The organism is Pseudomonas sp. WS 5010 (assembly GCF_012985565.1).
Classification (GTDB): domain Bacteria; phylum Pseudomonadota; class Gammaproteobacteria; order Pseudomonadales; family Pseudomonadaceae; genus Aquipseudomonas.
This window is the reverse complement of record NZ_JAAQWQ010000006.1, coordinates 114,451-229,793: the sequence shown is the minus strand read 5'-3', so window position 1 is coordinate 229,793 and position 115,343 is coordinate 114,451. Positions and strand designations below refer to the sequence as shown.

Below are 115,343 nucleotides of genomic sequence, written 5' to 3'. Positions count from 1 at the left end.
TCGAGCGCGGCACCCATGTCGAGCTGCTGGCGAAGAACGGTTACTACGCCCGTTTGCACGCCAAGGAGTTCGAAGAAGGTGACCCTGTGGCGCCCTCCCACGTGACTGATGCCTATTGAGGCGCTATTGCAGCCAGGCTGGGATCGACCGCCAGGATTGAATCGGTCGATGCTTTTCCCTGTGCTAATATCGCGCCCCTGTTCATTTTGTATGTGGGTTGCTCCATGAAGTTGTCCATGCCGCGATTCGATCAAGCCCCTGTCTTGGTGGTCGGCGATGTCATGCTCGACCGTTACTGGCATGGCGGTACCTCACGGATTTCCCCTGAGGCACCGGTACCGGTAGTCAAGGTCGAGCAAATCGAAGACCGTCCAGGCGGCGCTGCCAACGTCGCCCTTAACATCGCTGCACTCGGCGCCCCGGCCTCCCTGGTCGGCGTGACCGGTGACGACGAAGCCGCCGACAGCCTGACCAACAGCCTGCGCGGCGCTGGCGTGCGTGCCCTGTTCCAGCGCATTGCCCACCAGCCGACCATCGTCAAGCTGCGGGTCATGAGCCGTCACCAGCAATTGCTGCGTATCGATTTTGAAGAACCCTTCGCCACCGACGCCCTGGCCCTCAGTGACCAGGTCGACACGTTGCTCGAAGGCATCAAGGTGCTGGTGCTGTCGGACTACGGCAAAGGCGCGTTGAAAAACCACCAGGTGCTGATCCAGGCCGCCAAGGCCCGGGGCATCCCGGTGCTGGCTGATCCCAAGGGCAAGGACTTCTCGGTCTACCGGGGCGCCAGCCTGATCACGCCGAACCTCAGCGAATTTGAAACCATCGTCGGCGGTTGTGTCGATGAGCACGACTTGGTGAGCAAAGGCGCACGCCTGATGGCCGACCTCGACCTCGGCGCCTTGCTGGTGACCCGTGGCGAACACGGCATGACCCTGCTGCGCCCCGGCCACCCGGCCATGCACTTGCCGGCGCGAGCGCGGGAAGTATTCGACGTCACCGGCGCCGGCGACACCGTTATTTCCACCCTGGCGGCGGCGATCGCAGCCGGTGAGGAATTGCCCCACGCGGTGGCCCTGGCCAACCTGGCGGCGAGCATTGTGGTGGGCAAACTGGGTACGGCATCCATCAGCGCCCCGGAACTGCGCCGTGCGATCCAGCGCGAGGAAGGCTCGGAGCGTGGCGTGTTGAGCCTTGAGCAATTGCTGCTGGCGATTGACGATGCCCGTGCCCATAACGAAAGCATCGTTTTCACCAACGGTTGCTTCGACATCCTGCACGCCGGCCATGTGACTTACCTGGAGCAGGCCCGCGCCCAGGGTGATCGCCTGATCGTGGCGATCAACGACGACGCTTCGGTCAGCCGCCTCAAAGGCCCTGGCCGGCCAATCAACAGTGTGGATCGGCGCATGGCGGTCCTGGCTGGGTTGGGCGCGGTGGACTGGGTGATCAGTTTCTCCGAGGGCACCCCGGAAAACCTGCTGGCCCAGGTCAAGCCGGACGTGTTGGTCAAGGGCGGCGACTACTCGGTCGACCAGGTGGTCGGCGCCGATATCGTCAACGCCTATGGCGGCAAGGTCAAAGTCCTGGGGTTGGTGGAAAACAGCTCGACCACCGCGATTGTCGAAAAAATTCGCCAAACCAACGATGCTGCTCAATAGGGTTTGCCGCTATGTCTGATGCTCTCGTACTGATTACCGGTGGTGCTGGCTTTATCGGTTCCAATCTGGTCGATGCACTGCTGGCCAAGGGCTACGCGGTGCGCGTGCTGGATAACCTGTCCACCGGCAAGCGCAGCAACCTGCCGCTGGACAACCCACGCCTGCAACTGCTCGAAGGCGATGTGGCCGATGCCGCACTGGTCGCTCGTGCAGCGGTAGGGGTTACGGCGGTAGTGCACCTGGCGGCAGTCGCTTCGGTGCAGGCGTCGGTGGATGACCCGGTCAGTACGCACCAGAGCAACTTCGTGGGTAGCCTCAATGTTTGCGAAGCCATGCGCCAGGCTGGGGTCAAGCGTGTGGTGTTTGCTTCCAGTGCGGCGGTGTATGGCAACAACGGCGAAGGCGACTCCATCGATGAGCAAACCGCCAAGGCACCGTTGACGCCATACGCTTCGGACAAGCTGGCCAGCGAGCACTACTTTGACTTCTACCGTCGCCAGCATGGCCTGGAGCCGGTGATTTTCCGCTTCTTCAACATTTTTGGGCCGCGCCAGGATCCTTCATCGCCGTATTCCGGGGTGATCAGCATCTTCAGCGAGCGCGCGCAAAAAGGCCTGCCGATTGCCGTGTTCGGCGACGGTGAGCAAACCCGTGACTTCATGTACGTCGGGGATCTGGTGGCCGTGCTGGTGCAAGCCGTGGAAATGGCCGATGCGCCGCTGGGCGCGATCAATGTCGGCTGGAACCGCACCACCACCCTCAAGCAGTTGCTGCAGGCGCTGTCGCAAATCGTCGGCTCATTGCCGGCTGTCAGCTACACCGCGCCGCGCTCGGGAGATATCCGGCATTCCAGGGCCAACAACCAGCGCTTGGCGGCGAGCTTCACATTGCCTGAGCCGACGCCGTTGACGGTTGGGCTGGAAAAACTACTCAACCAATAGATACCGCTCGCCACAGGCGGGGCTGCTTCAGCGACCCGCCTTCTTCGGCACCATCTTGCGCAAGATCTGCCTGGCCCGCCCGGTCAACTGGCTCAACTTCGATTCCTTCTCTGGCGCGCTCAGGCCCTGTTGCCTGAGCCAGTCCTTCCAGCGGATCCGCTCATCGCGCACCAGCCAGCCTTCCTGCTGGGCAAAACTCTCGGCCAGGTATAAGCCGCGCGTGCTCGCCGGGATCAGTTGATCCTTCTTCAGGGTATACAGCTCGGCGCACGGCTGGCCGTCCTTCAGGGGCATCAGGTACAGGTCCGGGCGCTGGCGGTCCAGGCGCGCCACCAGTTGATCGCCCTCCAGGCGTTCGTCCACATGGAACAGGCTCAAGGACTTGGCTTCCTTGGGCACTTCCAGGCGCAGGTCATAGATCAATTGCAGGGAGGCCGTGGGCAGGTGCACATAGGCCCGGGGGCGTTCGATCAGTTGCATGCTGGCGCAGCGCACCGGGCGGGCGGCGCCGGACAGCGGTGACAGGCGAAACGGCAAGGCCTCACGGTAATGCAGCGCGCTGGAGTAGGGCGCCGGCAGCCAGGTGTCGTTGAAACGCCCGCCGAGCCAGCCTTCCGGGGTTTCCAGCAGGCATTCCTCGGCGATTTCCTGGATGGCCGTGTGCAACGGCAGGTTCAGTTCATGGGCCGGCACGTAGCCGGAAATCAGCTTGAGCACCACATCGCCACGGTCCTGCCGGCGCTGGCGCACCAACACCCAGTAATCGCGGTTTTGCCAGTGCAGTGTCAGGCGCACCGATACGCCGAGGTTGGCCAGTTCCAGGGCGAAGCGTTCGGCATCTGCCACCTCCACCGGCTTGCGCCGTTGCAGAGTCTGGGCAAAGTTGAGCGGCATGCCCACGCTCTGGTAGCTCAGGCCTTCGGGGGTGGCTTCGACGTACAGCGGCAGTGTTTTAAAGTTACTGGGGTTTTTTCTTATGAGCGTTCGCGGCATGTCGGCTCCTTCTTGCGTCGGGGTCGGCCGCGTCGGCGGCATCAGGATTGGCGAATGATCTTGGCAGCGGTTGCCACGTTATGGGCAAGGTGCAGCGGGTTGATGGTCCCGACAATAGCACTGGCCACGCCCGTTTGCGCAAACAACAAGACGAAACTGGCATGAATTGGATCCACTCCAGGCTCAAGGCATGCATGGCCGCTGGCCAGGGCCTTTTTCACCAGGATGCCTTTGCCATGGGCGGCGGCGTAATCGATCACGGCTTTTTCGTTTTGCTCGTTCAGATTGTAGGTGACCATGGCGCAATCGCCTTGTTCCAGAGCCTTCACGCCGCCTTCGACGGTTTTGCCGGAGAAGCCGAAGCCGCGAATCTTGCCCTCGGCCTTGAGCTGCGCCAGGGTCTGGTAGACCTCGCAGTCATTGAGGATATGCAAGTCATTGCCGTCGGAATGCACCAGCACCAGGTCGATGAAATCCGTTTCCAGGCGTTTCAGGCTGCGCTCCACGGAGAGCCGCGTATGGGCCGCGCTGAAGTCATGATGGGACACGCCGTCGGCAAACTCTTCGCCGACCTTGCTGACAATCACCCAGTCCTGGCGCTGGCCGCGCAACAGCGGCCCCAGGCGCTCTTCGCTATGGCCGTAGGCCGGTGCGGTGTCGATCAGGTTGATCCCCAGCTCGCGCGCCTGGCGCAGCAACATCCGCGCTTCTTCATCATTGGGGATCTGAAAACCATTGGGGTACTTCACCCCCTGGTCGCGGCCCAGCTTCACGGTGCCCAGGCCCAGCGGCGATACCAGCAGGCCGGTGCTGCCCAGGGGGCGATGAAGGTCATGCAGGGTCGGCAGGCTCATGGCAATAATTGCTCCCAGGCGGGTTGGGCGATGGCTGGGCGTGGCAGTTCAGGCAGCGGCGTGCTTGGGGTTGGCTGGATGCCGTCACGTTCCAGGGCGCTGAGCACGCGGTCGGCGAAGTCCGGCGCCAGGGCCAGCTTGGTTGGCCAGCCCACCAACAGGCGGCCCTGTTCGGCGAGGAACGCGTTGTCTGGCCGGGTCAGGCCCGTTTGCAGGGGTTCGGCGCGATCCACCCGCAGGGTTGCCCACTGGGTCTGGCTCATGTCGATCCACGGCAGCAGGTGCGCCAGCTCCTTTTGCGCGGTGGCGATTTGCTCGGCGGGCGTGCGGTGCACGCCTTCGGTCTCGGCAATATCACCGCCCATGTACCACACCCAATGGCCATCGGCGGCCGGGTGCGTGGTGATGGTGATCCGTGGCTTGGTGCCGCCGCCCAGGCAGTGCGCGTACAGGGGTTTGAGGCCGGGGCCCTTGGCGATGATCATATGCAGCGGGCGCTTTTGCATGGCCGGCTGGCTCAGGCCCAGGGCCGTCAGCAGCTCGGCGGTGCCGCCGCCGGCACTCAGCACGATGCGCTGGGCGCGGATCGCCCGGCCATCGACTTTCAGGCCGACCAGGATGCCGCCTTCCAGCAGCGGCTCGATCTGTTGCCCGGCGAGCAGGCCGTCGCCGGCCAGTTGCGCCAGGCGTTCGATCAGGCTCGGCACGTCCACCACCAGTTCGGCCAGGCGATAGACCTTGCCCTTGAAGCGGCGGTCTTGCAGGGCCGGCGGCAAATCGTCGCCCTTGACCTGGTCGACGCGGCCACGCACCGCCTTGCTGGCGAAGAAACTGGTGAGGTTGCCGGCCAGGGTGCCGGGCGACCACAGGTAATGGGCCTGGGACAGCAGGCGCACGCCCGTCAGGTCCAGCTCGCCGGTGCCCGCCAGCGCTTCACGCCAGCGTCGCGGCATGTCGGCAATGGCTTCGGAAGCGCCGGTCAGGGCACCGTGCAAGGCGTATTTCGCACCACCGTGAATGATCCCCTGGGACTTCACGCTCTGCCCGCCACCCAGGGTCGCGTTCTCCACCACAATCGTGGAAAACCCCTGGCTGCGCAGGCGCGCGTTGAGCCAGAGGCCGGCAACCCCGGCGCCGACAATCAGGACGTCGGTGGAAATAACGGATGGCATGGGCGACCTCAGTGTTCAGAACAAGAGGCCAAGTATACAGACTCGACAGCGGGATCTTTGCCCAGGATCAACAACTGTAGAAGGTCAGTGGCCGGCTGTTTTCGAAAACAACTGAATCACCACCACGCCCAGCACGATCAAGCCCATCCCCAGCATCGCCGGCAGATCGAGCTTCTGCCCATAGATAAACAGCGCTGCGATGCTGACCATGACGATCCCCAGCCCCGCCCACACCGCGTAGGCCACGCCCACCGGTACGGTGCGCACCACCAGCGTGAGCATCCAGAACGCTACGCCGTAGCCGACGATAACCAGCAGCAGCGGGATTGGCGTGCTCCAGCCCTTGATCGCTTTCATGGAAACGGTGGCGATCACTTCCGAGCAAATGGCAATGGCCAGGTAGTAGTAGGCGGCGTTCATGGGGGTGTTCCTCGGAAATAGGGGCGCATAACAAGGCCGGCATTCTAGAGAATCCGTAGATGGGGTAAAGTCATTACCTATCCGAATTTAAGATGGGTTTGGCCAATGAGCGTGCAATGGAACCTGGAGCAGATGCGCCTGTTTGTCAGCGTCGCCGAGCAGCGCTCGTTTTCGGCGGTGGCACGGCACCAGCGCAAGGCGCAGTCGGCGGTGAGCAATGGCATTGCCTTGCTGGAGGCCGACCTGGGCGTGAGCCTGTTTGAGCGTAGTAGCGGTCGCCAGCCACGCCTGACCGAGGCCGGCACTGTGCTGCTGGAGGAGGCCCGGGAAGTGCTGCGCCAGTGTGAGCGCCTCAATGGCCGGGCCCTGTCGTTGATGCGCGGCGAAGAAGCGCGGCTGCGCCTGGCCCAGGACGAAGCCATGCTCTATCAGCCGGTACTCGACAGCCTAGAGGCGCTGGCCGGGAAATTTCCCAGCCTGGAGGTGCAGTTGTCCAGCACGGCCCAGGGCGATGTCGCGCGCAAGCTGGTGGAGCGCAAGGCTGACCTGGGGTTGCTGTTTTACCACGACCAGATCCCCGAAGCCCTTGAGCGGCGGGTGGTTGGCAGTGTGGAGATGGTCACGGTGTGTGGCGTCGGGCATCCGTTGGCCAGGGAGGGTTTTGTCGATTGCCAGCGCCTGGCGCAGTTTCGCCAATTGCTGATGTCGACCCAGACCAGCGTTTACCCCGGCAGCGAGGCGGCCAGCCCGCAGGTGTGGCGCGCCGACAGCTTCTACGTGCTGGCCGAATGGCTGGCCCGTGGCCTGGGCTGGGCCTGGTTGCCCCGGCATGTGGTGCAATACCCGACCTATCACGGGCAGATGGTCGAGCTGGACAGCGAATGGACGCCACCGGCCCTGGTGGTGGAACTGGTGTGGCGGCGCGATGAGCCCCTGGGCCCAGCCGCGCGCTTTCTGGCCGAACGTTTTACCGCGTGTTTGCAGGCGATCGGCTGAAAAAGCCGATAAACTCCGCCGCCATGAATAGAACTCTCTACAGCTGTCTGTTTTACCTGGCGCTGCCGTTGGTGGCTTTACGACTATGGCTACGTGCCCGCAAGGCGCCAGCCTACGCCAAGCGCGTCAGCGAGCGCTTTTCCTACGGTTTGCCGGTACTCAAACCCGGTGGGATCTGGGTGCACGCGGTGTCGGTGGGCGAGAGCATCGCCGCCGCACCGATGATCCGCGGCTTGCTGGAGCGTCATCCACAGCTGCCGATCACCGTCACCTGCATGACGCCCACCGGTTCCGAGCGGATCCAGGCACTGTTTGCCAACGAGCCGCGCATCCAGCATTGCTACCTGCCCTACGATTTGCCGTGTGCCGCCAAGCGTTTCCTGGACCGGGTCCAGCCCAGGCTTGCGGTCATCATGGAAACCGAGCTGTGGCCCAACCATATTCATCAATGCGCCAAGCGCGGGATACCCGTGGCCCTGGCCAATGCGCGGCTGTCGGCACGTTCGGCCAAGGGTTACGGGCGTTTCGCCAAATTGACTGCGCCGATGCTGGCAGACATGAGCCTGTTCGCGGTGCAGACCGCCACCGAGGCCGAGCGCTTTCGCAGCCTGGGCGCGCGCCCGGAAACGGTCGAAGTCACCGGCTCGATCAAGTTCGACCTGACCATCGACCCAGCGCTTTTGGCACGCGCCGCCGCGTTGCGTGAGCAATGGCAGGCCAGCGAGCGCCCGGTATGGATCGCCGCCAGTACCCACGAGGGCGAAGATGAAGTGGTGCTGGCAGCCCACCGGCAGTTGCTCGCCAGCTACCCCAACGCGCTGTTGATCCTGGTGCCCCGTCATCCGGAGCGGTTCAACACGGTGCTGGAGCTGTGCCAGCAGCAGGGTTTTGCCACGGTGCAGCGCTCCAGTGGGGCGCCGGTCGATGCCGACACCTCGGTATTGCTTGGCGACACCATGGGCGAGCTGCTGTTTCTCTACGCCTTGGCCGACAGCGCCTTTGTCGGCGGCAGCCTGGTGCCCAACGGCGGGCACAACCTGCTGGAGCCTGCGGCGCTGGCCAAGCCGGTGATCAGCGGCCCGCACCTGTTCAACTTCCTCGAAATCGCCGCAATGATGCGCGACGCCGGCGCGTTGCAAGAAGTGGATGATGCCCAGGGGTTGGCCGAGGTAGTGCGGCAACTGTTCGAACTGCCACAGGATGCGCACAAGCGGGCGCTGGCGGGGCTGAAGGTGATGCAGGCCAATCAGGGCGCGTTGAAGCGTTTGCTCGATGGCTTGGACAGACTGCTCAAACCCTGAACCAGCTCGGTCAAAAATGTAGGAGCTGGCTTGTCGGGTCGCCGCATCGCTGCGATAGCGGTAGGCCAGTCAACACATCCTTACATGACCCACCGCCATCGCGGGCAAGCCCGCTCCCACAGGGATCTCGGTTGGGCACAGGACGTTGCACACACCACACACCAACTGTAGGAGCTGGCTTGTCGGGTCGCCGCATCGCTGCGATAGCGGTAGGCCAGTCAACACATCCTTACATGACCCACCGCCATCGCGGCTAAGCCCTCTCCCACAGGGGATCTCGGCTGGGCACAGGACGTTGCACACACCACACACCAACTGTAGGAGCTGGCTTGCCTGCGATAGCATCACCTCGGTGTTGCAGATAACCCGAGGCGCCTGTATCGCGGGCAAGCCCGTTCCCACATTTGTCATGTGGTGGGTTTAGTTGCTGGGGCGGGCCTTCAGTTGTTCGGCCGCGGCCTTGGCCAGGTCCGGCGGCAGGAAATCCTTGTCCGGGTTGTAGTCAGCCTTCAGGTAGCGCGCCAGGTCCTGCAGATCCCCCGGGTTCAACGTTCCCGCCGCCTGTTTCAAGCGCAGGTTGTCGAGGATGTAGTCATAACGGCTGTTGTTGTAGTTGCGCACCGAGGTGTACAGCTGGCGCTGGGCGTCGAGCACGTCGACGATATTGCGTGTGCCCACCTGGTAACCGATTTCCGTGGCTTCCACTGCGCTCTGGTTGGAGATGATCGACTGGCGGCGTGCCTGCACCTGTTCTACATCGGTGTTCACCGCGCGGTGCAGGTTGCGGGTGTTTTCCACTACCTGGCGGCGCAGGCCTTCGCGTTGCTGTTCGGTCTGGCCCAGGCGCGAATAGGATTCGCGTACCTGGGAGCTGGTGAGGCCGCCGCTGTACAGCGGGATATTCAGGCGCAGGCCGATGGTGCGTTGCTCGACGTCGCCACGATAGGGCTGGCCGAAGGCGTTGGGGTTGCTGAAACCGAGGGCGTCGTTGTCACCTTTTTCGTATTGCGCCACCGCGTCCAGGGTCGGCGCGTGGCCGGCCTTGCGTTGCTTGAGGGTTTCTTCGGCGGCGGTGACCGCATAGTTGCTGGCCAGCAGGTTCAGGTTCTGGCGCCCGGCGGTGTCGACCCAGGCCTTGGCGTCGTTGGGTGCTGGCGGCAAAACGGGCAGGGTATGGACAATGCCCTGGATCGCGTTGTACTGGCGGTTGGTCAGGGTGATCAGCGCTTCAAACGCGTCATCCACCTGGCGCTGGGCGAGGATCCGGTTGGCCCGCGCCGTGTCGTAGCTGGCCTGGGATTGCAGCACGTCGGTCTTGTCCGACAGGCCCACGTCAAAACGCTCGTTGGACTGGTCCAGTTGGCGCTTGAAGGCGGCCTCTTCGGCCTTGGTGGAGGCCAGGTTGTCCTGGGCGCGTAGCACGGCGAAGTAGTTTTCCGCGCTTTGCAGGATCAGTTCCTGCTCGGTGGCCGACAGCTGCAGGGCAGCTTGTTCATTGACCGCTTCGGCAGCTTGCAACTGGAACCAGCGGTCGGCGCGGAACAGCGGCTGGCTCAGGGTTGCGCGCCAGGTGTGGGCGTCGCGATTGGCGGTGGCCGACGGTGTGTCGATCTGGGTGCGCACGTTGTTCACGTCGGCACCGGCCGAGAGGTTGGGCAGCAGGCCGGCGCGGGCCTGGGGCACCACTTCTTTCTGCGCGCCGTACTGGGCGCGGGCGGCGGCTAGGTCGGCGTTGTTGTCCACCGCTTCCTGGTAGACGCTGACCAAGTCGGTTTTGGTCGACAAGGGCGCTTCTGCTGCCCAGACCATTCCATTGGTCGCACAAGACACGGCAAGAGCCAGTGAAAGTTTGCGCAGCATGAGGCGATCCCTAGATAAATATTACGGCGATAATTTAGCGCCCAAGGCTACGACGAGCAATCCATAGCGTCAAGGCGTTGAGACAGTAGGCGAGTGTAGTGGCCACACCCCCGCACAACAATCCTGTAATTGCGCCATTCATCACGCTGAATGCACCGCTATTGGCAATTTGCCTGCTCCATGGTCTAGACTGGCCGCGTTCTTGTCGGGGTGCCTTGCTATGAGGCTGAGATCGGTAAATACCGGATCCCGTTGAACCTGATCAGGTTAGCGCCTGCGTAGGGAACAAGATTTCTCGTCACCCGGCGAGTCCTCTTGTGCTTCGTCCGGGATGTTGTTCGACAATCGAACAGCCCTCGTGCGCCAAGCACAGCACTGCTTCCAGTGCGTCCGTCCGTCACAGGTTCGCTCCGACAAAAATCCACTGCCTGGATGTGTCTGGAGAGCCCGTGATGAGTACAAAACTAAAAAACACCGTGCATTTGAGTGAGTCGGCCAAGGTTGACTCGGGATCCGTGCAGCCGTTTACCCGCTCGCAAAAAGTCTATGTGCAGGGCACTCGCCCGGATATCCGCGTGCCGATGCGCGAAATCAGCCTGGACGTGACCCCCACCGATTTCGGCGGCGAGATCAATGCGCCCGTGGTGGTCTACGACACTTCCGGCCCGTACACCGACCCCAACGTGATCATTGACGTGCGCAAAGGCCTGGGCGATGTGCGCTCGCCGTGGATTGAATCCCGTGGCGACACCGAGCGCCTGCCGGGCCTGAGTTCGCACTTCGGCCAACAGCGCCTGAGCGACGCCGAGCTGACCGCCCTGCGTTTTGCCCATGTGAAAAACCCGCGCCGCGCCAAGGCCGGGGCCAACGTCACGCAGATGCACTACGCACGCCAGGGCATCATTACCGCCGAGATGGAATACGTCGCCATCCGCGAAAACATGAAGCTTGAAGAAGCCCGTGCCAGCGGCCTGCTCGACCAGCAACACGCCGGGCACAGCTTCGGGGCCAGTGTGCCGAAAATCATCACCCCGGAATTTGTACGCGAAGAAATCGCCCGCGGCCGCGCCATCATCCCGGCCAACATCAACCACACCGAACTGGAACCGATGATCATCGGCCGTAACTTCCTGGTGAAGATCAACGGCAACATCGGCAACAGCGCCCTGGGTTCGTCCATCGAAGAAGAAGTGGCGAAACTGACCTGGGGCATTCGCTGGGGCTCGGACACGGTGATGGACCTGTCCACCGGCAAGCACATCCACGAAACCCGCGAGTGGATCATCCGCAACTCGCCGGTACCGATCGGTACCGTGCCGATCTACCAGGCCCTGGAAAAAGTCGGCGGTGCCGCCGAAGACCTGACCTGGGAGCTGTTCCGCGACACCTTGATCGAACAGGCAGAGCAGGGCGTCGATTACTTCACCATCCACGCCGGTGTGTTGCTGCGCTATGTACCGCTGACCGCCAAGCGCGTCACCGGCATCGTGTCCCGTGGCGGCTCGATCATGGCCAAGTGGTGCCTGGCGCACCACAAAGAGAACTTTACCTACACGCATTTCGACGAAATCTGCGAAATCATGAAGGCCTATGACGTCAGCTTCTCCCTCGGCGATGGCCTGCGCCCGGGCTCGATTGCCGACGCCAACGATGCGGCGCAGTTCGGTGAGTTGGAAACCCTCGGCGAGCTGACCAAAATCGCCTGGAAGCACGACGTGCAAACCATGATCGAAGGCCCCGGCCACGTGCCGATGCAGTTGATCAAGGAGAACATGGACAAGCAGCTGGAGTGCTGCGACGAAGCGCCGTTCTACACCCTGGGCCCGCTGACCACCGATATCGCGCCCGGCTACGACCACATCACCTCGGGCATCGGCGCGGCGATGATCGGCTGGTTCGGTTGCGCCATGCTTTGCTACGTCACGCCCAAGGAGCACCTGGGCTTGCCGAACAAGGATGACGTGAAGACCGGGATCATTACCTACAAGATTGCGGCCCACGCGGCGGATTTGGCCAAGGGCCATCCCGGTGCGCAGATCCGCGACAACGCGTTGAGCAAGGCACGGTTCGAGTTCCGCTGGGAAGACCAGTTCAACCTCGGCCTGGACCCGGACACCGCGCGCTCCTATCACGACGAAACCCTGCCCAAGGATTCGGCCAAGGTCGCGCACTTTTGCTCGATGTGCGGGCCGAAATTCTGCTCGATGAAAATCACCCAGGAAGTGCGCGAATACGCGGCCAACCAGCGCATCGAGGCGGTGGACGTGGATGTGGCCAAGGGCCTGGCCGAGCAGGCGCAGCGGTTCAAGCAGGAAGGTAGTCAGCTCTACAAAAAGGTCTGACTTGGGATTGGAGGTGCTTCTACTGGCCTCATCGCGGGCAAGCCCGCTCCCACATTTTTGAATGTGTGGGAGCGGGCTTGCCCGCGATAGCAATCTCCCCAACAACAAATGTCCCTCTGAGATGACACCCTTGAGCATTCAACCGAGTACCTACTCTCCCGACATTGCAGTCCCAATAGACAAACGTGTCTTCGGCGCCCGCGATCTGTTTTCCCTGTGGTTTTCCCTCGGCATCGGCCTGATGGTCCTGCAAACCGGTGCACTGTTGGCGCCGGGGCTTGGCCTGTCGGGGGCGTTGCTGGCCATCTTCCTCGGGACCCTGGTGGGCGTGCTGTTACTGGCCGCCGTAGGGGTGATCGGCAGTGACACCGGCCTGTCGTCCATGGCCGCCCTCAAGTTCAGCCTGGGTGCCAAAGGCGCCAGCCTGCCGGCGCTGTTGAACTTGTTGCAACTGATCGGTTGGGGTTCGTTCGAGATCATCGTCATGCGCGATGCCGCTAGCCTGCTGGGCACCCGCGCCTTCAGTGCAGGCAGCCTGTTGGCCAGCCCGTTGCTCTGGACCGTGTTCTTCGGCGGTCTCGCCACTTTGCTTGCAATCAGCGGCCCGTTGACCTTTGTGCGAAAGATCCTGCGCAAATGGGGAATCTGGCTGCTGCTGGCGGCGTGCCTGTGGCTGACCTGGAACCTGTTCGCCAAGGCTGACCTGGCCGCGCTGTGGGCCCAGGCTGGCGACGGTTCGCTGCCGTTTGCCGTCGGGTTTGATATCGCCATTGCCATGCCGTTGTCCTGGCTGCCGCTGATTGCCGATTACTCACGTTTCGGCCAGCGCGCCACCCGTGTGTTCGGCGGCACGGCCCTGGGCTTTTTTATCGGCAATTTCTGGCTGATGAGCCTGGGCGTGGCCTACACCCTGGCGTTCGCGCCCAGTGGTGAAGTCAATGCGCTGTTGTTGGCGTTGGCCGGGGCTGGCCTGGGGATTCCGCTGCTGCTGATTGTGTTGGATGAGTCAGAAAACGCCTTCGCCGACATCCACTCGGCGGCGGTGTCCAGCGGCATGCTGTTGCGCCTGAAAGTCGAGCACCTGGCGCTGGCGATTGGGCTGGTGTGCACGCTGATCGCCTGCTTTGCGCCCTTGGCCCAGTATCAGAACTTCCTGCTGTTGATCGGCTCGGTATTCGCGCCGCTGTTTGGCGTGGTGCTGGTAGACCACTTCATCCTGCGCCGGCGTGGCCAGGCGCTGGTTGCAAGCCTGCGCTGGCCGGCGCTGCTGGCTTGGTTGGGGGGCATCAGTACCTATCACCTGCTGGCCAATCTGTACCCGGATGTTGGCGCGACCCTGCCGGCACTGGTGCTGGCAGGGCTGCTGCAATTTATCCTCGGGCGCGCCTTCAGCGGCGCACGGGCACCAGCTCAGGCTTGATGATGCCGTCGAGGCGAGCGTAAGGAATCTGCAACTCGACGTGGCCCATGGCGTAGGGCGCGATGGTGGCGGTAGGGTACTTGAGTACTACCGCGCCGTAGGTCAGCGCCACGTTCGGGGTTTTCTGGAAGGGCCAGCTTTTCACGTAGTCCGGCTCCAGGCTCAGGCGGGTGCTGATCAGCCAGCTGTTATGGGCCACCTGGGCGGCTTTCCAGAACGCGTCTTCCTTGCCGGGGCGCAGCATGTCCGCCAGGGTCAGGTTTTTTTGCTGCTGGCGCGAGTAGTTGATGAAGCCGCGGCCAGGTTCGCCATGGGCGCCGCCGGTGTCCAGGTAGCTGGACAGTTCGATGATCACCAAGCCGTCATGCTGCTCCCGTACCTTGGCCTGCAAGTACATGCTGTTGCGCGGGCCGGACTCGCGCAGGAATTTTTCCCGATAGGCGTTCAGTGTGGCTGGCAATGGGGCGCCGGGCGTGGTGCGGGTCATTTCCAGCAGGCGTTGCTCGATCAGCGCATCGAGCTTGGGCTCGTTGGCGAAATGCACGGTATCGATGTTCACCAGTGGGCAGTCGGCGGTGGTGCAGCCGGGTTGCACCACCTCGGAGGCATCGCGGGTGGCTTCCAGCGGTGCACGGTAGCTGGATTGGAACAGGCTCTGGCAAGCGCCGAGGGTCAAGGCAATACAGGCCACGGAGGCGACTTTTAACAGCGACATGGGCGTCCTTCATAAAGCGGAGAAGAGCGAAAGAGATGGGGCTTGGACTATCGGCATCCCAGTCAGTTCGCCACTAAGCTGATTACAGTGAGTTTGACCGCCGCCGCCCGTCCCGGCAACTGCAAAGGGGCTGCACCGAGGCACGCGGGCGCTGTAGGATGGCGCGATGCTCAGACACACACCGTATTAAACGAGGGTTGATATGACCGACAGTGCGAAATCGACGCCGAACAAAATTGAAATCGTTCAGCGCGACAATGCCTACCAGGGCTTCTACAAGCTCGATCGTGTGCAGCTGCGTCACGAGCTGTTCGATGGTGGCATGAGCCCGGTGATCAACCGTGAAGTCTTTGTGCGCCACGATGCCGTGTGTGTACTGCCCTACGACCCGCAGCGCGATGAAGTGGTGTTGATCGAACAGTTTCGCGTGGGTGCCATGGGCCGCACCGACAACCCCTGGCTGGTGGAGATGGTTGCCGGCCTGATCGACAAGGACGAGCAACCGGAGGAGGTTGCACACCGCGAAGCCGAAGAGGAAGCTGGGCTGACCTTCTCGGCGCTGTGGCCGATTACCAAATATTTCCCCTCGCCGGGTGGCAGCACCGAATTCGTCCACCTGTTTTTGGGGCGTTGCGACAGTACCGGTGCCGGCGGTATCCACGGCCTGGCCGAAGAAGCAGAAGATATCCGCGTCACCACCTGGGCATTTGAAGATGCCCTGCAAGCGGTGCGCGACGGTAAGATTTCCAACGCAGCCAGCATTATCGCCCTGCAATGGCTTGCGCTTAATCGCGCGGAAGTGAGGGGGCTATGGCAGTAAAGACACGGGAACGCTACCGGGTCGACCTGATCGGCTTGCAAGCCGCTTGCGAGGCTAACTATGCGCGGCTGATGCGCCTGCTGCCAGACATGCGCCGCACGCCGCAAGCGCGGCGCATTGCCGTGACCCACGGCGACCAGATGCTCGGCGTACTGAACCTGGAAGTCATCCTCACCTGCCCGTACACCAGCACCCTGCGCGTGCGCCAGGAGCACAGCCTGCCATGGCTGCCGGTGCCGCAGCTGGAAGTGCAGGTGTATCACGATGCGCGGATGGCCGAAGTGGTCAGCGCCGAACATGCGCGGCGCTTTCGCAGCATCTATCCTTACCCCAATGTGTTCATGCACCAGCCCGATGAAAAAGCACAGCTCAATGTGTTCCTCGGTGAATGGTTGAGTCATTGCCTGGCCTTGGGCCATGAGTTTGAAGTCGTGCGCTAGAGGTGAACTGCGTACGCTTCACCGGTTTCCTCTTTGTGCCCTGCCCCAGCATAATTGCGCCCATTGTCCATTTTTGTGATCGCCCTGGGAGAACGCCTTGCCGAGCGTATCCACCGTGAACCCTGATGCGCCGGCGTTGCTGGTGCAACTGTCCGACAGCCACCTGTTTGCCGAGGCCGACGGCACGCTGCTGGGCATGAACACCCGTGACAGCCTGCAACGGGTGATCGAGCTGGTTCGGGCCCAGCAACCGCAGATTGATTTGCTGCTGGCCACCGGTGACTTGTCTCAGGACGGTACGCTTGCGTCGTACCAGCAGTTTCGCGACCTGAGCCAGCAGCTTGGCGTCCCGGCGCGCTGGATTCCGGGCAACCACGATGAGCCGCAGGTCATGGCCCAGGCGACCATGGGCAGCGCACTGCTGGAACCGGTGGTGGATGTGGGCAACTGGCGGGTGATTTTGCTGGACTCCGCCGTGCCGGGCTCGGTGCCGGGTTATCTCGCCGAGCCGCAACTGCAATTGCTGGCGCAAGCCTTGAGCGAAGCGCCGGGCCGTCATCATCTGGTGTGCTTCCATCATCACCCGGTGCCCATTGGCTGCCCGTGGATGGAACCGATTGGCCTGCGCAACCCCGAGGCGCTGTTCGCCGTGCTCGATCGCTTCCCCCAGGTGCGGGCGGTGCTGTGGGGGCATGTGCACCAGGAAATCGACCGCGAACGCCATGGCGTGCGCTTGCTGGCGTCGCCGTCGACCTGCATCCAGTTCGCCCCCGGCAGTGAGGATTTCAAGGTCAGTGAAGAGGCGCCAGGCTATCGTTGGCTGCGTCTGCATCCGGATGGACGGCTGGAAACTGGGGTAGAGCGGGTCAAAGACTTCACCTTTACCGTGGATTACGGCAGCAACGGCTACTAAACCTGCAAACACACATCAAAATGTAGGAGCGGGCTTGCCCGCGATTGCGGTGGGTCAGCCAACAAATCTATCACTGATATAGCGCCATCGCGGGCAAGCCCGCTCCCACACCCCTGGCAGACCGCGTTCGGCAGTAACCCTGCTCACACTGCGTCATTCCCTGTAAACTGCGCCCCTTTGGCCGATAACGCACGGAGAGCCCGGCATGTCCGCTTCGATCTTGTATATCCACGGTTTCAACAGCGCGCCAGCCTCGACCAAGGCCAGCTTGCTGATGGGCGTGATGGACAGTCTCGGTCTGGCCGACCAACTGCGGGTGCCGGCCTTGCATCACCACCCACGCCAGGCGATTGCCCAGCTGGAGCAGGCGATCGGCGAGCTGGGGCGGCCGCTGCTGGTCGGCAGCTCACTCGGCGGCTACTATGCAACCCATCTTGCCGAACGCCATGGCCTCAAGGCGCTGCTGGTCAACCCGGCGGTCAGCCCCCATCGCATGTTCGACGGTTACCTGGGCACCCAGAAGAACCTCTATACCGATGAAACCTGGGAACTGACCCACGATCACGTCGCGGCCCTGGCTGAGCTTGAGGTTGCGGCGCCCCAGGATGCCCAGCGCTATCAGGTGTGGTTGCAGACCGGGGACGAAACACTGGATTATCGCCTCGCCGAGCAGTATTACCGGGCCTGTGCCTTGCGTATCCAGGCTGGCGGCGACCACGGTTACCAGGGTTTTGGCCGACAGTTGCCGGCGCTGTTGAGTTTTGCCGGCATTGGCGCAGATCAGTACCAATCCTTCGATTTCACCGCATTGTGAAACCGCAGGTTACTTTTTAATCGAACGACTCACGACGAGACCCCATGGCCACTCCCAGCGCTAGCTCTTATAACGCCGACGCCATCGAAGTCCTCTCGGGCCTCGACCCGGTGCGCAAACGCCCCGGCATGTACACCGACACCAGTCGGCCGAACCACCTTGCCCAGGAAGTCATCGACAACAGCGTCGACGAAGCCTTGGCCGGGCACGCCAAGTCGGTCCAGGTCATTTTGCACGCCGACCACTCCCTGGAAGTGTCCGACGACGGGCGCGGCATGCCGGTGGACATTCACCCCGAGGAAGGGGTTTCGGGTGTCGAGCTGATCCTCACCAAGCTCCATGCCGGCGGCAAGTTCTCCAACAAGAACTACCAGTTCTCCGGTGGCTTGCACGGTGTGGGTATTTCCGTGGTCAACGCCTTGTCCACGCAGGTGCGGGTCAAGGTCAAGCGCGACGGCAACGAATACCAGATGACCTTCGCCGATGGCTACAAGGCCACCGAGCTGGAAGTGGTCGGCACCGTCGGCAAGCGCAACACCGGGACCAGCGTGTACTTTGCGCCGGATCCGAAATACTTCGATTCCCCGAAATTTTCCATCAGCCGCCTCAAGCACGTACTCAAGGCCAAGGCCGTGTTGTGCCCGGGCTTGCTGGTCAGTTTTGAAGACAAAGGCACCGGCGAAAAGGTCGAGTGGCACTACGAAGACGGCCTGCGCTCCTACCTCGAAGACTCGGTCAGCGACTTCGAACGCCTGCCCAACGAGCCGTTCTGCGGCAGCCTGGCCGGTAACAAGGAGGCGGTGGACTGGGCCTTGCTGTGGTTGCCCGAGGGTGGCGACAGCGTTCAGGAAAGCTACGTCAACCTGATCCCCACCGCCCAGGGCGGTACCCACGTCAACGGTCTGCGCCAGGGCCTGCTGGATGCGATGCGTGAATTCTGCGAATACCGCAGCCTGCTACCGCGCGGCGTGAAGCTGGCGCCGGAAGACGTCTGGGAGCGCATCGCCTTTGTGCTGTCGATGAAGATGCAGGAGCCGCAATTCTCCGGCCAGACCAAGGAACGCCTGTCGTCCCGCGAGGCCGCGGCGTTTGTCTCGGGTGTGGTCAAGGACGCGTTCAGCCTGTGGCTCAATGAACATCCGGAGCTGGGCCTGGCCCTGGCGGAACTGGCGATCAACAACGCCGGCCGTCGCCTCAAGGCCAGCAAAAAGGTCGAGCGCAAGCGCATCACCCAGGGCCCGGCATTGCCCGGCAAGCTGGCGGACTGCGCCGGCCAGGACCCGATGCGCTCCGAACTGTTCCTGGTGGAGGGTGATTCCGCCGGCGGTTCGGCCAAGCAGGCACGGGACAAGGAGTTCCAGGCGATCCTGCCGCTGCGCGGCAAGATCCTCAATACCTGGGAAGTCGATGGCAGCGAAGTGCTGGCCAGCCAGGAAGTGCACAACATCGCCGTGGCCATTGGCGTCGATCCAGGCGCCGAGGACATGAGCCAGCTGCGCTACGGCAAAATCTGCATCCTCGCCGACGCCGACTCCGACGGCTTGCACATCGCAACCTTGCTCTGTGCCTTGTTCGTCCAGCATTTCCGCCCGCTGGTGGATGCCGGTCACGTCTATGTGGCGATGCCGCCGCTGTACCGCATCGACCTGGGCAAAGAGATTTTCTACGCCCTGGACGAAGCCGAGCGCGACGGCATCCTCGACCGCCTGGTAGCCGAGAAGAAGCGCGGCAAACCGCAGGTCACCCGATTCAAGGGCCTGGGTGAAATGAACCCGCCGCAACTGCGCGAAACCACCATGGACCCGAACACTCGGCGCCTGGTGCAGTTGACCCTGGAAGACTACGCCGCCACCTCGGAAATGATGGACATGTTGCTGGCCAAGAAACGCGCTGGCGACCGCAAGGCCTGGCTGGAGTCCAAAGGCAACCTGGCCGAGGTATTGGGCTGATGCGCAGCGGTTTCGCCCTGGCGATTCTGTTGTTGAGCGGGTTGGCAGCTACCCAGGCAGTTGCCCAGCCTGCGGTCGAGCTCAAGTTGCTGTCCGAACACCCGGTAGACGGCATGCGCGGCGGCAACCTGTCGGGCCTGGCGTTGTGTGGCAAGGAGTTGTGGACGGTCTCTGACCGCGACGACGACCAGATCTACCGCCTCGACACCCGCGCCGACACCTGGCAGGCCGAGACGGTAAAGCTCGACGTGCCACCAGTGCCCGAGTCGGGCCTGCCGTGGGGCTTGCGCGCGCGCACCACGGCAGCGTCGGTGATACGCGGCGGCGACCTGGATTTTGAAGGCATCAGCTGTGACGCCGCAGGTAATCGCTACATCGTCAGCGAAGCCCATGCGGCAGTGCTGCAGGTGCCGGCAAGCGGTGATCCAGAGTGGCTGAAAATTGCCCCTGGCATGGTTCGCGAAGCGCGGGCCAGTGGTTTGCTGCTGCACTTCAATGCATTGTTTGAAGGCCTGGCGATCAACCCCGAGGGCAATCAGATCTGGCTGGCGGCCGAGCGCGAGCGGCGTGGGCTGATCTCGATCAAGCGCGGGCAAAGCGTTTGGGATTGTGATGGCCCATGCGTACTGTTGAGCGAAGCCGGCCAGGAAATGCAGCCGGCGCAGTTTCCGGGGGCCAGGGCGGTGTCCAAGGATTTTGCCGACCTGGCGCTGTTCAACGGCAAGCTGTTTACCCTGGAGCGCAACGCGTTCCAGATCTGCCGGCGCGACAGCGTGACGGCCAAGGTCGAGTTGTGCTGGTCGTACGCCGATGAGGCCCTGCTGCCAAATCGGCGCTACCCCCAGAGTTACGGGCTGGCGGAAGCGCTGCTGATTGACGCTGACGGTGCCTGGGTTGGCATCGACAATAATTTCGGCGCCCGGGCCGATGGTGAAAAACGCCCGATGGTCTATCGTTTTGCCGCCCCGGCCGGTGGCTGGAGCGCCCAGCCGTGAGCACGCAACCGCCCGGCAAGCGCGCTGGACGCCTATTGATGTTCGTGGCCTGGGGCGCGGGGCTGTTTTTGGCAACACGGTTTTTTGGGCAATGGGAGGCGCGGCAGGAAAACCCCAACGCCGTGGTCACCTCGCAGCAACACGCGGGTTATATAGAAGTGAAACTGGTCGGCAACGGCCAGGGGCATTTTGTCGCCACTGGCCAGATCAACGGCCAGCCGGTGGATTTCATGCTCGACACCGGTGCCACCGATGTGGCGGTGCCGGCCGAGTTGGCCGAGCGCCTGGGGCTCAAGCGCGGTTTGCCGGTGACCTTGAGCACCGCCAACGGCCGTAGCCAGGGCTATCGCACCCACCTCGACCGCCTGCAGTTGGGCGATATCGTCCTGCAGGACGTACGCGCTCTGGTGGCGCCGGGCCTGGGTGGCGAGCAAGTGCTGTTGGGCATGAGCGCATTGAAACAACTTGAATTTACCCAGCGTGGCGGCACCTTGCTGCTGCGCCAGACCAGACAATGATGAGGCCCGCATGAGTGACATCCTCGCAGACAGCTTAGACGGCGTAGAACGCCGGTCGCTGGCTGACTTCACCGAAAATGCCTACCTCAACTACTCCATGTACGTGATCATGGACCGTGCCTTGCCGCATATCGGCGACGGCCTGAAACCGGTACAGCGGCGCATTATCTACGCCATGAGTGAGTTGGGCCTGGACGCGGACTCCAAGCACAAGAAGTCGGCGCGTACCGTCGGTGACGTGCTCGGCAAGTTCCACCCCCACGGCGACTCGGCGTGCTATGAAGCCATGGTGCTGATGGCCCAGCCGTTCAGCTACCGCTACACCCTGGTCGATGGCCAGGGCAACTGGGGTGCGCCGGATGATCCCAAGTCGTTCGCCGCCATGCGTTACACCGAGGCGCGGCTGTCGCGATACTCCGAAGTGCTGCTCAGCGAGCTGGGCCAGGGCACGGCAGACTGGGGCCCGAACTTCGACGGCACCCTCGACGAGCCTCTGGTCTTGCCGGCGCGCCTGCCCAATATCCTGCTTAACGGTACCACCGGCATCGCCGTGGGCATGGCCACCGACGTACCGCCACACAACCTGCGTGAAGTCGCCACCGCCTGCGTACGCCTGCTCGATGAGCCCAAGGCCACGGTCGAGCAGCTGTGCGAGCATATCCAGGGTCCGGACTACCCGACCGAAGCGGAAATCATCACGCCGCGTGCCGACCTGCTGAAAATGTACGAGACCGGCAAGGGCTCGGTGCGCATGCGCGCGGTGTACCACGTCGAAGATGGCGACATCATCGTCACCGCCTTGCCGCACCAGGTCTCCGGCGCCAAGGTGCTGGAACAGATTGCCGCGCTGATGCAGGCCAAGCCGTCGAAGCTGCCGCAAGTCGCGGACTTGCGTGACGAGTCCGACCACGAGAACCCTTGCCGCATCGTGATCATCCCGACCAATAGCCGGGTCGACCACGAAGTGTTGATGCAGCATCTGTTTGCCAGTACCGAGCTGGAATCCAGCTACCGGGTCAACGTCAACATCATCGGCCTGGACGGCAAGCCGCAGCTGAAAAACCTGCGCAACCTGCTGGTGGAGTGGCTGGAGTTCCGGGTCAATACCGTGCGCCGCCGCCTGCAGTTCCGCCTGGACAAGGTCGAGCGCCGCCTGCATCTGTTGGACGGCTTGCTGATTGCCTACCTCAACCTGGATGAAGTGATCCACATCATCCGCACCGCCGAGCACCCGAAGGCCGAGTTGATCGCGCGTTTTGAACTGAGCGAGATCCAGGCCGACTACATCCTCGATACCCGTCTGCGCCAGTTGGCGCGCCTGGAAGAGATGAAGCTGCGCGACGAGCAGGACGCGTTGCTCAAGGAACAAGCCAAGCTGCAAGCGCTGCTGGGTAGCGAAGCCAAGCTCAAGAAGCTGGTGCGCAGCGAACTGATCAAAGATGCCGAAACCTATGGCGACGACCGCCGCTCGCCGATTGTCGAGCGCGCCGAAGCCAAGGCCCTGACTGAAACCGAGCTGTTGCCCAACGAGAAAATTACCGTCGTTCTGTCGGAAAAGGGTTGGGTTCGTTCTGCCAAGGGGCATGATATTGATGCCACTGGCTTGTCGTACAAGGCGGGCGATGGGTTCAAGACCGCCGCAGCCGGGCGTTCCAACCAGTTCGCCGTGTTTATCGACTCCACCGGGCGCAGTTATTCGGTGCCGGCCCATACTTTGCCGTCTGCACGGGGCCAGGGCGAACCGCTGACCGGCCGCCTGACGCCGCCGCCAGGGGCAAGTTTTGAATGTGTATTGCTGCCCGATGATGACTCGCTGTACGTGATCGCCTCCGACGCCGGCTACGGTTTTGTGGTCAAGGGTGAGGACTTGCAGGCCAAGAACAAGGCGGGCAAGGCCCTGCTGAGCCTGCCGAACAACGCCAAGGTGATCCTGCCGCGCCCGGTCGAGGACCGCGAGGGCAATTGGCTGGCATCGGTGACCACCGAAGGGCGCTTGCTGGTGTTCAAGATCAGCGACCTGCCGCAACTGGGCAAGGGCAAGGGCAACAAGATCATTGGTATCCCAGGGGAGCGGGTGGCCAGTCGCGAAGAGTACGTGACCGACATCGCGGTGATCCCGGAAGGCTCGACCCTGGTGCTGCAGGCCGGTAAACGCACGTTGTCCCTGCGTCCTGACGACCTTGAGCACTACAAGGGCGAACGTGGACGCCGCGGGAACAAATTGCCCCGTGGCTTCCAGCGGGTAGATGCATTGCTGGTAGAAACACCCGCTTAAAGCGATATAGAGCGCCCGATCTACGATTTAACGCGTAGATCGGCGCTTTCGCGCTGGAGTCATGGCGCATATTCACGGATGATATGGCCTTTCCAGCGCCGGCGTGGCTGAGCGCGTATAGGTTATTTTTAGTATTACATTGTGGTTTGCCTTGTGGCAGCCACCTGGATGGGATGATGACTGCTCCACGCCTTCCTTTATTTTTGATGCTCGCCGGCCTTTTGGGGTTGGCGGGTTGCACTACGCACCAACCGGTGTCGCTGTACCAGCTGGATAGCGGAAATCCGGCGCAGCCAGCGCAAAGTGCTGGCATGGCGGTCTTGCTCGGGCCGGTAGTGGTTGCCGATTACCTGCAACGTGAAACCCTGCTGCAACGCCAGGACGATGGCAGCCTGCAAGGCTCCATCGACGGCCGTTGGGCCGGTAGCCTGTCGTCGGATATCAACCAGTTGATGTTGCGTCAGGTGGCTGGCCACTTGGACAGCCAGCGTGTGGTGCTGTCGCCGGCGCCTACAAGCTTCTCCCCCGATGTGCAGGTATTGCTGACCATCACGCGCCTGGACTCCGGGGCTTCCCAGCCGGCGATCCTTGACGCGCAATGGCGCCTGATCGACCGCCGCGGCCAGGTGCGGGACAACCGCATCGTGCATCTGCAGGAGCAACATGCCGGCAGCACCGCTTCACAGGTCCAGGCCCAGGGTGTGTTGTTGCAGCGTTTGGCTGAGCAGTTGTCGGTAGCCCTCAAGCCGCTGGCCAACCAGCCACCGATTGCCGAAGCCCCACGCAAACAGGCCCCGGCCCCGGCCAAGCCGGCAGCTCCGGAAAAGCCAAAGATCCCGATGGCTTCGCCGATTCGTACGGATATGGAAGTGTTCAGGTTCTGACCTGGATCGCAGCCAAATAAAAGGCCCGCTGAGTAAGCGGGCCTTTTTGTTTGGTGCAGATCAAATGTGGGAGCGGGCTTGCCCGTGATAGCGCAGTGTCAGTTGACACTTGATTGACTGATCCAGCGCCATCGCGGGCAAGCCCGCTCCTACACAAGCCCGCAGTGTTGTTTAGGGCTTGTTCCGAGTCTCATGCATCCGCGCCAGCTGGCGCTCCAGCATCGACGGGTAAGGCTCCATCAAGCGCTCTACACAGCACGCGCCTTCAGGGCTGGCAATCGGGCGGATACGCGCGCGTTGGCGGATCAAGGCGTCGTCGCTGATCTTGCGCTCCACCAGCAGCAGGTTGCGGCTGTGTTGCGACAAGGCCAGGGCATCCTGGGCGTTTTCGGTCAGCAACAGGTCGATCTGGCTCATGCCATATAGATCGTCGCCCAAGGTCAGGCCCAGTTGCAGTTGCAGGGTGATGCCGCTGTCAGCGACTTCGATCTGCAAGGCATGGCCCAGGGCGCGCAGCAGCTCACCGCAGCAGATGGCGTTGGTCAAATAATCTTCGCCGCTGTCTTCGCTGTGGAACAGCATCAGCGTGCTGCCATCGTTGAGGGTGTGCAGCTCGCTCTGGTACAGCGACGCCGCCTGGTCAAGGCAGTCGCGGTAGCGTTCCAGCAACTCGGTCAGGCGTGCCCGTGGCAGGCGGCGCAATTGCTCCTGGGCGCCCAGTTGCACGGCCAATACCGCGCTGTGCTGGGGCTGGCTGTTCGCAGGTTTGGGCGCGACCACCGGGCTTGGTGCCGACTCGTCACGCAGGTCGGCAAACGGGTCGTCTTCGTCCAGGCTGTCTTCGTCGGCCTTGATGAGGGTGCGCGGTAGCGGCTTGAGGCCTGCCACCGGCGCCGACTCGTCGAAGCTCGGGTCGCGCAGGTTGCGCACTTCGAACTCGGGCTCGTCGTCATAGTCGGTGTCGTCGAACTCTGGCTCAGACTCAGGCTTGGCTTCGGGTACGACCGGCTCCGGGGCAAAGCTGGTGTGCAACTGGCGGGCAAGGTCGCCGATCTCATCCTGGCGGTCGGTGGCCGGAGTGTGTTCGTCGATGTCGCGCAACCAGATGCGCAGTTGCATCAGGGGCGTGGAGATATGCCGGCCCAGACGCAGGCTCAAGGCCAGGGCCAGGGCCAGCAGGATCGCGCTGAGGATGCCCATGCTTTGCAGGCTGATGGTCATCGGCTGCTGGAACTGTTGCATGTCCAGGCTGATGCGCAATTGGCCGGCTTTCACATCCTGAAACGTGATATTGCTCTGGTACAAGCCTTCGGCTTCACCCAACAGGCCGTTTTTCGGGCGTTGCCCGGCTTCGGCCATGATCCGGTTGTCCACGCTGTAGATGGCGGCGTGGGCCACCAGCGGGTTCTTGGTCAGGTTGTTGAGCAGCACGTTGAGGCTGAGGATGTCATTGGACACCAACAGCTCGGTCGCCGAGGTGGCGGTCTGGGTCGTCAAGCTCTCGCCCAGGGCGTCGGCTTGCTCGTGCATGGCCTGTTTGAACTGCAAACCCATCACGCACGCGTAGATCACCAGGGCCAGGGCGACCAGGATCACGTTATGGCTGGCAATGCGTAATGCGATCGGTACACGGCGGTGGCGCAGTGCCCGGAAGATCAGCAGGAAGAAGTTATCGGTTTTTACTGGCGTGGGCCGGTTCACTTGCGCTCGGCTCTTGGTCCGTGAAGTTGACGCGCAGTATAGCGACAGGCCCAAGACCGGCAAAGCGCTGGCTGTGCCCGATGGTCACTGAAAGTGGGTAGAATGCGGTTTTTTTCCAGCTCGGGGGTGCGCTTTGCGCGAAATTGTCCTGATTAACATCACAGGTGAGGACCGTCCGGGTCTTACCGCAGCCATCACCGGTGTCCTGGCCCAGGGTGGCGTGACCATTCTGGACATCGGCCAGGCCGTGATCCACGACACCCTGTCGTTCGGCATTCTGGTGGAGATTCCAGATACCGAGCAGGCTTCGTCCGTGCTCAAGGACATCCTGTTTACGGCCTATAAGCTGGATCAGCAGGTGCGGTTCACTCCGGTATCCGAAGAGGATTACCAGCACTGGGTGGCCGGCCAAGGCAAGAAACGCCACATCGTCACGCTGCTGACGCGCAAGGTCACCGCCGAACAGTTGCAGCGGGTCAGCTCGATCACCGCGCAATACGGCTTGAACATCGACCATATCGACCGTCTGTCGGGTCGTATGCCGCTGGACATGCCGGCGGACCAGGGCAAGGGCTGTATCGAGTTCTCTGTGCGCGGTGAGCCGGCCGATCCACAGGCCTTGCGCGCCGAGTTCCTTAGCGTCGCCCAGGAACTGAACGTGGATATCGCCTTCCAGGAAGACTCGCTGTTCCGTCGCAATCGCCGCCTGGCGGTGTTCGACATGGACTCGACCCTGATTGAAGCCGAAGTCATCGACGAGTTGGCCAAGGCTGCGGGCGTTGGCGAGCAAGTTTCCCAGATCACTGAACGCGCGATGGCGGGAGAGCTGGACTTTCGCGCCAGCTTCAAGGAGCGCCTGGCGCTGCTCAAGGGCCTGGACGTCAGCGTCCTCGACTCTATCGGCGCCTCCCTGCGCTTGACCGAAGGTGCCGAAACCCTGTTCGCCGAACTCAAGCGCCTGGGCTACAAGACAGCGATCCTTTCGGGCGGCTTTACCTACTTCGCCAAGCAATTGCAGGCCAAGCTGGGCATCGACTATGTGTTCGCCAACGAGCTGGAAGTGGTGGATGGCAAGGTGACGGGCGTGGCGGTCGAGCCGATTGTCGACGCGCAGCGCAAAGCTGATCTGCTACGGGAGCTGGCACACAAGGAAGGTTTACGTCTGGAGCAGACCATTGCGGTCGGCGACGGCGCCAATGACCTGCCGATGCTGGCTATCGCCGGGTTGGGCGTGGCGTTCCGTGCCAAGCCGTTGGTCAAGCAGTCGGCCAAGCAGGCGATTTCGACGTTGGGGTTGGACGGTGTGCTGTATCTGTTGGGCCTGCGCGACCGCGACGGGCAGCTGTAAGCCGAGATCAAAATGTAGGAGCTGGCTTGCCAGCGATAGCGGTGTTGGATTCACCACCGTCATCGCCGGCAAGCCGGCTCCTACAATGAAGGCTGCATCAGGCTTTTGGCAGCGCGATACCCTGGCCCATCTGCACCGGCGTTCCCGCCACCAGTTCTTCAGCCCACTGCACCTGATCCGGCCCAAACAGCACGATAGCGGTCGAACCCAGCTTGAAGCGCCCCAGTTCCGCACCTTTTTCCAGGTGGATCGGTGCACGGGCGGCTTCGTCGTAGCGCACGGTTTTCAGCTCGCGCTTGGGCGGCGTCACCAGCCCGGCCCATACGGTTTCAATCGACGCCACAATCATCGCGCCCACCAATACCACGGCCATCGGGCCGCGTTCGGTATCGAACAGGCAGACAACACGCTCGTTACGCGCAAACAGTTCCGGCACGTTTTCGGCGGTGGTCTGGTTGACCGAGAAAATCCGCCCAGGCACGTAGACCATTTCCCGCAGGGTGCCGGCCAGTGGCATGTGCACGCGGTGGTAGTCCTTCGGCGACAGGTAGATGGTGGCAAAGTCGCCGCCCATGAACGGTGCGGCAACGGCGGCGTCGCCACCGAGCAACTCCAGCACGCTGAAACTGTGGCCCTTGGCCTGGAACACACGACCGTGCTCGATCGGGCCGAGCTGGCTGACGGCGCCGTCTGCCGGGCTCAACACCGCGCCCGGGGTTGGGTCCAGTGGGCGCGCGCCGTCCTTCAGGGCACGGGTGAAGAAGGCGTTGAAGTGCTCGTAGGCGGTCACGTCTTCAACCAGCGCCTGGGACATATCCACCTGGTAGCGCTTGGCGAACCAGGTGGTGAAGGCATTCTTGAACCAGCGCACACGGCATTCGGCGATGCAGCCGGCCAGGCGCGACAGCAGGTGGTGGGGCAGCAGGTACTGGCTGAGGATAAACAAACGCTTTTTCATGAAGTGTCCTTAAACCTTAAATCTCGACGGGGGTGTCGGGGTGGTTGCCCCATTCGCCCCAGGAACCGGCATAACCTTTGACTCGCGGATAACCGAGCGCCTTGGCCACCAGGTAGGTGAAGCCAGAACGGTGGTGAGTCTGGCAGTGGGTAATGATTTCTTTGTCTTTGCTCAGGCCCAGGCCTTCGAGGATCTGCGGCATGTCGCGGCGGATTCGCAGGTTGCGCGCCTTGTCCATGCCCGCCGTCCATTCGAAGTTGACTGCGCCGGGAATATGTCCGCCCTTGGCGGCGAGGACTTTCTCTCCCGAATATTCCAGCGGCCCGCGTGCATCCCAGATGCCCAGGTCGGCAGCGCCGAGGCGGCTTTGCAGGTATTCGCGGGTGGCGGTGGGCTCGTCGTGCAGGGTCAGGCTGACCGGCCCACCCACGGCGGCGGTTGCCTCGGTGGACACCGGGTGCTGCTCATCCAGCCACGCCAGCAGGCCGCCATCGAGGTAGTGATACTTTTTGTGGCCGATCACGTCGAGCAGCCAGATAAAGCGCCCGGCCCAGCCGCCGCCTTCGTCGTCGTACACCACGTAGGTGGCGTCCGGAGTGTGGCCCAGTTCGCCGAACAGCTTCTCCAGGTCGGCCTTGGCCGGCAGCAGCCCCGGTGCCGGAGGCTGGCCCAGTTGGGTGCGTTTGGGATCAACAAAGTGCGCGCCGGGGATATGCCCCTGGGCATAACGGGCGGCGCTGGTGAGGTCCACCAGAATCAACGGCTCGGCGGCGAGGCGGCCAAGCAGGTCGCTGGGCTCGATCACCAGCGGCAAGCCAGAAAAGTCAGGCATGTGAGGTCTCCCGGGCACTAGGTTGGGCGATAAAAGAGGGCGATTGTAACGCAAGCATCAGGTGGTGCGGTTGGTAAAGCAGTGCAGGGCTTTCTCGATGCATTGGGCGGTTTTACCGAAGGCCTGCACGGTGGTTTCGGAGAACGGCCCGCCACCCTGGTCGGCCACCATCAGCATCACCACCCGGCCGTTACAGCTCAGGGAGCGCAACAGCAGGTGCTCGCCGACAAACAGGCGACGCAATGAGGTCGGCAGCAGTGCCGCGAATTGCGCGTGATTGTCCGGGTTAAGGCGCACCTGCGCAGACTTCTCCAGCAGGCGTTGCAGCAGCGTGCTTTGTGCGGTTTCAAGGCTCAGGTTGGCGGCGTCCTTGGGCAGGCCATCGACCTGATGCACGCGTAGCGTGGTCAAGGCCTTGTCGGCCATCAGCAACATGACGCGCTGCATGCCACTGGCCACCAGGGCCTCCTTGGCACAGGTGGTCAGGTGCATGGCGTTGGCGAAGCGGCTGGGCTCCACCAACAGTTCGCTGCAGCGCTTGCGCCAGACCGCCAGGGATTCGGCGGTGGGCGGCGGTGCTGGCAGCAGGCCGCGATGCACCCGCTGCACATGCCACGGCCAGATCAGTGCCAACGCTGGGTGCCAGAGACCGGCGGTCAAGGTATGGCGGGCGCTGATGGCTGCCTGCTGGTGCACCTGTTGCTGCACATCGGCCAGCGGTTGTTGCAGGTACAGTGCGGTGAGGTACTGCCAGCGCTGGGTGTGCGGGCAGGTCCAGGACTCCTGCGCTGCCAGCGCCATGCCATTGGCCAGCAGCACGGTGTTGGCCGGCTGGTTCAGCCAGCGCCGCAGCGCTGGGTCGTCATCGAGTTTTTGCTGCTGGCTCAAGGGCGCTTCATCGCGGGCGATGTGCAGGGCCTTGACCAGCAAGCGTTGTTCCTTGAGCAGCAGTTGGTAGCCCTGGGACACCCAGATCGGCAAGCGCCAGGCCTCGGTCAGCCCCAGGCACAGTTCCAGCAGGCGCACGCCGAACAGTTCCTGCTCGACCTTGCGTGCCGATTGGCCCTTGTGGATCACCCGCAGTTCCCATTCTTCCAAAAGCTTTGGGTAGGCCACGGCCATCGGCCACAGCGGCGAGAGAAACAGCAGGCTGCCCCAATGAATGTCCTGCCACAGGCGCGCCAGGCGGCTGGCGAACAGGCCATTGGCTTGTTGCGAGGCGTGCTGGCTGATCAGTTGCAGTTGACGCAGGGCCACGGGGATTTTATTGAGCGGCACCGACGGCAGGCGCACGAGCAGTTCTTCGGTGCGCTTGAGGCCGAGGCGGTTGATTGCCACTTCAAGGTTTTCTGCCGGCTCTGCCAGGCTGCCGTGGGCCTGGTTGTTGGCTTCGCGCATGACGCTCAGGACCAGCGCCGGGCTGTCTTGCATCAGCTCCGCAATATCTCGCAACGAACGGCGGCTGTCGCCGATGGCCTTGCACACCGCAACGTGGCTCGCTTGCGGGACGGGCAGGCACACCTCGTCCAGACGCTTGATCCAGCCAGCCAGGGAGTTGGGTTTTGCAGTTGGGACTGTCGTTTCGTTTGCCATGATTGGGGCGCGATCATCACTTGCGGTCAACACGCCCGGAGTGGGCCGAACTGGCTTTTCGCCTTAACGGGCTATAGTCTGGCGCAGTTTTGCCGATAAGTAGAAGAAGAGTTTTTAGATCTTCCGAATATGTCCATGAACCCGACGGCGCAAGTACTCATCCCCTATGGCTAAAATTATCGGCATCATCGTCGTCATCGCAAGCGTGCTCGGCGGATACGTTCTGTCCCACGGTAAAATTGCTGCGCTGATCCAGCCCTTCGAAGTGCTGATCATCGGCGGTGCGGCGTTTGGCGCTTTCCTGCAGGCTAACCCAGGCTACATGACCATGCACGTGGTCAAAAAGTCGCTGGGCATGTTCAGCTCGCGCTTTTCCCACACGTTCTATCTGGAAGTGCTGGGCCTGGTCTACGAGATCCTCAACAAGAGCCGCCGCGAAGGCATGATGGCCATTGAGGCGGATATCGAGGACGCTGCAGCGAGCCCGATTTTCGCCAAGTACCCGGCCGTGCTCAAGGATGAGCGCATGACCGCCTACATCTGCGACTACCTGCGCATCATGTCCTCCGGCAACATGGCCCCGCACGAGCTGGAAGGTCTGTTCGACATGGAGCTGTTCAGCTTGAAAGAAGAGCTGGAGCACCCGTCCCACGCCGTGACCGGCATCGCCGACGGCATGCCCGGTTTCGGTATTGTCGCGGCGGTACTGGGTATCGTGGTGACTATGGCGTCCCTGGGCGAGGGCGACCAGGCGGCCATCGGTATGCACGTAGGCGCGGCGCTGGTGGGGACCTTCTTCGGTATTCTCGCGGCCTATGGTTTCTTTGGTCCACTGGCCACCTCCCTGGCCCACGATGCCAAGGAAGAGCTGAATATCTACGAAGCGATCAAGGCGTCGCTGGTGGCTTCGGCTTCCGGTATGCCGCCGTCCCTGGCCGTGGAATTCGGGCGCAAGGTGCTGTATCCGAAGCACCGCCCGAGCTTTGCCGAGCTGGAACAAGCAGTTCGCGGTCGCTAAGCCATGGAAAACAACCAGCCAATCATCATCAAGCGCGTCAAGCGCTTCGCTGCCGGGCACCACGGCGGCGCCTGGAAAATCGCCTTCGCCGACTTTGCGACGGCGATGATGGCGTTCTTCCTGGTGCTGTGGCTGATGTCCACTGCGACGCCGGAACAGAAGATCGCCATCGCCGGTTATTTCAAGGATCCCATCGGCTTCTCCGAGAGTGGCACGCCGTTTGTGATCGACCTGGGTGGTTCGCCAGAATTGGCTCCCGAGCGCACCATCAACCCGGAAGTCCAGACCGAAGCGCCCCAGAAAAACATCCCGATCGAACGCCAGACCGTCGAGAGCATGGCCGAACAGGTCGAGCAGGAACGCCTGGAGTTGTTGCTGCAAGAGCTGCAGAACAAGGTCGACGAGAACCCGCAACTGCAAAAATTCAAGGATCAGATCCACTTCGAGATCACCCCGGACGGCCTGCGTATCCAGATCATGGATGACGCCAATCGACCGATGTTCGACTCTGGCAGTGCGCGCCTCAAGCCCTACTTCGAAGACATCCTGCTGGCCATGGCCGACACCATCAAGGCGGTGCCGAACAAGATCAGCGTCAGCGGCCATACCGATGCCAAGCCGTATTCGGGCCTGGGCGATTTCGGTAACTGGGAGCTGTCCGCCAACCGCGCCAATGCCGCCCGCCGTGCCCTGGTGGCTGGCAGTTACCCAGACACCCAGGTGGCGCGGGTGGTGGGCTTTGCTTCATCGCAGTTGTTTGATACCCAGGACCCATTCAACCCGATCAACCGGCGCATCGACATCGTGGTGCTGACCAAAAAAGCCCAGCGCGCCATCGAAGGCGAGCAGGGCACTCCACCGCCAGTGCCGACCCAGGGCGAGGGCGCTCCGGGTGAAGTGCCGGTGGACCCGAACGCCCTGCCACCCGAGCAGCAGCCGTTGCCGGCCCATGAGCTGCGCCAGAAGCTGAATTTGTTTGACGAGGGTGGGGTGAAGGCTCCCGGAGAAGCCCCGGCCGGTAGCTGATGCGGCTTAGGTGGGAGTGGGCTTGCTCGCGATAGCATCACCTCGGTGCATCAGTTGCACCGAGTTATCTGCATCGCGGGCAAGCCCGGTCCCACACAAGCGTGCATCTACAACTTAATAGCTGCTTTCGGGCAAGCTGGCGATGATCGAGCGATAGCTGTTCATCCGTTGTTGCTGCACGCGCCCATCTTCCAGGGCCTTGAGCAAGGCGCAGCCTGGCTCGCGGTCGTGCTTGCAGTCGCGAAAGCGACAAGTGCCGATCAGGTCGTTGAACTCGATGAAACCCGCTTCGACATCAGCACGGCTGACGTGGCCCAGGCCGAACTCACGGATGCCGGGGGAGTCGATCAACTCGCCACCGCCCGGGAAGTGGAACAGGCGCGCGGTGGTGGTGGTGTGCGTGCCCTGGCCGGACAGTTCCGACAGCGGGCCGACGCGGGTCTCGACTTCCGGCAGCAGGCTGTTGACCAAAGACGACTTGCCCACGCCCGACTGGCCGACGAACACGCTGATGCGCCCGTCCAACTGCTGTTGCAGCTGTTCCATGCCGTTGCCATGGTGCGCCGAGACTTCCAGCACCGGGTAGCCCAACTGCCGATACACCGCGAGCAATGCATTGAGCGCCGGGGCGTTCTGTTCGTCGATCAGGTCGAATTTGTTCAGCAGCAACAGCGGGCGGATGCCGGCGTGTTCGGCCGCCACCAGGTAGCGGTCGATCAGGTTGGCGTGGGGCTCGGGCAGCGGGGCGAAGACGATGACAATCATGTCGACGTTGGCCGCCACCGGCTTGAGTTGGCCACGGCTGTCGGGGCGACGCAATTCGGTGGTGCGCGGCAGTTGCGCGACGATCACCCCGATACCCTGGTTGCCGGCACGCCATACCACTTTGTCGCCAGTGACCAGCGCCGGCAGGTTGGCGCGCAGGTGGCAGCGGAACACTGCGCCGGCCAGTTCGCCTTCCAGGGCCTCGACTTCGACCTGCACCCCAAAGTGCGCGATTACCAGGCCCGTTTGCTCGGGGCCGAGGTCGCCACCCTCCAGCGCTTCTACGGCAGAGGATTCACGTTTGGCGGCGCGGGCAGCGCGTTCACCCTGGATCTTTTCGATGCGCCAGTTTTGGCGGCGGTTGAGCTGGCGTTTGGCCATTGGTGTTCCGTGTCGATAATGCAAAGGTTGGATAAAACGGTCGCGAGTCTAGCACGCCCCGCCTGCTAAACTGCGCAGCTACGCCAAGGTGCCAAGGAACCACGACATGCAAAACCCACAGAACCTGATTTGGATCGATCTGGAAATGACCGGTCTGAACCCTGACACCGACGTCATCATCGAGATGGCGACCATTGTCACCGACAGCAACCTCAACACCTTGGCCGAAGGTCCGGTGATCGCCATCCACCACAGCGACGCGGTGCTGGCCACCATGGACGAGTGGAACACCCGCACCCACGGCAACTCGGGCCTGACCCAGCGCGTGCGCGACAGCCGCGTGAGCATGGCTGAGGCTGAGGCCGAGACGATTGCGTTCCTGGAAAAGTGGGTGCCCAAAGGCAAGTCGCCGATCTGTGGCAACAGCATCTGCCAGGACCGTCGCTTCCTTTATACCCACATGAAGGGGCTGGAAAGCTACTTCCACTACCGCAACCTTGATGTGTCGACCTTGAAAGAACTGGCCGCGCGCTGGGCGCCAGAGGTCAAGGACAGCTTCCACAAGGGCAGCACCCACCTGGCCCTGGATGATATCCGCGAGTCGATTGCCGAATTGCAGCACTATCGCAAGCATTTCATCAAGGCCTGACTTGCAGCAGGGCTGTGCCCTCTGTAGGAGTCCGGCTTGCCGGCGATGGCGTCCTCAAGGGCCCCATCGCCGGCAAGCGGGGCTCCTACACGGATGTTCGCGCGGGTTTTCTGGCCGCCCCCTTTTGGTGCCCCTGCCAAATGATTAGACTGCGCGCCTCTTTGCAAGGATCGCCATCATGCTGCTGATGCTCTACCTCATCGCCATCACCGCCGAAGCCATGACTGGTGCCTTGTCGGCTGGCCGTCGTGGCATGGATTGGTTCGGCGTGGTGCTGATTGCGTGCGTCACAGCCCTTGGCGGCGGTTCGGTACGCGATGTGTTGCTTGGCCACTACCCGCTCACCTGGGTCAAACACCCGGAATACCTGGTGCTGACCTCGGTAGCGGCATTGGTGACGATCTTTATCGCCCCATTGATGCGTCATTTGCGTTCACTGTTTTTGGCGCTGGACGCCGTGGGCCTGGTGGCGTTCACCCTGATCGGCTGCATGACGGCCCTGGAAATGGGCCACGGCATGCTGGTGGCCTCGGTCAGCGGGGTGATCACCGGGGTCTTCGGCGGGATCCTGCGGGATATCTTCTGTAACGATATCCCATTGATCTTCCGCCGCGAGCTGTACGCCAGCGTGTCGTTCCTCGCCGCCTGGTGCTACATGCTGTGCATCTACCTCGAATTGCCCAGCGAGCAGGCGATCCTGCTGACCTTGTTCAGCGGTTTTCTATTGCGTCTGCTGGCGATCCGCTTTCATTGGGAAATGCCCAAGTTCGTCTACAACGACGAACATTGACGGAGCGCGTGCTGGTTCAGCGCCCATTCCACATGTTCGCGGACCAGTTCGCTGGGGTAGTCCAGGCGTGCCTTCAAGGCTTCCAGCACCGGAATGCTCGAGGGCGCATTGCCCAGGCCCACGGCCAGGTTGCGCAGCCAGCGCTCATAGCCGGCGCGGCGCAGCGGCGAGCCTTCGGTGCTGCTGAGGAATTTATCCTCATCCCACATAAATAACTCAGCCAGTTCGGCGTTATCCAGATTGTGGCGCGGCTTGAAATCGCTTTCTCCTGAGGGGCGGGCGAAACGATTCCATGGGCAAACGATCTGACAGTCATCGCAGCCGAAAACCCGGTTGCCAATCAACGGCCGCAGCTCTTCGGGGATCGCGCTCTTGAGTTCGATGGTCAGGTACGAAATGCAGCGCCGGGCGTCCAGCACATAGGGGCCGACGAAGGCATTGGTCGGGCAGATATCCAGGCAGGCGGTGCAGCGGCCGCAGTGTTCGGTGCTGTGGGGCGGATCGATGGGCAGCGGCAGGTCGACAAACAGCTCACTGAGGAAGAAGTAGCTACCGGCCTTGCGGTTGAGGACCAGGGTGTTTTTGCCGATCCAGCCTAAACCTGCCTGTTCGGCGATGGCTTTTTCCAGCACTGGGGCGCTGTCGACAAAGGCGCGAAAACCAAACGGGCCGATCTGTGCCTGGATGCGGTCGGCCAGTTGCTGCACGCGCTTGCGGATCAGCTTGTGGTAGTCGCGGCCCAGGGCGTAGCGGGAGATGTAGGCTTTTTCGGGTTGGGCCAGCAGTTGCGCCATTTGCGTGTCGCCGGGCAGGTAATCCATGCGCAGGGACACCACGCGCAAGGTGCCGGGTACCAGCTCGTCAGGGTGCGAGCGCTTGCTGCCATGGGCGCCCATGTAGTCCATCTCGCCGTGATAGCCCGCGTCGAGCCAGCGCTGCAGGTGCTGTTCATGCTCGGCCAGGTCCAGGCCGCTGATGCCGACTTGTTGAAAGCCCAACTCGCGGCCCCAGTCTTTGATCGATTGGGCGAGGGCGGGCAGATCCGTGGTAATAGCAGGCATGAGACGAGAGAAACCGCAGGTTAGATGCGTATAATTCTGCCAGACATCGGAGCTTGAAGACGCATGCCGCAGACAAAACACGAAATAACTGACGTTCAGCCCCTGTTGCCCGGCCATTTGCCGCAACTGGCTGCGCGTTCCCCAGAGGCCCACAAGGGCCAGTTTGGCCATGTCCTGGTGATTGGCGGCGACCATGGCTTTGGCGGGGCGGGGTTGCTGAGTGCCGAAAGCGCGCTGCGCAGCGGTGCTGGCCTGGTGTCCCTGGCGACCCGCAGCGAACACGTCCCGGCGGCCTTGACCCGCTTGCCGGAAATCATGGCGCGGGGCGTGCATTCGGCCAACCAATTGATGGGCCTGCTGGAAAAAGTCTCGGTGATTGTTATCGGCCCTGGCCTGGGCGACATGGCGTGGGGCAAGAGCCTGCTGTCGGTGGCGGCCAATGCCCGGCAACCCCAGGTCTGGGATGCTGACGCGCTGAACCTGCTGGCCGCAGGCCATGTAACCTTGCCGGCCGATTGTGTGATCACCCCGCACCCGGGGGAAGCGGCGCGGCTGATGGGTATTTCGACAGCCGAGGTTCAGGCCGACCGACTTAAGGTGGCGCGCGCGCTGAGCCAGAAATTCAATGCCGTCACGGTACTCAAGGGCGCTGGCAGCCTGATCGCCAGCCCGGATGGGCGGGTATCGCGTTGTGACCAGGGGCACCCGGCCATGGCGTCGGCGGGCCTGGGGGATGTGCTCGCCGGCCTGACCGGCGCGCTGCTGGCCCAGGGCATGCCGGCGTTCGAGGCCGCCAGCCTGGCGGTGTGGTTGCACGCCACGGCGGGCGATCGCCAGGGCACCTTTGGTCGCGGCCTGGTAGCCAGCGACCTGATTCCTGCCATTCGTCAGTTGCTGGAGGAGCAGTCACCGTGTCTGAAGTAACCCTGTTTATTGCCGATGAAGAGGCCATGGTGGCGTTTGGTAAACGCATTGCCGAGATCACCCAGGGCGTGGGCCTGATTTTTCTGCAGGGTGACCTGGGTGCCGGCAAAACCACGCTGTCGCGCGGCATCATTCGCGGGCTTGGGCACGCTGGCGCGGTGAAAAGTCCGACGTTTACCCTGGTAGAACCTTACGAGATCGGTGACCTGCGCGCGTTCCATTTCGACCTGTACCGCCTGGTGGATCCTGAGGAATTGGAGTACATGGGCATCCGCGATTACTTCGATGGCGATGCTTTATGCCTGATCGAGTGGCCGGACAAGGGCACAGGCTTTTTGCCAAAGCCTGACCTGACCATTACCATTACCCCGCATAACCATGGGCGTCAGTTGAAATTGTTGTCCCAGAGCGCGCGCAGTGAGTCTTGGTGCGCCGCTTTGGCTTTGGAATTCTAATAATGGGTGGGTTAGGTATGCGCTTTCGCGCGTTGGTTGCTGTCGTGGGGGTGTTGCTTGCGGCAATGACTGTCAATGCTCTGGCCGCTTCACAGGTAAAAAGTGTGCGCCTGTGGCGAGCACCGGATAACACGCGACTGGTGTTCGACCTGTCTGGCCCGGTCCAGCACAGCGTCTTTACCCTGACGGCGCCTGATCGCCTGGTGATCGACATCAACGGTGCAACCCTGGCTGCGCCCTTGAAGGTTTCCACCGCCAACACGCCGATTACCGCGATGCGCTCGGCCCAGCGCACTCCGACCGACCTGCGGGTGGTCATCGACCTGAAGAAAGTCGTCACGCCCAAGAGTTTTTCCCTCGCGCCGAACGCCCAGTATGGCAACCGCCTGGTGGTCGACCTCTTTGACAATCCTGCCGACGCCGCGCCCACCCCGGCGCCGACCCCTGCGGTTGCCACCACCCCGGCGGTGCCGGTCAATCCTGCGCAGCCCCAGGTCAAGTTGCCACCGCTGCCACCCGCGCCGGCCGGCAAGCGCGACATTATCGTAGTGATCGACGCCGGGCACGGCGGTGAAGACCCGGGCGCCTCGGGCTCCCGTGGCCAGCACGAAAAAGATGTGGTTCTGGCCATCGCCCGTGAACTGCAGCGCCAGATCAACGGGATGAAGGGTTATCGCGCCGAATTGACCCGTACTGGCGACTACTTCATCCCATTGCGTGGGCGTACTGAAATCGCCCGCAAAAAGGGCGCGGACCTGTTCGTTTCGATCCACGCCGACGCCGCACCGTCGAAGGCAGCCTTCGGCGCCTCGGTGTTTGCCCTGTCGGATCGTGGCGCCACATCCGAGACCGCGCGCTGGTTGGCTGACAGCGAAAACCGTTCCGACTTGATCGGCGGTGCCGGCAACGTGTCCCTGGATGACAAGGACCGCATGCTCGCAGGTGTGTTGCTGGACTTGTCGATGACCGCCTCGCTGACCTCCAGCCTGAACGTGGGGCAGAAGGTGTTGAGCAACATGGGCCGGGTCACGCCGCTGCACAAACAGCGGGTGGAGCAAGCCGGGTTCATGGTGCTCAAGTCGCCGGATATCCCTTCGATCCTGGTCGAAACCGGCTTTATCTCCAACGCCAACGAAGCCAATAAGCTCGCCTCCGCCAGCCACCAGCAGGCGCTGGCGCGCTCCATCAGCGCCGGCGTGCGCCAGTTCTTCCAGCAGAACCCGCCACCGGGCACCTATATCGCCTGGCTGCGGGACTCCGGGAAAATTGCCCAGGGCCCGCGTGACCATCGGGTGCAGCCCGGCGACACCCTGGCCATGCTGGCCGTACGCTTCCAGGTCTCGGCTGCCACCTTGCGCAGCGCCAATAGCCTGAAAACCGATGAACTGAAAGTCGGCCAGGTATTGACCATCCCCGGCACTGAATTGGCAGCCCAGTAATGAGCGAATCGGTATTGAACAGCGCTTCGCGCATCGAACTGCTCAGCCCACGGCTGGCCAACCAGATCGCCGCCGGCGAGGTGGTTGAGCGTCCGGCCTCGGTGATCAAGGAGTTGCTGGAAAACAGCCTCGACTCCGGCGCCAAGCGCATTGACGTGGACGTGGAGCAGGGCGGAGTCAAGTTGCTGCGGGTGCGTGACGACGGCAGCGGGATCTCCTCCGACGACCTGCCGCTGGCGCTGGCACGCCATGCCACCAGCAAGATCCGTGACCTGGAAGACCTTGAGCGGGTGATGAGCCTGGGCTTTCGCGGTGAGGCCCTGGCGTCGATCAGCTCCGTGGCGCGCCTGACCCTGACTTCCCGCACCCGCGGCGCCGATCAAGCCTGGCAGGTCGAGACCGAGGGTCGCGACATGGCCCCTCGGGTCCAGCCGGCGGCCCATCCGGTAGGCACCTCGGTGGAAGTGCGCGACCTGTTCTTCAATACTCCGGCACGGCGCAAATTCCTCAAGGCCGAAAAAACCGAATTCGATCACCTGCAAGAAGTCATCAAACGCCTGGCCCTGGCCCGTTTCGACGTGGCTTTCCATCTGCGCCACAACGGCAAGACCATCCTTAGCCTGCACGAGGCCAACGACGATGCCGCCCGCGCCCGGCGCGTGTCGGCGATCTGTGGTGCTGGGTTCCTGGAGCAGGCGCTGCCGATTGAAATCGAGCGCAATGGCCTGCATTTGTGGGGTTGGGTCGGCCTGCCGACGTTCTCCCGCAGCCAGGCCGACTTGCAGTATTTTTTTGTGAATGGTCGTGCAGTGCGCGACAAACTGGTGGCCCACGCGGTGCGCCAGGCCTATCGCGACGTGCTGTTCAATGGCCGGCATCCGACCTTCGTACTGTTTTTTGAAGTGGACCCGGCAGTAGTCGACGTCAACGTGCACCCGACCAAGCATGAGGTGCGCTTCCGTGACGGGCGCATGGTCCACGATTTCCTCTATGGCACCTTGCACCGTGCCTTGGGCGATGTGCGTCCGGATGATCAACTGGCGGCGCCGATAGTCACCGCCATCGTCCGCCCGACGGGACCTGAGGCCGGTGAATTCGGGCCCCAGGGCGAAATGAGCCTGGCGGCCAACCTGCTGCAAGCGCCGCAATCCCAGCCAAGCTACCCGGCGGCGGGTTCCGGCGCGGGGGCGGGCTATCAATATCAATACACCCCGCGCCCGCAATCGGCGGTGCCAGTGGCCGAGGCCCAGGCGGCCTATCGCGAATTTTTTGCGCCGCTGCCTGGTGCCGAGCCGGGCGCGGTGGTCCTGCCGGAAGGTGGCGGTGATATCCCGCCGCTCGGTTATGCCCTGGCTCAGCTCAAGGGCATCTATATCCTCGCCGAAAACGCCCACGGCCTGGTGCTGGTGGACATGCACGCGGCCCACGAGCGGATCATGTACGAGCGCCTGAAGATCGCCATGGCCAGCGAAGGCCTGAGCGGCCAGCCATTGCTGGTGCCAGAGTCCCTGGCCGTCAGCCAGCGTGAAGCCGATTGCGCCGAGGAGCACCTCGCGGTGTTCCAGAAACTGGGCTTTGAATTGCAGCGACTGGGCCCGGAAACCCTGGCTATCCGGCAGATTCCCGCCTTGCTCAAGCAGGCTGAGGCTAACCGGCTGGTGGCTGACGTGCTGGCGGACCTGATGGAGTACGGCACCAGTGACCGGATCCAGGCACATATCAACGAACTGCTCGGCACCATGGCCTGCCACGGCGCGATCCGCGCCAACCGGCGCCTGGCCCTGCCGGAAATGAACGGCCTGCTGCGGGACATGGAAAACACCGAGCGCAGTGGCCAGTGCAACCACGGCCGACCGACCTGGACCCAGATGGGCCTGGATGATCTGGACAAACTATTCCTGCGCGGTCGCTGATGAGCGCCCTACCTCCCGCCATCTTCCTGATGGGCCCGACAGCGGCCGGCAAGACCGACTTGGCGATCGAGCTGACCAAGGTCCTGCCCTGTGAGTTGATCAGCGTCGATTCGGCCCTGGTTTATCGAGGCATGGATATCGGCACCGCCAAACCGTCCAAAGAGCTATTGGCTGCCCATCCCCATCGTCTGATCGACATTATCGATCCGTCGCAAAGCTACTCGGCGGCGGATTTTCGTACCGATGCCCTCGCCGCCATGGCTGAGATCACCGCGCGGGGCAATATCCCGCTGCTGGTGGGCGGCACGATGCTCTATTACAAGGCTCTACAGGAAGGCCTGGCAGACATGCCGCCCGCCGATCCACAGGTGCGCGCCGAGATCGAAGAACAGGCTGCGCGCCTTGGCTGGCAGGCCCTGCACGAGCAATTGGCGGCGATTGACCCGGTGTCTGCCGCGCGCATTCACCCCAATGACCCCCAGCGCCTGAGCCGGGCCCTGGAAGTCTGGCGCGTGAGTGGCCAGACAATGACGGCCCATCGCCTCAGACAATCTGCGCAAAGTACTGACGCAGGCACCTCTGGACCGGGACAATTGCCCTATACTGTCGCCAATCTGGCCATCGCTCCGGCGAATCGTCAGGTGCTGCATGAGCGAATTGCACAAAGATTCACAATTATGTTGGAACAGGGGTTCGTGGAAGAGGTCGTAGCACTGCGTTCAAGAGGTGATCTGCATCCGGGATTGCCTTCGATACGTGCTGTAGGCTACCGCCAAGTCTGGGATCATCTGGATGGCAAGCTGACGTCAGCCGAAATGCAGGAGCGCGGCATTATTGCCACGCGCCAATTGGCAAAGCGCCAGTTCACTTGGCTGCGCAGCTGGACTGACTTGCATTGGCTGGACAGTCTGGATTGCGACAATCTGTCACGCGCCTTGAAATACTTGGGAACGGTCTCCATATTGAGCTGAGTCCTTGCAATTGCCGTCTATCCTTGGGGGTGTGACGGCTACAAACTATCTATTTTTCCGATTTTTTATTATTGATCCTTAAAGGAGTGCGGCACATGTCAAAAGGGCATTCGCTACAAGACCCTTACTTGAATACTTTACGTAAAGAGAAAGTTGGGGTTTCCATCTATCTGGTCAACGGCATCAAGCTGCAAGGTACGATCGAGTCTTTCGACCAGTTCGTGATCCTGCTGAAAAACACCGTAAGCCAGATGGTCTACAAACACGCTATCTCGACAGTAGTGCCGGTTCGTCCAATTCGTCTGCCTAGCGCAACCGAATCCGAACAGGGTGACGCTGAGCCAGGTAACGCCTGATAGGAGTCTCCTTTGTTCTTTGAGCGCCACGGTGGTGGTGAGCGAGTGATCCTCGTTCACTTGGATGGACAGGACCCTGAGGCGCGCGAAGATCCGCAGGAGTTTCAGGAGCTGGCAAATTCGGCCGGCGCCGAGACCGTCGCGTTTTTTAACGTGCCGCGTCATCGGCCAACCGCCAAATTTCTGATTGGCAGCGGCAAGGTCGAGGAACTACGCGACCTGGTCCATGCCGAAGAAGCCGATCTGGTGATCTTCAATCACATCCTCACGCCCAGTCAGGAACGTAACCTCGAACGTGTCTTCGAGTGTCGCGTGATTGACCGCACCGGTCTGATTCTCGATATTTTCGCCCAGCGCGCCCGTACCCATGAAGGCAAGCTCCAGGTCGAACTGGCCCAGCTTGACCACATGAGCACCCGCTTGGTTCGTGGCTGGACTCACCTTGAGCGTCAGGGTGGTGGTATCGGCATGCGTGGCCCGGGTGAAACCCAACTTGAAACCGACCGGCGTCTGCTGCGGGTGCGCCTGCGCCAGATCAAGGGCCGCCTGGAAAAAGTACGCAGCCAGCGCGAGCAATCACGCCGTGGGCGTACCCGTGCGGATATCCCTACCGTGTCCCTGGTGGGCTACACCAACGCCGGTAAATCCACGTTGTTCAACAACGTGACCAAGTCGGACGTGTACGCGGCAGACCAGTTGTTCGCGACCCTCGACCCGACCTTGCGCCGTCTGGAACTCGACGACCTGGGGCCGATTGTGCTGGCCGACACCGTGGGCTTCATCCGCCACTTGCCGCACAAGCTGGTCGAGGCATTCCGGTCTACGCTCGAAGAGTCGAGCAACTCCGACCTGCTGCTGCACGTCATCGATGCGGCCGAGCCTGACCGGATGTTGCAGATCGAGCAGGTCATGGTAGTGCTGGGTGAGATTGGTGCCCAAGACTTGCCGATCCTCGAGGTCTATAACAAACTCGATTTGCTCGAGGGTGTAGAGCCGCAGATCCAGCGCGACGAAAACGGCAGGCCCCAGCGGGTCTGGCTCTCGGCGCGGGACGGTAGCGGCCTGGAACTGCTTGAACAGGCGATCGCAGAGTTGCTGGGCGGCGATTTGTTCGTCGGTACCTTGCGCTTGCCGCAGCGTTTTGCTCGACTGCGTGCTCAATTTTTCGAGTTGGGCGCCGTACAGAAAGAAGAACACGACGAAGAAGGTGTCAGCCTGCTGGCTGTTCGTTTGCCCCGTTCGGAGCTCAATCGACTGGTGAGTCGTGAGGGCGTTGTACCGACGGAGTTCCTCGAACAACACACTTTGCAATAAAAGCCTGAGAAAGCGGTTGTGCCGCTGTGGCAGGCATTCTGTAGCATTGGTCGGCGCGCCGTGGGTGCGTCTTTGCTTTATCAGATGGAGAGCGCTATGGCTTGGAATGAGCCGGGTGGCAACTCGAATAATCAGGATCCTTGGGGTGGTAAACGCCGCAATAATGGCGACCGCAAGGGGCCACCAGATCTCGACGAGGCCTTCCGAAAGCTGCAGGAAAGCCTGAATGGGTTGTTCGGTGGTGGAAAAAAACGTGGTGGTGACGACGGCGGTCGCACAGGCAAGGGCGGCGGCTACGGCCTGCTTGGCCTCGGCCTCGTGGCGCTGGCGGCTGTCTGGCTGTACAGCGCGGTCTATGTAGTCGACGAGCAGGAGCAAGCCGTGGTGCTGCGCTTTGGCAAGTACTACGAGACTGTCGGCCCCGGCCTGAACATCTACTTCCCGCCGATCGACAAGAAGTACATGGAGAACGTCACGCGTGAGCGTGCCTACACCAAGCAGGGCCAGATGCTGACCGAAGACGAGAATATCGTCGAAGTGCCGCTGACCGTGCAGTACAAGATCAGCAACCTGCAGGACTTCGTGCTTAACGTCGACCAGCCGGAAATCAGCTTGCAGCACGCGACCGAAAGCGCCCTGCGCCACGTAGTGGGTTCCACTGCGATGGACCAGGTGCTGACCGAAGGCCGTGAACTGATGGCCAGCGAGATCAAGGAGCGCCTGCAACGGTTCCTCGATACCTATCGCACCGGTATCACCGTTACCCAGGTCAACGTACAGAGCGCAGCTGCACCGCGTGAAGTGCAGGAAGCCTTCGATGACGTGATCCGTGCCCGTGAAGACGAGCAGCGTTCGCGCAACCAGGCTGAAACCTACGCCAACGGCGTCGTGCCGGAAGCCCGTGGTCAGGCCCAGCGCATCCTTGAAGATGCCAACGGTTACCGCGACGAAGTCGTGTCCCGCGCCAAGGGTGAGGCCGACCGCTTCACCAAGCTGGTGGCCGAGTACCGCAAGGCACCGGAAGTCACCCGCGAGCGTCTGTACCTGGACACCATGCAGGAAGTCTTCACCAACACCAGCAAGGTTCTCGTGACCGGCAACAAGGGTGGGCAGAACAACCTGCTGTACCTGCCGCTGGACAAGATGATCGAAGGTGGTCGTAGTGCCGGCAGTACTTCGTCTTCCGCCAGTTCGACTGCCGCTGCCAACGAAGCGAGCGCCCGTGCGGCCGCTGACCTGCAGCAACAGCAAACACGTTCCAGGGAGAGTCGTTGATGAGCAATAAATCGCTGACCGCCCTGATTGTGGGCGTCGTCGTGGTCATCGCTGCCTGGAACTGCTTCTACATCGTGGCTCAGACCGAGCGCGCGGTGCTGCTGCAATTCGGGCGTGTGGTCCAGGCGGATGTCCAGCCGGGCCTGCATGTGAAAGTCCCCTACGTCAACCAGGTGCGCAAGTTCGACGCCCGCCTGATGACCCTGGATGCACCGACACAGCGTTTCCTGACCCTGGAAAAGAAAGCCGTAATGGTTGACGCCTACGCCAAGTGGCGCGTCAAGGATGCCGAGCGTTTCTACACCGCGACTTCCGGCCTCAAGCAGATTGCCGACGAGCGTTTGTCCCGTCGTCTGGAATCGGGCCTGCGCGACCAGTTTGGTAAGCGCACCCTGCACGAGGTGGTATCCGGTGAACGTGATGCGCTGATGGCTGACATCACGCGTTCGTTGAACACCATGGCTGAAAAAGAGCTGGGCATCGAAGTTGTCGATGTCCGGGTCAAGGCCATTGACCTGCCCAAGGAAGTGAACCGCAGCGTGTTCGAGCGGATGAGCACCGAGCGTGAGCGTGAGGCTCGTGAGCACCGCGCCAAGGGTAACGAACTGGCTGAAGGTATCCGTGCGGATGCCGACCGTCAGCGTCGCGTACTGTTGGCAGAAGCCTATCGTGAGTCTGAAGAGGCTCGCGGTGACGGTGATGCTCAAGCCGCATCGATCTACGCCAAGGCTTATGGCCAGGACCAGGAGTTCTACGCGTTCTACCGTAGCCTGCGTGCCTACCGTGAAAGCTTTGCGAACAAAACCGACGTCATGGTGCTGGACCCAAGTAGCGATTTCTTCCGCTACCTGGAAAAGTCCAAGTAACCCGCTGACTGTCTGGACCCACTCCGTCGGGCGGCTAAAACGCTTGGCGGGGTGATCCTTTCGGAAAACGGGTGTATGATGCGGCAGCCGGGAAATTCCCGGCTTTTTTGCGTCTGCATGTTTGATTGCTGTTTTACGCTGCAGGCGTGACAGGTTTTTCGAGGAAAGTGCCCGACGAGGCCGTTTACAGGCCATTCGTCACGTCGCTCTTGCGCGTGGTTTATGCAGGGGCCGGGTATTTTCTGCTTCACTCAAGGCTCGCCCAAGGGCAGGCCGGGTCATAGGGGAATGGCGTAATGGCAACGGTAGACCGCTGGCTGCTGCCAGATGGCATCGAAGAAGTACTGCCACCAGAGGCTGCGCGTATTGAAGTCGCGCGTCGCCAGGTGTTGGATCTGTTCCAGAGCTGGGGTTACGAGTTTGTCGTGACTCCCCATATCGAGTACCTGGAATCCCTGCTGACCGGCGCGGGCCAGGACCTGGATCTGCGCACCTTCAAGGTCATCGACCCGCAATCGGGCCGGCAAATGGGCTTTCGCGCCGACATCACGCCGCAAGTGGCGCGCATCGATGCGCATACCCTGCGCCGTGAAGGGCCGAGCCGCCTGTGCTATGCCGGCAGCGTGCTGCACGCGCAACCGCGCGCCCTGTCATCGTCCCGTAGCCCGATCCAGCTGGGCGCCGAGTTGTACGGCGATGCGAGCCCGAGCAGCGACGTCGAAGTCATCAGCCTGATGCTGGCGATGCTGCAACTGGCTGACGTGCCGGATGTGCACATGGACCTGGGGCATGTCGGTATCTACCGTGGCCTGGCCCGTGCGGCCGGTTTGTCTGGCGAAGTTGAGCAACAGTTGTTCGATGCCCTGCAACGCAAGGCCATCGACGAAGTGATCGCCCTGACCGAAGGCGTGCCTGAGGATCTCGCCGGCATGCTGCGTGCGCTGGTGGGCCTGTGTGGTGGTCGCGAAGTGCTGACCGCTGCCCGTGATCGCCTGGCCAACGCACCGGCCCCGGTGTTGGCGGCTCTGGACGACGTGCTGGCGATTGCCGAGCAGTTGTCGGCGCGCTTCCCGCAACTGCCGCTGTATTTTGACCTGGGTGAGCTGCGCGGCTACCACTACCACACCGGTGTGGTGTTCGCCGTGTTTGTTCCGGGTGTTGGCCAAGCCATCGCCCAGGGCGGTCGTTATGACGATATCGGCGCCGACTTCGGTCGTGCCCGTCCGGCGACTGGCTTTTCTACCGATTTGAAAACCCTGGTGACCCTGGGGCGTGCTGAAGTCGAGCTACCGTCTGGCGGTATCTGGATGCCAGACAGTACGGACGCGGCACTCTGGCAGCAGGTCTGCCAGTTGCGCAGTGAGGGTCAGCGTGTCGTCCAGGCCTTGCCTGGGCAGCCATTGGCCGCCGCCCGTGAAGCGGACTGCGACCGGCAATTGATTCAGCAGAACGGGCTTTGGCAAGTATCGCCACTGGCTTCTTGAGTTTTCCTGCCGGCCAATGCCGGCACCAAGTTTGCGCGAATGAGGACAAGTGTTATGGGTAAGAATGTCGTAGTCCTGGGCACCCAATGGGGTGATGAGGGCAAAGGCAAGATCGTTGATCTGCTGACCGAACATGCTGCCGCCGTAGTGCGCTACCAAGGTGGTCACAACGCTGGCCACACCCTGGTCATCGATGGCGAAAAAACCGTCTTGCACCTGATCCCGTCGGGCGTCCTGCGCGAAGGCGTGCAGTGCCTGATCGGCAACGGCGTGGTGGTTGCACCTGACGCCCTGCTGCGCGAGATCACCAAGCTGGAAGAGAAAGGCGTACCGGTGCGCGAGCGCCTGCGTATCAGCCCGTCCTGCCCGCTGATCCTGTCCTTCCACGTTGCGCTGGACCAGGCCCGTGAAAAGGCCCGTGGCGAGCTGAAGATCGGTACTACCGGTCGCGGCATCGGCCCGGCCTACGAAGACAAGGTTGCACGTCGTGGCCTGCGTGTGGGCGACCTGCTCAACATGCCGCGCTTTGAAGACAAGCTGCGTGAACTGGTGGATTACCACAACTTCATGCTGGTTGGTTACTACAAAGAGCCAGCCATTGAATTCGACAAGACCCTGGCTGAGTGCAAAGAGTACGCTGAACTGCTCAAGCCGCTGATGCTGGACGTGACTGCAGAGCTGCACGACCTGCGTCGCGCCGGCAAAGACATCATGTTCGAAGGCGCCCAGGGTTCGTTGCTGGACATCGACCACGGTACCTACCCGTACGTGACCAGCTCCAACACCACCGCTGGCGGCGTTGCGACGGGTTCGGGCGTCGGCCCGATGTTCCTGGACTACATCCTGGGCATCACCAAGGCCTACACCACACGCGTAGGTTCGGGCCCATTCCCGACTGAGCTGTTTGACGACGTCGGTGCGCACCTGGCCAAGCAAGGCCACGAGTTCGGCGCCACTACCGGCCGTGCCCGTCGTTGTGGCTGGTTTGACGCCGTTATCCTGCGTCGCGCTATCGATGTGAACAGCATCTCGGGCATCTGCCTGACCAAGCTGGACGTGCTCGACGGCCTGGAAACCATCAACATCTGCATCGGCTACAAAGACGCAGAAGGTAATGATGTGGCCCCGACCGACGCTGACAGCTACGTCGGCCTGCAGCCTGTGTACGAAGAAGTACCAGGCTGGACCGAATCGACCGTGGGTGCCAAGACCCTGGAAGAACTGCCCGCTAACGCCCGTGCGTACATCAAGCGCGTTGAAGAGCTGATTGGCGCGCCGATCGACATTATTTCGACCGGCCCGGACCGCAACGAGACCATCGTTCTGCGTCATCCGTTCGCTTAATAAGCTGTTGATGTAAAAAGCAAAGGGTCCCTTCGGGGGCCCTTTGTCGTTTCTGCCTTGCGCACGGCACGACCCTTGCTATGTTTCTCTCTTTCGCGGTGCTATCAATTTAATGGCACCCGTGGTGGAGGGATTCCCGATGTCTGCCGTTCTCTCATTGTTACAAAGCCGGCTGTTGCGGCCGGTGTTCGTTACCCTTGGTATCGCTCTTTTGGTGCAAGTGCTGGTGGCGGTCGCCCTGACCCGGAGCACAGTCACGGCCCTGGAAGCCGATTTGGGCAAGCGCCTGGGCGTGGACAGCCAGAAACTGTCGGGCGAATTGGCCCAGGCGGGCAAGGAAGTGACATCCAGCCTGGACAGCCTGTCGACCAGCACCAGCGACCGCCTGACGGCCGGGCTTTCTGCGCGCCTCAAGCAAGAGCAGCAGCAACTGCGTGCAACCCTGGAAAAGGACCTGAAGGACTCTGCCAATGACATGGCGCAGTTGCTGGCCTCGGTTGCGCCGCGTGCCATGTGGGACAGTGATGTCCCGGCGTTGTCCGAGTTCGCCCGACGCGCCCAGCGCAACCCCAACGTGCTGTTTGTGGTGTACGACGATGCCACGGGCCAGCACCTGACCCGTTATCTGAACCGGGAAAACCCGATCAATAAGGCGCTGTTGGAGAAAGGCGAAGGCGACCGCGCGCTGGATAAAGTGTTGAATGCCGCGAAAAACGACCCGTCGGTGTATTACGTTGAGGCATCGATCAGCCCCAATGGCGTGGAGATCGGCAAGGTGCTCATGGGGGTTTCCACCGTTGCGGTCGAGGCGGATCTGGCGGCGCTGGACCAGCGTTTCATCGCGCTGATCGCCAGTGGCGGTCAATTGGTGGGCGATAGCCTCAAGGGCGCGGCGGCTGACAGCGCAGCGGCCATGGGCGCACGCTTGCAGTCGGCGCAGGCCACGGCCACGCAAATGACGGCTAACACCTCAAGCGCCGTACAAGAGGCCGCGCAGGCCCTGCGCTGGCGGATTGGCCTGGGCCTGGCGGTGGTTGGCCTGGGCGTGCTGTTGCTGATTGCCGTGGTGCTGGGGCGGCGGGTGGTCAATCGCCTGAAGCTGCTGATTGCCGCCATGGATGACTTGGCCGCTGGCGAGGGCGACCTGACCAAGCGTGTGCAGATCAACAGCCAGGACGAAATCGGCGCCATGGCTTCGGCGGTCAATCGGTTTGTGGATAAGTTGCAGCCCATCGTGCGCGAGGCGGGCGATGTGGCCCAGCGTACTGGTGTGGAAATCGGCGCGATGACCCTACGCAATGCTGGTGCTGATGCGGCGGCGGGCTTGCAGCGCGACGAGGTGGCCGAAAGCCTGCGGGCGCTGTCGCAAATGGCCGACGAGGCCCAGGCTGAAAGTCACGCCATGCAGGCCGCGTTGCAGCAGGTGGTGGATATCCGCCAGGCCACCGATGAAAATTCGCGGACCTCGGCTGAGGTCGGCAGTTTGATCGAAGCACTGGCAGGCCAGGTGCAGGCCGGTTCCAAGGTGATCGAGCGCCTGGCCCAGCAAAGCGAGCAGATTGAAGTGGTGCTGACGGTGATCCACGGGATTGCCGAGCAGACCAACCTGCTGGCCCTGAATGCGGCCATCGAAGCAGCGCGTGCCGGCGAGACCGGGCGCGGTTTTGCGGTGGTGGCGGACGAAGTGCGGGCGCTGGCGAGTAAAACCCAAAGCTCCACCGGTGATATCCAGGCGCACATTGTGGCGTTGCAGCAAGGCGCGCGCGAGGCGGTCGAAACCATCGGCAAGGCCGGGCGCCAGGCCAGCGAAGGTCTGCTGGTGCTGCGTGACAGCGTGCGCCTGCAGCAAACGGTGCAGGCCTCGGTAGAGCAGGTGCACGCGGCGATTGGCCTGGCGACCCGGGCTGCCGAGCACCAGGCGCAGGGCGCGCATGCGGTGCGTGGGCGGGTCGAGGTGATCCACGCCCAGGCCGAGCGTGCGGCGCAGGCGGTGGTGGAAACCACGGCCAGTGGCAAGGTGCTGGATGGGTTGGCGGCGCAGTTGAAGGCCAGCCTGGGGCAGTTTCGGGCCTAGCGTCGCCTGAGCGGGCGCCATCGCGGGCAAGCCCGCTCCCACAGGTAATCGCGTTCCAATGTGGGAGCGGGCTTGCCCGCGATGGCGCTCTCAGCGACTCAGATACATCCGCGTCGTCAGCAGATATACCGGCAACCCCGACACCAGAATCAACAACGCCGCATAAGGCGCCGCCGCCGCAAACTCCACATTCGAGGTGTGTGCCCATACTGCCGTGGCCAGGGTATTCAGTCCCGTCGGGCTGAGCAGCAAGGTTGCGGTCAATTCCTTCATCGCGTCGAGGAACACCAGCGCAAACGCCGCACCCAATGCCGGAAAGATAATCGGCAGGGTCACCCGGCAGAACGCGCTGAACGACGATGCGCCCAGTGTGCGTGCCGCCTCTTCCAACTGCGGCGCAGCCTTGTTCAGCGCAGTGCGGATGGGTGCCTGGGCCAGTGGCAGGAACAACAGCGCATAGGCGATCAGCAGCAGCGCCGAGGTCTGGTACAGCGCCGGCACGTAATGCAGGGCGAAATACACCAGGGTCAGGGCAATCACCAGGCCGGGCAGGGCGTGCAGCAGGTACGGCAGGCGTTCGGCCCATAGCGCCAGTTGACCCTTGTAGCGCACCACCAAAAGGCCTACCGGCACAGCCAGCGCCAGGCACAGTGCGGCGCCGCCGAGGGAAAGGGCCAGGGACGACAGCAGCGCCTCGCTGATTTGCGCAACCGGGAAGGCCGCCGAAGAGCCCACGGCCAGCCAGTAACCGAGCATCCCTAACGGAATGCCACTGCCAATGATCGCCAGCATCACGCAATACAGCTGGCCCAGCGGTGCCCATTTACCCAGCCGAACCTGCTCGGCATGCCGCGCCGCGCCTTGTCCGGTGCGCACATGCCGGCCCTTGCCGCGCACGCGCAACTCCAGCCACAGCAGGGTCAGGCACATCAATAGCAGTACCGCAGACAGCATCGCCGCATTGGCGTTGCTAAATTCCAGCTCGAACTGTTGGTAGATCGCCGTGGTGAAGGTTTGCAGGCCGATGATCGACAAGGCGCCGAATTCCACCAGCATGTGCAGGGCAATCAGCAGCGCGCCGGCCAACAGTGATGGCCACAGCAGCGGCAGGGTGATGCGAAAGAATACGCCCCAGCGATTCAGGCCCAGGGTGCGGGCCGACTCTTCCAGGGACGGGTCCAGGTTGCGCAGGGTGGCCGCCACCGGCAGGAAGACCAACGGGTACTTGGACAGGGTCATCACCAGGATCGCACCGCCCAGGCCTTCGAACTGGGCGCTCAGCGACACCCAGGTAAAGCTGCTGACAAACGCCGGCACGGCAAACGGCAGGCACAGGATCACTCCCCAGATCCGCCGGCCCGGCAGGTTGCTGCGCTCCAGCAGCCAGGCCAGGGACAGGCCGATCACCGCGCAGGCCATGGTCACGCCAACCATCAGTGCCAACGTGTTGCGCAGCAACCCGAACACATACGGGCGCCACAGCAGATGCACCGCTTCGGTCCAGCCCGCTTGCCAGGCCTTGAGGCCCACATACACCAATGGCAGCAGGCTCAGGCCCACCAGGAGCAAGACCGGCAGCAGCAACCAGATTGAAGGGCGCTTGCGCCGTGGACTAAAACCCCCGCGCAAGGCGGGGGTCGGTAGCGATGGGTTCATCAGTTCAGGCCAACCTCACGTTCCAGCTCCAGGGCTTCTTCGGCATTGCCCAGGTCGGCGGGAGTGACTTTTGGCGGTTGCAGCTCGCTGAAAGGCTTGAGGCCGCGATTGGACTCCATGCCCTTGCGCAACGGGTATTCAGCCGAGGTATTGGTGATAACCCGCTGGCCTTCTTCGCTGGCCATGAAAGCCAGCAGTTGCTGGGCTTCCTTGGGGTGCTTGCTGGATTTGAGTGCCGCCGCTGCCGATACGGTGATCAGGCCGCCGGCATCGCCATCGGTGAAATAGTGCAGTTGCGAATCCAGGTTGGTCTTTTCCTTTTTCAGGGCAAACCAGTAGTAGTTGTTCACCAATACCGTCGCGACTTCGCCGTTTTCCACGGCTTTGAGGGCCACCATATTGTTGCTGTAGACCTTGCCGAACGCGCGCAGGCCGGTCAGCCATTCCTCGGCGGCTTCACGACCATGCAGCTTGATGATGGCCACGGCCTGTTCCTGGAAGGCGCCGCTGGTGGGGACGAAACCAACCTTGCCTTGCCACTCGGGGCCGGCAAAATCCAGGACCGACTTGGGCAGTTCTTCTTCCTTGATCAACTTCGGGTTGAAGGCCACGACCCGGGTGCGTGCGGTCACGCCCATCCAGGCGCCGTTGGCAGCTACGTATTCCTTGGGCAAGACATCCAGGGTGCTGGCGTCGATAGTGGCCAGCAGGCCTTGTTCGCCGAGCTTGTTGAGCGGCGGGGATTCTTCGGTGTAGATCACGTCGGCGGGGGAGCGCTCACCCTCTTCGACGACCTGGCTGGCCAATTGGTTGCTGCTGCCCTTGCGCACATTCACATGAATGCCGGTCTTGGCTTCGAAGGCCTTGGCGAGTTCATCGCCGACTTCCTTGTGCTGGCCGTTGTACAGGGTCAGTTCAACCTTGTCGGCGGCGTAGGCGGCGGGAGAGAGCAGGGTCAGGCCGAGCAGAGTGATGGTCAGGCCACGCAGAAGGGATGTCTTGAGACGGGTATCGCGGATCATCATCCGGGGTTTTCCTCACTTGAGTGCAACAAATCATTGCAAGGATAAACGATAAAACTTCTCAAGTGCGGACAGGGGAGCAATGCAGTGGGAGTTTTTAAACCCCAGAAACGAAAAAACCCGCTTTCGCGGGTTTGATCTGAATTTGGTGCCCAGGAGAAGACTCGAACTTCCACGACCTTGCGATCACCAGCACCTGAAGCTGGCGTGTCTACCAATTTCACCACCTGGGCATTATCAAGCAACGTTGCCGCTGTTGATGGGGCGAACTATACGGCGGGCTTTTTGATCTGTAAACCCCCGATTTGATTTTATAAATCAATTTTTCGGTTAAAAATCAAAGGCCTGTAACGCAAAAACCCGCTTTCGCGGGTTTTTGTGAGACTCAAGGCGCAAACCTCAAGTTTTGAATTGGTGCCCAGAAGAAGACTCGAACTTCCACGACCTTGCGGTCACCAGCACCTGAAGCTGGCGTGTCTACCAATTTCACCATCTGGGCAGTATCTTCAACGTTGCCGTCGTCGATGGCGCGCACTATACGGAGTGACTTTTGAGCTGTAAACCCCCGTCATCAAAAAAGCCTGGAAAATTTCGCGGGCGGTCGCGCAAGGTGGTTTTGCGGGGCTATAAAACGCATTTCCCGGCTAGTTATTGCTGGAAATTTCCCGTTTCAATACGCGTATGCCAAACTAACCCACATATAGACAAGGTGAAAACTCTCTAATGGCCGATTGGCAGTCCCTCGATCCCGAGGCCGCTCGTGAAGCGGAAAAATATGAAAACCCTATTCCTAGCCGCGAACTGATCCTGGCGCATCTCGCCGATCGGGGTTCGCCTGCTAGCCGCGAGCAGCTGGTTGAAGAATTCGGTCTGACCACCGAAGACCAACTCGAAGCGCTGCGCCGCCGCCTGCGCGCCATGGAGCGCGATGCACAGTTGATCTACACCCGCCGCGGCACTTACGCACCGGTGGACAAGCTCGACCTGATCCTTGGCCGCATTGCCGGTCACCGTGACGGCTTCGGCTTCCTGATCCCTGATGATGGCAGCGATGACCTGTTCATGAGCCCGGCGCAAATGCGCCTGGTGTTCGATGGCGACCGTGCCCTGGCGCGTGTGTCGGGCCTGGATCGTCGCGGTCGGCGCGAAGGCGTGATCGTCGAAGTAGTGTCCCGTGCCCACGAGTCCATCGTCGGCCGTTACTTCGAAGAAGGCGGCATCGGCTTCGTGATTCCGGACAACCCCAAGGTCCAGCAGGAAGTGCTGGTGACCCCGGGCCGCAATGGCGCTGCCAAGGTCGGTCAGTTCGTCGAGGTGAAAATCACCCACTGGCCAACCCCACGCTTCCAGCCACAGGGCGATATCGTCGAAGTGGTCGGCAACTACATGGCGCCGGGCATGGAAATCGACGTTGCGCTGCGCACCTACGATATTCCTCACGTCTGGCCTGAGGCAGTGCTCAAAGAAGCCGCCAAGCTCAAGCCGGAAGTCGAAGAAAAAGACAAAGAGAAACGCATCGACCTGCGCCATCTGCCGTTCGTCACCATTGACGGCGAAGATGCCCGCGACTTCGACGATGCGGTCTACTGCGAAGCCAAGCCCGGCAAGCTGCGCCTGTTCTCCGGCGGCTGGAAGTTGTTTGTCGCGATTGCCGACGTATCCAGCTACGTGAAGATCGGTTCGGCCCTGGATAACGAAGCCCAGGTGCGCGGCAACTCCGTGTACTTCCCTGAGCGCGTGATCCCGATGCTGCCGGAGCAGCTGTCCAACGGCCTGTGCTCCCTGAACCCGAAAGTCGATCGTTTGGCAATGGTGTGCGAGATGACTATCTCGAAAACCGGCGAGATGACCGATTACCAGTTCTATGAAGCGGTGATCCACTCCCAGGCGCGCCTGACCTACAACAAGGTCAGCACCATCCTGGAAACACCGAAGACCAGCGAAGCCAAGGCTTTGCGCAGCCAGTACGCCGACGTAGTCCCGCACCTCAAGCAGCTCTACTCGCTGTACAAGGTGTTGCTGGGCGCACGTCATGTGCGTGGCGCGATCGATTTTGAAACCCAGGAAACCCGGATCATTTTCGGTTCCGAGCGCAAAATCGCCGAAATCACGCCGACCACCCGTAATGACGCGCACAAGCTGATCGAGGAATGCATGCTGGCGGCCAACGTGGCCACCGCCGAATTCCTGAAAAAGCACGAGATTCCTGCGCTGTACCGAGTGCACGATGGTCCGCCGCCGGAGCGCCTGGAAAAACTGCGCGCCTTCCTCGGTGAGCTTGGCCTGTCCCTGCACAAAGGCAAGGACGGCCCGTCGCCCAAGGATTACCAGGCGCTGCTGGCCAGCATCAAGGACCGTCCGGATTTCCACCTGATCCAGACCGTCATGCTGCGCTCCCTCAGCCAGGCGGTGTACAGCGCCGACAACCAGGGCCACTTCGGCCTGAATTACGAGGCGTATACCCACTTCACCTCGCCGATCCGCCGCTACCCGGACCTGCTCACGCACCGTGCTATCCGCAGCGTGATCCATTCCAAGCAGAACACCCCGCACGTCAAGCGTGCCGGTGCCATGACCATTCCGAAGGCACGGATCTATCCGTACGACGAAGCGGCCTTGGAACAGTTGGGCGAGCAGTGCTCCATGAGCGAGCGCCGTGCCGACGAAGCCACTCGCGATGTGGTGAACTGGCTCAAGTGCGAGTTCATGAAGGATCGCGTAGGCGAGTCGTTCCCGGGCGTGATCACCGCGGTGACTGGCTTTGGCCTGTTCGTCGAGCTGACCGATATCTACGTCGAAGGCCTGGTGCACGTCACTGCCTTGCCGGGTGACTACTACCACTTCGACCCTGTGCATCACCGCCTGGCGGGCGAGCGCACCGGTCGCAGCTTCCGCTTGGGCGATACCGTGGAAGTGCGGGTCATGCGCGTCGATCTCGACGAGCGCAAGATCGACTTCGAGATGGCCGAAAAAACCATCGATGCACCGATTGGTCGCAAGAAGCGTGGTGCTGAAACTGCAGCGCCGGCGAAAAAAGGCGTTCCGGCTAAAGCTGCCGCGGCCGTTGCCGCCGAGCCAGCCGCCAAGCCTGCTCGCCGTTCGTCGAGCAAGGAAAAGGTCAGTGACGCTTACCGCCCTAGCGATGCGGCGGCGAAAAACGCCGAGCTGCGCAGGAGTCGCGAGTTGAAGCAGCAGTTGCTCAATGAAGCCAAAAGCGGTGGTAAAGCGGCGTCTGGGGGAAAGTCCCAGGCCGCCGACAAGCCGTCGAGCAAACCGAGTAAACACCGTAAAGGCCCGCCAAAAGCGGGTTCGGCCCCTGCCAAGAGCGGCGGGTCGCGCAAACCTAAGGCCAAGTCATGAGTCTGGAAAAAATCTACGGCGTACACGCCGTAGAAGCGTTGCTGCGTCACCATCCCAAGCGCGTCAAGCAAGTGTGGTTGGCCGAAGGTCGTAGCGAGCCGCGCGTGCAAGCATTGGTGGAGCTGGCTAACCAGAACAAGGTTGCCATCGGCCAGGCCGAGCGTCGCGAAATGGACGTGTGGGTCGAAGGCGTGCACCAGGGCGTGGTAGCGGACGTGAGTCCGAGCCAGGTCTGGGGCGAGGCGATGCTCGACGAGCTGCTGGACCGTACCGAAGGCGCGCCGCTGTTGCTGGTGCTGGATGGCGTGACCGACCCGCATAACCTCGGCGCCTGCCTGCGTTCGGCGGATGCTGCCGGTGCGCTGGCGGTGATCGTGCCTAAAGACAAGTCGGCCACGTTGACGCCGGTTGTGCGTAAAGTCGCCTGCGGCGCGGCGGAAGTGATTCCGCTGGTGGCCGTGACCAACCTGGCGCGCACCCTGGAAAAACTCCAGCAGCGCGGCTTGTGGGTCGTGGGCACGGCGGGGGAGGCCGAGGTCAGCATTTATGACCAGGACCTCACTGGCCCGACCATCCTGATCATGGGTGCCGAAGGCAAGGGCATGCGTCGCCTGACCCGTGAACATTGCGATTACCTGGTGCACTTGCCGATGGCGGGTAGCGTCAGCAGCTTGAACGTATCGGTTGCGACCGGCGTATGCCTGTTCGAGGCGCAGCGTCAGCGCGGTGCCAAGGCCAAGGCCAAGAAGTAATCAGGTCTGGCGCAGGTCCAAATGTGGGAGCGGGCTTGTGTGGGAGCTGGCTTGCCTGCGATAGCATCACCTCAGTACACCTGATGTGCCGAGGTGTCTGCATCGCAAGCAAGCCAGCTCCCACACAAGCCAGCTCCCACATTGGTTTTTGGTCAAATAATCACCAATTGCCTTGCGCCCTTTCTCCCCCTTCTCTACAATTGCGCCCCTTGCCTTCCTGGCGGGCACCGATGTGCCTCCCTTCGGCAAGATTCCTAAGTGTCATTCACTCCTTGTCTGACCGTTTTTGAGCGGCAGGCTACAACCCGTAAGGAGCATTCATGCGTCATTACGAAATCATCTTTTTGGTCCACCCGGATCAAAGCGAGCAAGTCGGCGGCATGGTTGAGCGTTACACCAAGCTGATCGAAGAAGACGGCGGCAAAATCCACCGTCTGGAAGATTGGGGCCGTCGTCAACTGGCCTACGCAATCAACAATGTTCACAAGGCTCACTACGTGATGCTGAACGTTGAGTGCACTGGCAAGGCCCTGGCCGAGCTGGAAGACAACTTCCGCTACAACGATGCAGTGATCCGTAACCTGGTCATCCGTCGCGAAGAAGCCGTTACCGGCCAATCCGAGATGCTCAAGGCTGAAGAAAACCGCAGTGAGCGCCGTGAGCGTCGCGACCGTCCTGAGCACGAAGGCGCTGAAAGCGCTGATAGTGATGACAGCGACAACAGCGATAACGCTGACGAGTAATCCACGGACCTTATTAAGGAGCCTATCAAATGGCACGTTTCTTCCGTCGTCGTAAGTTTTGCCGCTTCACCGCTGAAGAAGTGAAGGAGATCGACTACAAAGATCTCAACACTCTGAAAGCCTACGTATCCGAGACCGGCAAAATTGTTCCAAGCCGTATCACCGGTACCAAAGCTCGTTATCAGCGTCAGCTGGCCACCGCTATCAAGCGCGCCCGCTTCCTGGCCCTGCTGGCCTACACCGACAGCCACGGCCGCTGAGACCGGGCAGTCGACAAGTAGTAAGGGATTGAATGCATGCGCGCCTTAGCTGAGTTCATCATGCGCGGTCGTGTGCAGGCCACTCTGGTAGTGGCTGGATGTGCTGCATTGCCGTTGTTGTATTGGTTGGGTGCTGCCGCAGGAAGCCTTGTGCTGCTGCGGCGCGGTTTGAAGGACGCCCTGGGCGTCCTTGCCCTGGGGTTGCTGCCGGCCTTGATCTGGTGGCTGCAATTCGACGATCCGCGGGTACTTCTGGTACTGCTGGGGTCTTCGAGCCTTGCGTTGGTTCTGCGCGCAAGTGAGTCCTGGGTCCGTACGCTGCTGGTCAGCGTGGCATTGGGAGTGGTGTATTCAGTGGTGCTTGGCGCGGCTTTCCGCCCGCAAATCGAGGCGCTGTCGCAGGAGTTGGTAAAAATCCTGCCACTGGCCCTCGGGGATCTCTACCAGCAATTGTCGGTAGATGAGCGAGCGCGCATGGCCACACTGATTGCTCCGGTCCTTACCGGCCTGATAGCGGCACTGTTGCAGATCGTCAGTGTGCTGAGCCTGATTCTTGGGCGCTACTGGCAGGCGTTTTTGTATAACCCAGGTGGTTTTGGTCGCGAGTTTCGCAGTATCAGAATCCCCGCAGGACCAGCGATGTTGCTGCTGGCGTGCATGCTTGTAGGGCCGAACTTCGGTCCGCAAATGGCCATGTTGACGCCGTTGTGCAGCGTACCGCTGGTGATTGCCGGGCTGGCCCTGATTCACGGGCTGGTGGCGCAAAAGCGCCTGGCCAGGTTCTGGCTGGTGGGGTTGTACGTGACGCTGTTGCTGTTTATGCAACTGATCTATCCGTTACTCGTGGTCTTGGCCATTGTCGACGGCCTGATTGATTTTCGCGGTCGTCTGGCGCCGAAAGACGCCGATAACGCGAACGGTGAAGGTTAAAAGTTAGAGGATTTTCACATGCAACTGATCCTTCTGGAAAAAGTCGCCAACCTGGGCAACCTGGGCGACAAAGTAAACGTTAAGGCCGGCTACGGTCGTAACTACCTGCTGCCATACGGCAAAGCCACCGCTGCAACCGCTGCCAACCTGGCCGCGTTTGAAGAGCGTCGCGCTGAGCTGGAAAAAGCTGCAGCAGACAAAAAAGCTTCGGCTGAAACCCGTGCCGCCCAACTGGCTGAGCTGGAAGTGACTATCACTGCCACCGCCGGTGACGAAGGCAAGCTGTTCGGTTCGATCGGCACCCACGACATCGCTGATGCACTGACCGCCTCCGGCGTTGAAGTGCAGAAGAGCGAAGTTCGTCTGCCGAACGGCACCATCCGCAACGTAGGCGAATTCGACGTAGCCGTGCACCTGCACGCTGAAGTTGAAGCCACCGTACGCGTTGTAGTGGTAGCAGCTTAAAGCAAGCTAACTGACTGGCACCCCCGGTGCCAGGCGGTTAACATCGGGCACGATCCTGTTTACAGGTCGTGCCTTTTGTTTTTTCAGACCCCCTAATTTCAAGTGGCCATGAACGATATCTCCGCTCCTGAGCAATACGATCTGCAAACCGCTGCCCTGAAGGTGCCGCCGCATTCCATCGAGGCCGAACAGGCCGTGCTCGGTGGCTTGATGCTGGACAACAACGCCTGGGAACGCGTGCTCGATCAAGTCTCGGACGGTGATTTCTATCGCCATGACCACCGCCTGATTTTCCGCGCCATCGCCAAACTGGCCGACCTCAACTCCCCCATCGATGTCGTGACCCTTGCCGAGCAATTGGACAAGGAAGGTCAGACCTCGCAGGTGGGCGGCCTCGGTTACCTGGGCGAACTGGCGAAAAACACGCCATCTGTCGCCAACATCAAGGCCTACGCGCAGATCGTCCGCGCACGGGCCACCTTGCGACAGCTGATTGGCATCGCCACGGAAATCGCCGACAGCGCCTTCAACCCCGAAGGCCGCACGGCAGAAGAAATCCTTGATGAAGCCGAACGGCAGATCTTCCAGATCGCCGAAGCGCGGCCCAAGACCGGCGGCCCGGTCAGCGTCAACGACCTGTTGACCAAGGCCATCGACCGCATCGACACGCTGTTTAACACCGACAATGCCATCACCGGCCTGTCTACTGGCTACACCGATCTCGACGGTATGACCAGCGGCCTGCAACCGGCTGACTTGATCATCGTCGCCGGTCGTCCGTCCATGGGTAAGACCACGTTTGCCATGAACCTGGTGGAGAACGCGGTACTGCGCAGCGAGAAGGCCGTACTGGTGTACTCCCTGGAGATGCCAGGTGAATCGCTGATCATGCGGATGCTCTCGTCCCTGGGTCGCATCGACCAGACCAAGGTGCGTGCCGGTCGCCTCGAAGACGACGATTGGCCGCGCCTGACCTCGGCGGTCAACCTGCTCAACGACCGTAAGCTGTTCATCGACGACACCGCGGGCATCAGCCCGTCGGAAATGCGCGCACGCACCCGGCGCCTGGTGCGTGAGCACGGCGATGTCGGCCTGATCATGATCGACTACCTGCAATTGATGCAGATCCCTGGTTCCGGCGGCGACAACCGGACCAACGAGATTTCCGAAATCTCGCGCTCCCTCAAGGCCCTGGCCAAGGAGTTCAACTGCCCGGTGGTTGCGCTCTCGCAGCTCAACCGCTCCCTGGAGCAGCGGCCGAACAAACGCCCGATCAACTCCGACTTGCGTGAATCCGGAGCGATCGAGCAGGATGCCGACGTGATCATGTTCGTGTACCGGGACGAGGTTTATCACCCGGAGACCGAACACAAAGGCATCGCCGAGATCATTATCGGTAAGCAGCGGAACGGGCCGATCGGCACCACGCGCCTGGCGTTTATCGGTAAATACACACGTTTCGAAAACCTCGCGCCGGGCAGCTACAACTTCGAGGACGAGTAAAAGACGGTCTCGCCAATTCCGACTGCAAAGGTCGGAATTGGTCAAAATTTGTGCTATATTCCGCGCCCGCGATTTTTCATCTCAACACCGGTCACCGTCATGCAAACAGCCAAGCCGTTATTTGACTATCCCAAGTATTGGGCCGAATGTTTCGGTCCAGCGCCATTCCTGCCCATGAGCAGGGAGGAGATGGATCAGCTTGGCTGGGATTCATGCGACATCATCATCGTCACCGGCGATGCCTACGTTGACCATCCGTCGTTTGGCATGGCGATCATCGGCCGGCTGCTGGAGTCCCAGGGCTTTCGCGTCGGGATCATTGCCCAGCCCAACTGGCAGTCCAAAGACGACTTCATGAAGCTCGGCGAGCCGAACCTGTTCTTCGGCGTCGCGGCCGGCAACATGGACTCGATGATCAACCGCTACACCGCCGACAAGAAAATCCGCTCCGACGACGCCTACACCCCAGGCGGCATGGCCGGCAAACGCCCGGACCGGGCGAGCCTGGTGTACAGCCAGCGCTGCAAGGAAGCCTACAAAAACGTGCCGATCGTGCTCGGTGGTATCGAGGCTTCGCTGCGCCGCATCGCCCACTACGACTACTGGCAGGACCGGGTGCGCAACTCGATCCTGATCGACGCCACCGCCGATATCCTGCTGTACGGCAACGCCGAGCGAGCGATTGTCGAAGTTGCCCAGCGCCTGTCGTGGGGCCACAAGATCGAAGACATCACCGACGTGCGCGGCACCGCGTTCATTCGCCGTGACACGCCGGAAGGCTGGTACGAAGTGGACTCCACCCGTATCGACCGTCCGGGCAAGATCGACAAGATCATCAACCCGTACGTGAATACCCAGGACACCCAGGCCTGCGCCATCGAGCAGGAAAAGGGCCCGGTTGAAGACCCGGAAGAGGCCAAGGTCGTACAGATCCTGGCCAGCCCGCGTATGACCCGTGACAAGACGGTCATTCGTCTGCCGTCCGTGGAAAAAGTCCGGGGCGACTCGGTGCTGTATGCCCACGCCAACCGCGTGCTCCACCTGGAAACCAACCCAGGCAACGCCCGCGCGCTGGTACAGAAGCATGGCGAAGTGGACGTGTGGTTCAACCCGCCGCCCATTCCCATGACCACCGAAGAAATGGACTACGTGTTCGGCATGCCTTACGCCCGTGTCCCACACCCGGTGTATGGCAAAGAGAAGATCCCCGCCTACGACATGATCCGCTTCTCGGTGAACATCATGCGTGGCTGCTTCGGCGGCTGCACCTTCTGCTCGATCACCGAGCACGAAGGCCGGATCATCCAGAACCGTTCCGAAGAGTCGATCATTCGCGAGATCGAAGAAATCCGCGACAAAGTCCCGGGCTTTACCGGGGTGATTTCCGACCTCGGCGGGCCGACCGCGAACATGTACCGCATCGCCTGCAAGAGCCCGGAAATCGAATCCGCGTGCCGCAAGCCGTCCTGCGTATTCCCAGGCATCTGCCCGAACCTGAACACCGACCACTCGTCGTTGATCCAGCTGTACCGCAGCGCCCGCGCGTTGCCGGGGGTGAAGAAGATTTTGATCGCTTCCGGCCTGCGCTACGACCTAGCCGTGGAGTCGCCGGAATATGTCAAAGAGCTGGTGACCCACCACGTCGGTGGTTACCTGAAGATTGCCCCGGAACACACCGAGGAAGGTCCGCTCAACCAGATGATGAAACCGGGCATCGGCAGCTATGACAAGTTCAAGCGCATGTTCGAGAAGTACACCAAGGAAGCGGGCAAGGAGCAGTACCTGATCCCGTACTTCATCGCCGCCCACCCCGGCACCACCGATGAAGACATGATGAACCTGGCCCTGTGGCTCAAAGGCAATGGCTTCCGTGCCGACCAGGTGCAGGCGTTCTACCCCTCGCCAATGGCCACCGCCACCGCGATGTACCACTCGGGCAAGAACCCGCTGCGCAAGGTCACCTACAAGAGCGACGCGGTGACCATCGTCAAGAGCGAAGACCAGCGCCGTCTGCACAAGGCGTTCCTGCGCTACCACGACCCCAAAGGCTGGCCGATGCTGCGTGAAGCGCTGACGCGCATGGGCCGCGCCGACCTGATCGGGCCGGGCAAGGAGCAGTTGATCCCGCTGCACCAGCCGTCCACCGACAGCTACCAGAGTGCTCGTCGCAAGAACTCGACGCCGGTGGGCAGCCATAAGGTCGCCAAGGAAACTACCACCAAGATCCTCACCCAGCACACCGGCCTGCCGCCCCGTGGCAGCGACGGCAGCAACCCGTGGGACAAGCGCGAACAAGCCAAGGCCGCGGCCATGGCGCGCAACAAGCAGGCAGCTAAAGAACGCACCGACGCGGCCAAGGGCAAAGGCAAGAAGCCTGCGCGCAAGCCGGTCGTGCCGCGCTGATCACCGCCTGAAATGCAAAACGCCAGCCTCCGTGCTGGCGTTTTGCTTTGTCGCGGGTGGGAAACCTGCTTGTTAAGGTGGCGCCCGTCAAGCCGTCATCGCAGGCAAGCCAGCTCCCACATCTGATCAGGTTCACAATTTAAAATTGTGGGGGCTGGCTTGCCTGCGATGACGCCAGACCAGCCACCCTCGACCTCGAGAGAGAAAACCAGCTCAACATCAAGCACCAGCGCCACATACTCCATGCGCCAAGCCGTCATCGCCGCGCGCAAAACGCGCTGATTGGGTAGATTCACCACTGCGCCCCGCACTTGCGCCACAAATATGTGCAACCCTCGCACCACGGCGGTCACTCTCGCGCCGTTTTGGTGCTGTACTGCACCGGGTCCCTCGATAAAGCGCAATGACCGCCGCACTGGCATAAGTCTTGCGCGCTTTGTTTCCATGCCCTGGCTCGCAGGAGGCCGCCGTGTCGATTCATGTCGCGTTGCACCATGTTACGCATTACCGCTACGACCGCGCTGTGGAGCTTGGCCCGCAGATTGTACGCCTGCGCCCGGCAGCCCATAGCCGCACGCGGATCCTGTCCTACGCGCTGAAGGTGCTGCCCGAGCAGCATTTCATCAATTGGCAGCAAGATCCCCAGGGCAATTACCTGGCGCGCCTGGTGTTCCCGGAAAAGACCGACGAGCTGCGCATCGAGGTCGATCTGGTGGCCGAGATGGCGGTGTTCAATCCGTTCGACTTTTTCCTTGAGCCCTACGCCGAACACATCCCCTTCAGCTACGCCGCCGATGAGCAGCGCGAGCTGGCACCGTATCTGGAAACCCTGCCGCTGACCCCCAAGTTTGCCGCGTACTTGGCCGGTATCGACCGCACGCCGCTGCCGGCCGTGGATTTCCTGGTCGGCCTCAACCAGCGCCTGGCCGCCGATATCGGCTACCTGATCCGCATGGAGCCTGGCGTACAAACCCCCGAATTCACCCTGGAAAACGCCTCCGGCTCCTGCCGTGACTCGGCCTGGCTGCTGGTGCAATTGCTGCGCAACCTGGGCTTGGCGGCACGGTTTGTCTCCGGCTACCTGATCCAGTTGACCGCCGACGTCAAGGCCCTCGACGGGCCCTCCGGTACCGAGGTGGACTTCACCGACCTGCATGCCTGGTGCGAGGTGTACTTGCCCGGTGCCGGCTGGATCGGCCTGGATGCCACCTCCGGCCTGTTCGCTGGTGAAGGGCATATCCCGTTGGCGTGTAGTCCTGATCCATCGTCTGCCGCCCCGATCAGTGGGCTGGTGGAACCGTGCGAGTGCGAATTTACCCACGAAATGTCGGTAGAGCGCATCTGGGAAGCGCCGCGCGTCACCAAGCCCTACACCGAAGAGCAATGGCTGGCGATCCAGGCCCTCGGGCGGCAGATCGATGGCGACCTGCTCAGGGACGATGTGCGCCTGACCATGGGCGGCGAACCGACCTTTGTTTCCATCGACGACCCCGACGGCGCCGAGTGGAACACCGCCGCCCTCGGCCCGGACAAGCGCCGGCTGTCTGCCGAGCTGTTCCAGCGCATGCGCAAGCACTACGCGCCCAAGGGCCTGGTGCACTTCGGCCAGGGCAAGTGGTACCCCGGCGAGCAACTGCCGCGCTGGTCGCTCAATTGCCATTGGCGTCGGGACGGCGTGCCGGTCTGGCACAACGACGCGTTGATTGCCGACGAGCAGCAGGACTACGGTGCGGATGACGTGATGGCAGGGCGCTTCCTGGCGAGCATTGCCGAGCGCCTGAAGCTCCCCGCACGCTTTGTATTCCCGGCCTTCGAGGACAATTTTTACTACCTGTGGCGCGAAGGAGCCTTGCCGCAGAACGTCAGCCCCCAGGATTCGCGCCTGGACGATGAGCTGGAGCGTGAACGCCTGCGCAAGGTGTTCAGCCAGGGCCTGGATAAAGTCATCGGCCACGTACTGCCCCTGGCGCGCACGGCGGCCAACGACCGCTGGCAGAGTGGCCGTTGGTACCTGCGCGACACCCACTGCCGGCTGGTGCCGGGTGATTCGCCACTGGGCTATCGCCTGCCCCTGGCCTCGCAGCCCTGGGTGACGGCGGCAGATTACCCCTTTGTGCATCCGACCGATCCCAATCAGGATCTGCCGGCGCTGGCCATCACCACGCCAGGCCCTGGCGAGCCTGCGCCCAGCGATGAGCGTGTGCCCAAGATCGACGAGTCTGCCGACTGGCTGACCCGTACCGCCTTGTGCGCCGAAGCGCGGGGCGGGCGGCTCTACCTGTTCATGCCGCCCCTGGAGCGGGTCGAGGATTACCTGGAGTTGGTGAGCGCCATCGAGGCCACCGCCCAGGAACTGCATTGCCCGGTGCTGCTGGAAGGATACGAGCCGCCGAGTGACCCACGCCTGAGCAACTTCCGAGTGACGCCAGACCCTGGCGTGATCGAAGTCAACGTACAGCCGTCCGCCACCTGGGACGAACTGGTGGAGCGCACCGAGTTCCTCTATGAAGAGGCCCGGCAAACCCGCCTGACCACCGAAAAATTCATGATCGACGGGCGCCACACCGGCACCGGCGGCGGTAACCACTTTGTGCTGGGTGGGGCCACGCCCAAGGATTCGCCGTTCCTGCGCCGCCCGGACCTGTTGCGCAGCCTGATCAGCTACTGGCATAACCACCCGTCGTTGTCGTACCTGTTTTCCGGGCTGTTTATCGGCCCGACCTCCCAGGCACCACGGGTGGATGAGGCGCGCAACGACGCGCTGTATGAACTGGAAATCGCCTTCGCGCAAATGCCCGCGCCAGGCGAGGAATGCCCGCCGTGGCGGGTGGACCGCTTGCTGCGCAACCTGTTGATCGACGTCACCGGCAATACCCACCGTGCCGAATTCTGCATCGACAAGCTCTACTCGCCGGATGGCGCCACCGGGCGCCTGGGCCTGCTGGAGTTGCGCGCTTTTGAAATGCCGCCCCATGCGCGCATGAGCCTGACCCAACAGTTGCTGCTGCGCGCCCTGGTGGCGCGCTTCTGGCGTGAGCCCTACGCGCCGCAGAAGCTGGCGCGCTGGGGCACGGAGCTGCACGATCGCTTCCTGCTGCCGCACTTTATCGAGCAGGACTTTGCCGACGTGATTGTCGAGCTCAACGCCGCCGGTTATCCGCTGCGTGCCGAGTGGTTCGCGGCACACCTGGAGTTTCGCTTTCCCAAGGTCGGCGACTATGCCGTCAGCGGTATCGAGCTGGAACTGCGCCAGGCCCTGGAGCCCTGGCATGTACTGGGCGAAGAGGGCGCGGCGGGCGGTACGGTGCGCTATGTGGATTCATCCCTTGAGCGCTTGCAGGTAAAACTCAGCGGCCTGGCGCCGCAGCGCTATGTGTTGACCTGCAACGGGGTGGCCGTGCCACTGCACGCTACCGGCCGGGTTGGCGAGTTCGTTGCGGGCGTGCGTTATCGCGCCTGGCAACCGGCCAATTGCCTGCAGCCGACCATCGCCGTGCATGCGCCGTTGGTATTCGACTTGCTGGATACCTGGATGCAACGCTCCCTGGGTGGTTGCCAATACCACGTGGCCCATCCGGGCGGGCGCAATTACGACAGCTTGCCGGTGAATGCCAACGAAGCGGAAAGCCGACGCATGGCGCGGTTCTTCCGTTTGGGCCACAGCCCGGGGAAATTGCCGGTGCCGACGGGGGTGATCAACGATGAACTGCCAATGACCCTGGATCTGCGGCGCTTCGCCAATAAAAATGACTAAACACAACTCCACCTATAGGAGCGGGCTTGTGTGGGAGCGGGCTTGCCCGCGATGACGGAGTACCAGCCAGTACATGCATTGGCCGACCCACCGCTATCGCGAGCAAACCCGCTCCCACGCAAGCCCAGTTTCCACAGAGGATTTGCAATGTTTGTTGGGTTAATCTGAGCCCCCTTGCCCCTGCCGAGCGTTCCATGTCCGACTTGCTCGACCGTTACCCGCTGACTGCGGGCACCTATCACGAACTGCTGGATGACAGCGGCGCCGTGCGCGCCCATTGGCAGCGCCTGCTCGACCATCTGCAACGCAGCACCCCGGCGCAGTTGGCCCAGCGCCAGGCGTTGTTGACGCGGCAGATTCAGGAAAACGGCGTGACCTACAACGTCTATGCCGACCCCAAGGGCGCCGATCGCCCATGGGAACTGGACCTGCTGCCCCACGTATTGGCGGCGGATGAGTGGGCGCATTTGGCGGCAGGCATTGCCCAACGCGCGCGCTTGCTCAATGCGGTGCTGGCCGACCTGTACGGCCCGCAACGCCTGATTGCCGAAGGCTTGCTGCCGGCAGAGCTGGTGTTTGGGCATAACAACTTCCTGTGGCCTTGCCAGGGCATCCAGCCGCCCGATGGGGTGTTCCTGCACCTGTACGCGGTGGACCTGGCGCGCACCCCGGATGGCCGCTGGTGGGTCACGGCGGACCGTACCCAGGCGCCGTCCGGTGCCGGCTACGCCCTGGAAAACCGCACCATCGTTTCCCGCGCATTCCCGGATTTGTATCGCGACTTGCAGGTGCAGCACCTCACCGGGTTCTTCCGCACCCTGCAGGAAACCCTGGCCCGCCAGGCCCCCGGCGATGACCAGCCGCCGCTGATCGTGCTGCTGACCCCGGGGCGCTTCAATGAAAGCTATTTCGAACACCTGTACCTGGCCCGCCAGCTTGGCTACCCCCTGGTAGAAGGCGGCGACCTGACCGTGCGCGACAGCACCGTGTACCTGAAAACCCTCAGCGGCCTGCGCCGCGTGCACGCGATCATGCGGCGGCTGGACGATGATTTTTGCGACCCCCTGGAGCTGCGCACCGACTCGGCCCTGGGCGTGCCCGGCCTGCTGGACGCGGTGCGCCAGGGCAATGTGCTGGTGGCCAACGCCCTGGGCGCCGGCGTGCTGGAGTCCCCTGGGCTGCTGGGTTTCCTGCCGAAGATCAATCAGTTTCTGTTTGGCGAAGAACTGATCCTGCCGTCCATCGCCACCTGGTGGTGCGGCGAAGCGCCGGTGCTGGCCGAAGCCCTGGAAAAACTGCCGGAGCTGCTGATCAAGCCAGCATTTCCCTCGCAGAGTTTTGCCCCGGTATTTGGCCGCGACTTGAGTGCCGAACAACGCCAGGCCCTGGCCGAACGCATGCAGGCGCGCCCATACGCCTACGTGGCCCAGGAGCTGGCGCAGCTGTCTCAGGCGCCGGTCTGGCACACCGTGGATGACCATCTGCAACATCGCGCCATCGGCATGCGTGTGTACGCGGTGGCCGGTGAGGATGGCTACCGGGTGCTGCCGGGTGGCTTGACCCGCGTGGCAGCCCATGCGGACGCCGAAGTGGTGTCGATGCAGCGTGGCGGGGCGAGCAAGGACACCTGGGTGCTGGGCGAGCGTGTCCCCGGCGGCGAACAATGGCGCGCGCAGAGGGTGATCGGCACCCATGACCTGGTGCGCCGCGACCCGTACCTGCCGTCGCGCGTGGTAGAAAACCTGTTCTGGTTCGGCCGCTACTGCGAGCGCTGCGATGACAGCGCGCGCTGGCTGCGCATCGTCCTCGCCCGCTATGTCGATGGTGACGACCCGTTGGCCTTGCAGGCCGCCGTGGAACTCGGCGAAAGCCTGCGCCTGCTGCCGGAGGAGGGCGAGTTGCCCGAGCGCCTGCTACAGGCCCTGCTCGGTGATGACTGGCCGTCGAGCCTGCGTGCCAACCTGCAGCGCTTGCAGTGGGCGGCGTCCCAGGTGCGCGGCAAGCTGTCCCGGGAGAACTGGCAGGCTCTGGTGGAGCTGCAGCGCGAAGCCCTGGAGCTGGAGCGCGAAGCGCCGGACTTTGGCCAGTTGCTGGACTTCCTCAACCGCCTGGTGATGTCCCTGGCGGCGCTGTCCGGCTTTGCCCTCGACGACATGACCCGCGACGAAGGCTGGCGCTTTTTGATGATGGGCCGGCGCATCGAGCGCCTGCAATTTCTCAGCAGCAGCCTCGCGGCCTTCCTGCGCGGGGTGGCGGTGTTCGACCAGGCCGGGCTGGAGTGGTTGCTGGAGCTGGGCAACAGCAGCATCACCTACCGTTCGCGCTACCTGGCGGTGCCGCAATTGATTCCGGTGCTGGACCTGTTGTTGCTGGATGAACAGAACCCCCATGCGGTGCTGTTCCAGCTCAAGCTGGTGAGCCGCACCTTGCGTCGGCTCAACGATGACTTCGGCGTGCCCCGCGAGGCCGGACTGGCGCCGCTGGTGGAGCGCCTGGCGCGCTTTGACCTGGGCTGCCTGGAAAACCCGCTGTTTGGTGATGCCAGCGTGCGCGCGGCCCTCGATGGCCTGGCGGACCTGCTGCAGGCCGTCGCCGATGAAAGCGGGCAGGTCTCCGATCGCCTGGCCCTGCGCCATTTTGCCCATGTAGATGATGTCAGCCAGCAAACGGTGTCTGTGTGATGAGCGCGCGCTACCAGATTTTCCACGATACCCATTACCACTATGACAGCCCGGTGTCCCTGGCCCAGCAACTGGCGCACTTATGGCCGCGCCCGTGTGCCTGGCAGCGCTGTACCTCGCGGCAACTGGAGATCAGCCCCGAGCCGACAGCGCGTCGTGATGAGCTGGACGTGTTTGGCAACCCGATCACCCGGCTGGCGTTCGAGCGGCCCCATGATGAATTGCTGGTCAACGCTGGCTTGACCGTGGAAGTGCTGGCCCGGCCCGTGCTGGACTTCAGCCAGTCACCGCCCTGGGACCAGACCCGCAACCGCCTGACCTACAGCGGCCAGCCATTGTCGTTGGAGGCCATCGAGGCGTGCCGCTATCGTTTCGAGTCGCCCTACGTGCACTTGAAGAAAAACTTCGTCGAGTTCTCCGAGAGCTGCTTTGCGCCCGGCCGGCCGCTGTTGCTGGGGGTACAGGCGTTGATGGAGAAGATTTTTTGCGAGTTCACCTTCGATGCCGAAGCCACCCAGGTGGCCACGCCGCTGGTGGAGGTGCTGGAGCGTCGACGGGGGGTGTGCCAGGACTTTGCCCACCTGATGCTCGCCTGCCTGCGCTCACGGGGCCTGGCGGCGCGTTATATCAGTGGCTACCTGCTGACCCAGCCGCCGCCCGGCCAGCCACGGCTGATCGGCGCCGATGCGTCGCACGCATGGGTGTCGGTGTTTTGCCCGTTGTCGGGCTGGGTGGATTTTGATCCGACCAACAATGTGCAGCCGGCACTGGAACACATCACCCTGGCCTGGGGCCGGGATTTCTCCGATGTCTCGCCGTTGCGCGGGGTGATCCTGGGAGGGGGCAGCCATGACCCGGAAGTGCGGGTGACGGTGATGCCATTAGACCCACTGTAAGAGCCGGCTTGCCGGCGACAATGGTCTACCGGGCGCCGCCATCGCCGGCAAGCCGACTCCTACATAAGCCTGTGTGGTTACTCAGGCCTCGGGTGCCTGGTCTTTCGGTGTTTGGGTATCGTCAGCAGCCACTTCACCCTCGGCATCCGGGTTCAGTGCGCCTGCTTCTTCGTCGGCCGCAGCTTTCTTGCGTTGCAGCTTTTCCTCTTTCTTCTGTTCCTTGGCCAAGTCTCTCTGACGTTTGGCGAAGGAGTAATTAGGTTTTGCCATGGGCGATCCTCTGGGGTCGAAGGTGAGGTTGAGCGGCGGGTATTCTGCCTTTAAACGTGCCCCAAGGGTTAATCGGGTTTCAGAATCGCCTCTCTAGGTTAAACGTTAGTCGACATTAACCGTTTCGTAAGTACCGCTGGCGCCACAGGCATAAGCGGCAAGCAGGCTGCATAACAGGCTATTGAGGTGCATGGCTCGGACTCCAGGAAACAAAGATGAGCCGATCATAGGCCCCGTGCGGCACTTTGGCTGGTTGATTCTGTCGATCAGTCTGATAGCCTAAAGTTGTATACAATTTGTTGATTCAGATCATTGGAACATCTGCCTGCCTCAGGCACCCTTGTCGCATATGCGTTTTCTAAACCCTGCCTTGGAGATTCACATGTTTGCCAAAATCGTTGCTGTTTCCCTGCTGACTCTGGCTAGCGGCCAGTTGCTTGCTGCAGAGTGCAAGGTCACTGTCGACTCCACCGACCAAATGTCCTTTGACACCAAGGCCATTGAAATCGACAAGAGCTGCAAGACGTTCACCGTTGAGCTCAAGCACTCCGGTAACCTGCCAAAGAACGTCATGGGCCATAACTGGGTGCTGACCACTGAGGCGGATATGCAGCCGGTTGCAACCGAAGGCATGGCCGCCGGTATCGACAACAACTACCTGAAAAAAGACGACGCCCGCATCATCGCCCACACCAAGATCATCGGCGCTGGCGAGACTGATTCGGTGACTTTCGACGTGTCCAAGCTCAAGGCTGACGGCAAGTACATGTTCTTCTGCTCGTTCCCAGGCCACATCTCGATGATGAAAGGCACTGTGACCCTGAAGTAAGGCCACAGGCCGCGTTATTGTTCATCACCGGCAAGCCCGCCCCCACATTTTGATGTATGAATACATTCAACTGTGAGAGCGGGCTTGCCCGCGATAGCGGCCTGACAATCAATGCACAGCCCCCCGCCTCACCTCAAGGCGCAAACGGCATCACCCGCTTGTGCTCAGTCTTGCGATAGGTCTCGCAGATAATCCTGAACGCTTCCTCACGCACCGGCTGGCCGTGCAGGAACGCATCGATCTCGGTATAGGTCACGCCATGGGACGCTTCATCCGGCTTGCCCGGTGACAGGTCTTCCAGGTCGGCCGTCGGGATTTTCTCCACCAGCGACTCCGGCGCACCAAAGTGCCGCGCAATCGCGCGTACCTGGTTTTTCACCAGCCCGCTCAACGGTGCCAGGTCGCACGCGCCATCACCGAACTTGGTGAAAAACCCCATCACCGCTTCCGCCGCATGGTCGGTGCCGATCACCAGGCCGCTCGCTGCGCCGGCGATAGTGTATTGCGCCACCATGCGCATCCGCGCCTTGGTATTGCCCAGCACAAAGTCACGAGACACCGCAGCCTTGCCTTCGAAGGCCGCTACTTCGTTGGCCAGGGCCTTGACCGCCGGGCCGATATTGACCGTGTGGCGTTCGTCGGGGTTGATAAAGTCCACGCTGGCCTGGGCATCGTGCTCGTCGAACTGGGTCTCGTAAGGCAGGCGCACCGCGATAAAGCGGTAAGCCTCATCACCTTTGAGCGCGCGCAGCTCTTTCATCGCCCGCTGGGCCAGCAGGCCTGCGGTCAGGGAGTCGACACCGCCGCTGATGCCCAGTACCAGGGTCTTGAGCCCCGAGTTGAGCAGGCAGTCCTGGATAAAGGTAATCCGCCGGGCCACTTCCGCTTCAAGGGCGGCGTGGTCCTGGAACGGTGGTTGGACCTTGAGCTGTTGGGCAATCTCACGCTGTACGGCTTGCATGATTCACTCCTCGCTAGAGATGGCAGGTACTTTGAAAACGTGGCGCAAATAGGCGACGAAGTTCGGATCCGTGCAGTGGGTCTTGCCCGCTTCATCGGAGATCTTCGCCACGGGCTGGCCATTGCAGGCGGTCATTTTAAGCACGATGCTCATCGGTTCCACACCTGGAATGTCACAGGTCAGGTTGGTGCCGATGCCAAAGCTGACATTGATCCGCCCGCGCAGCGCACGGAAAATCTCCAGGGCCTTGGGCAGCGTCAGGCTGTCGGAGAACACCAGGGTCTTGCTCATCGGCTCGATGCCCAGCTTGTGGTAATGGGCGATGGCTTTTTCGGCCCACTGCACCGGGTCGCCGGAGTCATGGCGCAGGCCGTCGAACAGCTTGGCGAAGTACAGATCGAAATCGCTGAGGAAGGCATCGGTGGTGATGCAGTCGGTCAGGGCGATGCCCAGGAGGCCACGGTACTCGCGGACCCAGCAATCGAGGGCGGCGATCTGGCTGTCGATCAGGCGCGGGCCCAGTTGCTGGTGGGCCATGATCCATTCATGGGCCATGGTGCCCAGGGGCTTCATGTCCAGCTCGCGGGCCAGGTGCACGTTGCTGGTGCCGACGAAGCGGCCGGGGAAGTCGTGCTTGAGCACATTCACCACTTCCTCCTGTACGCGGTAGGAAAAGCGCCGGCGGGTACCGAAGTCCGCGACCTGCAACTCGGCCAGCTCATCGCTGCTGGCGTTGGCGGTCAGCCAGTCGAACTTGCGATACAACTGCTCACGGGCCTGCTCCAGGATGATGGTCTGGTAGCGATAACGGTTGCGCACTTCGCTGACGATGGCCAGCAACGGCACTTCAAACAGAATCACATGCAGCCAGGGGCCACGCAGGCGGATAAACAGCTCGCCGTTCTCAATGCCGGTCTGCACGTAGCGCAGGTTGAAGCGAAACAAGCCAAGGAAGCGCAGGAAGTCCGGCTTCATAAAGCTGATGCGTTCCAGGAAGCCCAACTGATCCGGGCTCAGGCTCAACTCGGCGAGGCGCTCGATCTGGTAGCGGATTTCTGCCAGGTAGGGGCGCAGGTCCTCGCTGTTACGGCAACGGAACTCCCATTCAACTTCCACATTGGGGTAGTTGTGCAGCACCGCCTGCATCATGGTCAGCTTGTAGAAGTCGGTGTCGAGCAGGTTCTGCACGATGCGATCGGCAAACACACTCTCGCTCATGGCGGGAATCTCCAAACGGGGCGGCGATGGCGCCGACCTTGTACGCGCAATTAAAGGAAGGGTGCTAGTGGCGCATAGATTTGTGCCGTTTTGCCAGCAGTTTTTTTGCTAGGGCCACCCAGGCCGATATTGGCCACTGTGAGCCTCAATGACGTCGTGCCGATCCCGGTGCTCAAGGTGAGAAAAAGGAATCGAGAAGTTCCCTTCTGGGAAAGACGAATGCTCCGACATTACTGGGTGATAAGGAGCCTTTACCCTCCTGGCTCTTTGTGAAGAGGCTTACCCAGGGACTGACATGAATGATATCCAGCACTGTATCAGCAGGTTCGAACCACACGTTTCAGCGAAGGGGCGACCCGGTGTCTTGTGTGCTGAATAGGGAGCGCCAATGAATTCGACTCCCTTTTTCGACCACAGCCGACACACCCTGAGGGTGCGCAACGTTGAGCCCCGCCTTGATGTCTTGAATTTCACCGGCGAAGAGCGGCTTAGCCTGCCCTTTGTCTATCGTGTTGAGTTCACCTGTATCGAGCGTGATCTTACTGCCGGTGCCATGATTGGGCAGAGTGCCAGTTTCAGCATGAATGGTGCGCCGCAAAATGTGCAGAGGCGCGGTTTCACCCCACTGGCGGCTAAACCACTGCGCACACTTCATGGCGTGGTCACCGGTTTCAAACGCCTGTCCGGCTCTCTGGACGAAGCCCGCTACGAAGTCATCCTGGAACCGCGTCTGGCGTTGCTGGGACGGGGCCAACAATTTCGTATCTATCAACACCAATCAGTACCGGACATTGTCGAAAGTATCCTGCGCAGCCGCCACGATTTTGAAGGCCAGGACTTTCTCTTCAGCCTGGTGCGCGAATACCCCAAGCGCGAACAGGTCATGCAATACGGCGAAAGCGACCTGGCCTTTATCTCGCGTCTGCTGGCCGACGTGGGCATCTGGTACCGCCTCACCCGCGACGAACGCCTGAACATCGACGTGGTGGAATTTCACGATGATCAGCGTCACTACCAGTTCGACGTCGAGCTGCCTTACCGTCCGCAGTCCGGCACCAGCAGCAGCGGGCAAGACGGCGTGTGGGCCTTGCAATCGAGCCATCAGGTGGTGGAGCAGCACGTCAACATCCGCGCCTACTACCACCGTGTCGCCAATGCCCAACTCAACGGCGACGTCGACCAAAGCCGTGGCGCGAGTACCACCTACGGCGAGGCCTATCACTACGCTGAACCCTACACCGGCCTCGGCGATCCTCATGCCCAGGACGAAGACCTGCAAAGTGAAAGCGGTTTTTTCTACGCACGCCTGCGTCACGAACGCTACCTCAACGACCAGACTCACCTCAGCGGCACCAGCAGCAGCGCCACCCTGGCACCCGGCCAAGTCCTGAAAATCTCCGGCGGCGCCCCGCAAGCCTTTGGCCCCGGTGCGGTGATTACCCACCTGACCACCCGTGCTGCTCGTGATCGCAGTTTTGAGGTCAACTTTGAGGCGATTCCTTACTCGGAAACTGTGTGCTTCCGCCCCCCGCTGCAAAAAAAGCCACAAATCGCCGGCACCGTCCCGGCCCGCGTCACCAGCCCGCAGGAGCACGACCCGTACGGCCATATCGATATCGAAGGTCGATACAAAGTTAACTTCCTCTTCGACCGCGACAGTTGGAAACCCGGCGAAGAAAGCCTGTGGTTACGCCTGGCCCGCCCGTACGCCGGCGACACCCACGGCCTGCACCTGCCGCTGATCCCCGGCACCGAAGTGGCCATCGCCTTCGAACAGGGCGACCCCGACCGGCCCTACATTGCCCATGCGTTGCACGACAGCCAGCACGTTGACCACGTGACCTTGCGTAACTACAAACGCAACGTGCTGCGTACGCCGGCGAATAACAAACTGCGCATGGATGACACGCGGGGGCAGGAGCACGTCAAGCTCAGTACGGAGTACAGCGGTAAGAGCCAGCTCAACCTGGGGTATGTCGTCGATGGCCAGAGACAGCCACGAGGCCAGGGCGCGGAGTTGCGCACGGACGGGCATGCCGCTATCCGGGCGGGCAGCGGCGTCTTCATCAGTGCTGACGCGCAATCCAAAGCTCAGGGGCAGATGCTGGAAATGGATGCCACCTTGGGCCGGTTACAGCGGGCCGGCGACCAGTTGGACGGGTTGTCGGTCGATGCCCAGGCCGCCAACGCGGATCCAGCGGATGTGCAGGCGCAACTGACGTTGATGCGAGACCAACTCGATACGCTCAAAGCGGCTGTGGTGCTTCTTAGTGCTCCCCAGGGCATCGTTCTCACCAGCGGCAAGCATTTGCAGTTGGCTGCGCAGGGCAACCTGATGATTAACGTCGGGGCAGAGGCTGATATCAGCGTGATCAAGCGACTATTTATAGGCGTGGGTCAGGGGGTAAGCCTGTTTGTGCGCAAGCTGGGCATCAAGCTGATCGCCAACCAAGGGCCGGTGAGTGTGAAGGCACAGAACGACACCCTGGAACTGATAGCCCGCCATGGCCTGGAGATCATCAGTACCGAAGATGAAGTTCGCATCGTTGCGAAAAAGAAAATCACCCTCAATGCAGGGGGCAGTTACATCACCCTTGATCAGAGCCGCATCGAGTCCGGTACCCCAGGGGACTACAACATCAAGTCGGGGCACTTCGACTATCTGGGCCCCGCTCAGCAAGTACTGGAAATGCCGCAGCCACCTCAATTGACCGAGCATAAATCCAAGTCCCTGGGACTGATGGATTTCTCTGGCTGATCCCTTTGCAAACCAGGAGTGAAGCACACCATGGCCAATTCGTTACTTCGGTTTCTTGATTTCTTCAGCAGTTACCGGGAGGCACAAGTCTATGCGTCAGATGCCCCAATCTTGCCGACGCTAGATACACATCCCATTCAGCCTCATGCGCTGGCCCCAGCAAGCGCCGCGACTCCGCAACCGCTGAAGAACTGGAGCCATCCCTTCAAGGATAAAAATCCCCCACTGCTGCAATTAACCCAATTGGCCAAGGCGGCATCGGGTTACTACCCGTTAGGACGCAATGGCCTGTGGCACGGTGGCGTGCATTTTGACAGCGGTACCGCAGGCTCTCTGGAACAACAATCCAGCGTGCATTGCTTGGCCGACGGCGAAGTGGTGGCTTACCGCATCGACGAGCACTCGCCGACCACGAGCTACTTCGTCAATACACTGATTGTGCAAAAGCCCTTTTCACGTAATTTTGTGCTGGCACGTCATCGACTCGAAGCTCCGAAGATCGAGGGCAGTACGGACATGCCGCCCTGCTTGACCTTCTACAGCCTGTACATGCACTTGCAGGATTGGACGGTTTATCAGCGTGACCCTGCCATCGCCCGCCCGGCGTTCTGGCCCGAGGGGCAGAGCCGTCGGGTCAAGGCAACGGTAAAAGACGTACTCCTAGGGCATCCTGGGCAGCAGGGCCTGAATGTGCGTAACCAGGTACAGCGGGGCAAAGTACTCGCTCTCCTGCCACGAGGCGCGGAGGTGACCGTCAGCGGTGAGGGTGAGTTTCGAAAACTGGAAAACTCCAACGGGCCAGATGTCCTGAAAAGTGCCGATGGCTCGCTGCGCGGCTACCTTTTCTTTGACAAGCTGGAACCTATCGCTGGAGGTGAGTTTCGCATCAACGCCACCGCTCTGAATGTCCGCGAAGAAGCGAATGCCAGCAGTACCATTATTACGACGTTGCCAAATGGCACGGAAGTGACAATCAGCGGTGAGGGGGCGTTTCGAAAGCTGGAGCGAGTGAACCAGTACGTTCATTTCAATTCGCTGGAGGGTGCGCGAGAACCTATGGCTGACCGCATCGTGGTCCTTGACCAGCCCATAGCCATCAAGGCCGGCGAGCTAATCGGTCACATCGGCAAGTATCAAGACAGTTGTGCAGAGCACCCGGAAAAGAAGTTGCACCTGGAAGTATTCAGTGGCGATGAGGTGGAAACGTTCATCGAGTCCAGCCGGGACTGGGCAAAGCGACTGCCCGCTATTAGCAAGACCTGGCTAAAAATTGCCAAGGGCACCGCCGTGGTGGCACATCAGCCTGCTTTCAACGCCACACAGCCGCCCACCCTGAGGGACGCCAGCACTCCCAGCGATGCCGATCTATTGGTACCTAAGAGCCTGCTCGATGGCCTACTTGCTGAGAACAAAATCGTGGTCCCTGCGACGGCAGAACGCAAAGCCTGCAACTGGTACCGCCTTGATGGGCTGCTCCACGATGCCAGCAATACGTTGCTCAACGGCTGGGTACACGAAGAAGTTGGGGTCACCCTCTGGGTTAATCCTTGGTCGTGGGAGGGCTACGATACGATCTTCAACTACGACACCCCTCGGCAAGCTTTGGCCTCCTTCCTCCGGGCCGCTAACCGCTTCAGTGAGGACCAACTCGAACGTCATGGCGCCTTGGCAGATGCGTCGGACAAAGGGCCGATGAAGAGTCGTCTGTACGACATCATCGACCGTGACCACGATGGGAAAATGACCGCTGAAGAGTTGCAAGCAGCGATTAGCCTACCAGCGCACGCGCAATCGCTGTCGCAGTTAGTCATTCATTACGAAAGCGAGTGGCACTACAAGCCGAAGAAGTGGGACGCGCTGGACGAAGTGCTTGGTCATAGTGGTTCGACCCCGCACCTTAACTGGTTGGCGGAGAAAGAGCGGATCAAGCAAATGAGTTGGTGGGATGAGGTGGCAACAAAGGTTGGACTACCGGCGGATGGGCAGGTGTATCACATCCACCCGGTGGGGCTGGCGGGCAGGTTTCAAGCTAGTGAGCGGAGAATTACAGTAGAACTTTTGGAAAGGGTAACTGGTAAGTCGGGCAACTGGTTCACAGGGCGTGGGGGAGGTCGTGCGTTCGTGCGAGAGTTTGAAGAGAAATATCCACGAATATATAAGTATGATAAGCATAGGTTTGTTGTCGAGCTAAATGATGCTCTTGAGCGGTATGAAATAATAACCCCGTACCAGCAGGCGCACTTTATTGCTCAATGTTTCCATGAGTCTGCCGCCTTTGAAACAGCAGTTGAGTTTGCCGCCGGTACACAGTATGACCCTGGAAGGCATTCTGGTGCTATAGTTAACGGTAATACGGAGATTGGCGATGGTCCAAAATATAAGGGGAGGGGACTGATTCAACTCACATGGAAAAACAACTATGTCGCTTATTCTAGTTATAGGGGAGTTGATTTTGTTAGTGTTCCGAATATGCTCGCTGAAAATATGTTCGATGCTATAGATGTTTCGTGTTGGTATTGGCGGCATAATGGAGCTGTCAGTAGGCGGCATAATGCACAGGGTGATATTAATGTCTTGGTGGATAATGAGCCTGGTAATGTTCGGCTTGTGACTTTGGCCGTGAATGGGGGCGATAATGGCCTGCATGAGCGCGTGGAGGTATACGAGGCAATACGAAAAGAGTGGGGGCTAGCATAATGAGTAGGATGAACTCTTCTATTGCGATGGCAGGTGGGCTATCTCTTTACTTTGCTTTTTCATCTGTGGCTTATGCTAGTGGATCTTTGCCGATACTAGAGGTGGAGAGTCGCTTTCCTCTTAAGCTATCCGTTTTTGAGCAAGGAAAGTCATATGGCTTATCGCCACCTGTCGATTTTATGCGTGAAATTGAGGACGTGTATGAGGATGTTCATGTTGAGGATTTGACTGGGGATGGGGTAGGGGAAGTTGTTTTTAACTTGGGCGGGGGAAGGGTAAACGCTTGTTCAAGGGTGCTGCATTATACCGATAGCGATCGATCATTGAGTGAATTGATGTTCAGCGGGGGCGGGCTGTGTGATTTTAAAATTCGCCATGGCTATGTTATTAGCTCTTATAAGGACGGAGCAGTATGGGCTGAGGATGTCTATGTTGTTAAAGGTGGGAAGGCGTACATTAAAATCTCGGATCGTTGCGTTGGGTGTGGAGAAATAGTTCGGAAAGAATATCTCCCTGATGGTTCGTTTGTTAGGCTGTTAGTGTCTGATGAAGTTGATTTTGAAAAGCGAACTCCACTGATCGCTAAGGTGGCTTCTCTCCAGGCTTGGATTTTTTCTTCGCTAGGCGCTGCGCAACCGACAAGAAAGTATTTGATACGTGGGGATGAAGTTACGATTCTTGGAGGGGGAAAGGCGCGCGGTGAAGAATGGATTGAATTTAGATTCTCAGGAAGTACCACTACTGAAGGATGGCTGAAGTGTAGCGATCTTGATGGCTGTAATGAGTTTTAGTGTGTGAGTCATTCGCGGAAACAATAGGGGGTTTTAGCAATATATATTAAAGAAGCTCCAGGATTGTTGCAGTATGAGCAAGGCCGAAATAGAGCCAGGTACCTTAGGGGGGAATTAAGATTGAAAGCTATAGTGATGCCGATCTATTGGTACCTAAGAGCCTGCTCGATGGCCTACTTGCTGAGAACAAAATCGTGGTCCCTGCGACGGCAGAACGCAAAGCCTGCAACTGGTACCGCCTTGATGGGCTGCTCCACGATGCCAGCAATACGTTGCTCAACGGCTGGGTACGCGAAGAAGTTGGGGTCACCCTCTGGGTTAATCCTTGGTCGTGGGAGGGCTACGATACGATCTTCAACTACGACACCCCTCGGCAAGCTTTGGCCTCCTTCCTCCGGGCCGCTAACCGCTTCAGTGAGGACCAACTCGAACGTCATGGCGCCTTGGCAGATGCGTCGGACAAAGGGCCGATGAAGAGTCGTCTGTACGACATCATCGACCGTGACCACGATGGGAAAATGACCGCTGAAGAGTTGCAAGCAGCGATTAGCGCTACCAGCGCACGCGCAATCGCTGTCGCAGTTAGTCATTCATTACGAAAGCGAGTGGCACTACAAGCCGCAGAAGTGGGACGCGCTGGACGAAGTGCTTGGTCATAGTGGTTCGACCCCGCACCTTAACTGGTTGGCGGAGAAAGAGCGGATCAAGCAAATGAGTTGGTGGGATGAGGTGGCGACAAAGGTTGGACTACCGGCGCATGGGCAGGTGTATCACATCCACCCGGTTGGGTTGGTGAGGCGATTCTTGGCGAAAGATGAGTGCGCTTGTGGTTGTTGCTTGGGTATTGAGTTCTCAAGATATAGATGGGTTAGGAAGAGGGATGGGCATCCAGATGTAACCTATTACGGCCCTGTATTTAATGGAACTAAGAAACTAAATAATTTTACAGGCTGGGGCGATCTAATCGGTAAGGGGAAAGCAACAACTGACGAAAGGCCATCGTGATTGCCATGTCATCGAATGAAGGGGCAATGGATGCAGTTCAAGCTTGGGACTGGCAAACATTTAGTGCCGGAGCCATGCAGAAGACTGTAACTCCTAAGGGCTACGGTGAGTTACCCAAGCAGATCAGTGAATTTCAAGAAGAAAACCCAGCTTTGTTTAGTGAGATTTTTTCTCAGTGCGGCTGGTCCATTAAACAAGAAGCCGGCGGTGTAAGAATTTATTATTCGTCCAGAGAGACGGAGTATGAAGATATAACAGGAAGTGCTCTGTGCGATTTTATAAAAAGGGGGTTTAGTCAGACGGACTCTGGGTTTCCTAAGAAGTCAGAATCTTTGGCTTCAATTGCGAGTGCTGTGATTCATGAAGAGTTTCAGAAAAAGCAGGTGGTAGACTTTATTGCTCGCATGAGGGCGGCGCTCTCTAAGTCACCTCGCGGCTATAGTAATTCCGCAAGTGACTTTTTCCAATCAAAGCTTGGGTGAGCTCTGGTTCTTGATCATGATGTGAACGCACCTGGTAACGTGTCGCGTAATCTTAAGAGTGCAATTGATACACTGCGTCATCGTCACTCGGGATCGAGTTCCGATCCGCGCCAGTGGGGTGAAAATCGCATGCAGTACGAGGAGGAGTTGATTGGGATTTACGGACCATCTCGCAGTATGAACTCGCCGATGGAACGTTATAGTCACCTTAGTGGGCTGTTATAAGGAGTGCAGTGATGAGAGGTTTGGTTCTACTGTTTATTTTTATATTGGTTTCTACCCAGTTAAGGGCTGCCAGCGTCCAGGGAGGATCAGGTTCCCTGGTCTATTCGGATGGTGTTGACGGCAACTTTAATTCGTTAGTCTACAAAACGAACTCAGGGGGTATTCTGCGAGTATTTGATGAGGGATTAAGTTTTAATTACGACAGCCGTTATGATGCTGGCAATCTGTCTCCTGATAAGACCTACTCGGTCGTACAGTTTTCTGAGTCGGGGGTGGGCGTGCAGCAGGAGCCAAAGAAAATATATCTTTGTGCATTTGTACGAATGTCCGATGGTTGCGTTGTCAATGTGGAGAGTGGAGAACAATGTGGTGGCGAGTGGAGTGGGTCTGAGCGGTGGAGCAGTTAAATTAGCAGTGTTATCGACTATTCTTTTAAAGAAGCACCAACTGTCGAAAAAATCTACAAAGATTATGAGTCGGGAAGAAAGGATTTAACCCAGGTCTCCTCTCCTAGGATTTTGGCATATTTTTCAGAGGGGACGACATTTGATAATTTGTTAGCTTGCGATCTTCCCCGTGATACAAATAAAAAAAACGTACACTGACATGCTGTCGTTACTATAGCGTGACGGCGATACTAAAAACTTTGAAAGACTGAGAGCCGCTATGAACTCAGGTGGTGTATTCGTTTCTGCAAAAAGTGTCAATAACTGGGCTGTAAAGTCAATTCTCTCTGAAAAAGCCTATCTATATAGCTCGCCATCGTTATCCGACACATCTACGGCTTACCTGATTCGTGGCGATATTATCTTTGTGCTTCCGAGCTCAAATAATTCCCTCGTAAAATTTCGCTACCAACAAGAAAGCGGGAAGGTGATCGAAAAATGGGTTCGGTGTGAAGATATTGGTTTTTGTGGCCGCCAGTAACGTTTTTTTGATCCTGCAGGTGCATAGAAGCAAGTCTTGGTGGGGCGTTTAGATGAGTTTAATAATTGGCGTTGAGAATAGACTGCGAGAAAGAGAATCGAACTGCTCTCGAGTGTGCCGAATAAGTTCTCTTTTAAGTAAGTGGATATTTTTTGAGTAGGGATAAGGCATGAAAACATAATTCGTATCGGCAATAAAACAACCGGCGGCCGCACGGTTCAATCGGGTTCTGTCGTTATGAAGTTCCGCGGTATCGGTGTGGCTCGCAAGGGTGACCCGGTAGATTGCCCGATTCCCGGTCATGGTCGAACAGAGATTGCCGAGGGGCACCCAACGTTTCACGACAAGGGTGTTCCGGTTGCGTTTCACGGGCATCGCTGCGCTTGCGGTCGCGCCTTGATTTCGTCACTGCCTGAAGCGAGCGCGAGATAGCCATGCCGGTCAGATTGGATCAAATCCCAGCTCTTGCGCCACGGGCTGCGCGGCCGAGGTGCTGGCTTTGGCTGGGCGTATTTCCGCTGCTGTTGCTGTTGCTGTTGCTGTTGCTGTTGCTGCTGCTGGGTGTGGGGGCAACGTTTTTGTTCGGCACTCAAACGTTGCGCCAACAACCAGCGCGAAATCTGGCAGCGCTTCAACTGGCCGGGCCGCAGCGACCACCCGGGGGCCAGCCTGAGCTGGACTAGCATTCATACCGGCGAGCGTCTGTTCGGCGACTTCCAGGGCACTTGGGGCCTGATCCGCCTGCTGGAAAAAGCCCAAATCACGCATCTGGACGATGGTGACAGCCACTATCGTATGGTGCTGAAGGCCCCAGACGGCGCAAGCCTGACCTGGAACCTGCGCACGGAACTAGGCGCAGGGCCGTTGGCCTTGCTGCAATTGCGTGACTTCACCTTGCCGCAGCAGATATTTCTGAGTGAGGGCGCTGTAGAGGTGCCCTATGCGCAGATTGATCGGTAGTGGTTTTGGAGAGCGGGGCTTGCTGCGGATGGTTTGCTATCCCGCTCTAGCCGCAGACACTTTGCTCACTTCTGCTCCATCATCCACTTCACAAAATCCCGCACCTTGGGCACCTCCGCCGAATGCTCCGGGTACGCCAGGTAGTACGCGTCCTGGCTGGGCAGTGCGTGCTGCCAGGGGATCACCAACTTGCCGTCTGCCAGCTCTTCTTCCACTAGAAAACGCGGCAGGAGCGCCACGCCACAGCCCACCTGGGCGGCGCGGATGCACATATAGAAGGTGTCAAAGCGCGGCCCGTGGTAGCTGTGTTCGGTCTGGTAGCCGAGGCTGGCGAACCAGTCGTGCCAGCCCTGGGGGCGTGAGGCGTTTTGCAGCAGCACCAGTTCGCTCAGTTGCGTCGGGTCGCGCAAGGGCAGGGCCGGCAGGCTCTCGGGGGCGCACACCGGCACCAGTTCCTCGCTGAACAGCTTGAGGCTCTCGGTGCCGGGCCTTGCGCCTGCGCCGAAGTAGAAGGCCAGGTCGGCCTTGCCTTGCAGCAACTCGTCTGGCGTCTGTTCGTTGCACAGGTCCAGGTGGATCTGCGGGTGGCGCAGGCGCCAGCCCTTGAGCCGTGGCACCAGCCAGCGCGCGCCAAAGGTGTAGGGCGTGGACACCCGTAGTACTTCGGTCTCGCCGCCGTAGGAGCGCAGGTAGTGGGTCGACATCTCCACCTGGCTCAGGATCTTGCGCACTTCCACCAGGTATAGGTCGCCCGCCGGGGTCATCTGCAAGCGCCGACGCACCCGGCGAAACAGCAGGTGCTGCAGCAACTCTTCCAATTGCGCGACCTGCTTGCTGACGGCGCTCTGCGTGAGGTTCAGCTCCTCGGCGGCACGGGTGAAACTCAGGTGGCGGGTCACGGCCTCGAAGCATTGCAGCGCGGTGATCGAGGGCAAATGTCTTTTATTGAGCACGGCATGCCTCTTTTTGTTTTGCATGAATAAACGGAATGATATCTCGCCTAATCGTCGTTTGTTGGCAAGTCCTGGGCCGGCTACAAATAAGGCCTGGATCGTCGTGCGGGCTGCGGCGCATTTTTTTGTTGATGGATTGAAGGAGTGACCCATGGTTGCCGCATTGCTTGATCGTCTGGGGGTAGACCCGGCGTTGTACCAGGCGGGGAAACAGCCCGTGCATTCCCCTATCGATGGCAGCCGCATTGCCAGTGTGCACTGGGAAGGCGCCGCCGAGGTCGAGCAGCAGGTCAGTCGTGCCGAGCATGCATTCGATGCCTGGCGCAAGGTACCGGCGCCCCGTCGCGGTGAACTGGTGCGCCAGTTCGGCGACCTTTTGCGTGAGTACAAGGCCGACCTGGGCGAGTTGGTGTCGTGGGAAGCCGGCAAGATCACCCAGGAAGGCCTGGGGGAAGTGCAGGAAATGATCGATATCTGCGACTTCGCCGTGGGCCTGTCGCGCCAGTTGTATGGCCTGACCATCGCCTCCGAGCGCCCTGGCCACCATATGCGTGAAACCTGGCTCCCGCTGGGCGTGGTGGGCGTGATCAGCGCCTTCAACTTCCCGGTCGCAGTGTGGGCGTGGAATACCGCGCTGGCGCTGGTGTGCGGCAACGCGGTGATCTGGAAACCCTCGGAAAAGACCCCGCTCACCGCACTGGCCTGCCAGGCCTTGTTTGAGCGGGTGGCGAAAAACTTCAGCGATGCACCACCGTACCTCAGCCAGGTGGTCATTGGCGGGCGCGATGCCGGCGCCGCCCTGGTGGACGACCCGCGCGTGGCGCTGATCAGTGCCACTGGCAGTACGCGCATGGGCCGCGAAGTGGCGCCCAAGGTTGCCGCGCGGTTTGCCCGCAGCATTCTGGAATTGGGCGGCAATAACGCGATGATCCTCGGCCCCAGCGCCGACCTGGACATGGCCGTGCGCGCCATCCTGTTCAGCGCGGTCGGTACCGCAGGCCAGCGCTGCACCAGCCTGCGCCGGCTGATCGCCCACGAGTCGGTCAAGGACGAAATCGTCACACGCCTCAAGGCCGCCTATTCCAAGGTGCGCATCGGCCATCCTCTGGAAGGCAACCTGGTCGGCCCGCTGATCGACAAGCACAGCTTTGAAAACATGCAGGACGCCCTGGAGCAGGCCCTGAGCGAAGGCGGCAAGGTGTTTGGCGGCAAGCGCCAGCTGCAGGACCAGTTCCCCAACGCTTACTATGTGGCGCCGGCCATCGTCGAAATGCCTGAGCAGAGCGATGTGGTGTGCAGCGAAACTTTCGCGCCGATTCTCTATGTAGTGGGCTACAAGGACTTCACCGAGGCGCTGCGTTTGAACAACGCCGTGCCGCAGGGCCTGTCGTCGTGCATCTTTACGACCGATGTGCGCGAGGCCGAGCAGTTCATGTCGGCGGTGGGCAGTGATTGCGGGATCGCCAACGTCAACATCGGGCCGAGTGGCGCGGAGATCGGTGGCGCGTTTGGCGGCGAGAAAGAAACCGGTGGCGGGCGTGAATCGGGTTCGGATGCCTGGCGCGGGTACATGCGCCGGCAGACCAACACCGTGAACTATTCGCTGGAGCTGCCGTTGGCCCAGGGCATTACCTTCGACTGAGCCTCCCGCCGAAATGCGGTCAATGTGGGAGCTGGGTTGCCGGCGATAGCGGTATTGAATTCACCATCGTCATCGCTGGCAAGCCAGCTCCCACGTTCGATTGGGTTCGCAATTCAGAATAAGAGTTGTTTGTTAGATCCCGGAGTCTGGCAATGCCATTACGCGAAGCGTGTTTGTGGGAACAACTGACCCCTGGCCGGCCGGATCGCATCGCCCTCAAGGGCGAGGTCAAGGTGGATGTGTGTGTGATCGGCGCCGGTATCACCGGTTTGTCGGCGGCCATCCACCTGCTGGAGCAAGGTAAAAGTGTCTGCGTGCTGGAGGCCCATCGCACCGGCCATGGCGGTTCTGGGCGCAACGTGGGGCTGGTCAACGCCGGGATGTGGATCCCTCCGGATGAGATCGAGGCTGGTTTCGGCACGGCGGTGGGCAGCCAGCTCAACCGAATGCTTGGCGCAGCGCCGTCCCTGGTGTTCAGCCTGATCGACAAGTACAGGATAGATTGCCAACTGCGCCGCGAGGGCACGTTGCACATGGCGCACAACGCCCGTGGCGAAGCCGACCTGCGCAGCCGCGAGCAACAATGGAAGCGCCGTGGCGCGCCCGTGGAGCTGCTGACCGGTGCTGCGTGCGAGCAGGCCACCGGCACCCAAAAGATCGCCGCCGCCTTGCTCGACCGGCGTGCCGGCACCTTGAACCCGATGGCCTACACCAGTGGCCTGGCCAATGCCGCAGTGGGCCTGGGTGGGCAGTTGTTCGATCATTCACCGGTGACCCAACTGGAGCGCCAGGGCCAATCCTGGTCTGTGCAAACGGCCCAGGGCGCGGTGCAGGCTGCACAAGTGGTGATCGCCTCCAATGCCTACACCGAAGGCGAGTGGACCGAGTTGCGGCGCAATTTTTTCCCCGGTTACTACTATCAGGTGGCCTCGGTGCCCCTGAGCGGTGATGCTGCGCAGCAAATCCTGCCGGGTGGCCAGGGTTCCTGGGATACCCGCCAGGTGCTGAGCAGCATCCGCCGCGATGCCGATGGGCGGTTGTTGCTGGGCAGCCTGGGCAATGGCAACCAGAAACCCACCTGGTTTCTCAAGGCCTGGGCCGACCGCGTGCAGCAGCACTATTTCCCATTTCTCAAGGCGGTGGACTGGGAATACACCTGGACCGGCTGCATCGCTTTCACCCCAGACCATCTGATGCGTCTTTTCGAGCCGGCGCCCGGTTTGGTGGCAGTCACTGGTTACAACGGGCGTGGGGTGACCACTGGCAGCGTGGTGGGCAAGGCATTTGCCGATTATTTGTGCCACCAGGACCCCAAGGCCCTGCCGATTCCGTTTGCGCCGATGCAGCCGCTGGCCGGCGTGGGCCTGCGCAGTTGCCTGTACGAGGCCGGATTCTCGCTGTACCACGCGGGCCAATGCCTGCGAATTGTCATCTGATCAGCGAAATACCCTTCAAAAGCCGGCATTTTCTTAGCCGGCTACTAATCTGTATTGGTGCGAGTCGTAGCAGTGACGCACTGTAAATGTGCACTTCCGTTACGCGCATGGTTACAGATGCTCGAAGGGGCGCTTGATGGCTGGCTGACATCAGTCCAATGGGCGGGTTTCACTCTTTCGGGCCAGTGGTTGCACCTCTGCGTTCCAGAGGGTTGCACGTCCCGCCAAAAAGGCACCGAAACGCCTGTAATAACAATGACACCGTGTCTTTTTGAAATATAAAAACGCAATGGCACGCCGCTTGCTCTCAGCTTTCCAGTGAAGGTTTCAAGTGAAAGTTTGAAGTGAAATTGCAGTGCCCATTCAACAAAAAACTCGGAGCACCACTCATGTCCCAGACGTTTTACAAGAAAGGTTTCCTGGCCCTCGCGGTAGCTGCCGCGCTGGGCGTTTCTACGTTTGTTCAAGCTGATGTGAAGATTGGCGTGGCGGGGCCGATGACTGGTGCCAACGCTGCCTTCGGTGAGCAGTACATGAAAGGTGCCCAGGCGGCGGCCGATGTGATCAACAAGGCGGGCGGGATCAACGGCGAGCAGATCAAGCTGGTGGCCGGTGACGACGCGTGCGAACCCAAGCAGGCCGTAGCCGTGGCCAACCGCCTGGCCGACCAGGACAAAGTGATCGGCGTGGTCGGGCACTTCTGCTCGTCGAACACCATTCCAGCCTCCGAGGTGTACGACGAAGCGGGCATCATCGCAATCACTCCAGGCTCCACCAACCCCCAAGTGACCGAGCGTGGCCTGGGCGCCATGTTCCGCATGTGCGGGCGGGATGACCAGCAGGGCATCGTGGCCGGCGACTACATCGTCGACGTGCTCAAGGGCAAGAAAGTCGCGGTCATCAACGACAAGGACACCTACGGCAAAGGCCTGGCCGATGCCACCGCAGCCCAACTGACCAAGCGCGGCGTCAAGCCGGTGCTCGAAGAAGGCCTGACCCGTGGCGAGAAAGACTTCAGCGCCCTGGTGACCAAGATCCGTTCGCAGGGCGCCGATGTCGTGTACTTCGGCGGCCTGCACCCGGAAGCCGGCCCACTGGTGCGCCAGATCCGTGAAGCGGGCCTCAAAGACGTCAAGTTCATGTCCGACGATGGTGTGGTGACCGACGAACTGGTGGCGACCGCCGGTGGTGCGCAATACGTCGATGGCGTCTACATGACCTTCGGCGCCGACCCGCGCCTGCTGCCAGACAGCAAGGCCGTGGTGGAAGAGTTCCGCAAAAATGGCACCGAGCCTGAAGGCTACACCCTGTACGCCTACGCCTCGATCCAGGCCCTGGCGGCCGGCTTCAACGGCGCCAAGTCCAACAAGGGTGAAGACGCGGCCAAGTGGCTCAAGGCTAACCCGGTGCAAACCGTGATGGGCAAGAAGGAATGGGATACCAAGGGTGACCTGAAGGTCTCCGACTACGTGGTGTACCAGTGGGACAAGGACGGCAAGTACCACCAGTTGGAAAAGCAGAAGTAATCAACCAGCCACCGCCGACCCCTTGTGGGAGCCGGGCTTGCCCGCGATGACGGACTGACAGCCAGCACCTGTGTTGAATGTGAGACCGCTATCGCCGGCAAGCCAGCTCCCACACTGGATCGCGGTTGCCCGGGCCATTGCGTCCGGCACCAGATCTGTTTTTTCCTCCAGAAGGGCCGCACGCCCAAGGGTGTGCAGGTTCTCACCGCGTGAGATTGCGTTATGGATGGTATTTTCCTGCAGCAACTGGTCAACGGCCTGACCCTCGGGTCGGTCTATGGCCTGATCGCCATCGGCTACACAATGGTCTATGGCATCATTGGCATGATCAACTTCGCCCATGGCGAGGTTTATATGATTTCCGCTTACCTCGCGGCGATCAGTCTGGCACTGCTGGCTTATTTCGGCCTCGAATCCTTCCCGCTGCTCATTCTCGGCACCCTGATATTCACCGTCGTCGTCACCGGCGTCTATGGTTGGGTCATCGAGCGTGTCGCCTACAAACCGTTGCGCAACTCCACTCGCCTGGCCCCGCTGATCAGCGCCATCGGGATCTCGCTGATCCTGCAGAACTACGCGCAGATCGCCCAGGGCGCCAAGCAACAAGGCATTCCCACCCTGCTGGCCGGCGCCTGGCGCGTCGATATCGGCACCGGGTTCGTACAGTTGACCTACACCAAGGTCTTCATCCTGGTCGCGGCCTTTGCCGGCATGGCGCTGCTGACCTACATCATCAAGTACACCAAGCTCGGCCGCATGTGCCGCGCGACCCAGCAAGACCGCAAGATGGCCTCGATCCTGGGGATCAACACCGACCGCGTGATCTCCTACGTGTTTGTCATCGGTGCCGCCATGGCGGCCCTGGCCGGTGTGCTGATCACCCTGAACTACGGCACGTTCGACTTCTATGCCGGCTTTATCATCGGCATCAAGGCATTTACCGCAGCGGTACTCGGCGGCATCGGCTCCCTGCCTGGGGCGATGCTGGGCGGGATTATCCTGGGGATTTCCGAGTCGCTGTTCTCGGGGTTGATCAACTCTGACTACAAAGACGTGTTCAGTTTCTCCCTGCTGGTGGTGATTCTGATTTTCCGTCCCCAGGGCCTGCTTGGTCGCCCGCTCGTGGCGAAGGTGTAAACATGTCTGCTGCCAAATCTATCGATATCAAGAAAAGTGTAGTCGATGCGGTCCTCGCCGGGCTGATTTCCCTGATCGTATTCGGCCCCATCGTCGGCGTGGTCCTGGACGGCTACAGCTTCAACCTGGAACCGGCCCGCGTCGGCTTGCTGGTGGCCATCGTCATGGCCGGGCGCCTGCTCATGAGCCTGTTCCTGCAAACCCCCAAGGGCTTGAAGATTCTCCAGGGTTTTGAAAGCTCGGGCTCTGGCGTGCATGTGCTGGCGCCGGACTACAAGTCGCGGCTGCGCTGGATCATCCCGGCGCTGATCGTGATCGCCATTGTCTTTCCGTTTTTCGCCAACAAATACCTGCTGACCGTGGTGATCCTCGGGCTGATCTACGTGTTGCTGGGCCTGGGCCTGAACATCGTGGTCGGCCTGGCCGGGCTGCTTGACCTGGGTTACGTGGCGTTCTACGCCATCGGCGCCTACGGCCTGGCCCTGGGTTACCAATACCTCGGGCTGGGGTTCTGGACGGTGCTGCCGCTGGCGGCCATCGCTGCTGCGCTGGCGGGGTGCATCCTCGGGTTCCCGGTGTTGCGAATGCACGGTGACTACCTGGCCATCGTGACCCTGGGTTTTGGTGAAATCATCCGCCTGGTGCTCAATAACTGGCTGTCGTTTACCGGCGGGCCAAACGGTATGCCGGTGCCATCGCCGACGTTCCTCGGCCTGGAGTTCGGCCGGCGTGCCAAGGAGGGCGGGGTGCCGTTCCATGAGTTCTTCGGCATCGCCTACAACCCCAACGTGAAGTTCCTGTTCATCTACATCGTGCTGTTTCTGGTGGTGCTGCTGGTGCTGTACATCAAGCATCGCCTGACCCGCATGCCAGTGGGCCGCGCCTGGGAAGCCTTGCGCGAGGATGAAATCGCTTGCCGTTCCATGGGCCTGAACCACGTACTGGTCAAGCTCTCGGCCTTCACCATCGGCGCTTCGACGGCCGGCCTGGCCGGGGTGTTCTTTGCCAGTTACCAGGGCTTCGTCAACCCGTCTTCGTTCACCTTCTTCGAGTCGGCGCTGATCCTCGCCATCGTGGTACTGGGTGGCATGGGCTCGACGGTGGGCGTGGTCATTGCCGCTTTCGTGCTGACCGTGGCGCCTGAACTGCTGCGCAGCTTCTCCGAGTACCGGGTGTTGCTGTTTGGCGTGTTGATGGTGGTGATGATGATCTGGCGGCCACGGGGCCTGATCCGGATCAGCCGTACCGGTGTGACACCACGCAAGGGGGTAGCGCCATGAGCAAGGAAGTTGTCCTCAACGTGGAACACCTGATGATGCACTTCGGTGGCATCAAGGCCTTGAGCGATGTGAGCCTCAAGGTCGAACGCAACTCGATCTTCGCCCTGATCGGCCCCAACGGCGCCGGCAAGACCACGGTGTTCAACTGCCTGACCGGCTTTTATACGGCCAGTGGCGGCAAGATCGAACTCAACATCCGCGGCAAGCAGACCAACGTGATCCAGTTGCTCGGCGAGCGCTTCAAGCCTACCGACTTCGTGTCGCCCAAGAGCTTTTTCAGTCGGGTGTACTACAAGATGTTCGGCGGCACCCACCTGGTGAACCGCGCAGGCCTGGCCCGTACCTTCCAGAACATTCGCCTGTTCAAGGAAATGTCGGTGGTGGAAAACCTGCTGGTGGCCCAGCACATGTGGGTCAACCGCAACATGCTGGCGGGCATTCTCAACACCAAGGGCTACCGCAAGGCGGAAAGCGACGCACTGGACCACGCCTTTTACTGGCTGGAAGTGGTGGATTTGGTGGACTGCGCCAACCGCCTGGCTGGCGAGCTTTCCTACGGCCAGCAGCGCCGCCTGGAAATCGCCCGTGCCATGTGCACCCGGCCGCAGATCATCTGCCTGGACGAACCGGCAGCGGGCCTCAACCCCCAGGAAACCGAAGCCCTCAGTGCGATGATTCGCCTGCTGCGCGACGAACACGACCTCACAGTGGTACTGATCGAGCACGACATGGGCATGGTGATGAGTATTTCCGACCACATCGTGGTGCTGGACCACGGCAACGTCATTGCCGAGGGCGGGCCGGAAGCGATCCGTAACGACCCGAAAGTGATCGCGGCCTACCTGGGCGCCGATGAGGAGGAGCTGGTATGACGACGCCTATCCTCGAAATGAAGGACCTGGACGTGTTCTATGGCCCGATCCAGGCCCTGAAGAAAGTCTCGCTGCACATCGACGAGGGCGAAACCGTGAGCCTGATCGGCTCCAACGGCGCGGGAAAGTCCACGCTGCTGATGTCGATCTTCGGCCAGCCGCGTGCCGAGTCCGGGCAGATCCTCTACCAGGGCGTGGACATTACCCACAAGTCGTCCCACTACATCGCCTCCAACGGCATCGCCCAGTCCCCGGAAGGGCGGCGGGTGTTCCCCGACATGACTGTCGAGGAAAACCTGCTGATGGGCACCATCCCCATTGGCGACAAGCACGCCAGCGAGGATATGCAGCGCATGTTCGAGCTGTTTCCACGGCTCAAGGAGCGGCGTAACCAGCGGGCCATGACCATGTCCGGTGGCGAGCAGCAAATGCTCGCCATTGCCCGGGCGTTGATGAGCCGGCCCAAGCTGTTGCTGCTCGATGAACCGAGCCTGGGCCTGGCACCGATTGTGGTGAAGCAGATCTTTGCCACCTTGCGCGAACTGGCGGCTACCGGGATGACCATCTTTCTGGTGGAGCAGAACGCCAACCACGCGCTGCGCCTGTCTGACCGGGCGTATGTGATGGTCAACGGCGAAATCCGTTTGACCGGCAGTGGCAAGGAGCTACTGGTGAACGAGGAAGTGCGCAACGCTTACCTTGGCGGGCACTAACCCGCCATCACCCTAGGCGCCGGCTTGTGTGGGAGCTGGCTTGCCTGCGATGCAGACATCTCGGTATTTCAGGTACACCGAGGTGATGCCATCGCGGGCAAGCCCGGCTCCCACATAAAGCCGGCGCCTACATTTTTCGGTAGTTCGCAGGCCTTCCGGCAAATTGTGGAAAACAAATCCACACACCTCCCAAAGCGCGACATATAGCCGCCGCAAATCCCTGTTTTGTCACACAAATGACTTGTCCCCATCCACTGTGGAACCTGCTGTGGGTAACATGGGAGTAGCTGGCTGTACGCCTTTATCTACGGGGCTTACAGCGCGGTGGCTGTTTTTTGATCAGGGGCTTTTTCGGGAGGTGCCGCAGGTTTTGTCAACCTGTTCATAGACACAGGTATATGACCGGAACATGACCTGCAAGCCTGTGGATAAGTCTGTGGTTAAACTCTGGAAAGACGTGTGCAGGGGGCGGATTTACTGGCCTGGAGCCATGCCTCCTGGCGCGTCCTCCCCCATGGGCCTACATATGGGCCGCCCAAGGTCAAGCAAAAAACTTTTTGAATCGCCCTGAAAGCCTTGTACACAGCGGCCTGGAGGGTTTTGCACTTGCCCCCAAAGACTGTGGGCGCAGCTGTGGATAACCTGCGCGCACATGGCTGCGCGCCACGTTTTATAAGGCTTTGCCTGTGGTGGTTAAAAATTGACCAGGTGTGCTTCAAGTTGTGTGCATAGCGGTTGCCGCGACGGCGGCGTAAGGGCATTCTGCTGGCTGATTTTTTCTCGATGCCCGCAAGGAGAACACCATGTCCGACACGCTGTTTATTACTGGCGCAACCTCAGGTTTCGGCGAAGCCTGTGCCCGTCGCTTTGCCGAGGCTGGCTGGAAACTGGTGCTCACCGGTCGACGTGCCGAGCGCTTGAATGCCCTGGTCGAAGAGCTTTCCAAGCAAACCGAGGTGCATGGCCTGGTAGTGGACGTGCGTGACCGCAAGGGCATGGAAGAGGCGATTGCCAACCTGCCGGCGTCGTTCAGCAAGCTGCGCGGGCTGATCAACAACGCGGGCCTGGCCGTGGGCACCGACCCGGCGCCCAAGTGCAGCCTCGACGATTGGGAGACCATGGTCGACACCAATATCAAGGGCCTGCTGACCACCACCAGCCTGTTGCTGCCGCGCCTGATCGCCCATGGCCGTGGCGCCGGGATCGTCAATCTGGGTTCCATCGCCGGCAACTACCCGTACCCGGGCAGCCACGTGTATGGCGGCTCCAAGGCGTTCGTCAAACAGTTCTCCCTGAACCTGCGCTGCGACCTGCAAGGCACCGGCGTGCGCGTGACCAACATCGAGCCGGGCCTGTGCGAGAGCGAGTTCTCCCTGGTGCGCTTTGGCGGTGACCAGGCGCGTTACGACGCCACCTACGCTGGCGCCGAGCCGATCCAGCCGCAGGACATTGCCGACACCATCTTCTGGGTGATGAACACCCCGGCGCACGTGAACATCAACCGCCTGGAGCTGATGCCGGTAAGCCAGACCTGGGCTGGGTTTGCGATTGAGCGTGGGGCCAAGTAAGGCTTGAGACCGCGTCGCCTGTTTCGCGAGCAAGTCGAATCGCTGCACCGCCGATTCGACTTGCTCGCGAAGGCGGCAAATCGGCCAAAAGGCGGCATAAGGTACACTCCACTCCTGAAAACCCCACCGCACCCAGCGGTTTAAAGGTTTTGACAGGAGGATATGTGAGTAACCGAGGTGAGCAGGCACTGCTCAAACAATCGACCATCCTGATGTTCGCCGTGGCGATCGCCGGGATTGTCACGGGTGTGATATCAGGCGCCCAATCCATTTTATTCGACGGCTTTTTCTCGCTGATCGCGACCTTTATCAAGGTGCTGATGCTGATCACGGCCAAGCTGATCGCCAAGAAAAGCAACGATCGCTTCCAGTTCGGCTACTGGCACCTGGAGCCGATGGTGTTGCTGATCGAAGGCAGTTTCCTGCTGTTGATCGCCATCTACGCGTTTCTCAACGGGGTGTTCGGCATTATCAATGGCGGGCGCGAGATCGAGTTGGGGCTGGTGATCATCTACGCTGCGGTGTTTACCGTGGTCGAGTTCGCCTACTTCTTCTATGTGCGGCACCGCAACCGCAAGCTGCAGTCGTCGCTGATCCAGTTCGACAACATCAGTTGGTTGGTAGACGCCATGCTCTCCGTGGGCCTGCTGGTGAGCTTCCTGGCCGCGCTGCTGCTCAAGTCCCAGGGCTATGGCGAGTGGGCGGTGTACGTCGACCCCTTGATCCTGATCCTGCTGGCCCTGAGCATGCTGGCGCCGGCGTTGAAGATCTTGCGCCCGGCCTTGCGCGATGTGCTGGGAATTGCCCCCGACCAGTTGGACGACAAAGTGCGCGAAGTGATGGACGCGGCCCAGGCCCGGCATGGTTTCGACGACTACGTGTCCTACGTGCAGAAGCACGGGCGGGCGCGGTTTATCGAGATTCATGTGGTGCTGCCGGCGGACTACCCGGTGGATAAGGTCGCGACGCTCGACGGGCTGCGCGAAGAGATATCCACAGGGCTGGGCGCGCCGGACAAGGCGCGGTGGTTGACGATCAGCTTTACTGGGGACCGCAAGTGGATTGCTTGATCGGCCGTTAGACCGAGGTGAGGCTACCGCAGGCAAGCCAGCTCCCACATTGTTGATGGGTGAACCCCTTCAAGTGTGGGAGCTGGCTTGCCTGCGATGGGGCCAGAAAGATCAGCCGAGAAACTCGCTCAACGCCTGATAGCAGGTCGCCAAATGGTAAGGCGTAGTCGACGGCATATCCCGCCGGCTCACCTCACCCTTGGCATCCAGGCACTCATTCCAGCCCTTGGCATGTAAAAAATGCTGCTGCAACGCCAGCAACTGGCGCTCCAGCACCGCCGCGCTGCCCGGGCGCAAGGTCAGTGCGCGCAGGTACTCGGCCTGGGCCCAGATGCGCTGGGTGGCGTCACGCACGCTGCCGTCCAGCGCCAACATGCCGCTGACCGCGCCACTGAGGTTATCCACACCGGTTTGCTCGGCATAGGCGAATGCCCGGCTCAGCGAGGCATGCAGCGCAGTGCCGCGCAGCAGGGGCGAGGACTCCAGCAGGAAGAACCATTCAAACTGATGCCCCGGCTCGAACCAGTTATCCACAGCCCCCAGGGGCTTTTCCATCATTACGCCATGCTGGCGTTCGATAAAGCGTCGCTGCATGGCCGTCGCCAGTGCCAGCAGGGCCTGTTGCACCGCCGCATCTTCACGCACTGCGAGGGTGGCGAGGAAGCCCTCGGCCAGGTGCATCAGCGGGTTCTGCAGCGGGCCGGACTTGAGGGACGACCAGTTACGCTCCAGGACCGCTTCATACAGGCCGTCGCCCGTGGCAAAGCGCTCGGCGACCACTTCCAGGGCGGCATTGAGCACCGACTCCACCAACGGCTCGCGAACCTTGGCCCAGTAATGGGCGCAGGCGAAGATGATAAACGCGTGGGTATACAGGTCTTTGCGCTTGTCCAGCGGCTGGCCGTGGGGGTCGATGCTGTAGAACCAGCCGCCGTGCTCGGCGTCATGAAAGTGCCTTTGCAGCGAGCGAAACAGCGTCGCGGCGCGTTCTTCGGCAAAGTCCTTGCCCGGCGCGCCGATCAGGCTGGCAAACACATACAACTGTCGGGCACAGGCCATGGCGCGGTAGCGTTGCGGGGGCAACGGGCGGTGATCGGCATCCAGCGCCTCATAGGGCAGCGCCAACTCGGCATTCCAGCCCGGACCCTGCCAGAGCGGCACGATCAGGTCGTTGAAGTGCGTGAGCACAGCGTTCAATTGAGGCTTGTTGGCAGAGCTTGGAGCGATGGGCATCGGCTGGCGTCGTCACGGCAGGGGTGTTTGCCGCGCATGGTAGCAGGCTTGGGATCGGTGGTGTCTGTGCGAGCGCTATCGCGGGCAAGCCCGCTCCCACATTTTTGAATGTGTGAACCCATTCAAATGTAGGAGCTGGCTTGCCTGCGATGAGTACCTTACAGGCGCCGCAAGACTCAGCCCGCCAGCAACCAAACCCCCGTCGCCGCCGAAGCCGCACCCGCCACCCGCACCAGCGGTGCCGCCGCAGCTGGCAGGAAACGCACCAGCGCATACCCGGCCGCATGCAGCACCGCCGTCGCCCCGACGAACCCGGCCGCATACGCCCAAGGGCTGGTCATGTCCGGCAGCTCCAGGCCATGGGCCACGCCATGGAACAGGGCAAACACGGCTGTTGCGGCCACGGCCACCGCCACCGGCGGGCGGATCGCCAAGGCCACCGCCAGGCCCAGGGCCAGCACCGACGCGGCAATCCCGCTCTCCAGGGCCGGCAAGGCCAACCCTTCAAAACCCAGCAAGCCACCGATCAGCATGGTGCCGACAAACGTACATGGCAGCGCCCACCGCGCCGCGCCTTGTTGCTGTGCCGCCCACAGGCCGACGGCCAGCATCGCCAGTAAATGGTCCAGCCCGCCGAGCGGATGGCTGATACCGGCCACCAGGCCATTGTCGCCGTGGCCCGGATGGGCCAGGGCCAGGGCCGGGGCCAGTAGCAGTGCGGCGGCGGCAAACAGTTTGTTGAGGCTCATAAACAGCTCCTTGGTAAGGGGATCAGGCTGCGGTCAGCAGGCCCTGGCGTTCGATAAAGGCGACGATTTCTTCCAGGCCGACCCCGGTTTTCTGGTTGCTGAAGACAAATGGCTTGCCGCCGCGCATGCGCTGGGTGTCGCTGTTCATCAGTTCCAGCGAAGCACCGACCAGCGGCGCCAGATCGATCTTGTTGATCACTAGCAGGTCCGACTTGCAGATCCCCGGCCCGCCCTTGCGTGGCAGCTTGTCGCCGGCCGACACATCGATCACATAGATAGTCAGGTCCGACAGTTCTGGGCTGAAGGTGGCCGATAGGTTGTCACCGCCCGACTCCACCAGGATCAGGTCGAGGCCGGGAAAACGCCGGTTCAGTTGATCCACCGCTTCGAGGTTGATCGACGCATCTTCGCGAATCGCCGTGTGCGGGCAGCCGCCGGTTTCTACGCCGATGATGCGCTCGGGCGCCAGGGCCTGGTTGCGTACCAGAAAGTCCGCGTCTTCGCGGGTGTAGATGTCGTTGGTGACCACCGCCAGGTTGTAGCGATCACGCAGGGCCAGGCACAGCGCCAGGGTCAGGGCGGTCTTGCCGGAGCCAACGGGGCCGCCGATACCGACGCGCAAAGGTTGTGTGTTCATGGGGTTCTCCTAGGAACGGAACAGGCGGCTGTACTGGCGCTCGTGGGCCATGCATGCCAGGGACAGGCCGAACGCGGCGCTGCCAAAGTGGTGGGGATCGCGCTGGCTGGCGTCCTGCTGGGCTTGTTGCAGCAACGGCAGCAGTTCGCTGGTCAGGCGTTGGGCGGCCTGTTGGCCCAGGGGCAGGGTCTTCATCAGTACGGCCAACTGGTTTTCCAGCCAGCTCCACAGCCAGGCGGCCAGGGCATCGTCGGGGCTGATCGCCCAGGCTCGTGCGGCAAGTGCCCAGCCCAGGGCCAGATGGGGTTCGTGGGTGGTGTCGAGAAAGCGCCGCGCCGCGTCATCCAGTTCCGGCAGGCCGTTGAGCAGTTGTTGCAGGGAGTAGCCCATTTGCCGGCTCTCCTGGAACAGCTCGCGGGTTTCGCGGCTGGCGCGGTGTTCTTCACACAGTTGGCGCAGGCCCACCCAGTCCTGGGCAGCTGCCGCCTGGCAATGGGCAAGCAACAGCGGCGCTTCGAAGCGCGCGAGGTTGAGCAACAGTTGGTCGCTGATCCAGCGTCGGGCGCTGTCGGCATCGCTGACACGGGCATTGTCCACGGCCATTTCCAGGCCTTGGGAATAGCTGTAGCCGCCAATCGGCAATTGCGGACTGGCCAGACGCAGCAGCGCCCAGGCCGGGTTCACAGGCGCACGCCGAACTGATGCAGTTTGGGCGGGTAGTTGAAGTCTTCGTCACCGTGGCGCGAGTGATGATGACCGCCACCGTAGGCTCCGTGCTCGGGTTGGAACGGCGCTTCGAGGGTTGCGGCATGGGCCCCCAGTTGCTCCAGCATGGCCTTGAGCACGTAGTCATCGAGCAGGCGCAGCCAGCCGTCCCCCACTTGCAGGGCCACATGCCGGTTGCCCAGGTGATAGGCCGCACGGGTCAGTTCAAAGGCGCTGCTGCAGGTGACGTGCAGCAGTTGTTCAGGGCGTGCGCAGACGCGTACGACACGTCCGTCTTCAGCTTGTAGGAATTCCCCATCGTAGAGCGGCGGCTGGCCGCGCTCCAGAAACAAGCCGACATCTTCACCCTCGGCACTGAAACAGCGCAGGCGGCTTTTGCTGCGGGCTTCGAAGTTCAGCAGCAACTCCGCGGCCCAGGTGGGTTGGGGCGCAATTCGGCGGTGGATGACCAGCATCGGGAAGCTTCCAGCAATGAGCGATAAACAGGCTAGAGCAAGGGGCTTGCCAATCACGCTTAGCGTAGGAAATGGCCGTAGGTTCTGGGCATTGCGCCACTAAACGGGGCGGTGGCAGGAGGTTGGAGTGATCTATTTTGGTGCGCTGCAGGAGGCGATGGCACCTGAATTGGGCGATTTGGCCGGGGCTATTTATAGCTAGAGGTGATTTGGGATTTGTCCTACGAGCATCTTGGATTTGCCGTTCATCTTGCTTCGCATCGCTTCACTAGGATTGCACCCCGTGTTTAATCCACTGCGTTGTTTATCATGTTCAAGTCATTTTTATGTGTAGTGATGGTCGGCCTGTTTGGCGTCACGTCATCGGCTTCGGCCAACTTCAACAAGCGCCACACCTCACTGGCCCCCTTCAGTGCCTCGCTACAGGCCGTGCCGCAGCCGAGCATCGAGAATGTAGTCGACCGCGCCCACCAATTGCTCGGCACCGCCTACAAATGGGGCGGCAGCTCTCAGGACCAGGGGTTCGATTGCAGCGGCTTGCTGGTCTATCTGTTCAAGACCGAGGCCAACATTGTCATCCCGCGCACCACGGCGGCGATGCATCGGTCAACGGCGGCGACGATCAAGCGTGACGCGCTGCAACCGGGCGATGCGGTGTTTTTCAGGGCCAATGGACGCAACCAGGTCAGCCATGTCGGCCTGTATGTGGGCGAGGGCAAGTTCATTCATTCGCCGCGCAAGGGCAAGAGCATCCGCATCGACTCACTGGCCAACAGCTATTGGAAGAAAAACTACACCACCGCCAAGCGTTTCCAGGCGCTGCGCTGACCGGCCTATTCGGTGCTGCCCAGGCCTTGCCAGTGCTTGAGGCCGATAAAGATAAAGCGCAGTTGCTGGGTGATCTTGGCCTGGGGCGTGAGGTGCGCCGGCAAGGCCGCGGCGGGCGGGTCGATAATGTCGGGCAGGGTGGCGAACACGCTCTTGACGATCAGGTCGGCCATCACATGCAAACCGTCGGCATCCAGGTGCTGCAGCTTGGGCATCAGCGTCAGGTCGGCTGCCAGGTCCGAGGTGATGTCTTCGCGCAAGGCGCCGATGGCTTGGCGCACGGCCAGGCAACCGCCGTATTGCTCGCGGGCGAGGAACAGGAATTGTGAACGGTTGGCCGCCACTACATCGAGAAAGATCCGTACCGAGGCATCGATGATGCCGCCCATGACGAATTCGTTGTGGCGTACCAGGCGGATCGTGGCACGGAAGGTCTGGCCGACCTCACTGACGAGCACCAGGCCCAATTGGTCCATATCGGCAAAGTGTCGGTAAAAGCCGGTGGGCACGATGCCAGCGCTCTTGGCCACTTCGCGCAGGCTCAGGCTGCCAAACCCTCGGCCACCCTCCATCAGATGGCGGGCTGCGTCCATCAAGGCAAGGCGGGTCTGTTGCTTCTGTTCGGCGCGGGGCAGCATTGGCGGGTGGGCTTTGTAGACAAGGACAGCGACGCACTCTAGCAAATCAACTTTGCCTGCGTCGAACTTGTAACGGGACAAAGGTGGCGCAGATCCCACAAAGTCAAAGCCCGATCTCTGGGGATCGGGCTTTTTTCAGGGCCAGCACAGGCTTAGCTCGTAGCTTTATGCATGTCATCCAGACGGTCGGAACCGCCCTCGGCGACGAATTCGCGTTGTTGCAGGCGGTCCGAGCCACCTTCAACCAGGCCTTTTTGTTCCAGGCGATCACGGCCACCTTCGGCGACGAATTCGCGTTTTTGCAGACGGTCCGAGCCACCTTCAACCAGGCCTTTTTGTTCCAGGCGATCGCGACCACCTTCGGCAACGGTCTGACTGATGTGCGTGGCGTCAGCCTTGGCTTGCGGGATGGCTTGTTCGGCAGCTGGCAGGGCAAAAGCGCTGGTGGCCAGGACAGAGAGTGCAACACTGAGCAGTAATTGGCGTTTCATGATGAGTTGCTCCTTGGGAGGGCGATAAAGTGGGTACAGGGCTAATGCTACTCTCGATATCTCGATATAAAAGTTCATAAACACAATGGTAATAATCAACAGAATTGATTGTTCTGCGCCGAGGCTCTAGATCGCGCCTCTCAAGCACGCGCTTTTGCACCGGGGTGGGTATTTTCGACACGGGCGTGGGTAACAACGGTGCGTCGTTGATGAAAGAAGCTGTCGGATTAGTCAGAAAAAGCGCTTTTCAGCGCTAATTGCCATCTGCGGTTAAACCCCCAGGCCATTTGCCAGTCGTAGCCATATAAGCTTTAGTCCTTGCGCGCGTTGCCAGTGGCACGCGCAGTCGTAATCAGGAGCCCTGTGCAATGACGCGCACTCGTAAAATTCTCGCCTGGAGCAGTGCCTGCTTCGTTCTGTTAATCGCCGCTGTGGTACTGATCCTGGTGTTCTTCGATTGGAACCGGATCAAGCCGCAACTCAATGCCAAGGTCTCCGAAGAGCTGCATCGCGCCTTTGCCATCAATGGCAACCTGGCGGTGGTCTGGCAGCGCGAGCCGGACGAGGGCGGTTGGCGCGCCTGGGTGCCGTGGCCCCATGTGGTGGCCGAAGACCTGAGCCTGGGCAACCCCGAGTGGTCGAAACAGCCGCAGATGGTCACCCTCAAGCGCGTTGAACTGCGCATCTCACCCTTGGCCCTGCTGGCCCAGCGCGTGGTGGTCCCGCGCATCGACCTGACCGAGCCGAGTGCCCAATTGCAGCGCCTGGCCGATGGCCGCGCCAACTGGACCTTCACCTTTGATCCCAAGGACCCGAATGCCGAACCGTCCAGTTGGGTGGTGGATATCGGCGCCATCGGCTTCGACAAGGGCCACGTGACCCTCGACGACCAGACCCTCAAGACCCGTCTCGATGTGCTGATCGACCCCCTGGGCAAGCCGATTGCGTTCAGCGAAATCGTCGGTGAGCGCGATGCAAAAAAAGCCCTGGAGCAGGGCGCCACACCCCAGGACTATGCGTTTGGCCTCAAGGTCAGCGGCCAGTACCACGGCCAGAAACTCGCCGGCAGCGGCAAGATCGGCGGGCTGCTGGCCCTGCAAGACGCCGCCAAGCCGTTCCCCCTGCAGGCCCAGGCGAAGGTCGGTGATACCAGCATCGCCCTGGCCGGCACCCTGACCGACCCACTGAACCTCGGCGCCCTGGACCTGCGCCTGAAACTGTCTGGCACCAGCCTGGGCAACCTTTACCCACTGACCGGCGTGACCCTGCCGGACTCGCCGGCCTATTCCACCGATGGGCGCCTGATCGCCAAGTTGCATGAGGCGGGCGGTGCGTCGTTCCGCTATGAAAACTTCAACGGCAAGATCGGCAACAGCGACATCCACGGCGACCTGGCCTATGTCGCCAGCCAGCCACGGCCAAAGCTCAGTGGCGCACTGGTGTCCAACCAACTGCTGCTGGCCGACCTGGCGCCGCTGATCGGTGCCGACTCCAACGCCAAGCAAAAGGCCCGTGGTGGTGAAAGCAAGCAACCGGCGACCAAGGTGCTGCCGGTGGAGGAGTTTCGCACCGAGCGCTGGCGCGATATGGACGCCGATGTCGAGTTCACCGGCAAGCGCATTGTCCACAGCGCCGAACTGCCCTTTACCGACCTCTACACGCACCTGGTGCTCAACGACGGCCAACTGAGCCTCGAACCCCTGCGTTTCGGTGTGGCGGGCGGCAAGCTCGATGCACAGATTCGCCTCAATGGCCGCATCACCCCGCTGGAAGGCCGGGCGAAACTGACGGCGCGCAACTTCAAGCTCAAGCAACTGTTCCCCACCTTTGAACCGATGAAGACCAGCTTTGGCGAGCTAAACGGCGATGCGGATATCGCCGGGCGCGGCAACTCGGTGGCGGCTTTGTTGGGCAGTGCCAATGGCGATCTGAAAATGCTCATCAACGACGGTGCCATCAGCCGAGGCCTGATGGAAATCGCCGGGCTGAACGTCGGTAACTATGTGGTCGGCAAGATGTTTGGCGACAAGGAAGTGAAGATCAACTGCGCGGCGGCGGACTTCGGCATCAAGACCGGCCTGGCCACCAGTCGGTTGTTTGTGTTCGACACCGAGAACGCGATCATCTACATCGACGGCACCGCGAACATGGCCAGCGAACAACTGGACCTGACAATCACCCCAGAGTCCAAGGGCTTTCGCCTGTTTTCGCTGCGTTCGCCCTTGTACGTCAACGGACCGTTCATCAAGCCCAATGCCGGGGTCAAGGCAGTGCCGCTATTGCTGCGTGGTGCGGGGATGGTGGCGCTGGGTGTGATCGTTGCACCTGCGGCAGGCCTGCTGGCACTGGTGGCGCCGAGCGGGGATGAGCCCAACCAGTGCGTGCCGCTGTTGCAGCAGATGCGGGAAGGCAAGGCGCCGAAGACGGTGAAAGGCTAAATGTGGGAGCGGGCTTGCTCGCGAATGCGGTGTATCAGTCAACATATCCATCACTGATCTACCGCATTCGCGAGCAAGCCCGCTCCCACATTAGTGAGTGCTGCTGGCAGGCTTACAGGTCTTTGAGAATGTCCGCCATATCGTCGGCGTGCTCTTCTTCCTGGGCCAGGATGTCTTCAAAGATCCGGCGGGTGGTCGGGTCTTTCTCGCCGATGTACTGGATGATCTCGCGATAGCTGTCCACCGCGATGCGCTCGGCCACCAGGTCTTCGTAGACCATGTCCTTCAAGGTCTTGCCGGCCACGTACTGTGCGTGGGACAGCTTGGACAGCAGGTCCGGGTTGAACTCTGGTTCGCCGCCCAGCTGTACGATACGTTCGGCCAGTTTGTCGGCGTGTTCCAGTTCCTGGTTGGCGTGCTCCAGGAACTCATCGGCGGCCACGCTGGCTTTCAGGCCGCTGGCCATGAAGTAGTGGCGCTTGTAGCGCAACACACAGACCAGTTCGGTGGCCAGTGACTCGTTGAGCAGGCGCAGGATCTCTTCGCGGTCGGCGCTGTAGCCTTCGGTCACTGCGCCGTTTTCCACATTCTTGCGCGCGCGTTCGCGAAGGGTGCTTACGTCAGACAAATGCATGTCGGTCATTTCAATCTCCTCAGGGCGATATCCGGTTTTGCGCCACACTCTCGGGGTGTGATCGCTCAAAGTTGTGAGTGCTGCGCGGCGCAAAAAGTTTTATCGGATGTTGCCGGGTGTCATATCGATTGCCGCAGGGCTGGTCTAGGATCAGCTCAATCGCCCCTTTGAAGGACGTTTGCCCCCATGCCGCAGACATTGGCTACACGTTATCCCCTGGTTTTGGTGCCGGGCATGCTCGGGTTTGTGCGGCTGCTGCTGTACCCGTATTGGTACGGCATCGTCCCGGCCTTGCGTGCGGGCGGGGCGCAAGTGTTTGCGGTGCAGGTGGCGCCGCTCAACTCCAGCGAGGTACGCGGCGAGCAGTTGCTGGTGCAGATCGAGCAGATTCGCCGCCAGACCGGTGCCGACAAGGTCAACCTGATCGGCCATAGCCAGGGCTCGCTCACCGCCCGTTACGCGGCGGCCAAACGCCCGGAATGGGTGGCCTCGGTGACCTCGGTGGCCGGGCCCAATCACGGTTCGGAATTGGCGGACTACCTGCACACCCACTATCCGGCCGACAGCGCCAAGGGCCGGATCATGAGTGCGCTGTTGCGCCTGGTGGGCGTGGTGATGGGCCTGCTCGAAACCGGCTATCGCGGCCCGCGTTTTGCGGCGGATATCCACGCCTCCCATCAATCGCTGACCAGCGCGGGTGTGGCGCTGTTCAATCGTCAATACCCCCAAGGCCTGCCAGACACCTGGGGCGGGCAGGGCGCCGAAGAAGTGGGCGGAGTGCGTTATTACTCCTGGTCCGGCACCTTGCAGCCGGGCAAGACCGATCGCGGGCGCAACCTGCTGGACGGCACCAACCGCAGTTGCCGGCTGTTTGCGCGCACCTTCGTCAAGGAGAAAGGCCAGTGCGACGGCATGGTCGGGCGTTACAGCTCACACCTGGGCACGGTGATTGGCGATGACTATGCGCTGGACCATTTCGATATCGTCAACCAGTCACTGGGCCTGGTGGGCAAGGGTGCCGAGCCGATCCGCCTGTTTGTCGAACATGCGCAGCGGTTGAAGGCGGCCGGGCTTTAACGCCTTACCGGCGTGGTCCAGCGCTCCGACAAAATCACCCCGCCCAAGGTCAACACACCCCCCACCAAGTGATACAGCGCCAACTGCTCCTTGAGCACCACCGCTGCAATCAGCGCCGTGATCAGCGGCAGCAAATTGAAAAACAGCGTGGTCCGGCTCGGCCCCAGGTTTTTGACCGAATGCATCCACGAAAGCGGCGCAATCATCGATGCCAACAGGCAGGCGTACACCACCAGGCCAATATTCGACGGGCCCAGGCCGACCTTGTCCGAGGCCAGGAACAGCGGAAACAGCACCACCACCGCCACCAGCACCTGCAAATACAGCAACACCAGGGGCGGTAGGCGCAATTGCCATTTTTTCAGCAGGGTGCTGTAGATCGCATAGGCCAGGGTGGCCACCAGCATCATCGCGTCGCCCAGGTTAACCCCGTGTTGCAGCAGCGCGCCGAGGCTGCCGGCCGACACCACCACCACCACCCCGGCAAACGACAGCACCGCCCCGGTCAGGGCGCCGAAGGTCAGGCGCTGGCCGAGGCTGATAATCGCCGCAGTCAGGGCCATCAATGGCATCAGCGACAGGATGATCCCCATATTGGTGGCGCTGGTCAGGCTGGCGGCGTAGTACGCCAGGCTCTGGTAGACCGCCATGCCGAGCACGCCGAGCACGGCGATCTTGCCCAAGTTGGGGCGGATCAGCGCCCAGTTGGCAATGACTGGCTTGAGCATGAACGGGGTAAACAGGATGGCGGCCAGCAGCCAGCGATAAAAACCGATCTCGGCCGGGAAAATCGAGCCCACGGCGAGTTTGTTGACCACGGTATTACCAGCCCAGATAAAGATGGCCAGCAGCGGATAAGCGTATTGCATTGCAAGGAACCAGGAACGTTAGTGAGGGGTGATTATCCTTTGTCTGGATCGAAGCCTATACTTCGATCCAGACAAGCCGCCTCTGTATCCAGACAATATGCCGAAGACCTACATCAACCTGCCCGATTTCGACGTGCTACCGGCCCCGGTGTACTTTCGCTACTCGGAATTTGCCGCCGACAGCCGCGCCTCCAGCCACCAGCATGCCTGGGGCTCCCTGGACTACTCGGCCCGCGGCGTGATGCGCTTTGAAGTGGGCGGCAACCGGTTTATGTCGCCGCCGCAATATGCGGTGTGGATCCCGCCCAACACCCAGCACAGTTCCTACAACGCCCAGGCAATTATCTACCGCTCGGTGTACCTGGCGCCGTCCCTGTGCGAGCAATTGCCCACGCAGCCCTGCACCCTGACCATCAGCAACATCCTCAAGGCCATCCTCAGTGATTTTGCCGAGCGCGACGTGAATATCCCGGCCAACGAAGCCGACGTGCGCCTGGCCCAGGTGCTGGTGGACCAACTGCGCCAGGCGCCGGTGCATGACTGTTTCTTGCCGTATGCCAGTAGCCCCGGCCTGCTCAGCGTGCTTGAAGGCATGCAGGCTGATCCCGGGGACAACCGCGCGCTGGCGCTATGGGCGCAGCAGGTACACGTCAGCGAGCGCACCCTGGCCCGGCAATTTGTGCGCGAACTGGGCATGAGCTTTGGCGAATGGCGCCAGCGCCTGCGCTTTCTGGCGGCCATCGAGGCCCTGGAAAACACGCGCAGCGTCCAGGAAGTGGCCTTTGACCTTGGCTACAGCACCGCCTCGGCGTTTATTGCGATGTTCCAGCGCCAGGCCGGCTGTACGCCGGAGCAGTATCGACGAACGAACTTACGTAGCAGGTGAAGGTGTAACAGGCTTTGTCTACACTGCAGGGGAGGCCGCGCCCCTCGGCGTGGTAACAGGGAGAAAACTCCATGAAGATGTTGCGTATTCCGTTGTTGATGATCGGTCTGCTGCTCTGTTCCCAAGGGTTTGCGGCCACTGCCCAGCAAAACAAAATGACCACCTGCAACGCCGAAGCCTCCACCAAGACCTTGAAGGGCGACGAGCGCAAGGCCTTCATGAAAACCTGCCTCTCGGCCCCAGCCGCCAATGACGCCAAGACCCTGACCCCGCAGCAGCAAAAAATGAAGGACTGCAACGCGACGGCAAAAACCAAGGCGCTGGCCGGCGATGCGCGTAAAACCTTTATGAGCACCTGCCTTAAAGGCTGACCCGCTTAAATACCCCTGTGGGAGCGGGCTTGCCCGCGATTGCGGTGTGTCAGCCAACCAGCGCCATCGCGTGCAAGCCCGCTCCCACAGTTGATGGTGTTCACAACCATCAGACTTCTCGCTTGATTGCCCCAAGGCTGGCAGACTGCCCATCCTTTAACGCCGTTCGTTTAGAGGCTGTATGCCAACGTTTTCTCAGCGTCATGTGTTGTTGCTGGCCAGCTACATCATCATTTTCGGCGGGTTGCTGCTGGTCCTACCGTTAAAACTGCTGCCCAGCCTGTTGGCTGGCCTGTTGGTCTTCGAACTGGTCAACATGCTCACCCCGCAACTGCAACGCTTGATCGAAGGCCGGCGCGCGCGCTGGCTGGCGGTGGCATTGCTCGGCACCGTGATTGTCAGCGTGCTGACCCTGATTTTTGCCGGTGCCATCAGCTTTTTGCTGCACGAAGCGGAAAACCCCGGGGCTTCCCTCGATAAATTCATGGGCGTGGTCGACCGCGCGCGCGGCCAGTTGCCGCCGTTCCTCGACGCCTACCTGCCGGCCAGCGCCGCCGAGTTTCGCGTGGCTATCGGTGAATGGCTGAGCAAGCACCTGAGCGAACTGCAGCTGGTGGGCAAGGACGCGGCGCATATGTTCGTGACCCTGCTGATCGGCATGGTCCTGGGCGCCATCATCGCCCTGCAGCGGGTCCCCGACCTGACCAAGCGCAAACCCCTGGCAGCCGCGTTGTTCGACCGCCTGCACCTGCTGGTCCAGGCTTTTCGCAACATTGTCTTTGCGCAAATCAAAATCGCTGCGCTCAACACCATCTTCACCGGGATCTTCCTTGCGGTGGTGCTGCCGCTGGCGGGGATCCACCTGCCGCTGACCAAGACCCTGATCGTCCTCACCTTCCTGCTGGGCCTGCTGCCGGTGATCGGCAACCTGATGTCCAACACCCTGATCACCATCGTCGCGTTGTCGATGTCGATCTGGGTGGCGGTGGCGGCGCTGGGCTACCTGATCGTGATCCACAAGGTCGAGTACTTCCTCAATGCCCGCATCGTCGGCGGGCAGATCAGCGCCAAGTCGTGGGAGTTGTTGTTGGCGATGCTGGTGTTTGAAGCCGCATTCGGCCTGCCTGGGGTGGTGGCAGGGCCGATTTACTATGCGTATTTGAAGAGTGAGTTGAAGCTGGGTGGCATGGTCTGAAGGTTGAGGGCGTCTAGGCTGGCCCTATCGCGGGCAAGCCCGCTCCCACATGTCGACCGAGTTCCGCCTTGGGAATGCGGTCCAAATGTGGGAGCGGGCTTGCTCGCGAAAGAGCGCGCCGTGGTTTCAGCTAATACTCAGTAGCCGTAACGCTTGCTTGCCTCGATCGCCAACCCGCTGCCGATGCTGCCGAAGATGTTGCCTTCCACGTGCCGGGCATTGGGCAGCATCGCCGAAATGCTGTGGCGCAGGGCCGGGATGCCGCTGGAGCCGCCGGTGAAGAACACCGTGTCGACCTGGGCCACGTCCACCGAGGCGTCGTCGAGCAGTTGGGTCACGCTGTTGCGCACCCGTTCCAGCAGGTTGTCGATGGACGATTCGAACAGGGCGCGGCTCAGTTCCACGCTCAGGCCCGGTTCTACCCGGTCCAGCGGCACGTGGCGGCTGTCGTCGTGGGTGAGGTGGATCTTGGTTTCTTCCACTTCCATCGCCAGCCAGTGGCCGGCGCGCTGCTCGATCAGCTTGAACAGGCGGTCGATGCCGCCGGTGTCTTCGATGTCGTAGCGCATGCTGCCCAGGGCCAGCTGGGATTTTTGCGAGTACACCGAGTTGATGGTGTGCCAGGTGGCCAGGTTCATATGGTGGCTGGTGGGCATGTAGGCCCCGCTTTTCATGCGGCTGCCGTAGCCGAACAGCGGCATCATGCCGGCCAGCGAGAGCTGTTTGTCGAAGTCGGTACCGCCGATATGCACGCCGCCGGTGGCGAGGATGTCGTCGTGGCGGTTGTCGTGCTTGCGCCGCTCGGGCGACAGGCGCACCAGGGAGAAGTCGGAGGTACCGCCGCCGATGTCGACAATCAGGACCAACTCTTCTTGTTCAATGGTGGATTCGTAGTCGAAGGCTGCGGCGATCGGCTCGTACTGGAACGAGACTTCCTTGAAGCCGAGCTTGCGGGCCACGTCCACCAGGGTGTCTTCGGCCTCTTTGTCGGCCATCGGGTCGTCGTCGACGAAAAATACCGGGCGGCCCAGTACCACTTCTTCGAACTCACGGCCGGCAGTGGCTTCGGCGCGGTTCTTGAGCTGGCCGATAAACAGCCCCAGCAGGTCCTTGAACGGCATGGCCGTGCCCAGCACGCTGGTGTCGTGCTTGATCAGCTTGGAGCCCAACAGGCTCTTGAGCGAACGCATCAGGCGGCCTTCGTAGCCTTCCAGGTACTCGTGCAGCGCCAGGCGGCCGTACACCGGGCGGCGTTCTTCGAAGTTGAAGAACACCACCGACGGCAGGGTGATCTTGTCGTCCTCCAGCGCGATAAGCGTTTCCATGCCGGGACGGATCCAGCCGACAGTGGAGTTGGACGTGCCGAAGTCGATGCCGCAGGCACGGGCTGGAGAGGTGTTGTTCATGTCTAACAGGTTCCGGTTAAAAAACGGCCGCGCAGTGTATGTCACTCGCGTGCAGATGCGTAGGCCGACTATCCGCTAAATACAGCAGACTTGTTACCTTGAAAGGTCGGCTCCTTGCCCCCAACTCCTGTGCATACGGTTGGTGGCTGTCGAAAGGATCAAGTTTGTCCTGCAAGCCGCCGATATTTTTCTGACGCACCTCGAATCGCCCCGCAATGCCCAGGCAGGCAGGGCCCGACTGTGCGATCTCGATAACGGATGGTGATGCCCCCATGGATTTCAAAGACTATTACAAGATTCTTGGTGTCGAGCCGACGGCCGATGACAAGCAGATCAAGGCCGCTTATCGCAAGCTGGCCCGTAAGTATCATCCCGACGTCAGCAAGGAAAAGGACGCGGAAGAGAAGTTCAAGGACGCCTCGGAAGCCTATGAGGCGCTGAAAAGTGCCGACAAGCGCGCCGAGTACGATGAATTGCGCCGCTATGGCCAGCACGGTCAGCCCTTCCAGGGGCCGCCAGGTTGGCAGAGCCGTGGCGGGTTTGGCGGTGGCCAGGATACGGGCGAGTTTTCGGACTTCTTCAGCTCGATCTTCGGCTCGCGTGGCAACGGCTTTGGCGGCGCCCAGGGGCGCAGCCCCGGGCGACGCGGCCAGGATGTGGAGATGGAGTTGCCGGTGTTCCTGGAGGAGACCCTGTCCACCGAGCCCAAGGCAATCAGCTTCCAGGTGCCGCAATACAATGCGGCGGGCCAGCACGTCAGCAACACCACCAAGAGCCTGAACGTGAAGATTCCGGCCGGTGTGGCCGATGGCGAGCGCATTCGCCTCAAGGGCCAGGGTGCTCCGGGGATCGGTGGCGGCGCCAATGGCGACTTGTACCTGATCATCCGTTTTGCGCCGCACCCGAAGTTCGAGGTGGAAGGCGAAAATCTGGTGATCACTTTGCCGCTGGCACCGTGGGAATTGGCTCTGGGCGCGGAAGTCGCAGTGCCGACCCTGACCGGCAAGATCAACCTCAAGGTCCCGGCCGGCAGCCAGAACGGCCAGCGCATGCGGGCCAAGGGCCATGGCTTGCTGAACAAGGCCGGGCAGCGCGGGTACCTGTTTGTGCAGCTCAAGGCCGTGATGCCCAAAAGCAGTGACGATGAGGTCAAGGCGCTGTGGCAGGAACTGGCGCAAAAGGCCAATTTTGATCCACGGGAAACCTGGGGCCGCTAACCACCCTGTGTGGGAAATCAGCAAAACCCTGTAGGAGCTGGCTTGCCAGCGATGGCGGCGGCATTACCAGCATTGATGCTGCCTGACCCACCGCCATCGCCGCCTCGCTAAAGCTCGACAGCTCCTACCGAGGATTGTTGCCGGGCACAAATTTGCGCCACATCGCAAATGAAATGTAGGAGCTGTCGAGCCCCGGCGAGGCTGCGATGGCGGCGGCATTGCCAGCATTGATTCTGCCTGACCCACCGCTATCGCCGCCTCGCTAAAGCTCGACAGCTCCTACAAGGGATCGTTGCCGGGCACAAATTTGCGCCACATCGCAAATGAAATGTAGGAGCTGTCGAGCCCCGGCGAGGCTGCGATGGCGGCGGCACTGCCAGCATTGATGCTGCCTGACCCACCGCTATCGCCGCCTCGCTAAAGCTCGACAGCTCCTACAGGGGATCGGTGGTGTCTACTGGCGCGGCAGCACTACGGTAAACGTGGTGCCCGCCGCCTCGCTGGACGTCACTTCAATCGTGCCCCCATGGGCCTGCACCACTTCCTTGACGATAAACAAGCCCAGCCCGAGGCTGGTCGAGTTGCTGCCCAGCTCTTCGTTGGCGCTGCGTACCAGCGGGTCGAACACGGTGCCCAGCGCCGCCTGGGGAATCGGCTGGCCGTAGTTGTGCATGCGCAGTTCCACGCTGTCGGGCGTGCCGTCCAGGCTCAGGGTCACCGCCTGGCTGTTGAGGCCGTGCTGCAGTGCATTGCCGATCAGGTTCTGCAACAGCTGATCAATGCGCCCGCGATCCCACAGCCCTTGGGTTTCCCCGTCGATGTGCAGGTGAACCCGGCAGTCCGGGCGGCCTGCGCACGCTTCATTGATGGCCTCTTTGGCAGCATCGGCCAGGTTCATCGGCTTGGGTTCGATAGGCAGGCTGCTGCCCAGTCGGCTGCGAACAAACTCCAACAGGTCGCTGACCATCGCCTCCATGTGCCGCGCACCATTTTGGATATTGCCCAGCAGGCTCAAACCGTTGCTGTCCAACGCAGCTTTGCGCAACAACATCTCGGTGGACATCTTCACCGCCTGCAAGGGCGCGCGCAGGTGGTGGCCGAGGATGGCGAGGAAAATATCCCGCGAGCGATTGACCTGCTCGGCGTAGGCCGCCGTGGATTCGGCCAGGGCTTCGTCGATGGCTTCGTTGAAGCGGATCATGTCCTGGAAATAGTCCAGGTCCGGCGATTCCAGGCTATTGACCCACAGGCGAATCACACAGGCGCGCAGGTGGCGGAACTCGGAGGTCATCTGCACCAGGTCAAAACCCACGGTATGGCGCAGTTCGCCATGGCTGGCGGCCGCTTCGTCCAGGCTCGGGGTCTTTTCCGGGCCTTCGCCCTTGGCCTTGGCCGCCTGTTCGCTGGCGCTCTGGCGGGTGTTCATGTCCCGCGCGGCGGCCAGCAGGATCGAACGGGCGTGGTCGCGCAGTTGCGCGCGGTTCAGGGTTTCGGCGGCCGGGGTCAGGGTTTCGGCAAACTGTTCCCATTCATCGACGATTCGGTCGGCATGCAACACGATGAATTCGGATAGGCGCATAGCCAGGTTCCCAAATGCAAGACAGTGAACAAACGTCGCGCATCGTAGCGCCAACGTCTCCCGGCTTCACTGGCACAGCAGGTGCCTGCCGATGAACGGTCAGAACAGGAAGTAACGCTGGGCCATCGGCAGCACGTCCGCCGGCTCGCACCACAACAGCTGGCCATCGGCCTTGACCTGGTAGGTCTGCGGATCGACCTCGATATCTGGCAGGTAGTCGTTGTGGATCAAGTCGCTCTTTTGCACCTGGCGGCAACCCTTGACCACCGCGATCTGCTTCTTCAGGCCCAAGGCCTGCGGCAGGCCCTCTGCCAGCGCCGCCTGGCTGATAAACGTCAGGCTGGTGGCGTGCAGCGAGCTGCCGAAGCTGGCGAACATCGGGCGGTAGTGCACCGGCTGCGGGGTGGGGATTGACGCATTGGCATCGCCCATCAGGCTGGACGCAATCGCCCCGCCCTTGAGGATCAGGGTGGGCTTGATGCCGAAGAACGCCGGGCGCCACAACACCAGGTCGGCCCATTTGCCGACTTCGATGGAGCCCACTTCATGGCTGATGCCGTGGGTGATCGCCGGGTTGATGGTGTACTTGGCGATGTAGCGCTTGGCGCGGAAGTTGTCGTTGCCCGCGCCGTCGCCAGGCAGTGGCCCGCGTTGTTTCTTCATCTTGTCGGCGGTTTGCCAGGTGCGTGTGATCACTTCGCCCACGCGGCCCATGGCCTGGCTGTCGGAGCTGATCATCGAGAAGGCGCCAAGGTCGTGCAGGATATCTTCGGCGGCGATGGTTTCGCGGCGGATGCGGCTTTCGGCGAACGCCACGTCTTCGGCAATGCTCGGGTCCAGGTGATGGCAGACCATCAACATGTCCAAGTGCTCGTCGATGGTGTTGCGGGTGAACGGCCGCGTCGGGTTGGTGGAGCTGGGCAGTACGTTAGGGAAACCGCAGGCCTTGATGATGTCCGGCGCGTGGCCGCCACCGGCACCCTCGGTGTGATAGGTGTGGATGGTGCGCCCCTTGAGCGCGGCGAGGGTGGTTTCGACGAAGCCCGACTCGTTGAGCGTGTCGCTGTGGATCGCCACCTGCACATCGTACTCATCGGCCACGCTCAGGCAGTTGTCGATGCTGGCGGGCGTGGTGCCCCAGTCTTCGTGCAGCTTCAAACCGATGGCGCCGGCCTTGACCTGCTCGATCAGCGGCTCGGGCAGGCTGGCATTACCCTTGCCGGTAAAGCCGATGTTCATCGGGAATGAGTCGCTGGCTTGCAGCATGCGCGCCAGGTGCCACGGGCCTGAAGTACAGGTGGTGGCATTGGTGCCGGTGGCCGGTCCGGTGCCGCCGCCGATCATGGTGG

100 protein-coding genes, 2 tRNA genes, 1 pseudogene and 1 riboswitch (2 of these 104 only partly in view) are annotated in these 115,343 nt (G+C 61.2%); of the genes and pseudogenes, 70 read left to right on the top strand and 33 right to left on the bottom strand.

The window, feature by feature from the left end; genetic code table 11:
- The 3 genes from msbA to HBO11_RS21175 all read left to right on the top strand — a co-directional run.
- On the top strand, positions 1-119 hold the 3' end of the coding sequence (msbA, locus tag HBO11_RS21185; protein ID WP_169952278.1) for a lipid A export permease/ATP-binding protein MsbA. Its footprint begins 1,702 nt before the window's first position; 119 of the gene's 1,821 nt are visible here — the last part of the coding sequence; its start codon lies off the left edge, out of view; the stop codon is at positions 117-119.
- A 105-nt stretch (positions 120-224) separates the two neighbouring features.
- Entirely contained in the window at positions 225-1,661 is a 1,437-nt protein-coding gene (gene hldE / locus HBO11_RS21180) for a bifunctional D-glycero-beta-D-manno-heptose-7-phosphate kinase/D-glycero-beta-D-manno-heptose 1-phosphate adenylyltransferase HldE (RefSeq protein ID WP_169952276.1), read from the top strand.
- An 11-nt stretch (positions 1,662-1,672) separates the two neighbouring features.
- A complete protein-coding gene (locus HBO11_RS21175) occupies positions 1,673-2,602 on the top strand; it encodes an NAD-dependent epimerase/dehydratase family protein (RefSeq protein ID WP_169952274.1) in 930 nt (309 codons plus the stop codon).
- Positions 2,603-2,629: 27 nt separating this feature from the next.
- On the opposite strand, the gene HBO11_RS21170 is transcribed toward HBO11_RS21175, so the two are convergent.
- The 4 genes from HBO11_RS21170 to HBO11_RS21155 form a co-directional block, all read right to left on the bottom strand.
- Positions 2,630-3,595, bottom strand: coding sequence for a metal ABC transporter ATPase (locus tag HBO11_RS21170; RefSeq protein ID WP_169952272.1), 966 nt, complete (start codon positions 3,593-3,595; stop codon positions 2,630-2,632).
- A 41-nt stretch (positions 3,596-3,636) separates the two neighbouring features.
- Positions 3,637-4,449, bottom strand: a complete 813-nt coding sequence (locus HBO11_RS21165; protein ID WP_169952270.1) for an aldo/keto reductase — start codon at positions 4,447-4,449, stop codon at positions 3,637-3,639.
- On the bottom strand, positions 4,446-5,621 hold the full coding sequence (locus HBO11_RS21160) for an FAD-dependent oxidoreductase (RefSeq protein WP_169952268.1): 1,176 nt from the start codon (positions 5,619-5,621) through the stop codon (positions 4,446-4,448). Before HBO11_RS21160 ends, HBO11_RS21165 begins: the two co-directional genes overlap by 4 nt.
- An 84-nt stretch (positions 5,622-5,705) precedes the next feature.
- The gene (locus HBO11_RS21155) at positions 5,706-6,041 is read right to left on the bottom strand and encodes a multidrug efflux SMR transporter (protein ID WP_099170110.1); all 336 of its coding nucleotides are present in this window, start codon (positions 6,039-6,041) and stop codon (positions 5,706-5,708) included.
- A 105-nt stretch (positions 6,042-6,146) separates the two neighbouring features.
- Here HBO11_RS21155 and HBO11_RS21150 point away from each other — a divergent pair, with 105 nt between their 5' ends.
- Together HBO11_RS21150 and waaA are read left to right on the top strand one after the other, a co-directional pair.
- Positions 6,147-7,037, top strand: coding sequence for a LysR family transcriptional regulator (locus HBO11_RS21150; RefSeq protein WP_169952266.1), 891 nt, complete (start codon positions 6,147-6,149; stop codon positions 7,035-7,037).
- Positions 7,038-7,060: 23 nt separating this feature from the next.
- Positions 7,061-8,338 carry a lipid IV(A) 3-deoxy-D-manno-octulosonic acid transferase gene (gene waaA, locus HBO11_RS21145; RefSeq protein WP_169952264.1) on the top strand — a complete coding sequence of 426 codons (1,278 nt, stop codon included), beginning with the start codon at positions 7,061-7,063 and terminating at the stop codon, positions 8,336-8,338.
- A gap of 420 nt (positions 8,339-8,758) precedes the next feature.
- On the opposite strand, the gene HBO11_RS21140 is transcribed toward waaA, so the two are convergent.
- The gene (locus HBO11_RS21140) at positions 8,759-10,198 is read right to left on the bottom strand and encodes a TolC family outer membrane protein (RefSeq protein WP_169952262.1); all 1,440 of its coding nucleotides are present in this window, start codon (positions 10,196-10,198) and stop codon (positions 8,759-8,761) included.
- Between the two features lie 196 nt (positions 10,199-10,394).
- Positions 10,395-10,500, top strand: a riboswitch (TPP riboswitch).
- A gap of 150 nt (positions 10,501-10,650) precedes the next feature.
- Here HBO11_RS21140 and thiC point away from each other — a divergent pair.
- Together thiC and cytX are read left to right on the top strand one after the other, a co-directional pair.
- Positions 10,651-12,540 (top strand): phosphomethylpyrimidine synthase ThiC, encoded by a 1,890-nt coding sequence (gene thiC, locus HBO11_RS21135; protein ID WP_169952260.1) that lies wholly within the window; start codon positions 10,651-10,653, stop codon positions 12,538-12,540.
- 130 nt (positions 12,541-12,670) lie between these two features.
- Positions 12,671-13,960 carry a putative hydroxymethylpyrimidine transporter CytX gene (cytX, locus tag HBO11_RS21130; protein ID WP_169952258.1) on the top strand — a complete coding sequence of 430 codons (1,290 nt, stop codon included), beginning with the start codon at positions 12,671-12,673 and terminating at the stop codon, positions 13,958-13,960.
- Here cytX and HBO11_RS21125 read toward each other — a convergent pair.
- Positions 13,929-14,675, bottom strand: a complete 747-nt coding sequence (locus HBO11_RS21125; protein WP_169952256.1) for an RsiV family protein — start codon at positions 14,673-14,675, stop codon at positions 13,929-13,931. The two genes, cytX and HBO11_RS21125, sit on opposite strands and share 32 nt — an antisense overlap.
- 202 nt (positions 14,676-14,877) lie before the next feature.
- On the opposite strand from HBO11_RS21125, the gene HBO11_RS21120 reads away from it, so the two are divergent.
- The 9 genes from HBO11_RS21120 (at position 14,878) to HBO11_RS21080 (ending at position 24,283) form a co-directional block, all read left to right on the top strand.
- The gene (locus HBO11_RS21120; RefSeq protein ID WP_169952254.1) at positions 14,878-15,495 is read left to right on the top strand and encodes an NUDIX domain-containing protein; all 618 of its coding nucleotides are present in this window, start codon (positions 14,878-14,880) and stop codon (positions 15,493-15,495) included.
- The gene (locus tag HBO11_RS21115; protein WP_169952252.1) at positions 15,486-15,935 is read left to right on the top strand and encodes a DUF1249 domain-containing protein; all 450 of its coding nucleotides are present in this window, start codon (positions 15,486-15,488) and stop codon (positions 15,933-15,935) included. Before HBO11_RS21120 ends, HBO11_RS21115 begins: the two co-directional genes overlap by 10 nt.
- 97 nt (positions 15,936-16,032) lie before the next feature.
- Positions 16,033-16,848: a 3',5'-cyclic-AMP phosphodiesterase gene (gene cpdA, locus HBO11_RS21110; protein ID WP_169952250.1), complete on the top strand. Its 816-nt coding sequence runs from the start codon at positions 16,033-16,035 to the stop codon at positions 16,846-16,848.
- Between the two features lie 205 nt (positions 16,849-17,053).
- Complete coding sequence (locus tag HBO11_RS21105) at positions 17,054-17,662, top strand: YqiA/YcfP family alpha/beta fold hydrolase (protein ID WP_169952248.1); 609 nt, start codon at positions 17,054-17,056, stop codon at positions 17,660-17,662.
- A 44-nt stretch (positions 17,663-17,706) separates the two neighbouring features.
- On the top strand, positions 17,707-19,611 hold the full coding sequence (gene parE, locus HBO11_RS21100) for a DNA topoisomerase IV subunit B (protein ID WP_169952246.1): 1,905 nt from the start codon (positions 17,707-17,709) through the stop codon (positions 19,609-19,611).
- Entirely contained in the window at positions 19,611-20,606 is a 996-nt protein-coding gene (locus tag HBO11_RS21095; protein ID WP_169952244.1) for an esterase-like activity of phytase family protein, read from the top strand. Before parE ends, HBO11_RS21095 begins: the two co-directional genes overlap by 1 nt.
- Complete coding sequence (locus tag HBO11_RS21090) at positions 20,603-21,124, top strand: TIGR02281 family clan AA aspartic protease (RefSeq protein ID WP_169952241.1); 522 nt, start codon at positions 20,603-20,605, stop codon at positions 21,122-21,124. The genes HBO11_RS21095 and HBO11_RS21090 overlap by 4 nt, the downstream gene beginning before the upstream one ends.
- Before the next feature lie 10 nt (positions 21,125-21,134).
- The gene (gene parC, locus HBO11_RS21085) at positions 21,135-23,399 is read left to right on the top strand and encodes a DNA topoisomerase IV subunit A (RefSeq protein WP_169952239.1); all 2,265 of its coding nucleotides are present in this window, start codon (positions 21,135-21,137) and stop codon (positions 23,397-23,399) included.
- 176 nt (positions 23,400-23,575) lie between these two features.
- Positions 23,576-24,283 (top strand): ABC-type transport auxiliary lipoprotein family protein, encoded by a 708-nt coding sequence (locus HBO11_RS21080; protein ID WP_029299146.1) that lies wholly within the window; start codon positions 23,576-23,578, stop codon positions 24,281-24,283.
- Positions 24,284-24,454: 171 nt separating this feature from the next.
- Here the strand turns inward: HBO11_RS21080 and HBO11_RS21075 are convergent, their stop codons facing one another.
- The gene (locus HBO11_RS21075) at positions 24,455-25,984 is read right to left on the bottom strand and encodes an AhpA/YtjB family protein (protein WP_169952237.1); all 1,530 of its coding nucleotides are present in this window, start codon (positions 25,982-25,984) and stop codon (positions 24,455-24,457) included.
- Positions 25,985-26,117: 133 nt separating this feature from the next.
- Here HBO11_RS21075 and serB point away from each other — a divergent pair, with 133 nt between their 5' ends.
- The gene (gene serB, locus HBO11_RS21070; protein ID WP_169952235.1) at positions 26,118-27,332 is read left to right on the top strand and encodes a phosphoserine phosphatase SerB; all 1,215 of its coding nucleotides are present in this window, start codon (positions 26,118-26,120) and stop codon (positions 27,330-27,332) included.
- A 97-nt stretch (positions 27,333-27,429) separates the two neighbouring features.
- Here serB and asd read toward each other — a convergent pair whose 3' ends face one another.
- The 3 genes from asd to HBO11_RS21055 are packed head-to-tail and all read right to left on the bottom strand — an operon-like array spanning position 27,430 to position 30,715.
- A complete protein-coding gene (asd, locus tag HBO11_RS21065; RefSeq protein ID WP_169952233.1) occupies positions 27,430-28,290 on the bottom strand; it encodes an archaetidylserine decarboxylase in 861 nt (286 codons plus the stop codon).
- 16 nt (positions 28,291-28,306) lie between these two features.
- A complete protein-coding gene (locus tag HBO11_RS21060; RefSeq protein WP_169952231.1) occupies positions 28,307-29,122 on the bottom strand; it encodes a rhodanese-like domain-containing protein in 816 nt (271 codons plus the stop codon).
- A gap of 57 nt (positions 29,123-29,179) precedes the next feature.
- A complete protein-coding gene (locus HBO11_RS21055; protein ID WP_169952229.1) occupies positions 29,180-30,715 on the bottom strand; it encodes an HDOD domain-containing protein in 1,536 nt (511 codons plus the stop codon).
- A gap of 166 nt (positions 30,716-30,881) precedes the next feature.
- On the opposite strand from HBO11_RS21055, the gene motA reads away from it, so the two are divergent.
- The gene (gene motA, locus HBO11_RS21050; protein ID WP_169952227.1) at positions 30,882-31,733 is read left to right on the top strand and encodes a flagellar motor stator protein MotA; all 852 of its coding nucleotides are present in this window, start codon (positions 30,882-30,884) and stop codon (positions 31,731-31,733) included.
- 3 nt (positions 31,734-31,736) lie between these two features.
- Positions 31,737-32,759, top strand: coding sequence for a flagellar motor protein MotB (motB, locus tag HBO11_RS21045; RefSeq protein ID WP_169952225.1), 1,023 nt, complete (start codon positions 31,737-31,739; stop codon positions 32,757-32,759).
- A 114-nt stretch (positions 32,760-32,873) separates the two neighbouring features.
- Here the strand turns inward: motB and rsgA are convergent, their stop codons facing one another.
- Positions 32,874-33,905 carry a small ribosomal subunit biogenesis GTPase RsgA gene (rsgA, locus tag HBO11_RS21040; RefSeq protein ID WP_099170122.1) on the bottom strand — a complete coding sequence of 344 codons (1,032 nt, stop codon included), beginning with the start codon at positions 33,903-33,905 and terminating at the stop codon, positions 32,874-32,876.
- 106 nt (positions 33,906-34,011) lie between these two features.
- Here rsgA and orn point away from each other — a divergent pair, with 106 nt between their 5' ends.
- The gene (gene orn / locus HBO11_RS21035) at positions 34,012-34,554 is read left to right on the top strand and encodes an oligoribonuclease (protein ID WP_169952222.1); all 543 of its coding nucleotides are present in this window, start codon (positions 34,012-34,014) and stop codon (positions 34,552-34,554) included.
- A 175-nt stretch (positions 34,555-34,729) separates the two neighbouring features.
- The gene (locus HBO11_RS21030) at positions 34,730-35,344 is read left to right on the top strand and encodes a trimeric intracellular cation channel family protein (RefSeq protein ID WP_169851492.1); all 615 of its coding nucleotides are present in this window, start codon (positions 34,730-34,732) and stop codon (positions 35,342-35,344) included.
- Here HBO11_RS21030 and queG read toward each other — a convergent pair.
- The gene (gene queG / locus HBO11_RS21025) at positions 35,326-36,405 is read right to left on the bottom strand and encodes a tRNA epoxyqueuosine(34) reductase QueG (protein ID WP_169952220.1); all 1,080 of its coding nucleotides are present in this window, start codon (positions 36,403-36,405) and stop codon (positions 35,326-35,328) included. The two genes, HBO11_RS21030 and queG, sit on opposite strands and share 19 nt — an antisense overlap.
- Positions 36,406-36,468: 63 nt before the next feature.
- On the opposite strand from queG, the gene HBO11_RS21020 reads away from it, so the two are divergent.
- From HBO11_RS21020 to HBO11_RS20965, 12 genes are all read left to right on the top strand, one after another.
- Positions 36,469-37,329, top strand: coding sequence for an NAD(P)H-hydrate dehydratase (locus HBO11_RS21020; RefSeq protein ID WP_169952218.1), 861 nt, complete (start codon positions 36,469-36,471; stop codon positions 37,327-37,329).
- A complete protein-coding gene (tsaE, locus tag HBO11_RS21015) occupies positions 37,317-37,784 on the top strand; it encodes a tRNA (adenosine(37)-N6)-threonylcarbamoyltransferase complex ATPase subunit type 1 TsaE (RefSeq protein WP_169952216.1) in 468 nt (155 codons plus the stop codon). Before HBO11_RS21020 ends, tsaE begins: the two co-directional genes overlap by 13 nt.
- Positions 37,785-37,801: 17 nt before the next feature.
- Complete coding sequence (locus HBO11_RS21010; RefSeq protein ID WP_169952436.1) at positions 37,802-39,223, top strand: N-acetylmuramoyl-L-alanine amidase; 1,422 nt, start codon at positions 37,802-37,804, stop codon at positions 39,221-39,223.
- Between the two features lie 14 nt (positions 39,224-39,237).
- Positions 39,238-41,136 carry a DNA mismatch repair endonuclease MutL gene (gene mutL, locus HBO11_RS21005; protein WP_170058996.1) on the top strand — a complete coding sequence of 633 codons (1,899 nt, stop codon included), beginning with the start codon at positions 39,238-39,240 and terminating at the stop codon, positions 41,134-41,136.
- Positions 41,136-42,107 (top strand): tRNA (adenosine(37)-N6)-dimethylallyltransferase MiaA, encoded by a 972-nt coding sequence (miaA, locus tag HBO11_RS21000; protein ID WP_169952214.1) that lies wholly within the window; start codon positions 41,136-41,138, stop codon positions 42,105-42,107. The genes mutL and miaA overlap by 1 nt, the downstream gene beginning before the upstream one ends.
- Before the next feature lie 95 nt (positions 42,108-42,202).
- Positions 42,203-42,463, top strand: a complete 261-nt coding sequence (hfq, locus tag HBO11_RS20995; RefSeq protein ID WP_010221594.1) for an RNA chaperone Hfq — start codon at positions 42,203-42,205, stop codon at positions 42,461-42,463.
- Positions 42,464-42,475: 12 nt separating this feature from the next.
- Complete coding sequence (gene hflX, locus HBO11_RS20990) at positions 42,476-43,777, top strand: ribosome rescue GTPase HflX (RefSeq protein ID WP_029299582.1); 1,302 nt, start codon at positions 42,476-42,478, stop codon at positions 43,775-43,777.
- A gap of 96 nt (positions 43,778-43,873) precedes the next feature.
- Positions 43,874-45,052 carry an FtsH protease activity modulator HflK gene (gene hflK, locus HBO11_RS20985; protein ID WP_115127254.1) on the top strand — a complete coding sequence of 393 codons (1,179 nt, stop codon included), beginning with the start codon at positions 43,874-43,876 and terminating at the stop codon, positions 45,050-45,052.
- Positions 45,052-45,918: a protease modulator HflC gene (gene hflC, locus HBO11_RS20980; protein WP_017849753.1), complete on the top strand. Its 867-nt coding sequence runs from the start codon at positions 45,052-45,054 to the stop codon at positions 45,916-45,918. The genes hflK and hflC overlap by 1 nt, the downstream gene beginning before the upstream one ends.
- Before the next feature lie 296 nt (positions 45,919-46,214).
- Positions 46,215-47,402 carry an ATP phosphoribosyltransferase regulatory subunit gene (locus tag HBO11_RS20975; protein WP_169952212.1) on the top strand — a complete coding sequence of 396 codons (1,188 nt, stop codon included), beginning with the start codon at positions 46,215-46,217 and terminating at the stop codon, positions 47,400-47,402.
- A gap of 54 nt (positions 47,403-47,456) precedes the next feature.
- Positions 47,457-48,746 carry an adenylosuccinate synthase gene (locus HBO11_RS20970; protein WP_169952210.1) on the top strand — a complete coding sequence of 430 codons (1,290 nt, stop codon included), beginning with the start codon at positions 47,457-47,459 and terminating at the stop codon, positions 48,744-48,746.
- A gap of 139 nt (positions 48,747-48,885) precedes the next feature.
- Positions 48,886-50,820 carry a methyl-accepting chemotaxis protein gene (locus tag HBO11_RS20965; protein ID WP_169952207.1) on the top strand — a complete coding sequence of 645 codons (1,935 nt, stop codon included), beginning with the start codon at positions 48,886-48,888 and terminating at the stop codon, positions 50,818-50,820.
- A 90-nt stretch (positions 50,821-50,910) separates the two neighbouring features.
- On the opposite strand, the gene HBO11_RS20960 is transcribed toward HBO11_RS20965, so the two are convergent.
- The 4 genes from HBO11_RS20960 to HBO11_RS20945 form a co-directional block, all read right to left on the bottom strand.
- On the bottom strand, positions 50,911-52,476 hold the full coding sequence (locus HBO11_RS20960; RefSeq protein ID WP_169952205.1) for an iron ABC transporter permease: 1,566 nt from the start codon (positions 52,474-52,476) through the stop codon (positions 50,911-50,913).
- Positions 52,476-53,501 (bottom strand): extracellular solute-binding protein, encoded by a 1,026-nt coding sequence (locus HBO11_RS20955; protein ID WP_169952203.1) that lies wholly within the window; start codon positions 53,499-53,501, stop codon positions 52,476-52,478. The genes HBO11_RS20960 and HBO11_RS20955 overlap by 1 nt, the downstream gene beginning before the upstream one ends.
- A 143-nt stretch (positions 53,502-53,644) precedes the next feature.
- Positions 53,645-53,731: transfer RNA gene (locus tag HBO11_RS20950), tRNA-Leu, on the bottom strand.
- A gap of 179 nt (positions 53,732-53,910) precedes the next feature.
- A tRNA-Leu gene (locus tag HBO11_RS20945) sits at positions 53,911-53,997 on the bottom strand.
- 224 nt (positions 53,998-54,221) lie between these two features.
- Between HBO11_RS20945 and rnr the strand changes: the two genes are divergently transcribed.
- The 8 genes from rnr (at position 54,222) to HBO11_RS20905 (ending at position 63,914) form a co-directional block, all read left to right on the top strand.
- Complete coding sequence (gene rnr / locus HBO11_RS20940; RefSeq protein ID WP_169952201.1) at positions 54,222-56,858, top strand: ribonuclease R; 2,637 nt, start codon at positions 54,222-54,224, stop codon at positions 56,856-56,858.
- Entirely contained in the window at positions 56,855-57,610 is a 756-nt protein-coding gene (gene rlmB, locus HBO11_RS20935) for a 23S rRNA (guanosine(2251)-2'-O)-methyltransferase RlmB (RefSeq protein WP_003217493.1), read from the top strand. The genes rnr and rlmB overlap by 4 nt, the downstream gene beginning before the upstream one ends.
- 320 nt (positions 57,611-57,930) lie before the next feature.
- Positions 57,931-58,353 (top strand): 30S ribosomal protein S6, encoded by a 423-nt coding sequence (gene rpsF, locus HBO11_RS20930; RefSeq protein WP_003217491.1) that lies wholly within the window; start codon positions 57,931-57,933, stop codon positions 58,351-58,353.
- 29 nt (positions 58,354-58,382) lie between these two features.
- A complete protein-coding gene (gene rpsR, locus HBO11_RS20925; protein WP_003171373.1) occupies positions 58,383-58,613 on the top strand; it encodes a 30S ribosomal protein S18 in 231 nt (76 codons plus the stop codon).
- 36 nt (positions 58,614-58,649) lie between these two features.
- A complete protein-coding gene (locus HBO11_RS20920; protein WP_169952198.1) occupies positions 58,650-59,543 on the top strand; it encodes a hypothetical protein in 894 nt (297 codons plus the stop codon).
- Between the two features lie 18 nt (positions 59,544-59,561).
- On the top strand, positions 59,562-60,008 hold the full coding sequence (gene rplI, locus HBO11_RS20915; protein ID WP_003171376.1) for a 50S ribosomal protein L9: 447 nt from the start codon (positions 59,562-59,564) through the stop codon (positions 60,006-60,008).
- Positions 60,009-60,116: 108 nt separating this feature from the next.
- Positions 60,117-61,511, top strand: coding sequence for a replicative DNA helicase (dnaB, locus tag HBO11_RS20910; protein WP_038445597.1), 1,395 nt, complete (start codon positions 60,117-60,119; stop codon positions 61,509-61,511).
- Positions 61,512-61,610: 99 nt separating this feature from the next.
- Positions 61,611-63,914, top strand: a complete 2,304-nt coding sequence (locus HBO11_RS20905; RefSeq protein ID WP_169952196.1) for a YgiQ family radical SAM protein — start codon at positions 61,611-61,613, stop codon at positions 63,912-63,914.
- A 95-nt stretch (positions 63,915-64,009) separates the two neighbouring features.
- On the opposite strand, the gene HBO11_RS20900 is transcribed toward HBO11_RS20905, so the two are convergent.
- A complete protein-coding gene (locus HBO11_RS20900; protein WP_169952194.1) occupies positions 64,010-64,360 on the bottom strand; it encodes a hypothetical protein in 351 nt (116 codons plus the stop codon).
- A gap of 23 nt (positions 64,361-64,383) precedes the next feature.
- Between HBO11_RS20900 and HBO11_RS20895 the strand changes: the two genes are divergently transcribed.
- The 3 genes from HBO11_RS20895 (at position 64,384) to HBO11_RS20885 (ending at position 71,245) form a co-directional block, all read left to right on the top strand.
- Positions 64,384-67,668, top strand: coding sequence for a transglutaminase family protein (locus HBO11_RS20895; protein ID WP_169952192.1), 3,285 nt, complete (start codon positions 64,384-64,386; stop codon positions 67,666-67,668).
- A gap of 194 nt (positions 67,669-67,862) precedes the next feature.
- Complete coding sequence (locus tag HBO11_RS20890) at positions 67,863-70,349, top strand: circularly permuted type 2 ATP-grasp protein (protein ID WP_169952190.1); 2,487 nt, start codon at positions 67,863-67,865, stop codon at positions 70,347-70,349.
- Positions 70,349-71,245 carry a transglutaminase family protein gene (locus HBO11_RS20885; protein ID WP_169952188.1) on the top strand — a complete coding sequence of 299 codons (897 nt, stop codon included), beginning with the start codon at positions 70,349-70,351 and terminating at the stop codon, positions 71,243-71,245. The genes HBO11_RS20890 and HBO11_RS20885 overlap by 1 nt, the downstream gene beginning before the upstream one ends.
- An 81-nt stretch (positions 71,246-71,326) precedes the next feature.
- Here HBO11_RS20885 and HBO11_RS20880 read toward each other — a convergent pair whose 3' ends face one another.
- Positions 71,327-71,515, bottom strand: a complete 189-nt coding sequence (locus HBO11_RS20880; protein WP_169952186.1) for a hypothetical protein — start codon at positions 71,513-71,515, stop codon at positions 71,327-71,329.
- A 382-nt stretch (positions 71,516-71,897) separates the two neighbouring features.
- Here HBO11_RS20880 and azu point away from each other — a divergent pair, with 382 nt between their 5' ends.
- Positions 71,898-72,344 (top strand): azurin, encoded by a 447-nt coding sequence (azu, locus tag HBO11_RS20875; RefSeq protein ID WP_169952184.1) that lies wholly within the window; start codon positions 71,898-71,900, stop codon positions 72,342-72,344.
- A 133-nt stretch (positions 72,345-72,477) separates the two neighbouring features.
- On the opposite strand, the gene nadE is transcribed toward azu, so the two are convergent.
- The gene (gene nadE, locus HBO11_RS20870; RefSeq protein ID WP_169952181.1) at positions 72,478-73,305 is read right to left on the bottom strand and encodes an ammonia-dependent NAD(+) synthetase; all 828 of its coding nucleotides are present in this window, start codon (positions 73,303-73,305) and stop codon (positions 72,478-72,480) included.
- A gap of 3 nt (positions 73,306-73,308) precedes the next feature.
- A complete protein-coding gene (gene pncB, locus HBO11_RS20865; protein WP_169952179.1) occupies positions 73,309-74,523 on the bottom strand; it encodes a nicotinate phosphoribosyltransferase in 1,215 nt (404 codons plus the stop codon).
- A gap of 388 nt (positions 74,524-74,911) precedes the next feature.
- Between pncB and vgrG the strand changes: the two genes are divergently transcribed.
- The 9 genes and pseudogenes from vgrG to HBO11_RS20820 all read left to right on the top strand — a co-directional run.
- Positions 74,912-77,281: a type VI secretion system tip protein VgrG gene (vgrG, locus tag HBO11_RS20860; RefSeq protein WP_169952177.1), complete on the top strand. Its 2,370-nt coding sequence runs from the start codon at positions 74,912-74,914 to the stop codon at positions 77,279-77,281.
- Positions 77,282-77,311: 30 nt separating this feature from the next.
- The gene (locus HBO11_RS20855) at positions 77,312-79,978 is read left to right on the top strand and encodes an SH3 domain-containing protein (protein ID WP_169952175.1); all 2,667 of its coding nucleotides are present in this window, start codon (positions 77,312-77,314) and stop codon (positions 79,976-79,978) included.
- A gap of 8 nt (positions 79,979-79,986) precedes the next feature.
- The gene (locus tag HBO11_RS20850; RefSeq protein ID WP_169952173.1) at positions 79,987-80,769 is read left to right on the top strand and encodes a hypothetical protein; all 783 of its coding nucleotides are present in this window, start codon (positions 79,987-79,989) and stop codon (positions 80,767-80,769) included.
- A gap of 146 nt (positions 80,770-80,915) precedes the next feature.
- Positions 80,916-81,428, top strand: a complete 513-nt coding sequence (locus HBO11_RS20845; protein WP_169952171.1) for an EF-hand domain-containing protein — start codon at positions 80,916-80,918, stop codon at positions 81,426-81,428.
- A 351-nt stretch (positions 81,429-81,779) separates the two neighbouring features.
- A complete protein-coding gene (locus tag HBO11_RS20840; RefSeq protein WP_169952169.1) occupies positions 81,780-82,256 on the top strand; it encodes a hypothetical protein in 477 nt (158 codons plus the stop codon).
- Between the two features lie 236 nt (positions 82,257-82,492).
- Entirely contained in the window at positions 82,493-82,888 is a 396-nt protein-coding gene (locus HBO11_RS20835; protein ID WP_169952167.1) for a hypothetical protein, read from the top strand.
- 259 nt (positions 82,889-83,147) lie between these two features.
- The gene (locus HBO11_RS20830; protein WP_169952165.1) at positions 83,148-83,408 is read left to right on the top strand and encodes a hypothetical protein; all 261 of its coding nucleotides are present in this window, start codon (positions 83,148-83,150) and stop codon (positions 83,406-83,408) included.
- Positions 83,409-83,570: 162 nt separating this feature from the next.
- Positions 83,571-83,840 carry a PAAR domain-containing protein gene (locus HBO11_RS20825; protein WP_169952430.1) on the top strand — a complete coding sequence of 90 codons (270 nt, stop codon included), beginning with the start codon at positions 83,571-83,573 and terminating at the stop codon, positions 83,838-83,840.
- Positions 83,841-84,014: 174 nt separating this feature from the next.
- Positions 84,015-84,368, top strand: a pseudogene (locus HBO11_RS20820) (type VI secretion IcmF C-terminal domain-containing protein); the annotation flags it as partial.
- A 65-nt stretch (positions 84,369-84,433) separates the two neighbouring features.
- On the opposite strand, the gene HBO11_RS20815 reads toward HBO11_RS20820, so the two are convergent.
- A complete protein-coding gene (locus HBO11_RS20815) occupies positions 84,434-85,321 on the bottom strand; it encodes a LysR substrate-binding domain-containing protein (RefSeq protein WP_169952161.1) in 888 nt (295 codons plus the stop codon).
- Positions 85,322-85,472: 151 nt separating this feature from the next.
- Here HBO11_RS20815 and HBO11_RS20810 point away from each other — a divergent pair, with 151 nt between their 5' ends.
- The 9 genes from HBO11_RS20810 to HBO11_RS20770 all read left to right on the top strand — a co-directional run bounded on the left by HBO11_RS20810 (position 85,473) and on the right by HBO11_RS20770 (position 96,565).
- Complete coding sequence (locus HBO11_RS20810) at positions 85,473-86,963, top strand: aldehyde dehydrogenase family protein (RefSeq protein WP_169952158.1); 1,491 nt, start codon at positions 85,473-85,475, stop codon at positions 86,961-86,963.
- 152 nt (positions 86,964-87,115) lie between these two features.
- The gene (locus HBO11_RS20805; protein WP_169952156.1) at positions 87,116-88,399 is read left to right on the top strand and encodes an FAD-binding oxidoreductase; all 1,284 of its coding nucleotides are present in this window, start codon (positions 87,116-87,118) and stop codon (positions 88,397-88,399) included.
- Between the two features lie 389 nt (positions 88,400-88,788).
- Positions 88,789-89,925: a branched-chain amino acid ABC transporter substrate-binding protein gene (locus tag HBO11_RS20800; RefSeq protein WP_169952154.1), complete on the top strand. Its 1,137-nt coding sequence runs from the start codon at positions 88,789-88,791 to the stop codon at positions 89,923-89,925.
- Between the two features lie 222 nt (positions 89,926-90,147).
- A complete protein-coding gene (locus HBO11_RS20795; protein WP_029300506.1) occupies positions 90,148-91,062 on the top strand; it encodes a branched-chain amino acid ABC transporter permease in 915 nt (304 codons plus the stop codon).
- Positions 91,063-91,064: 2 nt separating this feature from the next.
- Positions 91,065-92,342, top strand: a complete 1,278-nt coding sequence (gene livM, locus HBO11_RS20790) for a high-affinity branched-chain amino acid ABC transporter permease LivM (RefSeq protein ID WP_169952152.1) — start codon at positions 91,065-91,067, stop codon at positions 92,340-92,342.
- On the top strand, positions 92,339-93,214 hold the full coding sequence (locus HBO11_RS20785; RefSeq protein WP_029300504.1) for an ATP-binding cassette domain-containing protein: 876 nt from the start codon (positions 92,339-92,341) through the stop codon (positions 93,212-93,214). Before livM ends, HBO11_RS20785 begins: the two co-directional genes overlap by 4 nt.
- The gene (locus HBO11_RS20780; RefSeq protein ID WP_029300502.1) at positions 93,211-93,927 is read left to right on the top strand and encodes an ABC transporter ATP-binding protein; all 717 of its coding nucleotides are present in this window, start codon (positions 93,211-93,213) and stop codon (positions 93,925-93,927) included. Before HBO11_RS20785 ends, HBO11_RS20780 begins: the two co-directional genes overlap by 4 nt.
- Positions 93,928-94,730: 803 nt before the next feature.
- The gene (locus HBO11_RS20775) at positions 94,731-95,495 is read left to right on the top strand and encodes an SDR family oxidoreductase (protein WP_169952150.1); all 765 of its coding nucleotides are present in this window, start codon (positions 94,731-94,733) and stop codon (positions 95,493-95,495) included.
- 164 nt (positions 95,496-95,659) lie between these two features.
- The gene (locus tag HBO11_RS20770; RefSeq protein ID WP_169952148.1) at positions 95,660-96,565 is read left to right on the top strand and encodes a cation diffusion facilitator family transporter; all 906 of its coding nucleotides are present in this window, start codon (positions 95,660-95,662) and stop codon (positions 96,563-96,565) included.
- A 111-nt stretch (positions 96,566-96,676) separates the two neighbouring features.
- Here the strand turns inward: HBO11_RS20770 and HBO11_RS20765 are convergent, their stop codons facing one another.
- The 5 genes from HBO11_RS20765 to ureE form a co-directional block, all read right to left on the bottom strand.
- Positions 96,677-97,798: an AGE family epimerase/isomerase gene (locus HBO11_RS20765; RefSeq protein WP_169952146.1), complete on the bottom strand. Its 1,122-nt coding sequence runs from the start codon at positions 97,796-97,798 to the stop codon at positions 96,677-96,679.
- A 176-nt stretch (positions 97,799-97,974) separates the two neighbouring features.
- Positions 97,975-98,547 carry a HupE/UreJ family protein gene (locus HBO11_RS20760; RefSeq protein WP_169952144.1) on the bottom strand — a complete coding sequence of 191 codons (573 nt, stop codon included), beginning with the start codon at positions 98,545-98,547 and terminating at the stop codon, positions 97,975-97,977.
- Positions 98,548-98,569: 22 nt separating this feature from the next.
- The gene (gene ureG / locus HBO11_RS20755; RefSeq protein ID WP_003217431.1) at positions 98,570-99,184 is read right to left on the bottom strand and encodes an urease accessory protein UreG; all 615 of its coding nucleotides are present in this window, start codon (positions 99,182-99,184) and stop codon (positions 98,570-98,572) included.
- Between the two features lie 9 nt (positions 99,185-99,193).
- Positions 99,194-99,868, bottom strand: a complete 675-nt coding sequence (locus HBO11_RS20750; RefSeq protein WP_169952142.1) for an urease accessory protein UreF — start codon at positions 99,866-99,868, stop codon at positions 99,194-99,196.
- Positions 99,865-100,365, bottom strand: coding sequence for an urease accessory protein UreE (gene ureE / locus HBO11_RS20745; protein ID WP_169952140.1), 501 nt, complete (start codon positions 100,363-100,365; stop codon positions 99,865-99,867). Before ureE ends, HBO11_RS20750 begins: the two co-directional genes overlap by 4 nt.
- A gap of 309 nt (positions 100,366-100,674) precedes the next feature.
- Between ureE and HBO11_RS20740 the strand changes: the two genes are divergently transcribed.
- Positions 100,675-101,193, top strand: coding sequence for a C40 family peptidase (locus HBO11_RS20740; RefSeq protein WP_169952138.1), 519 nt, complete (start codon positions 100,675-100,677; stop codon positions 101,191-101,193).
- 5 nt (positions 101,194-101,198) lie between these two features.
- Here HBO11_RS20740 and HBO11_RS20735 read toward each other — a convergent pair whose 3' ends face one another.
- Both HBO11_RS20735 and HBO11_RS20730 read right to left on the bottom strand, forming a co-directional pair.
- Positions 101,199-101,831, bottom strand: a complete 633-nt coding sequence (locus tag HBO11_RS20735; protein WP_076961541.1) for a TetR family transcriptional regulator — start codon at positions 101,829-101,831, stop codon at positions 101,199-101,201.
- Between the two features lie 152 nt (positions 101,832-101,983).
- A complete protein-coding gene (locus tag HBO11_RS20730; RefSeq protein WP_169952136.1) occupies positions 101,984-102,322 on the bottom strand; it encodes a hypothetical protein in 339 nt (112 codons plus the stop codon).
- A 368-nt stretch (positions 102,323-102,690) separates the two neighbouring features.
- Here HBO11_RS20730 and HBO11_RS20725 point away from each other — a divergent pair, with 368 nt between their 5' ends.
- Positions 102,691-104,760 carry an AsmA family protein gene (locus tag HBO11_RS20725; protein ID WP_169952134.1) on the top strand — a complete coding sequence of 690 codons (2,070 nt, stop codon included), beginning with the start codon at positions 102,691-102,693 and terminating at the stop codon, positions 104,758-104,760.
- A 112-nt stretch (positions 104,761-104,872) separates the two neighbouring features.
- Here HBO11_RS20725 and HBO11_RS20720 read toward each other — a convergent pair whose 3' ends face one another.
- Complete coding sequence (locus tag HBO11_RS20720; protein ID WP_169952132.1) at positions 104,873-105,403, bottom strand: ferritin-like domain-containing protein; 531 nt, start codon at positions 105,401-105,403, stop codon at positions 104,873-104,875.
- A 177-nt stretch (positions 105,404-105,580) separates the two neighbouring features.
- Here HBO11_RS20720 and HBO11_RS20715 point away from each other — a divergent pair, with 177 nt between their 5' ends.
- Positions 105,581-106,471 (top strand): triacylglycerol lipase, encoded by an 891-nt coding sequence (locus tag HBO11_RS20715; protein ID WP_169952130.1) that lies wholly within the window; start codon positions 105,581-105,583, stop codon positions 106,469-106,471.
- Here the strand turns inward: HBO11_RS20715 and HBO11_RS20710 are convergent.
- Complete coding sequence (locus tag HBO11_RS20710; protein WP_169952128.1) at positions 106,468-107,340, bottom strand: DMT family transporter; 873 nt, start codon at positions 107,338-107,340, stop codon at positions 106,468-106,470. The genes HBO11_RS20715 and HBO11_RS20710 overlap by 4 nt on opposite strands.
- A gap of 97 nt (positions 107,341-107,437) precedes the next feature.
- On the opposite strand from HBO11_RS20710, the gene HBO11_RS20705 reads away from it, so the two are divergent.
- The 3 genes from HBO11_RS20705 to HBO11_RS20695 all read left to right on the top strand — a co-directional run bounded on the left by HBO11_RS20705 (position 107,438) and on the right by HBO11_RS20695 (position 109,792).
- Positions 107,438-108,226 (top strand): helix-turn-helix transcriptional regulator, encoded by a 789-nt coding sequence (locus HBO11_RS20705; RefSeq protein ID WP_169952126.1) that lies wholly within the window; start codon positions 107,438-107,440, stop codon positions 108,224-108,226.
- Between the two features lie 71 nt (positions 108,227-108,297).
- Positions 108,298-108,597, top strand: coding sequence for a PsiF family protein (locus HBO11_RS20700; protein ID WP_169952124.1), 300 nt, complete (start codon positions 108,298-108,300; stop codon positions 108,595-108,597).
- A 181-nt stretch (positions 108,598-108,778) separates the two neighbouring features.
- Positions 108,779-109,792 (top strand): AI-2E family transporter, encoded by a 1,014-nt coding sequence (locus HBO11_RS20695; RefSeq protein ID WP_169952122.1) that lies wholly within the window; start codon positions 108,779-108,781, stop codon positions 109,790-109,792.
- Between the two features lie 137 nt (positions 109,793-109,929).
- Here HBO11_RS20695 and HBO11_RS20690 read toward each other — a convergent pair whose 3' ends face one another.
- Positions 109,930-111,198 (bottom strand): Hsp70 family protein, encoded by a 1,269-nt coding sequence (locus HBO11_RS20690; protein ID WP_169952120.1) that lies wholly within the window; start codon positions 111,196-111,198, stop codon positions 109,930-109,932.
- 272 nt (positions 111,199-111,470) lie between these two features.
- Between HBO11_RS20690 and HBO11_RS20685 the strand changes: the two genes are divergently transcribed.
- On the top strand, positions 111,471-112,415 hold the full coding sequence (locus tag HBO11_RS20685; RefSeq protein WP_169952118.1) for a DnaJ C-terminal domain-containing protein: 945 nt from the start codon (positions 111,471-111,473) through the stop codon (positions 112,413-112,415).
- Positions 112,416-112,869: 454 nt separating this feature from the next.
- On the opposite strand, the gene HBO11_RS20680 is transcribed toward HBO11_RS20685, so the two are convergent.
- Together HBO11_RS20680 and ureC are read right to left on the bottom strand one after the other, a co-directional pair.
- Positions 112,870-113,994 carry a HAMP domain-containing sensor histidine kinase gene (locus HBO11_RS20680; protein WP_170058948.1) on the bottom strand — a complete coding sequence of 375 codons (1,125 nt, stop codon included), beginning with the start codon at positions 113,992-113,994 and terminating at the stop codon, positions 112,870-112,872.
- A 99-nt stretch (positions 113,995-114,093) separates the two neighbouring features.
- A protein-coding gene (gene ureC / locus HBO11_RS20675) for an urease subunit alpha (RefSeq protein WP_169952114.1) crosses the window boundary here: on the bottom strand, positions 114,094-115,343 show its 3' portion. Its footprint extends 451 nt past the window's final position; 1,250 of the gene's 1,701 nt are visible here — the last part of the coding sequence; the start codon falls outside the window, past its right edge — the gene reads right to left on this strand; the stop codon is at positions 114,094-114,096.

Bases quoted from the DNA above. Each gene is read 5' to 3' on its own strand.
- HBO11_RS21010 (WP_169952436.1), top strand. From the start codon at position 37,802: ATGCGCTTTCGCGCGTTGGTTGCTGTCGTGGGGGTGTTGCTTGCGGCA.
- nadE (WP_169952181.1), bottom strand. From the start codon at position 73,305: ATGCAAGCCGTACAGCGTGAGATTGCCCAACAGCTCAAGGTCCAACCA.
- HBO11_RS20850 (WP_169952173.1), top strand. From the start codon at position 79,987: ATGAACTCTTCTATTGCGATGGCAGGTGGGCTATCTCTTTACTTTGCT.
- HBO11_RS21120 (WP_169952254.1), top strand. From the start codon at position 14,878: ATGACCGACAGTGCGAAATCGACGCCGAACAAAATTGAAATCGTTCAG.
- rnr (WP_169952201.1), top strand. From the start codon at position 54,222: ATGGCCGATTGGCAGTCCCTCGATCCCGAGGCCGCTCGTGAAGCGGAA.
- HBO11_RS20700 (WP_169952124.1), top strand. From the start codon at position 108,298: ATGAAGATGTTGCGTATTCCGTTGTTGATGATCGGTCTGCTGCTCTGT.
- HBO11_RS20685 (WP_169952118.1), top strand. From the start codon at position 111,471: ATGGATTTCAAAGACTATTACAAGATTCTTGGTGTCGAGCCGACGGCC.
- HBO11_RS20735 (WP_076961541.1), bottom strand. From the start codon at position 101,831: ATGCTGCCCCGCGCCGAACAGAAGCAACAGACCCGCCTTGCCTTGATG.
- hflK (WP_115127254.1), top strand. From the start codon at position 43,874: ATGGCTTGGAATGAGCCGGGTGGCAACTCGAATAATCAGGATCCTTGG.
- miaA (WP_169952214.1), top strand. From the start codon at position 41,136: ATGAGCGCCCTACCTCCCGCCATCTTCCTGATGGGCCCGACAGCGGCC.
- hfq (WP_010221594.1), top strand. From the start codon at position 42,203: ATGTCAAAAGGGCATTCGCTACAAGACCCTTACTTGAATACTTTACGT.
- dnaB (WP_038445597.1), top strand. From the start codon at position 60,117: ATGAACGATATCTCCGCTCCTGAGCAATACGATCTGCAAACCGCTGCC.
- HBO11_RS20800 (WP_169952154.1), top strand. From the start codon at position 88,789: ATGTCCCAGACGTTTTACAAGAAAGGTTTCCTGGCCCTCGCGGTAGCT.
- HBO11_RS20960 (WP_169952205.1), bottom strand. From the start codon at position 52,476: ATGAACCCATCGCTACCGACCCCCGCCTTGCGCGGGGGTTTTAGTCCA.
- HBO11_RS21150 (WP_169952266.1), top strand. From the start codon at position 6,147: ATGAGCGTGCAATGGAACCTGGAGCAGATGCGCCTGTTTGTCAGCGTC.
- rlmB (WP_003217493.1), top strand. From the start codon at position 56,855: ATGAGTCTGGAAAAAATCTACGGCGTACACGCCGTAGAAGCGTTGCTG.
- rplI (WP_003171376.1), top strand. From the start codon at position 59,562: ATGCAACTGATCCTTCTGGAAAAAGTCGCCAACCTGGGCAACCTGGGC.
- thiC (WP_169952260.1), top strand. From the start codon at position 10,651: ATGAGTACAAAACTAAAAAACACCGTGCATTTGAGTGAGTCGGCCAAG.
- HBO11_RS20905 (WP_169952196.1), top strand. From the start codon at position 61,611: ATGCAAACAGCCAAGCCGTTATTTGACTATCCCAAGTATTGGGCCGAA.
- HBO11_RS20795 (WP_029300506.1), top strand. From the start codon at position 90,148: ATGGATGGTATTTTCCTGCAGCAACTGGTCAACGGCCTGACCCTCGGG.
- HBO11_RS20835 (WP_169952167.1), top strand. From the start codon at position 82,493: ATGAGAGGTTTGGTTCTACTGTTTATTTTTATATTGGTTTCTACCCAG.
- HBO11_RS20760 (WP_169952144.1), bottom strand. From the start codon at position 98,547: ATGAGCCTCAACAAACTGTTTGCCGCCGCCGCACTGCTACTGGCCCCG.
- livM (WP_169952152.1), top strand. From the start codon at position 91,065: ATGTCTGCTGCCAAATCTATCGATATCAAGAAAAGTGTAGTCGATGCG.
- HBO11_RS21165 (WP_169952270.1), bottom strand. From the start codon at position 4,449: ATGAGCCTGCCGACCCTGCATGACCTTCATCGCCCCCTGGGCAGCACC.
- HBO11_RS20970 (WP_169952210.1), top strand. From the start codon at position 47,457: ATGGGTAAGAATGTCGTAGTCCTGGGCACCCAATGGGGTGATGAGGGC.
- hflC (WP_017849753.1), top strand. From the start codon at position 45,052: ATGAGCAATAAATCGCTGACCGCCCTGATTGTGGGCGTCGTCGTGGTC.
- HBO11_RS20710 (WP_169952128.1), bottom strand. From the start codon at position 107,340: ATGCAATACGCTTATCCGCTGCTGGCCATCTTTATCTGGGCTGGTAAT.
- rpsF (WP_003217491.1), top strand. From the start codon at position 57,931: ATGCGTCATTACGAAATCATCTTTTTGGTCCACCCGGATCAAAGCGAG.
- HBO11_RS20690 (WP_169952120.1), bottom strand. From the start codon at position 111,198: ATGAACAACACCTCTCCAGCCCGTGCCTGCGGCATCGACTTCGGCACG.
- rsgA (WP_099170122.1), bottom strand. From the start codon at position 33,905: ATGGCCAAACGCCAGCTCAACCGCCGCCAAAACTGGCGCATCGAAAAG.
- rpsR (WP_003171373.1), top strand. From the start codon at position 58,383: ATGGCACGTTTCTTCCGTCGTCGTAAGTTTTGCCGCTTCACCGCTGAA.
- HBO11_RS20785 (WP_029300504.1), top strand. From the start codon at position 92,339: ATGAGCAAGGAAGTTGTCCTCAACGTGGAACACCTGATGATGCACTTC.
- HBO11_RS20880 (WP_169952186.1), bottom strand. From the start codon at position 71,515: ATGGCAAAACCTAATTACTCCTTCGCCAAACGTCAGAGAGACTTGGCC.
- HBO11_RS20830 (WP_169952165.1), top strand. From the start codon at position 83,148: ATGAACTCAGGTGGTGTATTCGTTTCTGCAAAAAGTGTCAATAACTGG.
- HBO11_RS20725 (WP_169952134.1), top strand. From the start codon at position 102,691: ATGACGCGCACTCGTAAAATTCTCGCCTGGAGCAGTGCCTGCTTCGTT.
- HBO11_RS20840 (WP_169952169.1), top strand. From the start codon at position 81,780: ATGTCATCGAATGAAGGGGCAATGGATGCAGTTCAAGCTTGGGACTGG.
- HBO11_RS20805 (WP_169952156.1), top strand. From the start codon at position 87,116: ATGCCATTACGCGAAGCGTGTTTGTGGGAACAACTGACCCCTGGCCGG.
- orn (WP_169952222.1), top strand. From the start codon at position 34,012: ATGCAAAACCCACAGAACCTGATTTGGATCGATCTGGAAATGACCGGT.
- HBO11_RS20890 (WP_169952190.1), top strand. From the start codon at position 67,863: ATGTCCGACTTGCTCGACCGTTACCCGCTGACTGCGGGCACCTATCAC.
- HBO11_RS21095 (WP_169952244.1), top strand. From the start codon at position 19,611: ATGCGCAGCGGTTTCGCCCTGGCGATTCTGTTGTTGAGCGGGTTGGCA.
- pncB (WP_169952179.1), bottom strand. From the start codon at position 74,523: ATGAGCGAGAGTGTGTTTGCCGATCGCATCGTGCAGAACCTGCTCGAC.
- HBO11_RS21115 (WP_169952252.1), top strand. From the start codon at position 15,486: ATGGCAGTAAAGACACGGGAACGCTACCGGGTCGACCTGATCGGCTTG.
- HBO11_RS20885 (WP_169952188.1), top strand. From the start codon at position 70,349: ATGAGCGCGCGCTACCAGATTTTCCACGATACCCATTACCACTATGAC.
- HBO11_RS21105 (WP_169952248.1), top strand. From the start codon at position 17,054: ATGTCCGCTTCGATCTTGTATATCCACGGTTTCAACAGCGCGCCAGCC.
- HBO11_RS21125 (WP_169952256.1), bottom strand. From the start codon at position 14,675: ATGTCGCTGTTAAAAGTCGCCTCCGTGGCCTGTATTGCCTTGACCCTC.
- parE (WP_169952246.1), top strand. From the start codon at position 17,707: ATGGCCACTCCCAGCGCTAGCTCTTATAACGCCGACGCCATCGAAGTC.
- vgrG (WP_169952177.1), top strand. From the start codon at position 74,912: ATGAATTCGACTCCCTTTTTCGACCACAGCCGACACACCCTGAGGGTG.
- parC (WP_169952239.1), top strand. From the start codon at position 21,135: ATGAGTGACATCCTCGCAGACAGCTTAGACGGCGTAGAACGCCGGTCG.
- motA (WP_169952227.1), top strand. From the start codon at position 30,882: ATGGCTAAAATTATCGGCATCATCGTCGTCATCGCAAGCGTGCTCGGC.
- HBO11_RS21020 (WP_169952218.1), top strand. From the start codon at position 36,469: ATGCCGCAGACAAAACACGAAATAACTGACGTTCAGCCCCTGTTGCCC.
- asd (WP_169952233.1), bottom strand. From the start codon at position 28,290: ATGAAAAAGCGTTTGTTTATCCTCAGCCAGTACCTGCTGCCCCACCAC.
- hldE (WP_169952276.1), top strand. From the start codon at position 225: ATGAAGTTGTCCATGCCGCGATTCGATCAAGCCCCTGTCTTGGTGGTC.
- HBO11_RS20900 (WP_169952194.1), bottom strand. From the start codon at position 64,360: ATGGAAACAAAGCGCGCAAGACTTATGCCAGTGCGGCGGTCATTGCGC.
- HBO11_RS20695 (WP_169952122.1), top strand. From the start codon at position 108,779: ATGCCAACGTTTTCTCAGCGTCATGTGTTGTTGCTGGCCAGCTACATC.
- HBO11_RS21080 (WP_029299146.1), top strand. From the start codon at position 23,576: ATGACTGCTCCACGCCTTCCTTTATTTTTGATGCTCGCCGGCCTTTTG.
- HBO11_RS21175 (WP_169952274.1), top strand. From the start codon at position 1,673: ATGTCTGATGCTCTCGTACTGATTACCGGTGGTGCTGGCTTTATCGGT.
- HBO11_RS20780 (WP_029300502.1), top strand. From the start codon at position 93,211: ATGACGACGCCTATCCTCGAAATGAAGGACCTGGACGTGTTCTATGGC.
- HBO11_RS20705 (WP_169952126.1), top strand. From the start codon at position 107,438: ATGCCGAAGACCTACATCAACCTGCCCGATTTCGACGTGCTACCGGCC.
- HBO11_RS20775 (WP_169952150.1), top strand. From the start codon at position 94,731: ATGTCCGACACGCTGTTTATTACTGGCGCAACCTCAGGTTTCGGCGAA.
- HBO11_RS20730 (WP_169952136.1), bottom strand. From the start codon at position 102,322: ATGAAACGCCAATTACTGCTCAGTGTTGCACTCTCTGTCCTGGCCACC.
- HBO11_RS20855 (WP_169952175.1), top strand. From the start codon at position 77,312: ATGGCCAATTCGTTACTTCGGTTTCTTGATTTCTTCAGCAGTTACCGG.
- HBO11_RS20810 (WP_169952158.1), top strand. From the start codon at position 85,473: ATGGTTGCCGCATTGCTTGATCGTCTGGGGGTAGACCCGGCGTTGTAC.
- HBO11_RS20965 (WP_169952207.1), top strand. From the start codon at position 48,886: ATGTCTGCCGTTCTCTCATTGTTACAAAGCCGGCTGTTGCGGCCGGTG.
- HBO11_RS21170 (WP_169952272.1), bottom strand. From the start codon at position 3,595: ATGCCGCGAACGCTCATAAGAAAAAACCCCAGTAACTTTAAAACACTG.
- waaA (WP_169952264.1), top strand. From the start codon at position 7,061: ATGAATAGAACTCTCTACAGCTGTCTGTTTTACCTGGCGCTGCCGTTG.
- HBO11_RS20680 (WP_170058948.1), bottom strand. From the start codon at position 113,994: ATGCGCCTATCCGAATTCATCGTGTTGCATGCCGACCGAATCGTCGAT.
- HBO11_RS20720 (WP_169952132.1), bottom strand. From the start codon at position 105,403: ATGACCGACATGCATTTGTCTGACGTAAGCACCCTTCGCGAACGCGCG.
- queG (WP_169952220.1), bottom strand. From the start codon at position 36,405: ATGCCTGCTATTACCACGGATCTGCCCGCCCTCGCCCAATCGATCAAA.
- HBO11_RS20740 (WP_169952138.1), top strand. From the start codon at position 100,675: ATGTTCAAGTCATTTTTATGTGTAGTGATGGTCGGCCTGTTTGGCGTC.
- HBO11_RS21160 (WP_169952268.1), bottom strand. From the start codon at position 5,621: ATGCCATCCGTTATTTCCACCGACGTCCTGATTGTCGGCGCCGGGGTT.
- HBO11_RS20975 (WP_169952212.1), top strand. From the start codon at position 46,215: ATGGCAACGGTAGACCGCTGGCTGCTGCCAGATGGCATCGAAGAAGTA.
- HBO11_RS20765 (WP_169952146.1), bottom strand. From the start codon at position 97,798: ATGCCCATCGCTCCAAGCTCTGCCAACAAGCCTCAATTGAACGCTGTG.
- motB (WP_169952225.1), top strand. From the start codon at position 31,737: ATGGAAAACAACCAGCCAATCATCATCAAGCGCGTCAAGCGCTTCGCT.
- ureE (WP_169952140.1), bottom strand. From the start codon at position 100,365: ATGCTGGTCATCCACCGCCGAATTGCGCCCCAACCCACCTGGGCCGCG.
- HBO11_RS20920 (WP_169952198.1), top strand. From the start codon at position 58,650: ATGCGCGCCTTAGCTGAGTTCATCATGCGCGGTCGTGTGCAGGCCACT.
- HBO11_RS21140 (WP_169952262.1), bottom strand. From the start codon at position 10,198: ATGCTGCGCAAACTTTCACTGGCTCTTGCCGTGTCTTGTGCGACCAAT.
- HBO11_RS20715 (WP_169952130.1), top strand. From the start codon at position 105,581: ATGCCGCAGACATTGGCTACACGTTATCCCCTGGTTTTGGTGCCGGGC.
- HBO11_RS21155 (WP_099170110.1), bottom strand. From the start codon at position 6,041: ATGAACGCCGCCTACTACTACCTGGCCATTGCCATTTGCTCGGAAGTG.
- azu (WP_169952184.1), top strand. From the start codon at position 71,898: ATGTTTGCCAAAATCGTTGCTGTTTCCCTGCTGACTCTGGCTAGCGGC.
- HBO11_RS21055 (WP_169952229.1), bottom strand. From the start codon at position 30,715: ATGGCAAACGAAACGACAGTCCCAACTGCAAAACCCAACTCCCTGGCT.
- HBO11_RS20955 (WP_169952203.1), bottom strand. From the start codon at position 53,501: ATGATGATCCGCGATACCCGTCTCAAGACATCCCTTCTGCGTGGCCTG.
- ureG (WP_003217431.1), bottom strand. From the start codon at position 99,184: ATGAACACACAACCTTTGCGCGTCGGTATCGGCGGCCCCGTTGGCTCC.
- HBO11_RS21060 (WP_169952231.1), bottom strand. From the start codon at position 29,122: ATGCCTGACTTTTCTGGCTTGCCGCTGGTGATCGAGCCCAGCGACCTG.